99 protein-coding genes, 3 tRNA genes and 6 pseudogenes (2 of these 108 running past the window's edge) are annotated in these 115,343 nt (G+C 67.5%); 57 read left to right on the top strand and 51 right to left on the bottom strand.

The window, feature by feature from the left end:
* The 4 genes from RVF83_RS06230 to RVF83_RS06215 form a co-directional block, all read right to left on the bottom strand.
* On the bottom strand, positions 1-384 hold the 5' portion of the coding sequence (locus tag RVF83_RS06230; protein ID WP_005200455.1) for a hypothetical protein. 51 nt of this gene lie to the left of the window's left edge; only the first 384 of its 435 coding nucleotides appear in the window; the start codon lies at positions 382-384; its stop codon lies beyond the left edge, outside the window.
* Positions 381-1,562 carry an FAD-binding oxidoreductase gene (locus tag RVF83_RS06225; protein ID WP_005200453.1) on the bottom strand — a complete coding sequence of 394 codons (1,182 nt, stop codon included), beginning with the start codon at positions 1,560-1,562 and terminating at the stop codon, positions 381-383. Before RVF83_RS06225 ends, RVF83_RS06230 begins: the two co-directional genes overlap by 4 nt.
* A 74-nt stretch (positions 1,563-1,636) precedes the next feature.
* Positions 1,637-2,149, bottom strand: coding sequence for an RrF2 family transcriptional regulator (locus RVF83_RS06220; protein ID WP_005200451.1), 513 nt, complete (start codon positions 2,147-2,149; stop codon positions 1,637-1,639).
* Positions 2,150-2,207: 58 nt separating this feature from the next.
* A complete protein-coding gene (locus tag RVF83_RS06215; protein WP_005200449.1) occupies positions 2,208-2,972 on the bottom strand; it encodes a DUF72 domain-containing protein in 765 nt (254 codons plus the stop codon).
* A gap of 125 nt (positions 2,973-3,097) precedes the next feature.
* Between RVF83_RS06215 and RVF83_RS06210 the strand changes: the two genes are divergently transcribed.
* Entirely contained in the window at positions 3,098-3,697 is a 600-nt protein-coding gene (locus tag RVF83_RS06210) for a flavodoxin family protein (protein WP_005200447.1), read from the top strand.
* Positions 3,698-3,936: 239 nt separating this feature from the next.
* Entirely contained in the window at positions 3,937-4,431 is a 495-nt protein-coding gene (locus RVF83_RS06205) for an FBP domain-containing protein (protein ID WP_005200445.1), read from the top strand.
* A gap of 108 nt (positions 4,432-4,539) precedes the next feature.
* On the opposite strand, the gene RVF83_RS06200 is transcribed toward RVF83_RS06205, so the two are convergent.
* The 3 genes from RVF83_RS06200 to RVF83_RS06190 all read right to left on the bottom strand — a co-directional run bounded on the left by RVF83_RS06200 (position 4,540) and on the right by RVF83_RS06190 (position 6,920).
* Entirely contained in the window at positions 4,540-5,193 is a 654-nt protein-coding gene (locus tag RVF83_RS06200) for a hypothetical protein (RefSeq protein ID WP_005200443.1), read from the bottom strand.
* Between the two features lie 150 nt (positions 5,194-5,343).
* On the bottom strand, positions 5,344-6,609 hold the full coding sequence (locus RVF83_RS06195; RefSeq protein WP_005200441.1) for a lipase family protein: 1,266 nt from the start codon (positions 6,607-6,609) through the stop codon (positions 5,344-5,346).
* A gap of 228 nt (positions 6,610-6,837) precedes the next feature.
* Positions 6,838-6,920, bottom strand: a tRNA-Leu gene (locus RVF83_RS06190).
* Positions 6,921-7,196: 276 nt separating this feature from the next.
* Between RVF83_RS06190 and RVF83_RS06185 the strand changes: the two genes are divergently transcribed.
* The 7 genes from RVF83_RS06185 (at position 7,197) to pknB (ending at position 17,074) form a co-directional block, all read left to right on the top strand.
* Positions 7,197-8,558 carry a DUF3662 and FHA domain-containing protein gene (locus RVF83_RS06185; protein ID WP_005200438.1) on the top strand — a complete coding sequence of 454 codons (1,362 nt, stop codon included), beginning with the start codon at positions 7,197-7,199 and terminating at the stop codon, positions 8,556-8,558.
* Between the two features lie 252 nt (positions 8,559-8,810).
* Positions 8,811-9,275 carry an FHA domain-containing protein FhaB/FipA gene (locus RVF83_RS06180; RefSeq protein WP_005200436.1) on the top strand — a complete coding sequence of 155 codons (465 nt, stop codon included), beginning with the start codon at positions 8,811-8,813 and terminating at the stop codon, positions 9,273-9,275.
* Positions 9,272-10,771: a PP2C family protein-serine/threonine phosphatase gene (locus tag RVF83_RS06175; RefSeq protein ID WP_005200433.1), complete on the top strand. Its 1,500-nt coding sequence runs from the start codon at positions 9,272-9,274 to the stop codon at positions 10,769-10,771. Before RVF83_RS06180 ends, RVF83_RS06175 begins: the two co-directional genes overlap by 4 nt.
* Positions 10,768-12,201: an FtsW/RodA/SpoVE family cell cycle protein gene (locus RVF83_RS06170; protein ID WP_005200432.1), complete on the top strand. Its 1,434-nt coding sequence runs from the start codon at positions 10,768-10,770 to the stop codon at positions 12,199-12,201. The genes RVF83_RS06175 and RVF83_RS06170 overlap by 4 nt, the downstream gene beginning before the upstream one ends.
* A complete protein-coding gene (locus RVF83_RS06165) occupies positions 12,198-13,697 on the top strand; it encodes a peptidoglycan D,D-transpeptidase FtsI family protein (protein ID WP_005200430.1) in 1,500 nt (499 codons plus the stop codon). Before RVF83_RS06170 ends, RVF83_RS06165 begins: the two co-directional genes overlap by 4 nt.
* A complete protein-coding gene (locus tag RVF83_RS06160) occupies positions 13,694-15,058 on the top strand; it encodes a protein kinase domain-containing protein (protein ID WP_005200429.1) in 1,365 nt (454 codons plus the stop codon). Before RVF83_RS06165 ends, RVF83_RS06160 begins: the two co-directional genes overlap by 4 nt.
* Before the next feature lie 66 nt (positions 15,059-15,124).
* A complete protein-coding gene (gene pknB, locus RVF83_RS06155) occupies positions 15,125-17,074 on the top strand; it encodes a Stk1 family PASTA domain-containing Ser/Thr kinase (RefSeq protein WP_005200428.1) in 1,950 nt (649 codons plus the stop codon).
* Positions 17,075-17,097: 23 nt separating this feature from the next.
* Here pknB and RVF83_RS06150 read toward each other — a convergent pair whose 3' ends face one another.
* Entirely contained in the window at positions 17,098-17,757 is a 660-nt protein-coding gene (locus RVF83_RS06150; RefSeq protein ID WP_005200427.1) for an aminodeoxychorismate/anthranilate synthase component II, read from the bottom strand.
* A 162-nt stretch (positions 17,758-17,919) separates the two neighbouring features.
* On the opposite strand from RVF83_RS06150, the gene crgA reads away from it, so the two are divergent.
* Both crgA and RVF83_RS06140 read left to right on the top strand, forming a co-directional pair.
* Positions 17,920-18,210, top strand: coding sequence for a cell division protein CrgA (crgA, locus tag RVF83_RS06145; RefSeq protein WP_005200426.1), 291 nt, complete (start codon positions 17,920-17,922; stop codon positions 18,208-18,210).
* A 118-nt stretch (positions 18,211-18,328) separates the two neighbouring features.
* Positions 18,329-18,832 (top strand): PH domain-containing protein, encoded by a 504-nt coding sequence (locus RVF83_RS06140; RefSeq protein WP_005200425.1) that lies wholly within the window; start codon positions 18,329-18,331, stop codon positions 18,830-18,832.
* 27 nt (positions 18,833-18,859) lie between these two features.
* Here the strand turns inward: RVF83_RS06140 and RVF83_RS06135 are convergent, their stop codons facing one another.
* Complete coding sequence (locus tag RVF83_RS06135; protein WP_005200424.1) at positions 18,860-19,585, bottom strand: rhomboid family intramembrane serine protease; 726 nt, start codon at positions 19,583-19,585, stop codon at positions 18,860-18,862.
* Positions 19,586-19,779: 194 nt separating this feature from the next.
* A complete protein-coding gene (locus tag RVF83_RS06130) occupies positions 19,780-20,301 on the bottom strand; it encodes a peptidylprolyl isomerase (RefSeq protein ID WP_005200422.1) in 522 nt (173 codons plus the stop codon).
* A 124-nt stretch (positions 20,302-20,425) separates the two neighbouring features.
* Here RVF83_RS06130 and RVF83_RS06125 point away from each other — a divergent pair, with 124 nt between their 5' ends.
* The 3 genes and pseudogenes from RVF83_RS06125 to RVF83_RS06115 all read left to right on the top strand — a co-directional run bounded on the left by RVF83_RS06125 (position 20,426) and on the right by RVF83_RS06115 (position 27,624).
* A complete protein-coding gene (locus tag RVF83_RS06125; protein ID WP_005200421.1) occupies positions 20,426-20,605 on the top strand; it encodes a hypothetical protein in 180 nt (59 codons plus the stop codon).
* 56 nt (positions 20,606-20,661) lie between these two features.
* The gene (locus RVF83_RS06120; protein ID WP_005200419.1) at positions 20,662-21,831 is read left to right on the top strand and encodes a DUF4190 domain-containing protein; all 1,170 of its coding nucleotides are present in this window, start codon (positions 20,662-20,664) and stop codon (positions 21,829-21,831) included.
* Between the two features lie 305 nt (positions 21,832-22,136).
* Positions 22,137-27,624 (top strand): annotated as a pseudogene (locus RVF83_RS06115) (carboxyl transferase domain-containing protein).
* 91 nt (positions 27,625-27,715) lie between these two features.
* Here RVF83_RS06115 and rpsR read toward each other — a convergent pair.
* From rpsR to rpmB, 4 genes are read right to left on the bottom strand one after another with little or no spacing between them, the layout of a single operon-like run.
* A complete protein-coding gene (rpsR, locus tag RVF83_RS06110; RefSeq protein ID WP_005200417.1) occupies positions 27,716-27,970 on the bottom strand; it encodes a 30S ribosomal protein S18 in 255 nt (84 codons plus the stop codon).
* Between the two features lie 22 nt (positions 27,971-27,992).
* Entirely contained in the window at positions 27,993-28,298 is a 306-nt protein-coding gene (gene rpsN, locus RVF83_RS06105; protein WP_005200415.1) for a 30S ribosomal protein S14, read from the bottom strand.
* Positions 28,298-28,462 carry a 50S ribosomal protein L33 gene (gene rpmG / locus RVF83_RS06100; RefSeq protein ID WP_005200413.1) on the bottom strand — a complete coding sequence of 55 codons (165 nt, stop codon included), beginning with the start codon at positions 28,460-28,462 and terminating at the stop codon, positions 28,298-28,300. The genes rpsN and rpmG overlap by 1 nt, the downstream gene beginning before the upstream one ends.
* Positions 28,462-28,698, bottom strand: a complete 237-nt coding sequence (gene rpmB, locus RVF83_RS06095) for a 50S ribosomal protein L28 (protein ID WP_005200411.1) — start codon at positions 28,696-28,698, stop codon at positions 28,462-28,464. Before rpmB ends, rpmG begins: the two co-directional genes overlap by 1 nt.
* Positions 28,699-28,843: 145 nt before the next feature.
* Between rpmB and mrf the strand changes: the two are divergent.
* The 5 genes and pseudogenes from mrf (at position 28,844) to RVF83_RS06070 (ending at position 32,329) form a co-directional block, all read left to right on the top strand.
* Positions 28,844-30,176, top strand: a pseudogene (mrf, locus tag RVF83_RS06090) (ribosome hibernation factor-recruiting GTPase MRF).
* Between the two features lie 43 nt (positions 30,177-30,219).
* On the top strand, positions 30,220-30,471 hold the full coding sequence (locus tag RVF83_RS06085) for a type B 50S ribosomal protein L31 (protein WP_005200408.1): 252 nt from the start codon (positions 30,220-30,222) through the stop codon (positions 30,469-30,471).
* Positions 30,472-30,502: 31 nt separating this feature from the next.
* On the top strand, positions 30,503-30,751 hold the full coding sequence (locus RVF83_RS06080) for a hypothetical protein (RefSeq protein ID WP_005200406.1): 249 nt from the start codon (positions 30,503-30,505) through the stop codon (positions 30,749-30,751).
* Complete coding sequence (locus tag RVF83_RS06075; RefSeq protein WP_005200404.1) at positions 30,741-31,574, top strand: SDR family NAD(P)-dependent oxidoreductase; 834 nt, start codon at positions 30,741-30,743, stop codon at positions 31,572-31,574. Before RVF83_RS06080 ends, RVF83_RS06075 begins: the two co-directional genes overlap by 11 nt.
* A gap of 35 nt (positions 31,575-31,609) precedes the next feature.
* Positions 31,610-32,329, top strand: a complete 720-nt coding sequence (locus tag RVF83_RS06070) for a type 1 glutamine amidotransferase domain-containing protein (protein ID WP_005200403.1) — start codon at positions 31,610-31,612, stop codon at positions 32,327-32,329.
* A 4-nt stretch (positions 32,330-32,333) separates the two neighbouring features.
* Here RVF83_RS06070 and RVF83_RS06065 read toward each other — a convergent pair whose 3' ends face one another.
* Entirely contained in the window at positions 32,334-32,903 is a 570-nt protein-coding gene (locus RVF83_RS06065; protein WP_039881092.1) for a TetR/AcrR family transcriptional regulator, read from the bottom strand.
* Positions 32,904-32,979: 76 nt separating this feature from the next.
* Between RVF83_RS06065 and RVF83_RS06060 the strand changes: the two genes are divergently transcribed.
* On the top strand, positions 32,980-33,546 hold the full coding sequence (locus RVF83_RS06060; RefSeq protein WP_005200401.1) for a dihydrofolate reductase family protein: 567 nt from the start codon (positions 32,980-32,982) through the stop codon (positions 33,544-33,546).
* A 112-nt stretch (positions 33,547-33,658) separates the two neighbouring features.
* On the opposite strand, the gene RVF83_RS06055 is transcribed toward RVF83_RS06060, so the two are convergent.
* From RVF83_RS06055 to dnaA, 9 genes are all read right to left on the bottom strand, one after another.
* Positions 33,659-33,734 (bottom strand) — tRNA-Ala (locus RVF83_RS06055).
* 60 nt (positions 33,735-33,794) lie between these two features.
* A tRNA-Ile gene (locus RVF83_RS06050) sits at positions 33,795-33,868 on the bottom strand.
* Between the two features lie 67 nt (positions 33,869-33,935).
* On the bottom strand, positions 33,936-34,832 hold the full coding sequence (locus tag RVF83_RS06045) for a DUF3566 domain-containing protein (protein ID WP_005200400.1): 897 nt from the start codon (positions 34,830-34,832) through the stop codon (positions 33,936-33,938).
* A gap of 103 nt (positions 34,833-34,935) precedes the next feature.
* Positions 34,936-37,425 (bottom strand): DNA gyrase subunit A, encoded by a 2,490-nt coding sequence (gene gyrA / locus RVF83_RS06040; protein ID WP_005200398.1) that lies wholly within the window; start codon positions 37,423-37,425, stop codon positions 34,936-34,938.
* 44 nt (positions 37,426-37,469) lie between these two features.
* Positions 37,470-39,533, bottom strand: a complete 2,064-nt coding sequence (gyrB, locus tag RVF83_RS06035; protein WP_005200397.1) for a DNA topoisomerase (ATP-hydrolyzing) subunit B — start codon at positions 39,531-39,533, stop codon at positions 37,470-37,472.
* A 346-nt stretch (positions 39,534-39,879) separates the two neighbouring features.
* The gene (locus RVF83_RS06030; protein ID WP_005200395.1) at positions 39,880-40,467 is read right to left on the bottom strand and encodes a DUF721 family protein; all 588 of its coding nucleotides are present in this window, start codon (positions 40,465-40,467) and stop codon (positions 39,880-39,882) included.
* A complete protein-coding gene (gene recF / locus RVF83_RS06025) occupies positions 40,460-41,674 on the bottom strand; it encodes a DNA replication/repair protein RecF (protein ID WP_005200393.1) in 1,215 nt (404 codons plus the stop codon). Before recF ends, RVF83_RS06030 begins: the two co-directional genes overlap by 8 nt.
* Positions 41,675-41,711: 37 nt before the next feature.
* On the bottom strand, positions 41,712-42,881 hold the full coding sequence (gene dnaN / locus RVF83_RS06020) for a DNA polymerase III subunit beta (protein ID WP_005200390.1): 1,170 nt from the start codon (positions 42,879-42,881) through the stop codon (positions 41,712-41,714).
* A gap of 709 nt (positions 42,882-43,590) precedes the next feature.
* Positions 43,591-45,123 (bottom strand): chromosomal replication initiator protein DnaA, encoded by a 1,533-nt coding sequence (gene dnaA / locus RVF83_RS06015; protein WP_005200388.1) that lies wholly within the window; start codon positions 45,121-45,123, stop codon positions 43,591-43,593.
* A gap of 515 nt (positions 45,124-45,638) precedes the next feature.
* Between dnaA and rpmH the strand changes: the two genes are divergently transcribed.
* From rpmH to RVF83_RS05970, 9 genes are all read left to right on the top strand, one after another.
* On the top strand, positions 45,639-45,782 hold the full coding sequence (gene rpmH / locus RVF83_RS06010; protein WP_005200386.1) for a 50S ribosomal protein L34: 144 nt from the start codon (positions 45,639-45,641) through the stop codon (positions 45,780-45,782).
* A gap of 44 nt (positions 45,783-45,826) precedes the next feature.
* Positions 45,827-46,258, top strand: a complete 432-nt coding sequence (gene rnpA, locus RVF83_RS06005) for a ribonuclease P protein component (RefSeq protein WP_005200384.1) — start codon at positions 45,827-45,829, stop codon at positions 46,256-46,258.
* On the top strand, positions 46,255-46,734 hold the full coding sequence (gene yidD / locus RVF83_RS06000) for a membrane protein insertion efficiency factor YidD (protein ID WP_005200382.1): 480 nt from the start codon (positions 46,255-46,257) through the stop codon (positions 46,732-46,734). The genes rnpA and yidD overlap by 4 nt, the downstream gene beginning before the upstream one ends.
* 28 nt (positions 46,735-46,762) lie before the next feature.
* Positions 46,763-47,953: a membrane protein insertase YidC gene (gene yidC / locus RVF83_RS05995; RefSeq protein ID WP_005200368.1), complete on the top strand. Its 1,191-nt coding sequence runs from the start codon at positions 46,763-46,765 to the stop codon at positions 47,951-47,953.
* A 41-nt stretch (positions 47,954-47,994) separates the two neighbouring features.
* Positions 47,995-48,639, top strand: coding sequence for a protein jag (locus RVF83_RS05990; protein ID WP_005200366.1), 645 nt, complete (start codon positions 47,995-47,997; stop codon positions 48,637-48,639).
* A gap of 1,877 nt (positions 48,640-50,516) precedes the next feature.
* Positions 50,517-51,218, top strand: a complete 702-nt coding sequence (gene rsmG, locus RVF83_RS05985) for a 16S rRNA (guanine(527)-N(7))-methyltransferase RsmG (protein ID WP_005200364.1) — start codon at positions 50,517-50,519, stop codon at positions 51,216-51,218.
* A 225-nt stretch (positions 51,219-51,443) separates the two neighbouring features.
* Positions 51,444-52,400, top strand: a complete 957-nt coding sequence (locus tag RVF83_RS05980) for a ParA family protein (protein ID WP_005200363.1) — start codon at positions 51,444-51,446, stop codon at positions 52,398-52,400.
* A gap of 34 nt (positions 52,401-52,434) precedes the next feature.
* On the top strand, positions 52,435-53,475 hold the full coding sequence (locus RVF83_RS05975) for a ParB/RepB/Spo0J family partition protein (RefSeq protein ID WP_005200362.1): 1,041 nt from the start codon (positions 52,435-52,437) through the stop codon (positions 53,473-53,475).
* Between the two features lie 146 nt (positions 53,476-53,621).
* Positions 53,622-54,482, top strand: a complete 861-nt coding sequence (locus tag RVF83_RS05970) for a hypothetical protein (protein WP_005200686.1) — start codon at positions 53,622-53,624, stop codon at positions 54,480-54,482.
* Here the strand turns inward: RVF83_RS05970 and RVF83_RS05965 are convergent.
* From RVF83_RS05965 to RVF83_RS05925, 9 genes and pseudogenes are all read right to left on the bottom strand, one after another.
* Positions 54,427-55,561, bottom strand: a pseudogene (locus RVF83_RS05965) (N-acetylmuramoyl-L-alanine amidase). The gene RVF83_RS05970 and the pseudogene RVF83_RS05965 overlap by 56 nt on opposite strands.
* Positions 55,562-55,832: 271 nt before the next feature.
* A complete protein-coding gene (gene trxA, locus RVF83_RS05960) occupies positions 55,833-56,171 on the bottom strand; it encodes a thioredoxin (protein ID WP_005200681.1) in 339 nt (112 codons plus the stop codon).
* 55 nt (positions 56,172-56,226) lie between these two features.
* Positions 56,227-57,234 (bottom strand): thioredoxin-disulfide reductase, encoded by a 1,008-nt coding sequence (gene trxB / locus RVF83_RS05955; protein WP_005200680.1) that lies wholly within the window; start codon positions 57,232-57,234, stop codon positions 56,227-56,229.
* Positions 57,235-57,378: 144 nt separating this feature from the next.
* Complete coding sequence (locus tag RVF83_RS05950) at positions 57,379-58,176, bottom strand: hypothetical protein (protein WP_005200678.1); 798 nt, start codon at positions 58,174-58,176, stop codon at positions 57,379-57,381.
* 155 nt (positions 58,177-58,331) lie between these two features.
* Positions 58,332-58,907, bottom strand: a complete 576-nt coding sequence (gene sigM / locus RVF83_RS05945; RefSeq protein ID WP_005200675.1) for an RNA polymerase sigma factor SigM — start codon at positions 58,905-58,907, stop codon at positions 58,332-58,334.
* 97 nt (positions 58,908-59,004) lie between these two features.
* Complete coding sequence (locus RVF83_RS05940; protein ID WP_005200673.1) at positions 59,005-59,367, bottom strand: SH3-like domain-containing protein; 363 nt, start codon at positions 59,365-59,367, stop codon at positions 59,005-59,007.
* Between the two features lie 2 nt (positions 59,368-59,369).
* Positions 59,370-60,098, bottom strand: a complete 729-nt coding sequence (gene scnC, locus RVF83_RS05935) for a thiocyanate hydrolase subunit gamma (protein ID WP_005200672.1) — start codon at positions 60,096-60,098, stop codon at positions 59,370-59,372.
* Positions 60,099-60,101: 3 nt separating this feature from the next.
* The gene (locus tag RVF83_RS05930; protein WP_005200670.1) at positions 60,102-60,953 is read right to left on the bottom strand and encodes an SH3-like domain-containing protein; all 852 of its coding nucleotides are present in this window, start codon (positions 60,951-60,953) and stop codon (positions 60,102-60,104) included.
* Between the two features lie 112 nt (positions 60,954-61,065).
* Positions 61,066-61,788, bottom strand: coding sequence for a TetR/AcrR family transcriptional regulator (locus RVF83_RS05925; RefSeq protein WP_005200668.1), 723 nt, complete (start codon positions 61,786-61,788; stop codon positions 61,066-61,068).
* Between the two features lie 133 nt (positions 61,789-61,921).
* Here RVF83_RS05925 and RVF83_RS05920 point away from each other — a divergent pair, with 133 nt between their 5' ends.
* Complete coding sequence (locus tag RVF83_RS05920) at positions 61,922-62,881, top strand: sterol desaturase family protein (protein ID WP_005200667.1); 960 nt, start codon at positions 61,922-61,924, stop codon at positions 62,879-62,881.
* Here RVF83_RS05920 and RVF83_RS05915 read toward each other — a convergent pair.
* The 3 genes and pseudogenes from RVF83_RS05915 to RVF83_RS05905 form a co-directional block, all read right to left on the bottom strand.
* The gene (locus RVF83_RS05915; RefSeq protein WP_005200665.1) at positions 62,865-66,488 is read right to left on the bottom strand and encodes a murein biosynthesis integral membrane protein MurJ; all 3,624 of its coding nucleotides are present in this window, start codon (positions 66,486-66,488) and stop codon (positions 62,865-62,867) included. The genes RVF83_RS05920 and RVF83_RS05915 overlap by 17 nt on opposite strands.
* A 338-nt stretch (positions 66,489-66,826) precedes the next feature.
* A pseudogene (locus tag RVF83_RS05910) lies at positions 66,827-69,452 on the bottom strand (DUF6049 family protein).
* A gap of 103 nt (positions 69,453-69,555) precedes the next feature.
* Complete coding sequence (locus RVF83_RS05905) at positions 69,556-70,749, bottom strand: NUDIX hydrolase (RefSeq protein ID WP_005200661.1); 1,194 nt, start codon at positions 70,747-70,749, stop codon at positions 69,556-69,558.
* 228 nt (positions 70,750-70,977) lie between these two features.
* Here RVF83_RS05905 and RVF83_RS05900 point away from each other — a divergent pair, with 228 nt between their 5' ends.
* A complete protein-coding gene (locus tag RVF83_RS05900) occupies positions 70,978-72,420 on the top strand; it encodes a CCA tRNA nucleotidyltransferase (RefSeq protein ID WP_005200659.1) in 1,443 nt (480 codons plus the stop codon).
* A gap of 7 nt (positions 72,421-72,427) precedes the next feature.
* Here the strand turns inward: RVF83_RS05900 and RVF83_RS05895 are convergent, their stop codons facing one another.
* Positions 72,428-73,342 carry a diacylglycerol/lipid kinase family protein gene (locus tag RVF83_RS05895; RefSeq protein ID WP_005200657.1) on the bottom strand — a complete coding sequence of 305 codons (915 nt, stop codon included), beginning with the start codon at positions 73,340-73,342 and terminating at the stop codon, positions 72,428-72,430.
* Positions 73,343-73,390: 48 nt separating this feature from the next.
* Here RVF83_RS05895 and RVF83_RS05890 point away from each other — a divergent pair, with 48 nt between their 5' ends.
* Both RVF83_RS05890 and RVF83_RS05885 read left to right on the top strand, forming a co-directional pair.
* On the top strand, positions 73,391-73,972 hold the full coding sequence (locus tag RVF83_RS05890; RefSeq protein WP_039881145.1) for a TetR/AcrR family transcriptional regulator: 582 nt from the start codon (positions 73,391-73,393) through the stop codon (positions 73,970-73,972).
* A gap of 13 nt (positions 73,973-73,985) precedes the next feature.
* Positions 73,986-75,524, top strand: coding sequence for a glycerol-3-phosphate dehydrogenase/oxidase (locus RVF83_RS05885; RefSeq protein ID WP_005200653.1), 1,539 nt, complete (start codon positions 73,986-73,988; stop codon positions 75,522-75,524).
* Positions 75,525-75,572: 48 nt separating this feature from the next.
* On the opposite strand, the gene RVF83_RS05880 is transcribed toward RVF83_RS05885, so the two are convergent.
* Positions 75,573-76,664 (bottom strand): aminotransferase class V-fold PLP-dependent enzyme, encoded by a 1,092-nt coding sequence (locus tag RVF83_RS05880; RefSeq protein WP_005200651.1) that lies wholly within the window; start codon positions 76,662-76,664, stop codon positions 75,573-75,575.
* 104 nt (positions 76,665-76,768) lie between these two features.
* Between RVF83_RS05880 and RVF83_RS05875 the strand changes: the two genes are divergently transcribed.
* Positions 76,769-77,311, top strand: coding sequence for a hypothetical protein (locus RVF83_RS05875; protein WP_005200649.1), 543 nt, complete (start codon positions 76,769-76,771; stop codon positions 77,309-77,311).
* Here RVF83_RS05875 and RVF83_RS05870 read toward each other — a convergent pair.
* Positions 77,292-78,623 carry a hypothetical protein gene (locus tag RVF83_RS05870; protein ID WP_005200647.1) on the bottom strand — a complete coding sequence of 444 codons (1,332 nt, stop codon included), beginning with the start codon at positions 78,621-78,623 and terminating at the stop codon, positions 77,292-77,294. The two genes, RVF83_RS05875 and RVF83_RS05870, sit on opposite strands and share 20 nt — an antisense overlap.
* A 79-nt stretch (positions 78,624-78,702) precedes the next feature.
* Between RVF83_RS05870 and RVF83_RS05865 the strand changes: the two genes are divergently transcribed.
* Together RVF83_RS05865 and RVF83_RS05860 are read left to right on the top strand one after the other, a co-directional pair.
* A complete protein-coding gene (locus RVF83_RS05865; protein ID WP_005200643.1) occupies positions 78,703-79,380 on the top strand; it encodes a YqgE/AlgH family protein in 678 nt (225 codons plus the stop codon).
* A 107-nt stretch (positions 79,381-79,487) separates the two neighbouring features.
* Positions 79,488-81,533 carry a CocE/NonD family hydrolase gene (locus tag RVF83_RS05860; protein WP_005200640.1) on the top strand — a complete coding sequence of 682 codons (2,046 nt, stop codon included), beginning with the start codon at positions 79,488-79,490 and terminating at the stop codon, positions 81,531-81,533.
* A 22-nt stretch (positions 81,534-81,555) separates the two neighbouring features.
* Here RVF83_RS05860 and RVF83_RS05855 read toward each other — a convergent pair whose 3' ends face one another.
* Together RVF83_RS05855 and RVF83_RS05850 are read right to left on the bottom strand one after the other, a co-directional pair.
* Positions 81,556-82,551 (bottom strand): bile acid:sodium symporter family protein, encoded by a 996-nt coding sequence (locus tag RVF83_RS05855; protein WP_005200638.1) that lies wholly within the window; start codon positions 82,549-82,551, stop codon positions 81,556-81,558.
* A gap of 28 nt (positions 82,552-82,579) precedes the next feature.
* Positions 82,580-83,098, bottom strand: coding sequence for an SdpI family protein (locus RVF83_RS05850; protein ID WP_005200636.1), 519 nt, complete (start codon positions 83,096-83,098; stop codon positions 82,580-82,582).
* Positions 83,099-83,229: 131 nt separating this feature from the next.
* On the opposite strand from RVF83_RS05850, the gene leuS reads away from it, so the two are divergent.
* On the top strand, positions 83,230-86,115 hold the full coding sequence (gene leuS, locus RVF83_RS05845; RefSeq protein WP_005200635.1) for a leucine--tRNA ligase: 2,886 nt from the start codon (positions 83,230-83,232) through the stop codon (positions 86,113-86,115).
* Between the two features lie 75 nt (positions 86,116-86,190).
* Here the strand turns inward: leuS and RVF83_RS05840 are convergent, their stop codons facing one another.
* Positions 86,191-86,523 (bottom strand): TfoX/Sxy family protein, encoded by a 333-nt coding sequence (locus tag RVF83_RS05840; protein WP_005200634.1) that lies wholly within the window; start codon positions 86,521-86,523, stop codon positions 86,191-86,193.
* Between the two features lie 72 nt (positions 86,524-86,595).
* Between RVF83_RS05840 and RVF83_RS05835 the strand changes: the two genes are divergently transcribed.
* Both RVF83_RS05835 and RVF83_RS05830 read left to right on the top strand, forming a co-directional pair.
* A complete protein-coding gene (locus RVF83_RS05835; protein WP_005200633.1) occupies positions 86,596-87,786 on the top strand; it encodes an acyl-CoA dehydrogenase family protein in 1,191 nt (396 codons plus the stop codon).
* A gap of 111 nt (positions 87,787-87,897) precedes the next feature.
* A pseudogene (locus RVF83_RS05830) lies at positions 87,898-89,138 on the top strand (amidohydrolase).
* Positions 89,139-89,162: 24 nt separating this feature from the next.
* Here RVF83_RS05830 and RVF83_RS05825 read toward each other — a convergent pair.
* Positions 89,163-90,014, bottom strand: coding sequence for an RDD family protein (locus RVF83_RS05825; RefSeq protein ID WP_039881151.1), 852 nt, complete (start codon positions 90,012-90,014; stop codon positions 89,163-89,165).
* A gap of 145 nt (positions 90,015-90,159) precedes the next feature.
* Here RVF83_RS05825 and RVF83_RS05820 point away from each other — a divergent pair, with 145 nt between their 5' ends.
* Positions 90,160-91,152 carry a stage II sporulation protein M gene (locus RVF83_RS05820; RefSeq protein WP_005200629.1) on the top strand — a complete coding sequence of 331 codons (993 nt, stop codon included), beginning with the start codon at positions 90,160-90,162 and terminating at the stop codon, positions 91,150-91,152.
* Positions 91,153-91,190: 38 nt separating this feature from the next.
* Positions 91,191-91,466: a hypothetical protein gene (locus tag RVF83_RS05815; RefSeq protein ID WP_005200626.1), complete on the top strand. Its 276-nt coding sequence runs from the start codon at positions 91,191-91,193 to the stop codon at positions 91,464-91,466.
* Between the two features lie 4 nt (positions 91,467-91,470).
* Here RVF83_RS05815 and RVF83_RS05810 read toward each other — a convergent pair whose 3' ends face one another.
* The 4 genes from RVF83_RS05810 to RVF83_RS05795 form a co-directional block, all read right to left on the bottom strand.
* Complete coding sequence (locus RVF83_RS05810) at positions 91,471-92,763, bottom strand: DUF58 domain-containing protein (protein WP_341262006.1); 1,293 nt, start codon at positions 92,761-92,763, stop codon at positions 91,471-91,473.
* A complete protein-coding gene (locus RVF83_RS05805) occupies positions 92,763-93,803 on the bottom strand; it encodes an AAA family ATPase (RefSeq protein WP_005200621.1) in 1,041 nt (346 codons plus the stop codon). Before RVF83_RS05805 ends, RVF83_RS05810 begins: the two co-directional genes overlap by 1 nt.
* Positions 93,800-94,996 (bottom strand): DUF4350 domain-containing protein, encoded by a 1,197-nt coding sequence (locus tag RVF83_RS05800; protein WP_005200619.1) that lies wholly within the window; start codon positions 94,994-94,996, stop codon positions 93,800-93,802. The genes RVF83_RS05805 and RVF83_RS05800 overlap by 4 nt, the downstream gene beginning before the upstream one ends.
* Positions 94,997-95,065: 69 nt before the next feature.
* On the bottom strand, positions 95,066-95,743 hold the full coding sequence (locus RVF83_RS05795) for a DUF4129 domain-containing protein (RefSeq protein WP_005200613.1): 678 nt from the start codon (positions 95,741-95,743) through the stop codon (positions 95,066-95,068).
* Positions 95,744-95,919: 176 nt separating this feature from the next.
* On the opposite strand from RVF83_RS05795, the gene RVF83_RS05790 reads away from it, so the two are divergent.
* The gene (locus RVF83_RS05790) at positions 95,920-96,309 is read left to right on the top strand and encodes a nuclear transport factor 2 family protein (protein WP_005200612.1); all 390 of its coding nucleotides are present in this window, start codon (positions 95,920-95,922) and stop codon (positions 96,307-96,309) included.
* A gap of 99 nt (positions 96,310-96,408) precedes the next feature.
* Here the strand turns inward: RVF83_RS05790 and RVF83_RS05785 are convergent, their stop codons facing one another.
* Positions 96,409-97,089: an SDR family oxidoreductase gene (locus RVF83_RS05785; RefSeq protein WP_005200611.1), complete on the bottom strand. Its 681-nt coding sequence runs from the start codon at positions 97,087-97,089 to the stop codon at positions 96,409-96,411.
* 98 nt (positions 97,090-97,187) lie between these two features.
* Here RVF83_RS05785 and ggh point away from each other — a divergent pair, with 98 nt between their 5' ends.
* The 15 genes from ggh (at position 97,188) to RVF83_RS05710 (ending at position 112,853) form a co-directional block, all read left to right on the top strand.
* On the top strand, positions 97,188-98,528 hold the full coding sequence (gene ggh, locus RVF83_RS05780; RefSeq protein WP_005200610.1) for a glucosylglycerate hydrolase: 1,341 nt from the start codon (positions 97,188-97,190) through the stop codon (positions 98,526-98,528).
* Positions 98,529-98,617: 89 nt separating this feature from the next.
* The gene (locus RVF83_RS05775) at positions 98,618-98,953 is read left to right on the top strand and encodes a hypothetical protein (RefSeq protein ID WP_005200609.1); all 336 of its coding nucleotides are present in this window, start codon (positions 98,618-98,620) and stop codon (positions 98,951-98,953) included.
* Between the two features lie 271 nt (positions 98,954-99,224).
* Complete coding sequence (locus RVF83_RS05770; protein WP_005200607.1) at positions 99,225-99,608, top strand: cupin domain-containing protein; 384 nt, start codon at positions 99,225-99,227, stop codon at positions 99,606-99,608.
* A 9-nt stretch (positions 99,609-99,617) separates the two neighbouring features.
* The gene (locus tag RVF83_RS05765; RefSeq protein ID WP_005200605.1) at positions 99,618-100,175 is read left to right on the top strand and encodes a dimethylamine monooxygenase subunit DmmA family protein; all 558 of its coding nucleotides are present in this window, start codon (positions 99,618-99,620) and stop codon (positions 100,173-100,175) included.
* On the top strand, positions 100,172-101,176 hold the full coding sequence (locus RVF83_RS05760; protein ID WP_005200604.1) for a PDR/VanB family oxidoreductase: 1,005 nt from the start codon (positions 100,172-100,174) through the stop codon (positions 101,174-101,176). The genes RVF83_RS05765 and RVF83_RS05760 overlap by 4 nt, the downstream gene beginning before the upstream one ends.
* On the top strand, positions 101,173-102,723 hold the full coding sequence (locus RVF83_RS05755; protein WP_005200602.1) for a heme-dependent oxidative N-demethylase family protein: 1,551 nt from the start codon (positions 101,173-101,175) through the stop codon (positions 102,721-102,723). Before RVF83_RS05760 ends, RVF83_RS05755 begins: the two co-directional genes overlap by 4 nt.
* Positions 102,720-103,709, top strand: a complete 990-nt coding sequence (locus RVF83_RS05750; RefSeq protein WP_005200600.1) for a PDR/VanB family oxidoreductase — start codon at positions 102,720-102,722, stop codon at positions 103,707-103,709. The genes RVF83_RS05755 and RVF83_RS05750 overlap by 4 nt, the downstream gene beginning before the upstream one ends.
* Positions 103,706-104,731, top strand: coding sequence for a heme-dependent oxidative N-demethylase family protein (locus RVF83_RS05745; RefSeq protein ID WP_005200598.1), 1,026 nt, complete (start codon positions 103,706-103,708; stop codon positions 104,729-104,731). Before RVF83_RS05750 ends, RVF83_RS05745 begins: the two co-directional genes overlap by 4 nt.
* A 63-nt stretch (positions 104,732-104,794) precedes the next feature.
* A complete protein-coding gene (locus RVF83_RS05740; RefSeq protein ID WP_005200597.1) occupies positions 104,795-106,156 on the top strand; it encodes an ammonium transporter in 1,362 nt (453 codons plus the stop codon).
* Positions 106,157-106,372: 216 nt separating this feature from the next.
* Positions 106,373-107,734, top strand: coding sequence for a type III glutamate--ammonia ligase (glnT, locus tag RVF83_RS05735; protein ID WP_005200595.1), 1,362 nt, complete (start codon positions 106,373-106,375; stop codon positions 107,732-107,734).
* 68 nt (positions 107,735-107,802) lie between these two features.
* Positions 107,803-108,699, top strand: coding sequence for a glutamine amidotransferase (locus RVF83_RS05730; RefSeq protein ID WP_005200593.1), 897 nt, complete (start codon positions 107,803-107,805; stop codon positions 108,697-108,699).
* Positions 108,687-109,466, top strand: coding sequence for a protein glxC (locus tag RVF83_RS05725; RefSeq protein WP_005200591.1), 780 nt, complete (start codon positions 108,687-108,689; stop codon positions 109,464-109,466). The genes RVF83_RS05730 and RVF83_RS05725 overlap by 13 nt, the downstream gene beginning before the upstream one ends.
* A 91-nt stretch (positions 109,467-109,557) precedes the next feature.
* Positions 109,558-110,916 carry an FMN-binding glutamate synthase family protein gene (locus RVF83_RS05720; RefSeq protein WP_005200589.1) on the top strand — a complete coding sequence of 453 codons (1,359 nt, stop codon included), beginning with the start codon at positions 109,558-109,560 and terminating at the stop codon, positions 110,914-110,916.
* Positions 110,913-112,109: an NAD(P)/FAD-dependent oxidoreductase gene (locus tag RVF83_RS05715; RefSeq protein ID WP_119033505.1), complete on the top strand. Its 1,197-nt coding sequence runs from the start codon at positions 110,913-110,915 to the stop codon at positions 112,107-112,109. Before RVF83_RS05720 ends, RVF83_RS05715 begins: the two co-directional genes overlap by 4 nt.
* 51 nt (positions 112,110-112,160) lie before the next feature.
* The gene (locus RVF83_RS05710) at positions 112,161-112,853 is read left to right on the top strand and encodes a helix-turn-helix domain-containing protein (RefSeq protein WP_005197668.1); all 693 of its coding nucleotides are present in this window, start codon (positions 112,161-112,163) and stop codon (positions 112,851-112,853) included.
* 10 nt (positions 112,854-112,863) lie between these two features.
* Here RVF83_RS05710 and RVF83_RS05705 read toward each other — a convergent pair.
* From RVF83_RS05705 to RVF83_RS05695, 3 genes and pseudogenes are all read right to left on the bottom strand, one after another.
* Positions 112,864-114,146, bottom strand: a pseudogene (locus RVF83_RS05705) (MFS transporter).
* Positions 114,147-114,202: 56 nt separating this feature from the next.
* Positions 114,203-114,688 carry a MarR family winged helix-turn-helix transcriptional regulator gene (locus RVF83_RS05700; RefSeq protein WP_005197675.1) on the bottom strand — a complete coding sequence of 162 codons (486 nt, stop codon included), beginning with the start codon at positions 114,686-114,688 and terminating at the stop codon, positions 114,203-114,205.
* Between the two features lie 160 nt (positions 114,689-114,848).
* Positions 114,849-115,343, bottom strand: partial view of a PhoX family protein gene (locus tag RVF83_RS05695; protein ID WP_039880303.1) — the 3' portion only. It continues 1,584 nt past the right edge of the window; the window shows 495 of its 2,079 coding nt (coding positions 1,585-2,079); its start codon lies off the right edge, out of view; it ends in the stop codon at positions 114,849-114,851.

Below are 115,343 nucleotides of genomic sequence, written 5' to 3'. Positions count from 1 at the left end.
CTTGATCACTTCGACGGCCACGTAGACGAGATGCGCTGAGCTACGCGGACCTTCGTGTCCGGCCAGCACGGCGTCGGACCGCTTGGCGAGGGCCGGCCTTACTGCCACCAGCTGGATGACCAGGGCTGCGATCGCCACGCCCGCGGCAATCGGCGTGGCCACCCCGGGCCACGAACCGAGCACGACGGCGATCAGGATCGCGACCGCCCAGACGACCTCGGCGGCGTTCAGCGCGCGGAAGACCAGTCGCCCGATCCCCAGACCGATGGGCAGGGTCACGCCCGGCGCCCGGAACTTCAGCGGCGCCTCCAGGAACGAGATCGCGAAGACCATGCCGAGCCACACGAAGGTGAGCGCGGTGACGACCGCCGCGGAGGTACTCATCGCGCGCTCGACCGCAGCAGTTCCGGGCCGAAGGTCTCGTAGTGGATCCGGCTCTCCGCGATGTCGCGGCCGAGGAACTCCTCGCGCATCGAGGACAGGAATCCGGTGGGGCCGCAGAGCATGACGTTGGATTCGGGGTGCACCTCGACATTGTCCAACGTCATGTGGCCGACTCGGACCGAATCGGAGACGATGTGCGGCGAGGTGTTCTCGTACCACTGGATCAGTCGGCCGGTGGGCAGCGAATCCACGAGCGCGGCAAGCATTCCGCGGTGCGGCTGACGGTCGCGGGAACGGTCGGCGTGCAGGACCGTCACCGGACGGGCATCGCCCTTCTCTGCCAGCGCGGTCAGCAGGCCGATCACCGGCGTGCACCCGATGCCGGCCGAGGCGAGCAGCAGTGGGGCATCGTCGTCGGGCAGGGTGAGGTCGCCGAACGGGGTGCTGACCCTCAGGGTGTCGCCTTCGAAGACCTGCTCGTGCAGGTGTGCCGAGACCTCGCCGGCGAGCTTCACGCTGAAGCGCCACTCGGCGTCGTCGGGCGAGCCCGTCAGGCTGTACTGACGAATCTGCTGCGCGCCGTCGCTCAGGGGAACCTGGACCGAGATGTACTGTCCGGGGCGGAACTTCGGTAGTTCACCCTCAACCGCGGCCAGGGTCAGCGCAATGGTGTCGGGCGAAACCTGCACGCGGTCGCTGACCGTGACCTCCCGCCACACCTGGCCGGGCTCGACACCCGCGGCGGCGTACAGGTCGGCTTCCGAGGCGATGAGCAGATCGGCCATGTCCCAGTACAGCTGGTCCCAGGCATCGGCGACCTCCGGCGTGACGGCATCGCCGAGAACCTCGACGATCGCCGCGAACAGATGCTGGTGGACGAGCTTGTACTGATCGGCGGTGACGCCCAGCGACGCGTGCTTGTGCGCGATCCGGTCCAGGATGAACCGCTGACGCCGGACGTCGGGTTCGAACTGGAGGCGCGCGAAGGCGGCGACCGAGCCGGCGAGGGCCTGCGGTTGTTCACCGGACTTCTGGTGAGTCCGGTTGAACATGTTGTCCAGCAGCGTCGGATGCGCGTCGAAGAGCCCGCGGTAGAACCGCGGGGTGATCTCCGGGAGTGCCCCCTCGACTGCGGGCAGGGTCGCCGCGAGAGTGGCGCGTTGGGTGTCGGACAGCATGAGAACTCCTTTGTTCACTTGCTCATCGGGATAGGAGTTCCGGCGTGTGGCCGGAAGTCTTTGTGGGCGTGTGGCTATCGCTCCGCCTGGAGCGGTCCATCCACTTGCGGTGGCCGCGTCGACAGCGAGAGCAGTACCGCGGTGGTCGGCTCGGCGGCGAGGTCGGCGACGGTCTCGGAGTCGAGGCTCTCGTAGAAGGCGGCGGCCGCACGGGCGAGCGCTCCCCGCAGACGGCATCCGCGCCGGAGCGGGCACGGCTGCGGGCCTTCGCAATCGACGACCTCCCCGTCACCCTCGAGGGATCGCGCGAGCCAGCCCACGCGCGCTTCGCGGCCGAGGTCGGTGATCGTCAGACCACCGGTACGGCCGCGGCGCGCGTGGACGACGCCCATCTCCGACAGCCTGCCGACGACTTTGGCGACATGCGTGTACGGGACGGCGAGCTCTGCCGCGAGATCCTTCGTGGTGAGAGGTGTTGCAGCCCCACGCTGTTCACCGGGCGATTGTTCACCGGCCGATTGTTCACCGGCGACGGCGAGCCGCATCACGACCCGGAGGCCGATGTCGGTGAAGCGTGTCAGCTGCATGTCGCAAGTAGACCATAAATCGGCATCACGGATACCGATTAAACGGGCGTGTTCTCGCTCACTCGACGGACGCGTCGTCGATCGTCGCGACCGGCATCCCCAGGGTTCGTGCGCGGCGAATCATGTTGCGTGCGTTGTCGATCGCGGCGCACCCCGGATCGTTGTTGAAGTACACGTAGACGTCGCACCCGTCGTCGAACATGTCCCATAATCGACGCAGCCAGCTGTCGATGGCGCGGGTTCCGTAACTCATCGGCCGCTTGGCGGTGCCATCGTGCAGGCGCAGGTATCCGAAGCCGGCCGTCCGCCACAGCGGGGTGAGGGATCGACTCTTCCGGTCGGCCCAGCACAGGGCGGCGTTGTGACGTTCGAGCACGTCGCGCACCTCGTCGGTCCACCAGGATTCGTGGCGAGGCTCGACGGCGACCTGGACAGTGTCCGGGAACAGCTTCAGGGTGGCGTCCAGGGAGTCGGGTTGCGCCTGCAAGTTGGGCGGGAGTTGTAGGAGGACGGGCCCGAGCTTGGTGCCGAGGCCGGCAGCACGGTCGAGGAAACGCTCGACGGGCTCGGCCGGCTCCTTCAACCGTTTCACGTGCGTCAGGTAGCGGCTCATCTTCGTAGCCATCCGGAAGTGGGCGGGCACCGTCGCGGCCCAGTTCTCGAACACCGTCTTCTCCGGCAGGCGGTAGAAGGTGTTGTTGACCTCGGCCGTCGTGAACCGCTTCGAGTAATAGTCCAGCCACTCCCGCTGCGGGATCTTCTCCGGGTAGAACGCGCCGCGCCAGTCCTTGTATTGCCAGCCCGAGGTACCGATGTGCAGCATGCTCCACCTATCCGCCGGTCGACGGGTGACGAATCCCGTCGACGGCTTTTCGCGCGTGTGGGTGTCGCATCACCGAACACGGGTACCCGCCTACGGAAAGTCGCAACCACCGAGACAGGAGCGACATGACGAAGCTGGCGATCATCTACTACTCGGCCACCGGACACGGCACAGCCATGGCTGACCAACTGAAGACCGCTGCCGAGGCGGCCGGAGCCGAGGTGCGGGTCCGTCACATCCAGGAGACCCGCGACCCGGCGACTTTCGCGGAGAACCCTGCCTGGTCGGCGAACTACGAGGCGACCAAGGATCTGCCGAGCGCCACCGGCGACGACATCGTCTGGGCGGACGGCGTCATCTTCGGCTCCCCGACCCGATTCGGCAGTACAGCGTCGCAGTTCCAGACCTTCATCGACTCACTCGGCGGACTCTGGGCCGAGGGAAAGCTCGCCGACAAGGCCTATGCCGGTTACACCTCGAGCCAGACCGCGCACGGCGGGCAGGAGACGACACTCGTCGGGCTGTACACCTCGCTCATGCATTTCGGCGGCATTCTCGTACCGCCCGGCTACACCGACGGACTGAAGTTCGCCGACGGGAACCCGTACGGCGTCTCACATGTCACCGGCCCGGAGAACAAGAACGACCTCGACGACCCGACCAAGGCCGCCCTCGCCCACCTGGCGCAGCGAGTCGTAAAGGTCGCCGGTCTGTTGGCCGGCTGACAAGGCCGGTCCTGCCCTCCGGATCGCTCGCGTAAATGCGTTGACAGAGTGGCGCACGCGCGCGAGCATCGGGACCATGCATTCCGTGTCGTCGCCCACCGGGCGTGAGGAGGTCGTCGGCGTCCTGCACGCCGGCGCTTGAGTGACCTGCCCCGACCGGCGCGAGTACCGCATCTGCGGACCGCGCCGGTCGACGCGTGTCCTCATTCCTCCCACGACACCCGAGGTGTTTCTCACTCATGCATGCCCTGACCGAATCCGAGATCCGTGGATCCTTCGTCAACGCGACCGTCCGCGAACGCAAGTCGCTCGTCCTGCCTCCCGATTTCAAGGAAATGAACTGGGAGCGCATGGATTTCGTCGGCTGGCGGGATCCCAAGCAGCCGATGGTCGGCTACCTCGTCATCCCGACCGACGACGAGCCCGTCGGCATCATGCTCCGCCTGGGCGGACGCCAGCCGCGCAAACGACCGCTGTGTTCGTTCTGCGAGGACGTCCTGCTGCCCAACGACGTCGCCTTCTTCAGTGCCAAGCTCGCCGGCGCCGCCGGCCGGAAGGGCGACACCATCGGCACCCTGATCTGTTCGAACTTCGAATGCTCGAAGAACGTGCGGATGAAGCCCCCGCCGGTGTTCGGCGGGCATGACCCCGACGCGGTCCGGCAGCAGCGGATCCAGTCGTTGCGCACACGCCTCGACGGTTTCGCCGGACGCGTGGTCGGCACGTCGACGTAGACGACGCTCCCAGAGTCTTCACCTGACGGACCCGAATGATGCCGAGGACCCCACTCCGCGTTTGCGGGATGGGGTCCTCGGTGTGAGAGTTCGAGCAGTCTGGAGAGGTTACTTCTTCTTCGGCGGGGCGTTGAGCAGCTGGATGAAGGGTTGGGCGTTGGCGATGGCCGAGCCGAGTCCGCCGATGGCCGTTCCGCCCAGCGACGCAGCCGAACCCAGCAGGATCGCGCCACCGATGCAGCCTGCGAGGGGGCCTGCTCCGAACAGCAAGGCCACCGGGGCGGAGACCACACCCGCAGCGACGGCGCCGAGCAGACAACCACCGACCAGTCCCGTCGCCGCGCCGAGGAAGCCACCCACACTCGCGGTCAGGCCGATGTTGTCCTTCACTCCGGCGACGGCCGCCTGGAGGTCGACATTGTGACGAACCGGCTGGAACCGGGTGGCCAGTGGCGAGGTGTTCACCGTCAGCGTGGCCGACCGTCCGTGCACATCGGCATTCACCGGGTGGGTGAAGTCGTCGACGGCCAGGGTCAGCGGGATGGACTCCACATTGTGCCCGTTGCGGTCACGGAGGATGAGTTGGTCACCGGCCTTGACGAATGAACCGGTGTCGGTGGAGACGACGACGCTCGAGTCGTGCCGATCCACCTTCCACTGGGTACTGACCGGGCCTGCGGTGTCGGCATAGGCGGTGCCGGTGGCCACGCCCATGGACGCGATCACCATCGCTGCGGTGGCGAGGATCTTGTTGAACTTCATCGAGTGTGCTTTCTCTCTGTGCCCCAGCGCTTCCTGGGACCACCTTCGGACCGCACGACCGTAGGAGGCCCAGACGACCACTTCGGCGGACGGCAGCGGTCCGACAGGTGAACAGCATGAGAAATGCATTGCAGAACAAGACGAATCGCGTTATCCGGACGCCGCCGAGCCACGCAGCCGTCGCGTCAACTGTCGCAGTGCCCACGCGGGCGACGGCTGCCCGGCGAGCGTCGTCACCGTACGGTCCGCCCCCGGATGGCCGGCGAGGCGGTTGGCGAGCCAGGACACGGCCATCGGGCCCGACAGCGGCAGCAGCGAGAGGTGCTCGCTGAGCTGATCCCGGACATATGTGACAGGCACGCCCTGCTCGCGATAGCGGCCGACCAGGCGGTCGACATCGGCGACCGCGATGATCGGATCACGCACCGACTGCACGACGAGCAACGGGATTTCCGGGCGACGCATGCCAAGCTGCACGTCGGTCATCATCTCGACGATCTCGCGCTCAGCGAGGACATCGGCCAGCGGGATGTCGAGGTACCGGTCGATGTCGTGGTTACGGAACCGGCGTACCGCGTGCAGCGTCGGCATCTCGGCGATCTCGTCGAGGTGACGACGTCCGGACTCGGTGGCGTGCTGCCGGATCACCTCATCCAGCTGTGGATAAACCCGACTCAGGCCCGCTATCACCATCACCGGCAGGCCGGCGTGCAGAGTCCCGTTGAGTCTCAGGAGCGCGGAGGCCATGTCACCGACCGGCGATCCGAGGACTGCCCCGACCAGTCGCAGTTCCGGTGCGTACTCCGGCGCCATCTCCGCAGCCCACGACGTCGCCATGCCGCCACCGGAGTAACCCCACAACCCGACCGGGGTGTCGTGGGAAAGTCCGTGATCGGTGAAGGCCAGCGCCGCGCGGATGCCGTCGAGGGTGCGGTATCCAGGCTCTCGCGGAGCTCCCCAGGCGCCGAGCATGCCCTCGTGGTCGGGGATCGACACCGCCCAGCCCTTCGCGAGCGCGCGGCGAACCACGAGGAATTCGAAGGGAGCGATGGTGTGCCCGGACCGAGCGCCCTTCCGCAGCGCATACGACGGGAAGCTCTGCGAGGTGACGGCGTCGATCGCGCACTGGAACGACAGCAGCTGGAAGTGTCCGGCACCCGCTCGTCGCCGCGGCAGTACAACCGTGGTGGCAGCCACCCCTGCGACGCCACGAAGGTCCGACGACCGATACAGCAATTGCCACGCATCGGTGCGGTGCTGTGAGGCCCAGTAATCCTTGAGCTCGACCTGCCGACAGCGGATGATCTCTCCGGGAGCGAGGGCAGCCACATCGGCGGGCTCGTCGTAGAACGGATCGCGGGAAGGAAGCAGCAGGTCAACAGGCTCGTACTGCCCTCGATGAACATCGGCTGTCATCGTCAACCTCGTCTCCCGAACGCTTCCGCGTCCTGTACCGGACAGTCAACGGATTCGTCACCCACTGCATTCCGGATGACCTTCGACTTCCCTCGCGATCCCAGCAAAACCCAACACTGATCGGCAGGATCACCACCAGCGGGATGCTGGGTGTGGCGAAGATGGGTTGGCTTGCGCATACGAAAAGAGGCCGGACCGCATTTCCGCGATCCGGCCTCGTTCACCGTGTGGGCGAAGGGGGACTTGAACCCCCACGTCCCGAAGGACACTGGCACCTGAAGCCAGCGCGTCTGCCATTCCGCCACTCGCCCGTGGCCGCCGGAGTTCCGGCGGGCATGTCGTCGAACTGAGTTCGTCCGGCGACTGGACGACGATAACAGCACCGCGCCCCTACTACAAAACTCGGGTGTCCGCGGGTATTCGACGGGCTGGTGACCTGCGGCACCGGTGACTGGCCAGACCCATGAGGCAGGTGTTACACACGATGCACCAGTTGTCGCGGTGGCACAGTTGTCCGTTCTTGTCGCTATCATCAAACAAGGCCATATGCACGGCGACACGCTCGAATGCCGCGAAAGGAGGTCTCGGTGGGGATCCTGCAACGAATTGAACGCAAGCTCGAAGGCGCTGTTGACGACGGTTTTGCGCGAGTTTTCGGTGGTCAGGTGGCTCCACAGGAGATCGAGAACGGCCTTCAGCGCGAAGCCGAGGAGTCGCTGGAAGATCTCGGCGACGGTACGGTCCTTGCGGCCAACAGCTACACATTGCTGTTGAGTCCGAGCGATCACGACCACATCGCTGCGGAATACGAACTGAACCGCAAGACTTTCTCGAAGCATTTGGAACACTTCATCAACGACAACGGGTGGCAGACCTACGGCAAGGTCGTCGTAGAGTTCGAGCAATCGCCATCCCTGCACACCGGGATCTTCCGTGCGCGCGGCACGGTGAACCCTGACGTGCGGCCCCGCCCGGTGCCGTCGCGTTCGGGACGACCAGACGGCGCACCATCGAAGGCCCCCCGCCCACCGGCCGGTCTCCCGGCCCCGAATCCTCGCCCGGCCGCACAAGCTCTTCCCGCCGACGCACCCGACCAAGGAGCCCCCAAGATGACTCAGAACCCCGGATACGACCAGCGCAGGGGCGCCGATCCCGAGTACGACCAGCAGGCCTACGAGCAGCAGGGCTACGGCCAGCAGGCGTATGGACAGCAGGGTTACGACCAGTACGGCCAGCAGCCCGGCTACGAGCAGGGTTACGACCAGCAGGCCTACGGTCAGCAGCCCGCCGGCTACGAGCAGCAGGGTTACGGCCAGCAGCCGGGCTACGGACAGGGTTATGGCCAGCCCGGTTACGACCAGCAGGGCTACGGCCAACAGGGCTACGCACAGCCCGGCTACGAACAGCAGGGCTACAGCCAGCAGCCCGGCGGCTACGACCAGGGCTACGGCCAGCCCGGTTACGACCAGCAGGGCTACGGCCAACAGGGCTACGCACAGCCCGGCTACGAACAGCAGGGCTACAGCCAGCAGCCCGGCGGCTACGACCAGGGCTACGGCCAGCAGGGCTACGGCCAGCAGCCCCCGGCCGCCTACGACTACCAGGGTGGCTACGACCAGGGCCAGGCTTACGGTGCGGGACGTCCCGCCGCCGGCTACGCGCCGGCGTCGATCACCCTCCTCCTCGAGGACGGCAGCAACCGCACCTTCCAGCTACACGAGGGTTCCAACGTGATCGGCCGCGGCCAGGACGCGCAGTTCCGCCTGCCCGACACCGGTGTCTCGCGTCGCCATGTGGAGATCCGCTGGGACGGCACCACCGCGATGCTCACCGACCTCAACTCGACCAACGGCACCACCGTCAACGACCTGCAGGTCAACACCTGGGAACTGGCCGACGGCGACCGCATCCGCGTGGGACATTCCGACATCACCGTCCGGTTCCAGTAGTCCCGGAGAACGCCGTTCAGCGCCCGCCGAACACGGGCGGCGGTGGTCGCTGATCGAAGTGATCCGGGCGACTCCGCGGGGGCGGTTGATACTGAACTGTCATATGTGAATGAACGGGTTCCGCTCAACTGCCCATAAGATGCACACGGGGTCCGCCGGTTGCCATCGGCAGTCGAGATCGACACCCGCCCGGTACGGCTTACCGAGTACGACCGATCCGAGATGTGACGGCGCTGGAGGTGAACGCAAGACATGCAGGGCTTGGTGCTGCAACTGACCCGTATCGGGTTCCTGCTGTTGTTGTGGTTGTTCGTCTTTGCTGTGATCCGGACTCTTCGTGCCGACATCGCCTCGGCCGGCGGCATGCGCATCCCGCGTTACTCGGGAGGCGCGGAGAAGCGTCGACGCAGTGGCGGGGTCCGAGGCGCGGCGCGCTATCTGGTCGTCACGCACGGCGCCCTGGCCAACACCCGGATCAGCCTCGGCCAGCAGCCGGTACTGCTCGGTCGCGCCGACGACTCGACCCTGGTCCTCACCGACGACTACGCCTCGGAACGTCACGCGCGACTCTCCAGACGCGGTGACGACTGGTACGTGGAAGACCTCGGCTCCACCAACGGCACCTATCTCGACCGGTCCAAGGTGACGACCGCCGTCAAGGTCCCGCTGAACACGCCGATCCGCATCGGCAAGACCGTGATCGAGTTGCGCCCGTGACACTTGTGTTGCGCTATATCGCGCGCAGCGACCGCGGTCTCGTCCGGTCCAACAACGAGGACTCCTTCTACGCCGGCCCGCGCCTGCTCGCGCTCGCCGACGGCATGGGCGGACACGCGGCCGGTGAGGTCGCGAGTCAACTCGTCATCCGCGCCCTGTCCGAACTCGACGAGGACGAGCCCGGCGGCGACCTGCTGAGCCATCTGAGTCGTGCCACCCGCGCGGGCAACGAGGCCATCGCCGCACAGGTCCACGAGTCCCCCGAACTCGACGGCATGGGCACCACGCTCACCGCCATCCTCTTCGCGGGCAGCCGAATCGGACTGTGCCACATCGGTGATTCACGTGGCTACATGTTCCGCGACGGCGTCCTCACCCAGATCACTCGCGACGACACCTTCGTGCAGACCCTCGTCGACGAGGGCCGGATCACGGCCGAACAGGCGCACACGCATCCGCAGCGGTCGCTGATCATGCGCGCCCTGACCGGCTCGGAGGTCGAGCCGACACTGACGATGCGCGAGGCGCGTGCCGGTGACCGGTACATGCTCTGCAGCGACGGACTGTCCGACGTCGTGAGCGAGGAGACCCTCGCCGAGACCCTCGGATCCATCGCCGATCCGAAGGAGTGCGCCGACCGCCTCATCGAACTCGCACTGCGGGGCGGTGGCCCGGACAACGTGACCGTCGTCCTCGCCGACGTAGTCGACACCGAGTACGGCGACTCACGCCCGATCGTCGGCGGTGCCGCCGGGGGCAACGAGGAGTCCTACACCCCCGACCCGGCCACTGCCGCCGGACGCGCCGCTGCGCTGCGCCCGCCGCCCGCCGAGCCGCAGCGCCCGACGGTGCTGACCCAGGCGGAGGAACCGCCGAAGCACAAGAGCACGTGGCGCCGGTGGCTGGCCGTCGGTGTCGTCCTGGCCGTCGTCGCGGCGCTGGTCGCCGGATTCTTCGTGACCCGCTCGATCGTGCGGAGCAACTACTACGTGGCCGCCGACTCCGACGGCGATGTGGTGATCCACCAGGGTTCGCCGGCCGACCTCCTCTTCGTGTCGATGAGCAAGCCCGTCACGCGCGTCTGCGTCGAGGATCTCGACCAGGAGAAGCCGACCTACACCTTCATCCCGTATGACGGCACCTGCGAGATGCCGCTCAACGTCGACGATCTGGTGTCCGGGCCGGCGCAGTCGGTGAAGAACGTGATGATCCGCGATCGCAGCGCCGAGGAGATCGAAGGCGTGGTGACCAAGGAGCTCACCTTCCGTTGCGACAACGCTCCCTCGTCCACTCCCCCGCCTGCGCCGTCGTCGGCGACCCCGCCGCCACCCGCGTCGAGCTTGCCGCCCGCTCCCCGTGCCACCGCCGCGCCGTCCGGTATTCCGCAACGCGGTGCCACCGAGTCGGTGGCACCGCCCGCCCCGAGCGCCGCACCCTCCGAGAAGCCTGCACCCCCAGAGGACGCGGTCACCAGCTGCCGGCAGCAGGTGAGATGACTCAAGCCGCGCCCGCCCCGCACGCCCCGCCTCGCGAGCCAGCGACGAGCACCGGCCGGAACGCCGAGCTGCTCCTGCTGGTGTTCGCCATCGGCCTGGTGACCGTGGCCCTGCTCATCGTCCAGGCGGCCCAGGGCCAGAACCTGACGTGGGACATCTTCAAGTACGTCGCCGCGTACACGGCGCTGTTCGGGATCGCCCACCTGGTCGTACGACGCTATGCGCCGCACGCCGACCCGATCCTGCTGCCGGTCGTCGCCGTGCTCAACGGACTCGGGCTCGTGCTGATCCACCGCCTCGACCTCGGGTCGGGCAACACCGGTGAGTCGATCAACCCCACCCAGGCGACGAACAACGCCGATCAGCAGCTGCTGTGGGCCGGTCTGGGCATCATCGCGTTCTCGGCGGTGCTGATCCTCATCCGGGACCACCGGACGCTGTCGCGGTACGCCTACACGCTCGGCCTCGGCGGACTGATCTTCCTGATCATCCCGGCGATCCTGCCGAGCGCGTTCTCGGAGATCAACGGCTCCAAGAACTGGATTATCACGCCGTTCTTCTCGATCCAGCCGAGCGAGTTCTCCAAGATCCTGATCATCATCTTCGCCGCGGCGGTCCTGGTGTCGAAGCGTGATCTGTTCATCACCGCGGGCCCGCACGTCCTCGGCGTCGACCTGCCTCGCGCCCGAGACCTCGGGCCGCTGCTCGCCGCCTGGGCGATCGCGATCGCGGTGATGGTCGTGCAGAAGGACCTCGGCACGTCGCTCCTGATCTTCGCGACGATCCTGACGATGCTCTACGTCGCCACCTCGCGGGTGGAATGGCTGGTCCTCGGCATCGGCCTGTTCGCGATCGGTGCCGTGATCGCGTGGTCGATCTTCTCCCACCTGCAAACCCGCGTCTCGGTGTGGCTCAACCCCTTCGAAGACTTCGACGGTTCGGGCTACCAGATCGGTCAGAGCCTGTTCGGCCTGGCCACGGGCGGTCTGTTCGGCACCGGCCTCGGATCCGGGCGGCCCAACATCGTGCCGTTCGCCAACACCGACTTCATCATCTCGACGATCGGTGAGGAGCTGGGGCTCGCCGGCCTGGCCGCGATCCTGCTGCTCTACATGGTGTTCATCCACCGCGGCCTGCGCACCGGCATCGCCGTGCGCGACAGCTTCGGCAAGCTCCTCGCGACCGGCCTGGCGTTCACCATCGCCATGCAGATCTTCGTCGTCGTCGGCGGCGTCACCAAGCTGATCCCGCTGACCGGTCTGACGACCCCGTTCCTGTCGTACGGCGGCTCGTCACTGCTGGCCAACTACATCCTCGTCGCGCTACTGATCCGGATCTCCAACGCCGCCCGCGAACCCGATCCGGTCAAGAAGCGTCCGACGGCCAAGCCGGTCGACGCGCTGCCCACCCAGGTGGTGAAGCGCAAGTGAACAAACCGATCCGCAACGTCTCGCTCGCGGTGATCGTGATGATCGTCGCGCTGCTGGCCAACGCCACCTACGTCCAAGTGTTCAAGGCCGACGCCCTGAAGACCGACCCGCGCAACAACCGGGTCCTGCTCGACGAGTACTCGCGCCAGCGCGGCCTGATCACGACCGCCGACGGCACCGTGATCGCGCTGTCGGTGCCCATCGACAGCCGGTTGAAGTTCCTGCGTCAGTACCCGCGGGAGGGTGCCGAGGCATTCGCACCGGTCACCGGTTACTACTCGTTCCAGTACCTTGCGAGCCAAATCGAGCACTACGAGAACTCGATCCTCAACGGCTCCGACGACCGATTGTTCGGCCAGCGGTTCATGGACATGTTCTCCGGCCGCGACCCGCGGGGCGGCAACGTGGTCACCACGATCAATCCGAAGGTGCAGCAGGCCGCCTACCGCGCCATGCTCAACGGGCCGTGCGACGGACCGTGCCGCGGCGCGGTGGTGGCGCTGCAGCCCAACACCGGCAAGATCCTGGCGATGGTCTCGACCCCGAGCTACGACCCGAACAAGCTGGCCAGCCACGACCAAGAGGTCCGCGAAGGCAGCTGGGAGGCGTGGAACCGTCCCGGCGACACCGCGCAGCCGATGCTCAACCGCGCGATCAGCCAGGTGTACCCACCGGGATCCACCTTCAAGGTCGTGACCTCGGCGGCCGCCCTGCGAGACAACATCACCCCGGGCATCCGTCTCACCGCGGCGCCGAGCTTCCCGCTGCCGGGCACCAACGTGTCGCTGCCGAACTACGGCGGCGAGACCTGCCCCGGTTCGTCGGGCGGGACGGTGTCGCTGGAGACGGCGTTCAAGTACTCGTGCAACACCGCGTTCGCCGAGCTGGTGACCGAGAAGATGTCGGACGCGATCCCCAAGTTCACCGAGACCGCGAGCCTGTTCGGTCTCGATCAGCCCGGCCCGGACATCCCGATGCCGGTCGTCGACTCGACCGTGGGCCCGATCCCGTCGCTCGATGTCCTCGCACAGGCATCCATCGGACAGCGGGACGTGCGGCTGACGCCGCTGCAGAACGCCATGATCGCGGCGACCGTCGCCAACGGAGGGGTGCGAATGCAGCCGTACCTGGTCGATAAGCTTCAATCAGCTGATCTGCGCACGTTGCAGACCACACCGCCGACCACCGCCAACAAGCCCATCACGCCCGAACAGGCGGCCGAGCTGACCTCGATGATGATCGAGTCCGAGCGCTCCACCTCGGGTGCCGGCGGGCCGGTGACGATCGCGTCGAAGACCGGCACCGCCGAGAGCGGTTCCAGCACCGACACCCCGTACTCCTGGTACATCGCGTTCGGACCTTCGTCGAACGCGCAGATCGCGGTGGCCGTGGTGGTGGAGAATGGACAATTCGGTGCGGACTCGGTCGGTGGGACCGTGGCGGCGCCGATCGGACGAGAAGTGATCAATTCGCTGGTGGGAGGTGGCAGTCGATGACCCTGCAGAACGGCACCACCATCGGTGATCGTTACCGGCTCATCCGTCTGATCGCTACGGGCGGTATGGGCCAGGTGTGGGAAGCCCTCGACACGCGGCTCAACCGTCGTGTCGCGGTGAAGGTCCTCAAGGCCGAGTACACGAACGACCCGGAGTTCATCGCACGGTTCCGTGCGGAGGCCCAGACGACCGCGAAACTCAACAACCCGGGCATTGCCAACGTCTTCGACTACGGCGAGACCCCGGACTACAACGGCGGCGATCCGCTGGCCTATCTGGTGATGGAACTGGTCGACGGCGAGCCGTTGAACTCGGTGATCTCCCGGCTCGGTCGGCTGTCGCTGACCAACACGCTCGACATGCTCGAGCAGACCGGCCGGGCGTTGCAGGCCGCCCACAGCCAGGGTCTGGTGCACCGCGACGTGAAGCCGGGCAACATCCTCATCACGCCGGCCGGCCAGGTCAAGATCACCGACTTCGGCATCGCCAAGGCCGTGGACTCCGCCCCGGTCACCAAGACCGGGATGGTGATGGGCACCGCCCAGTACATCTCTCCCGAGCAGGCCACCGGTGACGAGGCGACCGCCGCGTCCGACGTGTACTCGCTCGGCGTCGTCGGCTACGAGGCCCTCACCGGCCGCCGACCGTTCCTGGGCGACGGTGCGATCACCGTCGCGATGAAGCACATCCGTGAATCGCCGCCGCCGCTGCCGCCCAACCTGCCGTCGGGTGTCCGCGAGCTCATCGAGATCACGATGGCCAAGGATCCGCGCCAACGCTATGCGAACGGCGGCGAGTTCGCCGACGCGGTGGCCGCCGTCCGGGCAGGTCGCCGACCCCCCCGTCCGGGAGCCATCGCCGGTGCCGCAGCAGGTGCTGCCGGTGCCGCGGCGCTGGGCAACACCGTCGCGACCCGCGCCACCACGGCGCCGGGTACCGCATCACGTCCCGTGACCCCGCGTCCGACGTCCCGCACCGCGGTCGCACCTCCGCCGGACAACAGTTGGACCACCGGGCAGAAGGTTCTCGCCGGTGTCGCCGCGGCCCTGCTGGTCGGTGCGATCGGCCTGATCGGCTTCTACCTGGTCAGCAGCGGTGGCAACGATGCCTCCCCGCCGGCACCGTCCTCCTCGTCGGTCGTCACCCAGACGACGACCGTGGTCCCGACCCAGGAAACCGAGGAGACCACGACCACGCGACGTCCGACCCGCACGACCACCAGCGAGGAGACGACGACCAGCGAGGAGACGACGACGGAGACCACTGCCCCCGGTCCTCCGACGACCACCGACGACACGACGGACACCGGTGCCGCCACCGGCACCCCGTGCTTCCCCGGCGTGCCGTTCCCGCTGTGTTAGCTCACCGCGCCATGCTGATACCAACCCCGACCCGATGAGCTGAGATCCCAGGTTGACCGAAGGCAGATGACGACACCACACCACCTCTCCGACCGCTACGAACTCGGCGAAACGCTGGGTTTCGGTGGCATGTCCGAGGTGCACTATGCCCGCGACCTGGTGCTGCACCGGGACGTGGCGATCAAGGTGTTACGTGCCGATCTCGCGCGCGATCCGTCGTTCTATCTGCGTTTCCGGCGTGAGGCCCAGAACGCGGCGAAGCTGAACCACCCGACGATCGTGCAGGTCTTCGACACCGGTGAGGCCGAGACCGAGGACGGCCCGCTGCCGTTCATCGTCATGGAGTACGTCGACGGCGACACCCTGCGAGACGTGTTGCGTGCCAACGGTCCGATCGCCCCGCGTCAGGCGATGACGTGGATGGCCGATGTCGCCGCCGCCATGGACTTCTCGCACCGCAACGGCATCGTGCACCGCGACATGAAGCCGGCGAACGTGATGATCGACAAGTCCGGTGCGGTGAAGGTGATGGACTTCGGCATCGCCCGCGCGATGAGCGACTCCACGTCGACCATGACGCAGACCTCCGCCGTCATGGGCACGGCCCAGTACCTGTCGCCCGAGCAGGCCCGCGGTATCAAGGTCGACCCCCGCAGCGACATCTACTCGATGGGCTGCGTGCTCTTCGAGCTGCTCACCGGGGAGCCGCCGTTCACCGGTGACTCGCCGGTCGCGGTCGCCCACCAGCACGTGCACGAGGACCCGCCGTGGCCGTCGCACGTGCGACCCGACATCCCGCGTGAGCTCGACTCGGTCGTACTCAAGGCGATGAGCAAGAACAAGGACAACCGGTACCAGTCGGCCGCCGATCTGCGCGCCGACCTGATCCGGGTGCTCGCGGGCGGCAAGCCGTCGGCGCCGATGCTGCTCACCGACGAGGAGCGCACCGAGTTCATCGACACCGGCCCCCGACGCCCGGTCCGGTCGGAGACGAGCGGACCGCGGCGCGCCGTCCCCACACGTGCCGGTGGCAGCCACCGACGAGACGCCGACTACCGGTCCGACTCCGACGACGACCCGCCGCGTCGGCGGCCCCGCTGGCTGATCGCCGGCGCGATCGCCGTGGTCGTGCTGCTCGTCGGCACGCTTTTCCTGTGGTCTCCGTGGAGTTCGGGCTCCGATCCCGACGTCTCCGTGCCCGCGGTCGCCGGACTCAGTTCCGACGACGCGCGGTCGTCCCTCGAACGAGCCGGCTTCGAGGTACGCGTTCTCGAGGAACCCAGCCTCGACGTCGGGCCCGGTTTCGCGACCCGCTCGACGCCCGGTGAGGGTGTGCTGGCGACCGAGGGATCCGAGGTCGCGCTGTACATCTCGACCGGTCCGCAACGACACCGGATACCGTCCGACCTGGCCGGCAAGACGCCTGCCGAGGCCCTCGACGCCCTGAGGGTGCTCGGGTTCACCAACGTCAAGACCGAGCGCGTCGACTCGACCGCCGACATGAAGGACAAGGTCGTGTCGACCGCGCCGAAGATCGGCACCGAGGTGCCCGTCAACGGACCGGTGGTGCTCAACGTGGGCAACGGGCCCAAGGAGATCACGGTCCGCGACGTCGTCGGCATGCCGGCGGATCGCGCGCGCGCGGTTCTCGAGGAGCTCGGCATGTCGGTCGACGAGGTCGCGGTCGACTCGGACAAGCCCGCGGGCGAGGTCATCTCCACCTCTCCCGGTCCCGGCTCGACGGCCGAGCAGGGCAGCACGGTGCAGCTGTCGGTGTCCCGGGGCAACCTGTTCACCGTCCCGAGCCTGCGCGGCAAGACACCCGCCGAAGCCCAGTCATCCCTGGAACAGGCGGGTTGGGAACGGTCGACGCTGACGCGTCAGACCCGGAACGTGCCGCTGAACAGTCCCGACAGCGGACGGGTCGTCGGACAGGAACCACCGGCGGGTTCGAAGGCGCGCAAGGCGGGCCCGATCACGATCATCGTCGGCCAGGCCAGCTTGCTGCCGAACTGATCGGCCCAGCGATCGTACGAGTGTCAGCCGATCGCGCCGGCCATCTCCGCCTCGAGCGCCGCGACGCGGGTCTCGTCGACCTCGATACCGCACGTCTTGAGCCAGTTGGCGAGCATCCGGTGCCCGCCCTGGGTCAGGACGCTCTCCGGGTGGAACTGGACGCCGTGGATCGGCAGCTCGCGGTGGGCCATCGCCATGACGATGCCCGACTCGGTGCGTCCGGTGACGACCAGTTCGTCGGGGATGGTCTCGGGTAGCACCGTCAGCGAGTGGTAGCGGGTCGCGGTGAACGGATCCGGCAGGCCGGCGAGGACGCCCTTGTCGTCGTGGAAAACCAGCGAGGTCTTGCCGTGCAGAAGTTCCGGTGCGCGGTCGACGGTTCCGCCGAACGCGGCGCCGATCGCCTGATGACCCAGGCAGACACCCAGCAGCGGGAGCTCCTCGGCGGCGGCCATCTCGACCATCGGCATCGTCGCACCGGCGCGCTGCGGGGTACCGGGTCCGGGGCTGAGCAGCACCCCGTCGAATCCCGAGACCGCCTCACGCAGATGTTCGGGGTCCCACGGGGTCAGCCGCGGGTCGTCGTTGCGCCACACGACGGCCTCGACACCGAGCTGGCCCAGGTACTGGACCAGGTTGTAGACGAAGCTGTCGTAGTTGTCGATGACCAGGATGCGACTCACGCAGAAAAGGCTACCGCCGAAAGCGGGTACCTCCGTCAGCGACCTGGTGAGATACCGTAGAAGTCGAGTGTTTCCGACCCCGGACCGATCGGTCTCCACGACGTTCGGGACTCCCGGGCACGCGTACGACCGCTGCTGCGGTACAGCACAACAGAGGATGTCATGCCGAAGTCAAAAGTCCGGAAGAAGACCGACTACACGATCAACACCGCGAGCAGGACTCCGGTCAAGGTCAAGGCCGGAGCCTCCAGCACCATCTACGTGAGCGTGATGCTCGGCCTGATGCTCCTCGGGCTCGCCTGGCTCGTGGTCTACTACCTCGCCGCCACCCCCACCGCGTACGGCGCCGAGGGTCAGGTCCTCCACTGGATGGCCGAGCTCAACTCCTGGAACTTCCTCATCGGGTTCTCCCTGATGGTGGCCGGCCTGTTGATGACCATGCGGTGGCGCTGATCCGATCCTCGATCATTCTCCGCGTGTCGGCCGCTGACCTGCCAAAACACATCAGTGTTAGTTATCCACACTGTGGAAATAACATGTGTGTAAGTAGTCCCCACTGTGAGTAACTCCTGTGGATAACTCTGCCGACTTCTCCACACACGCATGGTCGACGCCGGTCGGAGCGGGTGTCGCGGGCTGCATCGGCGGCGTGGTCCTGCTCGGCGGCGCAATCGTGGTGTCCAAGGACCCCGCCGGCTCGGTGCTGATGGGGATCGCCGGCGTGCTGCTGGTCGCGCTGGGCGTCTACACGCTTCTGGTCCGGCCGCGGCTCGAACTCTCGGCCGAGCACCCGGCGACGCTGACCGTGCGTTCTCTGACCGGGCGACGCAGCTACACACCCGACCGCGTCGAACGGATCCGGCTGCTGTCGATGCGGCGCGTCGGCCGTCGGGTGGGCCAGCTCGAGATCGACGTTCTCGACGACGACGCCGAAACCGGTCGTCCGGATGGGTCCGACGGACCGCGCGACGACACCCGGCTGCTCGTCTTCAGCCGCTGGGATCTCGGTACCGACCTGATGTCGGTGGTCGACGCACTCCGCACAGCGGGTTTCCACGTCGACGACGACCGCTGACCGGCCCGGTTCCCGACGCCCGGACCGTCAGCGGATGTACGTGAGTCCGTCGTAGACGATCCCGCCGGTGATGCCCAGGCCCAGCGCCAGGACGAACAGCGCGCCGAGCGCGATCCAGCCGACCCGGCCGGCCGCCTCCGGGGTACGACGCCCCTCCGGCAGGACCATTCCCGGGAGATAGACGATGGCGGCGGTGGCCGCGGCGCCGAAGGCAAGGCCGCCGAGATGCCCGAGGACGGAGATCCCGGGCAGCGAGAACGACAAGACCACGTTGAAGCCGATGATCAGCAACACCGGCACCGGCGACACGCGGGCCTTGAGGATGATCACCAGCATCGCGCCCATCAGGCCGTAGATGGCCCCCGAGGCGCCTGCGGTGAGGGCGCGGTCGTTCTCGAAGAGCATGACGGCGGCGCTGCCGCCCAAGAGTGCGATCAGATAGACCGCGACGTAGCGGGACATTCCCAGCGCGAGCTCCAGGTCGCGGCCCAGGATGTAGAGCGAGAGCATGTTGACGGCCACGTGCATCACGCTGAAATGCAGGAAGCCGGACGTCAGCAGGCGCCAGTACTCACCGGCGGCGACGTCACTCTTGAGGAGATCTCCGGAGCTGAAGATGGCGGCGGCCCCGGGGTCGCCGAAGCTGCCGGCCTGGACGGCACACAGCAGGAAGATCAGGATGTTGATCCCGATCAGGGTGTAGGTGACGTACGGCTTGCCCGCGGGCAGGCGGGTGGTCGCCAGCCGCCGCATTCCGCGGTCACCGAATGCCGGCGTGCGTTGGACCCCGTCGCCCCGAAGACAGTCGAGACAATGCTGGCCGACCGACGCCGGTCGAAGGCAGTCCGGACACGCCGGCCGCCCGCACCGGCTGCAGGACAGGCCGGTGGGGCGGTCGGGATGCCGGTAACACACCGCCCGCTGCGGGGCGGTGTGCTCCGGAGAAGTCAGTTGACCTCGATCTTCTCGATGACAACGGCGTCGAGCGGGCGATCCTGACGATCGGTCGACGTGGTCGCGATGGCGTCGACGACCTGCTGCGACTCGGGGTCGGTGACCTCACCGAAGATGCTGTGGCGACGGTTCAGGTGCGGGGTCGGGCCGACGGTGATGAAGAACTGCGAGCCGTTGGTGCCCGGGCCGGCATTCGCCATGGCCAGCAGGTACGGACGGTCGAACTGGAGCTCGGGGTGGAACTCGTCGCCGAACTGGTAGCCGGGGCCGCCCATGCCGGTGCCGGTGGGGTCGCCTCCCTGGATCATGAAGCCGGCGATCACACGGTGGAAGACCGAGCCGTCGTAGAACGGGCCGGAGTTGCCGCCGGATGCGTTCGGCTTGCTGTAGTCCTTGCTCCCGTCGGCCAGGCCGACGAAGTTCTCGACGGTCTTGGGCGCGTGGTTCGGGAACAGGTCGACCTTGATGGCGCCGCGGTTGGTGTGGATGACTGCGGAGGTTTTCTGAGTGGTCACCCCTCCATCCAACCACTTGTGCGGTTCTCGGTGGTCGAGACGTGGCTCTCGACCGCACCTGCGCGCGCAGGGTCACATCGCCGGAGGTGGCGTCGGCGGGGGCCGGGCTGGCACGCTGGTCGGCATGCCGAAGAACTACCTCGTCGCCGCACTGACCGTGCTCGCGGCGGTGCTCACCGCCGGTGTCGGCGTCATCATCCTGCGTCGTGCACGTCAGGATCCACCGCCGGTCTCGCCGACCGTTCCCCGCGTCGAAGAGGTCCGTGCGGCCCTCGCGGAGAGCGCGGAATCACAGGCCTCGTGACGACACCGCCGACGGTCGATCCGGGCGCCGGCGGCATCCACAGGTAATTTGAACACGTGACCTCAGACGACGAGCGCTCTCCGAACACGCCCACCTCTCCCGGTGGCGCGTCCGAGCGGGCACGCGAGCTGTGGTCGATGTCCGACGACGCGACGCCGCGCGAGACCGAATCCACCCGGACCGGCCCGACCGGCGCGGGTTCTCCGAGCCCCGGTTCCGCGGGCCCGGCTCCCACCGGCGGCTCCCACGGCACCGCACCCTGGGAGCGTGTGCCGAGCGCACCGATCAGCGCTCCCTCGCCTCCCCGCGGACGCGACCTGCCCGATTCGGGACGTCCCGGCCCTCGCGGCCCCCTGCCGCCCGCGCCAGGCGCTCCGGCAGGCCCCGGCGGCCCGGCATCGTCCCAGCGGTCCGGTCCCCCGCCCGGCGGTCCCCGTCCTCCCGGTCCGGGCGGCCCCGGTCAGCCCGGCGGTCCCCGTCCGCAACCTTCGCGCTCGAACGGTCCCGGCCCGGCCGGTGACCCGGGTGCTCCTCCGCGTCCGGCCGGCGCCTACACGACCGGCCCGCGTCCGCGACCGGTTCCCGGCACTCCGCCGGGCAACCCCGGACCGTTGACTCCCGGCGGCCGGCCCCCGGCCGGACACCGCCCACCGCCTGGCGCCAAACCTGTTTCGCCACAAGGGAATCCGCTGCAGGGCAACCCGACGCAGTGGACCGGCGCACCGCGGCCCGACACCCTCGGCGGCCGTCCGGGAACGGCACCCTCGCGGCCCGAACCTCCCCGGTCGCACCTCGATGCGCTCGAGGACGAGACCCGGCGCTCCGACGCAGCCGACGCCACCGTCTTCGTCAAGCCGTCGGCCGCCCCGGCGAAGCAGAACGACGACACGCCCGGCAACGACGACCGCACGACCTTCACACCGGTGTCCCAGGCCTACTCTGCGAACACCAACCCAGCATTCGAGGACGATCCGGAGGACAACGTGGCTCCCCAATCCGGCCCACGCCTCAATCGCTTGGCCGTGTGGGCCCTGATCCTCTCGGGGCTCGGCATCACGTTCCCGATCGGGCTCGTACTCGGATACCGCGCGCGTGCTCAGATCCGACGCACCCGTGGGCAGACCGGACTGCCCTTCGCCGACGTCGCGATCTGGCTGGGCTGGGCCTATCTCGGCGTCCTGGTGTTCGGCCTGCTGGTCTACAGCTGGATCCTTTTCGCCGCCTGACCCGTTCCGAGTGGCGTCGACGTCTCCTGTGACACCGGTCGCAGCCGTTGCGGCACGAATTCACCCTCCGGAGATCGCCGACCGGTACCGAATCGCGATTTGTTTCGGTAGGAAGATCTGGTGGCTGAAAAGGGTCTCCACCCAGCGCGTTCCCGGTCCAGGTGAACCGCCGGGTCACGACGATCCGATGCCGACGCGCGTGAACGTACTCGCGCGTAATGGCTTCGGTCCGCAACTATCGATCTGTTGAACCACCTCGCGTGTGCCGAAGACACCCTCGGCACGACGAACCGAAGGAGTCGGTGATGTTCTCCCGAATCGCCATCGTCAACCGTGGCGAGGCCGCAATGCGCCTCATCCATGCCGTCCGTGGCCTGTCCGCCGAAACGGGGCAGGCGATCGAGGTCATCGCCCTGCACACCGACGTCGACGCCGCCGCCACGTTCGTGCGTGAGGCCGACATCGCCTACGACCTCGGTCCCGCGGCGTCGCGCCCGTACCTGAACATGAAGGTGCTCGAGCGCGCCCTCCTCGAGACCGGCGCCGACGCGGCGTGGGTCGGCTGGGGCTTCGTCGCCGAGGACCCGGTCTTCGCGGAACTCTGTGAGCGGATCGGCGTCACCTTCGTCGGCCCGTCGCCGGATGCGATGCGCAAGCTCGGCGACAAGATCGGCGCCAAGCTGATCGCCGAGGAGGTCGGCGTGCCGGTCGCGCCGTGGAGCCGCGGCGCCGTCGACACCATCGATGACGCGCTCACCGCAGCCGCCGACATCAGCTACCCGCTGATGCTGAAGGCCACCGCCGGCGGTGGCGGACGCGGTATCCGCGTGGTCAACAACGACGAGGAACTGCGCGAGGCCTATGAGCGCACCCGCGACGAGGCGGCCCGCGCCTTCGGCAGCGGCGTCGTCTTCCTGGAGCGCCTGGTCACCGGAGCGCGCCACGTCGAGGTGCAGGTCATCGCCGACGGTCAGGGCACCGCATGGGCGCTCGGCGTCCGCGACTGCTCCGTGCAGCGTCGTAACCAGAAGGTCGTCGAGGAGTCGGCGTCGCCGGTCCTCGGTGAAGAACAGGTCGCCGAGCTGAAGGCCTCCGCCGAGCGCCTCGCCGTCGCCGTCGGCTACCGCGGTGCCGCCACGGTCGAGTTCCTGTACCACCCGGGCGAGAAGCTGTTCGCGTTCCTCGAGGTCAACACCCGCCTCCAGGTCGAGCATCCGATCACCGAGATCACCAACGGCTTCGACCTCGTCCGCGCCCAGCTGCACGTCGCCTCCGGCGGCAAGCTCGAGGGTGAGCCGCCGACCGAGCGCGGCCACGCCATCGAGGCCCGCCTGAACGCGGAGGATCCCGACCGCGACTTCGCTCCGGCGCCGGGACGCATCAACCTCCTCGAACTGCCGGCCGGCCCGGGTATCCGCGTCGACACCGGCGTCAGCGAGGGCGACACCATCCCCGCCGACTTCGACTCGATGATCGCCAAGATCATCGCCTACGGCCGCGATCGCGACGAGGCACTCGGGCGACTGCGCCGCGCGGTACGCGAGACGCGCGTGATCATCGCCGGCGGCTCGACCAACAAGTCCTTCGTGCTGGAGTTGCTCGACCAGCCCGAGGTCATCGACGGCAGCGCCGACACCGGCTGGATCGACCGGGTCCGCGCCGAGGGCGGCTTGGTCGCCAACCAGCATTCGGCGATCGCGCTCACCGCCGCGGCGATCGACGCCTACGAGGAAGAGGAGAAGGTCGAACAGCAGCGCCTGATGTCGACCGCCTCGGGCGGCCGTCCGCAGGTTCAGCACGAGAGCGGCCGTCCCCTCGATCTCAAGCTGCGCGGCGCCAATTACCGCGTCCGTGTGGCCCGCATCGGCGCACACCGTTTCCGCGTGAGCATCGAGGCCGGTGCCGAGACCCACACCGCCGACGTCGAGCTCGAGCGCTTCGACGACCACGCCGCCCAGCTCGTGGTCAACCGTGAGCGGTTCCGCCTCGTCACCGACACCCATGGACCCGTCCACCTCGTCGACGTCGACGGCATCACCCATCGCGTCAGCCGCGACGAGGGCGGCGTCGTCCGCTCGCCGGCACCCGCACTCGTCGTCGCCACCCCGCTGCAGGTCGGCGACGAGGTCGAGGCGGGCGCACCCGTGCTGGTCCTCGAGTCGATGAAGATGGAGACCGTGCTGCGCGCACCGGTCCGCTCGCGGCTGAAGGAGAGCCTGGTGTCGGTCGGCACCCAGGTCGAGACCGGTGCGACCCTGCTGCGTCTCGAGCCGCTGGCCGACGACGACGGTGACGAGGCCCCGACGGAGGTCGCGGGCGTCGATGTCGACCTGCCCGCCGAACCCGAGGTCGAGGCGCACGAGCGCACCACCCGCACGCAGGAGGACCTGCGCGCGCAGCTCCTCGGCTTCGACGTCGACGCCAACGAGGCCACCCGTCTGCTCGACGACTACCTCGCCGTGCGCCGCGCGGTGATGGCCAGCGGTCGCCGGCCCCTCGCCGACGAGCTCGAACTGATCACCGTGTTCGCCGACCTCGCCGAGCTGAGCCAGAACCGCCCGTCGAGCGACGAGGTCGGCGTCGAGCACGTGCACAGTGCCCGCGAGAACTTCCACACCTACCTGCAGAGCCTCGACGTGGAGCGCGACGGTCTGCCCGCCGCCTTCCACGACCAGCTCAGCCGGGCGCTGCGACACTACGGCGTCACCGAACTCGACCGGACGCCGGAACTCGAGGCCGCGGTCTTCCGCATCTTCCTGGCCCTGCAGAACCCGGCCGGTTCGGTCACCGTGATCACCACCCTGCTGCGTGAATGGCTGCAGGAGCCGACGCCCCGGGACGAGCTGCGCGACGACGTGGGCCCCGCCCTCGATCGCCTGATCGCCGCCACCCCAGATGCGCTACCCGGCCATCGCCGACCTCGCCCGCGGCGTCGTCTACGCCTGGTACGGCCAGCCGCTGCTGCTCCGCGATCGCGCCCGCGTCTACAGCAACGTGCGCAAGCAGCTGCGGTACCTCGACGAGAATCCGAACGCCGCGGACCGCGACGAGCGCGTCGACAACATGGTGCGCAGCACCGAGCCGCTCGTCCGTCTCCTCGGCCAGCGCATCGAGCGCGGCACCACCGACAACCAGGTGATGCTCGAGGTCCTGACCCGCCGCTACTACGGCAACAAGGGTCTGTCGGACATCCGCAACCACGAGGCCGGCGGCACCACGTTCGTCGTCGCCGACCGTGACAGCGGCAGCCTGATGTCCGCGGCCGTCGGTTTCGCGGGCCTGCCGGCGGCGCTCAACGGTCTCGGCGAACTCGCCCGCGGTGCCGCCGCGGTCGACGCCGACATCTACCTCAGCTGGGAGCAGCAGCCGAGCGGCTTCGACGCCCTCGCCGAGACCCTGCACGAGACCATCTCGAACGCCGCACTCCCACCGCAGGTCCACCGGGTCACCATCACGGTGGCCGGCCGCGGCGACGCGCGAATGCATCATCACGTCACCTTCCGTCAGTCCGCGACCGGCATGGCGGAGGAACGCCTCATCCGCGGTCTGCACCCGCACATCGCGCAGCGGATGCGGATGGAGCGGCTGCGGAAGTTCGACCTCACCCGGCTCCCGTCGGCCGACGACGAAGAGGTGTACCTCTTCCGTTGTGTCGCCAGGGAAAACCCGTCCGACGAGCGACTCATCGCCTTCGCCCAGGTCCGCGATCTCACCGCGGTCCGAGAGCCCGGCGGACGTCTGCTGACGCTTCCCACCGCCGAGGCGACACTCGCCTCGTGTGCCGACTCGATCCGCCGCGCCCAGCGCGGGGCGGCCCGGCCGTCGAGCACCAACCGGATCGTCCTCTACGTCTGGCCGCCGATCGACGACGACGCGTCCATCCTCGACGCGATCGCCGATCACATCAGCGGAGTCACACGCGGAATCGGCCTGGAAGAGGTCCAGGTGATCGCCCGTCGCCGCAACCGCGACTCCGGCGAGCTGACCAAGGTCTCGGTGCACTTCTCGCTCACCGCGACCGGCGAGTTCGAGGTGAAGGTCACCGCACCGACCGACGCGCCCATCGAGCCCGTCGACGAGTACCGCCAGAAGGTCAAGCGCGCCGCGGCACGCAACACCGTCTACCCGTACGAGCTGGCCGAGATCCTCGGTGATTTCACCGAATACGACCTCGACGCCGAGCATCGCCTGGTTCCGGTCGACCGGCCCAAGGGTCGCAACACCGCGGCGATGGTCGCCGGTGTCGTGACCACCCCGACCGAGAAGTTCCCCGAGGGCGTCACCCGCGTGGTCCTACTCGGCGACCCGACCAAATCGCTTGGCGCACTGTCGGAACCGGAGTGCAGCCGCGTCATCGCCGCGCTCGATCTCGCCGAGCAGATGCAGGTGCCGCTCGAGTGGTACGCACTGTCCTCGGGTGCCCGGATCTCGATGGACTCCGGTACCGAGAACATGGACTGGGTCGCGCGTGCACTGAAGCGCGTCGTCGAGTACACCCAGGACGGCGGCGAGATCAACATCGTCGTGGCGGGTATCAACGTCGGTGCGCAACCGTACTGGAACGCCGAGGCGACGATGCTCATGCACACCAAGGGCATCCTGGTCATGACCCCGGATTCGGCGATGGTCCTCACCGGCAAGCAGTCGCTGGACTTCTCCGGCGGCGTCTCGGCCGAGGACAACTTCGGCATCGGCGGCTTCGACCGCGTGATGGGCCCGAACGGCCAGGCACAGTACTGGGCACCGAATCTCGGTGCGGCCCGCGATGTTTTGATGTCCCACTACGAGCACACCTATGTGCTTCCGGGCGAGGGCACCCCGCGCCGGGCGGACACGGCCGATCCGTCGGACCGCGACGTCTCGGACTACCCGCACGTCCTCGCGGGCAGCGACTTCACCACGGTGGGTCAGATCTTCTCGCGCGAGCACAACCCGGATCGCAAGAAGCCCTTCGACATCCGTACCGTCATGCGTGCCGTCGCCGACCAGGACCACGTCGTCCTGGAGCGCTGGGCGGGCATGGCCGACGCCGAGACGGCCGTCGTGTGCGACGTCCATCTGGGCGGAATCCCGGTGTGCATGCTGGGCATCGAGTCGCGTGAGGTCGCGCGTCGTGGCTACAAGCCGACCGACGGTCCGGACACCTACACCGCGGGCACCCTGTTCCCGCAGTCGTCGAAGAAGGCCGCCCGGGCGATCAACGTGGCCAGCGGCAACCGTCCGCTCGTCGTGCTCGCGAACCTGTCGGGCTTCGACGGTTCGCCGGAGTCGATGCGCAAGCTGCAGCTCGAGTACGGCGCCGAGATCGGTCGCGCGATCGTCAACTTCCGTGGTCCGATCGTGTTCTGCGTGATCTCGCGCTACCACGGCGGTGCGTTCGTGGTGTTCTCGAAGGCGTTGAACCCGAACATGACCGTGTTGGCCATCGACGGATCGTTCGCCTCTGTGCTCGGTGGCGCGCCGGCCGCCGCGGTGGTGTTCGCCGGTGAGGTCGCGAAGCGTGTCGCCGCCGATCCGCGCGTCCGCGAGCTGGAGACGAGCGTCGCCGAGGCCTCCGGTACCGATCGCTCGAGCCTGAACGCCGAGCTCGCCGACATCCGCCAGTCCGTCCGCGCGGAGAAGATCAGCGAGATCGCCGCCGAGTTCGACAAGGTGCACAGCATCCAGCGCGCCGTCGAGGTCGGTTCGGTCGACGCGGTCATCCGCGCCGAGGAGCTGCGCCCGCGGATCATCGGTGCGATCGAGAACTCCCCGGCCTGGGGTAAGAAGGACTCACATGCCGTGAGTTCCTAAGTCTCACAAGCACAATCGCCACCTCCGGTCGGTTTCGCCATCTGCGGATGGCGCTCCTGATCAGAGGTGGCGATTGTGCTCTCTGCGGGACTCAGCGAGAGTTGTAGGGCAGTAACGCCATCTCCCGGGCGTTGCGGATCGCGGTGGCGACCTGGCGCTGTTGCTGCGGTGTCAGGCCGGTGAGCCGTCGACTCCGGATCCGTCCCTTGTCACTGAGGAACTGGCGGAGAAGTTGAACGTCTTTGTAGTCCACCGGGTTCCGGCCGTCGGCCCGGACGCCGAGCGCGGACAGCTGATTCTTTTTGCGGACCGGACGTTCGTCGTCGCGGCGTGGTCTGCGTTTCATGAACGCCTCCTGTTCGGGTGGTTCACCAGCTGGACTTGTGGATGCCGGGCAGCTCACCGCGATGCGCGAGTTCGCGGAACCGCACCCGCGACAACCCGGCCTTGCCGATGTAGCCGCGGGGCCGGCCGTCGATGGCGTCCCGGTTGCGCAGGCGCGTCGGGCTCGCATCGCGTGGCAGGGCGTGCAGGCGACGCTGGGCCTCCGCCCGTTCGGCGCCGGTGGAGTCGGGTGCGACGATGGTCCGCTTGAGTTCGGCGCGGAGGTCGGCGTATCTGGCCACCACCTCGCGACGCTGTTCGTTGCGGACGATCTTGGATTTCTTCGCCATCAGCGGTCCTCCTTGAAGTCGACGTGGGCACGGATGACCGGGTCGTACTTGCGGAGCACCATCCGGTCCGGGTCATTGCGACGGTTCTTGCGGGTGACGTAGGTGTATCCGGTGCCGGCCGTCGACCGGAGCTTGACGATGGGCCGGATCTCGTTGCGCGCCATCAGATCTTCTCCCCGCGTGCACGCATGGTGCGCAGCACGGATTCGATCCCGTGACGGTCGATGGTCGAGATCCCCTTCGCACTGACCCGAAGGGTGATGTACCGCCCCTCGCTGGGCACGAAGTACCGCTTGCGCTGGATGTTCGGGTCCCAGCGACGAGATGTGCGCCGATGGGAATGCGAGACCTGCTTGCCGAAGCCCGGTTCGCGCCCGGTGACTTGGCATCGACGAGACATGGCGTCCTCCTTATTGACAATGATTGGCATTAGCGTCGCCGACACGTTACCGTCGACCGGACGCAAATGGAAATGATTCTCAATAGTCTGGAGCGTGGACGTGCACGACCTGAACCCCGGTGACCAGAACCCCGCCGACGGGCAGATGCGATTCCTCCCTGCGGACAACCGAACGCCCGTCATCCTGGTGACCGGCCTGGACCGACCCACGTCTCGCCGGGTCGGAGACGCGTTGACGTCCGATCCCGGAACGCTGCAGGTCCACCACGATCTGAGCGGGGTGGGCGACGGGCGCGTGGTGCGAACCCTGACCTGGCGGGAGTCCGATGGCCGGCGCCGCGAAGGGGTGACGGTGATCGAACTCGCCCACGGTTGTGTGTCGTGCACGCTGCGCGAGGACCTGCTGCCCTTGCTCCGACGCCTTCACCGGCGGCGGTCGGTTCGACGCATCGTCCTCACCCTGGACCCGATCCTGGAACCCGAACGGATCGCGTGGTCGATCGAGCACGTCGTCGTCGACGACCAGCCCGGCATCCCCGGGGCACCTGCCGGTCTCGACGTCCGGGTGGAATCGACGATCGCTGCTGTCGCAGAGGATGTCTGGCTGCACCACGCGACAGGGGATCTCGGACTGTGCGAGGTTCTGCCCGTTCCGCCCGACGACGAGCGCACCCTCGCCCAGGTCGCCGTCGGGCAAGTGGGGATCGCCGACGCCCTCATCGTCGTCGGCTGCGATCCCGCCGTCCGGGACGCCTGGGAGTCAGCTCGCCTCATGGCCGTCCTCAAGCGACTGGCACCCCAAGGCTCCGATGATGTTCGAGTTGCCGGAGCGGCCGCTCACTCCCCTGCTCGTCCAGCAGCTGGTCGCCGCGATCCCGCCTTCATCGCGGAGGGGGCGCATCGACGGGCCGCACGACCCGCTCCTGGTCGACCAGCCTTCCCTCGACCCCGACTGCGGTGTCACCTGGATGGAGTTCCACACCGACCGGCCCCTGCACCCGGGCCGCCTGCACGATGCGATCGACTCACTGTTGGACGGAGTGGTCTGCGCACGAGGACGCCTGTGGGTCGCGACCCAGCCGGACGAGGCGCTGTGGCTGGAGTCGGCCGGCGGCGGGCTACGCGTCGCGCCGGGTGGTCGGTGGCTGGCCGCGATGGACGACGACGAACTGGCGCTGGTCGGGCCCGAACGGCGGGCGCTCGGTGCACTGCGTTGGGACGACACCTTCGGGGATCGCCATTCCTCGCTGGTCGTGCTCGTGCACCGCGGTGATCCGGACGACATCGACGCGGCGCTGCGTCACGCCTGTGTCAACGATGTGGAATTCGCTGCTGGACAACAGTTCTGGAACACGTTTGACGACCCGTTCGGCCGGTTCCACGCGGACCCGTGCGAGGACGTCGACGACATCGAGGTCCCGATGGCCGGCAGTCCCGCGACCGGCGACTCGTCCGACCACCGACTCGACGACCACTGACACCGACACCGACACCGACACCGACACCGACAAGGAGATCACCATGAAGAAGAACATCCACCCCGACTACCACCCGGTCATCATCCGGGATGCATCCACCGGAACCGAGTTCCTCACCAGATCCACCGCGACCTCGTCGGCGACGAGCGTGTGGTCGGACGGAAACACCTACCCGCTCATCGTCGTCGACGTCACCAGTGCCTCACACCCGTTCTACACCGGAGTGGCGACGATCCCGGATGTCGCGGGACGCGTCGAGAAGTTCCATCGACGCTATCCGCACCTGAATCAGTGACACACGTCCGATCCTCGGGCAGGGTGGAGGGATGTCGGACAACGAACAGCAGCACTGGACGACCACCGAGGACGAACTGACGACCGACCCCGACATGCCCGAGCAGCCGGACGAGCCGGACGGTCCGCATTCGGTGTTCCCCGGCGCGGACGACTCCCCGATCGGCGAGACCAAGCGCATCGAGGAGGAGAAGGCCGCCTACAACGCGTCGCCGGCCGATACGGATGCACCGAAGGATCACGCAGTCGGTGGATCGGAGGGCACCGCAGATGGCCAGTGAGAAGCGGACCATCGTCCTCACCGGCGCCAGCGACGGCATCGGTGCCATCGCGGCCCGCGCGCTCGCCGGGCCGTCGACGAACCTGATCCTCGTCGGCCGAAACCCGAGGAAACTCGCGCCCATCGCGGCCGAGACCGGCGCGACGTCGTTCACCGCCGACTTCGCCGACCTCGCCCAGGTGCGTGATCTCGCCGCGCAGATCTCCGGCAGCGTCGAGTCCATCGACGTCCTGATGAACAACGCCGGCGGCACCTTCGATCACAAGGACCGCACGGCGGACGGCCACGAGCCTAACTTCCAGATCAATCACCTCGCCCCGTTCCTGCTGACCCACCTGCTGCGCGACCGGTTGGCCGCGGCCGGTTCGTCGCTGGTCCTGAACACGGCGAGCGTCGGCAATCTGGCCGGCAGCGTCGATCTCGACGACCTCGACTTCGAGAACCGGCGAGCACTGGCCCTCCGTCCCTACGGCACGGCGAAGCTGATGAACATCCTGTTCACCCGCGGCATCTCGCAGCGCTGGACCGACGACAAGATCTTTTCGGCCGCAGTACATCCGGGTCCGGCTGCGACGAGCTTCGGACGGGACTCGCGCTTCGTCGGACTCGCCTATCGCTCCCCGATCACCCGCCTGGTGACCATCACCCCCGAGCAGGGCGCCGCACCGCTGATCGCCCTCGCCGAACGCGGGGCGGATCCCTCGATCAACGGCGTGTACTTCAGCCGCCACAAGCCGAACGGGCTCGAGAACCGGCAAGCCCACGACCAGAAGCTCATCGACGGTCTGTGGACGAAGTCGGCGGAACTCACAGGGCTCACCTGACCCGACCGGGGTCATCCCAACCCAAGGAGAGCACGATGACACAGAACATTCTCTTCGTCATGACCGGCGCCGACGCATGGACGCTGAACGACGGATCGAGTCACAAGACCGGCTTCTGGGCCGAGGAGGCGGTGGCGCCACTCGAAGTGTTCCGGGAGGCCGGATTCGCGGTGACCGTCGCGACGCCGGGCGGCGTGCGTCCCCCGGTCGACGAGGGCAGCCTCAGCCCCGACGCCGCCGGATCCGTCGAGCGCGCCGACGAACTCCGCAAGGTGATCGACACCGCCCCCGAAATCCAGAATCCGATCTCCCTATCCGATGTGAACGTCGCCGACTACGACGCGGTGTTCGTACCCGGCGGCCACGGGCCGATGGAGGATCTCGCGGTGGACGCCGACGCCGGCGCACTCCTCATCGCTGCCGACCGGGCCAAGAAGACCATCGGCATCGTCTGTCACGGACCCGCGATCCTGTTGGCTGCCAAGGGCGAGGACGGCGTCAACGTCTTCTCCGGCCGTACGGTGACCTGCTTCGGCAACGCCGAGGAACAGCAGGCCGGACTCGCCGACAAGGCGCCCTGGCTCCTCGAGAACCGGCTCACACAAGAGGGTTTCAAGGTCACGCTCGGACTGCCGTGGACGGTGCACACCCAGGCCGACGGCAACCTGCTCACCGGACAGAACCCCGCGTCATCGGAGAAGCTGGCACGCGAGGTCCTGCACCGCGTGAAGAAGGTCGCAGAGGAATCCGCGTAGCGGCCTAAGCCGGTAGCAATCCGTCGACCAGCGCGTCGACGATGTCGTCGAGCGATTCATCGGGCATCAACGGCCCGGTGAGCCGGTCGAGGACCAGACCGTCGACCGCGTAGTGGAAGAGTGCGATCTCGCGCGCGGACCCTGGCAGACCCGCCTGTTCGTTGAACGCCACGTCGCCGGCGAACCCCGAGCGTCGCCACTCGCCGATGATCTCGGCCACCTCGGGTCGGCGGATGCCCTCGAGCCGTAATTCGATCAGGGCGATCGTCACCTCTCGGTTTGCGAGGAGACGTTCGACGATGTTGCGCAGATACTCGGCAAACAGCTTCTGACTGGGCGACTGGCCTGCCCGTGCGGCGATGAACTCGTCGCTGGGCGCCAGTCGCTCACCGATGCGCTCCACGAGCCCCTGGAGCAACGCTGCGCGGTTTCGGAAGTAGTTCGTCGTCGTGCCCTGCGGAACGCCCGCCTCCCGGTCCACGGCGCGATGGGTGAGTCCGCGTGCGCCCGCTGTCGCGAGCACCGTCAGTCCTGCGTCGGCGAGGGCGCGGCGTCGTTCGTCGTTTCGGGCCATAGCGAAAACGATAGCGCCGACCACTACAGCTGCTGTACATTCCTAACCACTACATCTGAAGTGATTGGAGTGCGCATTGCGAGAACTCGTGTACTACGTGGCGGTGAGCCTCGACGGGTACATCGCAGGGCCGAACGGCGAGTTCGACGCCTTTCTCGTCGAGGGCGACCACATGGTCGGCATCAACGAGCGCTTCGCCGACACGATCCCGACCGACTACGCGGCGGCCCTCGGGATCGACCAGAGCGGCGGCGGCTTCGACACCGTCCTCATGGGCGCCGACACCTACGCGGTCGGCCTGCCGGAGGCGCCGAGTCCCTACCGGCATCTCGACCAGTACGTGTTCACCCACCGAAAGCCGGAACCGGTCGACGGCGTGACGTTCACCGACCGCGATCCCGTGGAACTCGTGCGAGAGCTGAAGTCCCGGAGCGGCAAGGACATCTGGCTCTGCGGGGGCGGGTCGCTGGCGACGCAGTTGATCGGCGAGATCGATCGTCTGGTGCTCAAGAGGCAGCCGCTGCTCTTCGGCGACGGGATCCCACTGTTCGCATCCGGGGCGTACAAACCAGAACGGTTCGAACTCGTCAGCAGCCGGGACTTCGAGACCGGGGTGTCGTTCACCGAATATGTCCGCGCCTGAGCGATCACCTTGTCCGTTCGCGATCACCCGATTCGGGTGATCGCGAACGGAAAGTGTGCGCGGAAAGCAAAACGCACCACCGGGGTCCGGTGGTGCGTTGCGGTTCGTGCAGTGGTGGAGCCTAGGAGATTCGAACTCCTGACATCTGCCTTGCAAAGGCAGCGCTCTACCAACTGAGCTAAGGCCCCGTGCCGACCGGAATCGGTCGACGGGATGCGATACCGGGAGTCCGAAAACTTCCGTCGCAGTGGGCCTAGGAGGACTTGAACCTCCGACCTCTTCGTTATCAGCGAAGCGCTCTAACCGCCTGAGCTATAGGCCCTTGAACCGAGAAGTGAGGTTACCCGACGGATCCCCTACCGACCAAAACGGCTGGTCAGCGGCTCGATTCAGTCGAGGTCCGCGAGTGTCACCTCGGCACCGCCGACGAGGTCGGCACAGATGTTGTAGATGTAGCTGCCGACCGTCGCGAGCGCCGTCAGCAGGATGGCGTTGACGGCCCCCAGAAGCGCTGCCACGCCGAAAACGGTGCCCGCCCCGATGACATCCCCCGCGGTGCTCGATTCGTCCGCCACGAGCGTTCCGAAGCTGTTGTTCACCTGATCCCAGATGCCCATGCCGTCGAAGATCAGGTACAGCACGGCGACCGCGATCATCCAGATGAAGAACCCGACGAACGACAGCACCGCGGCGATCTTGAACGTCGCCCACGGATCGATCCGACGCAGCTGCACCGCGGCCCGCAACGCCGAACCCGACCCGACCTGACGCGGTGCCGACCGCGGCGGGACCCGCGACGGTGCCCCGGCAGCCGGAGCCTCCGAAGGACGCTTCGTCAGATCGGCCGTGTGGTGGATCCGATCCAGATCGGGCAGATCCTGGCCGGGCAGGTTGTCGCGGTCGATGGTGCTCGTCGGCGACTCGACGAAGCCGGGCTCCTCGGTCGCGACGGACGAACCCGGCCGACGCGGACTGTCGAGCTTGGTGACGGGCGCCTGCTGGCCGCTCATGCTGGCGGCAGCAGTGCCGCTGTTGGTCACGACGCCCCGCGGCGGCGGGCCGCCCCTGGACTCAGGCGGCGGACCGCCGGGATTGCCCTGCGCGTTCGAGCGCGAGTCGTCCTCACGCCCGAACGCCTCGGTCGGTGCGGAACCGGGGGAATCCTCACCCGGTCCGCGCTGCCACGGCGGCACCAGCCCACCGGTCGGTGTCCCCGTACCGGGACCGGACGGGTTCCCGGACGGGCGCCCGTTCTGCTCCTGGTTCGGCTCGTTCGGTGTGCTCACAGGCAATCCCTCACTCTGGCGTCACTGCCGACGGACATCGACGCGTCGGGTCACTTTCTACCGCCACCGACTCCTCGGCTGCACGTGTTCTCAACCCTAACGCCTACTCCGAGGCGTCCGTCTCCTCCGGCTCGTCGGCGTTGCGGGCGATCGCGATGACGGTGGTCCCCTCGTCGAGGTTCATCAGACGCACACCCTTGGTCTGACGCCCTGCCTTGCGGACCTGCTTGGCCGCGGTACGGATGACACCGCCGCCCGAGGTGATCGCGTACAGCTCCGAGTCGTCGTCGACGATGAGCGCGCCGATGAGTTCACCGCGCCGGCGATCGTGGGCGATGGTGAGCACGCCCTTGCCGCCGCGACCCTGGACCGGGTAGTCGTCCATGCCGGTGCGCTTGGCGTAGCCACCCGACGTCGCGACGAGCAGGTAGGTGTCATCACGAACCACGTTGAGCGACAACAGGGTGTCGTCGGCGTTGAACCGCATGCCCTGGACACCCGAGGTCTGCCGGCCCATCGGGCGGAGGGTCTCGTCGTCGGCGTGGAACCGGATCGACTGGCCCTTCTGCGAGACGAGCAGCAGATCGTCGTCGGAGGAGCACAGCTGCGCACCGACCAGTTCGTCCTCGCCGCGCAGGTTGATCGCGGCGATACCGCCGGAGCGGTTGGAGTCGAAGTCGACGAGCTTGGACTTCTTCACCAGGCCGTTCCGGGTGGCGAGCACCAGGTACGGCGCGTCCTCGTAGGTTTTGAGCTGGATGACCTGCGCGATGCGCTCCTCCGGCTGGAAGGCCAGGAGGTTGGCGACGTGCTGGCCACGCGCGGTGCGGTTGGCCTCGGGCAGTTCATAGGCCTTCGCCCGGTACACCCGACCCTTGGTGGTGAAGAACAGGATCCAGTCGTGGGTCGAGCAGACGAAGAAGTGCTTGACGATGTCGTCCTGCTTGAGACCTGCACCCTGAACGCCCTTGCCGCCGCGACGCTGGCTGCGGTAGAGGTCGGTCTTGGTGCGCTTGGCGTAGCCGGTCTCGGTGATCGTGACGACGACGTCCTCGCGGGCGATCAGGTCCTCGTCGCTGACGTCGCCGTCGGCCGCGATGATCTTGGTACGACGCTCGTCGCCGTACTTCTCCACGACCTCCTTGAGCTCGTCCCGCACGATGGCGCGCTGGCGCTCCGGCTTGTCGAGGATGTCCTTGTAATCGGCGATCTCGAGCTCGATCTCGGCGAGTTCGTCGACGATCTTCTGACGTTCCAATGCCGACAGGCGACGCAGCTGCATCGCCAGGATGGCGTCGGCCTGGATCTCGTCGATGTCGAGCAGCTCGATGAGGCCCGTGCGCGCGGTGTCGGTGTTGGCCGACCGGCGGATCAAGGCGATCACTTCGTCAAGTGCGTCAAGGGCTTTCACCAGACCGCGCAGGATATGAGCGCGTTCCTCGGCCTTGCGCAACCGGTACCGGGTGCGACGCACGATCACGTCGATCTGATGCGCCACGTAGTAGCGGATCATCTGGTCGAGACGCAGGGTGCGGGGCACGCCGTCGACGATGGACAGCATGTTGGCACCGAAGCTGGTCTGCAGCTGGCTGTGCTTGTACAGGTTGTTCAGCACGACCTTGGCCACCGCGTCACGACGCAGCGTGACGACGATGCGCATACCGACGCGGTCCGAGGACTGGTCCTCGATCCGGCTGATGCCCTTGAGCTTTCCTTCGTTGACCTGCTCGGCGATCGACTGGATCAGGTTGTCCGGGTTGACCTGGTAGGGCAACTCGGTGACCACCAGTGTGGTGGTCCCCTTGTTCTCCTCGATGTCGACGACGCTGCGCATGCGGATGCTGCCGCGGCCGGTGGTGTAGGCGTCCCTGATCCCCTGGCTGCCGACGATCAGTCCGGCCGTGGGGAAGTCGGGTCCCTTGATGCACTCCATGCAGGCCGCGAGAGTGGTCTCGTCGTCGGCGTCGTGGTGCTCGAGCGCCCAGAACACCGCGTCGGCAACCTCGTTGAGGTTGTGCGGCGGCATGTTGGTGGCCATACCGACGGCGATACCGCCGGATCCGTTGATCAGGAGGTTCGGGATCCGCGCGGGCAGAACCGTCGGCTCCTGGGTCTTGCCGTCGTAGTTCGGCGTGAAATCGACTGTCTCCTCGCCGATGTCGCGCAGCATCTCCATCGCGAGCGGCGTCAGGCGCGCCTCGGTGTAACGCATGGCGGCCGCGCCGTCGTTACCGCGGGAGCCGAAGTTGCCCTGGCCGTCGATGAGGGGGTACCGCATCGACCACGGCTGCGCGAGACGCACCAGGGCGTCGTAGATCGCGGTGTCGCCGTGCGGATGGTAGTTACCCATCGTCTCCGCAACGGGTTTCGCCGACTTGACGTAGCTGCGGTCGGGGCGGAAACCGGCGTCGAAGGATGCGTACAGGAGCCGTCGGTGCACCGGCTTCAGGCCGTCGCGCACCTCGGGGAGCGCACGGCCCACGATCACGCTCATCGCGTAATCGATGTAGCTCTTCTGCATCTCCTGGCCGAGATCGACAGGTTCGATGCGGTCGCCTTCACCGCCGGCGGGCGGCAGGGTGGTGTCAGTCATTGTGGATTCTTTCTCCGATCACTGCGAATTCCGTCGACCCGTGATCAGACATCAAGGAAGCGAACGTCTTTCGCGTTACGGGCGATGAAGCTTCGACGTGCGGCGACGTCCTCACCCATGAGGATGGAGAACAGTTCGTCGGCCGCCGCGGCGTCGTCGAGCGTCACCTGGCGCAGGACACGCACCGCCGGATCCATGGTGGTCTCCCACAGTTCCTTGGCGTTCATCTCACCGAGACCCTTGTAGCGCTGGATGCCGTCGTCGGTGTTGATCTTCTTGCCGGCCGCGCGACCCGCCTCGAGCAGTCCGTCGCGCTCGCGGTCGGAGTAGGCGAACTCCGGAGCGGACTTCTGCCACTTGAGCTTGTACAGCGGTGGCTGCGCGAGGAACACGTGACCGTGCTCGATGAGCGGGCGCATGAAGCGGAACAACAGCGTCAGCAGCAGCGTCGAGATGTGCTGGCCGTCCACGTCGGCGTCGGCCATCAGCACGATCTTGTGATAGCGCAGCTTGGCGATGTCGAATTCGTCGTGGATACCGGTGCCGAAGGCGGTGATGATCGACTGGACCTCGGCGTTCTTGAGGACGCGGTCGATGCGGGCCTTCTCGACGTTGATGATCTTGCCGCGCAACGGGAGGATCGCCTGGTACATCGAGTCGCGACCGGACTTGGCGCTGCCACCGGCCGAGTCGCCCTCCACGATGTAGACCTCACACTTGGTGGGGTCGTTGCTGCGGCAGTCGGCGAGCTTGCCGGGGAGACCACCGATGTCGGTTGCGGTCTTGCGGCGCACCATCTCTCGCGCACGACGCGCGGCCATGCGGGCCTGGGCGGAGTCGGCGGCCTTCTTGACGATGATCTTGGCCTCGGCGGGATTCGCCTCGAACCAGTGACCGAGGTGCTCGTTGCAGGTGCGCTGGACGAAGCCCTTGATCTCGGTGTTGCCGAGCTTGGTCTTCGTCTGGCCCTCGAACTGTGGGTCGGAGACCTTGGCCGAGATCACCGCGGCGAGACCCTCGCGGATGTCGTCGCCGGTGAGCTTGCCGTCCTTCTCCTTGATGAGCTTCTTCTCGAGGGCGTACTTGTTGACCGTGCTGGTCAGCGCCGCGCGGAAACCCTCTTCGTGTGTTCCGCCCTCGTGGGTGTTGATCGTGTTGGCGAAGGTGTGCACCGACTCCGAGTAGCCCGCGTTCCACTGCATCGCGATCTCGACCTCGTGGCCCTCGCCCTTGGCGCTGAACCCGATGACGGTGTTGTGGATCGACTGCTTGGTGCGGTTGAGGTGCTTGATGTAGTCGACGAGCCCGTCCGGGTAGTGGTACGTCCGGGTTTTCGGCTTCGTCGCGGCCGCGGCCTTCTCGGTCTCCGTCTGCACGGCCTCGGCGACATCGGTCGCGGGTGCGTCCTCGTCGCCGTTGGCGTCGCCCGGCGGCTCGACGGCCTGGGGCCGCTGATCGGTCAGCGTGATGGTCAGGCCCTTGTTGAGGAAGGCCATCTCCTGCAGACGACGAGCCACGGTCTCGGCGTTGAACCGGGTGGTCTCGGTGAAGATGTCCGGGTCCGGCCAGAACCGCACCGTCGTACCGGTCTTACGCGTGGCGTCGCCCTTCTCCAGGGGACCGGGCTTGGCGTAGGAGTAGGTCTGCTCCCAGTGGAAGCCGTCGTTCTCGATCTCGAGCTCGACCTTGGTCGACAGCGCGTTGACGACCGAGATGCCGACGCCGTGCAGACCGCCCGACACCGCGTAGGCATCGGAATCGAACTTGCCGCCGGCGTGTAGCTGGGTCATGACGACCTCGACGGTGGGGACGCCGGTCCGGTGCATGCCGGTCGGGATGCCACGACCGTCGTCGACGACCTGGACGCCGCCGTCCTCGAGGAGGGTCACGTCGACGCGGCTCGCGAAGCCGGCCATCGCCTCGTCGACCGAGTTGTCGACGACCTCCCAGATGAGGTGATGCAGGCCGCGTTCACCGGTGGAGCCGATGTACATGCCGGGCCGTTTGCGGACAGCTTCCAGACCTTCGAGGATGTTGATCGAGTCGGCGCCGTACTCCGACGGCTTCTTCTTGCTCTTCTTGGGTCCGGTGTCGTTGGTGTCGGCCACGAGGTGCGTCCGCTCCTGTTCTGCTCATCGGCGAATCCCAGGGACCCGGGATCCCGCCGTCGATCTACTCGACCAGGGGGCGGGCAGGTCGATGCGCACACAGGTATGCCCGGGACTTCCCGGGTTGCCTGAAGGCGGCGGTCGTTCTGCCGTTCGGTGGTCCCCTGTCGGGACAACACCTCACAGTGTACTGCCTGACTCGCCCAGGAACGTGCATCCGGGGCCGCTAACAGGCCCTCAGATCGATTTTTTTGGGACTAGCCCGGTTCGATCGTGGCTTGGGGAGGAAAATCGGCTCACGGGGCGCATTGACTAGTAATGTGCGGACGAGTCTGCTAGGCCCGGCCTAACCGTACGTATCCCGTGGGCCCCTCCCCCGCACATGACGCTCGCCCTTACGCCACGACGGACCCTTGGGTCCGCTGATGCGCAGGGACTTCACCACGCCGTCGCCGACGGCCGCGGCGATCTTCGCCAGGATCTGCGACTGCACGTACCGCAGCTGCGTCGCCCACGCTGTGGACTCGGCCTGGACGTGAAGTACGTTGTCCCGCAACTCGATCGGCTTCGCATGCGCGGCGATGTCGGCGCCGACGATGTTGTCCCACATCCCGAACAGGGTGCCCTCGCCGATCTTCTCCTGCCAGCCGCGGTCCTTCGCCAGACCGCCGACGAGGCGCCCGAAGGGTTGCGGATCCCGCGCATCCGGACCCGATCCCGACCATCTCTTCCGGGTCTGCGCGCCCCGCGGCGTGCGACGCACGGGTGACGCGCGACCGCGTCCCACCGACTTCCCGGCCGCCCGCGCCGCGGCGCGCGCCTCCTCCAAAGCCTTGCGGGCGCGTTCATATCCGCCGAGTTCACCCGGTTCGATCGGTCGGTTCGACGGTTCCCCGGCCGCGCCGGGCCGCGACGAGTGTGCTTCGTCACTCATCGGAGACCCCGATCACCGGTTCCTCGACCTGTCCGGGCGCCGCATCCGACTCGTCTCCGATGACCGTGGACCGACGACCGTCCGCGTCCTCGACGACGTCGACGAAGATCCGCCGGCCGCCGATCTCGCCCGGGATGTCGTCGGCGACGGCCGCGGTGATCAGCAACTGCTCGGCCCCGGCGGTGAACTCCACCAGTTTCTCCCGACGCTTGGCGTCGAGTTCGGCGAAGACGTCGTCGAGCATGATGACCGGTTCGACGCCCTCGGCACGCGTCAACTCGACGGATCCGAGCCGCAACGCCAGTGCCAACGACCACGATTCACCGTGCGACGCAAAGCCTTTCGCGACGTCGGTACCGAGTACGATGTCGATGTCGTCGCGGTGCGGACCGACCAGGCACATGCCGCGATCGATCTCCTTGTCGCGCAATTCGCTCAGGCGAGCCGCCAGGATCTCGCTGATCGAGTCGGCCGTCGTCGTCTCGAACTCGACGCCGCCGGCGGGACGGTATCTCAGGGTCGCGGGGCGGGAGTGCGGCGCGATCGACGCATACGACCGGGTGAAATGTGGTTCCAGCTCGGCGAGAACCTGCAGCCGTGCCGCGGTGACCTGCCCGCCCAGATCGGCAAGCTGACCGTCCCACACATCAAGCGTGCTGATGACCGACTCGGCCTGGTCACCGCCACGCCGCAACGCGGCGGCCGCGGTCTTGAGCAGCGCCGACCGCTGTCGCAGCACCCGGTCGTAGTCGGCCCGGGCCGCCACCCATCGGGGACCGCGCTGGGCGACGAGTTCGTCGATGAACCGTCGCCGATCGCTGGGATCCCCGCGGACGAGCGAGAGGTCCTCGGGAGCGAACAGCACTGTCCGCAGGATCCCGAGCAGATCACGGGATCGCCGGGCGGGACTGCGGTTGATCGACGCCTTGTTGGCACCTTCGGCGTTGATCCGCAGTTCCGCGGTCAGCTCCCGTCCCTCGTTCTCGACGGTGGCGGTGACCAGCGCCGACGGGGATCCGGAATGCACCAGCGGCGCATCGGAACTCACCCGGTGCGACCGCAGGGTCGCCAGGTAGAACAGCGCCTCGAGCAGGTTGGTCTTGCCGAAGCCGTTCCGGCCGGTGAAGACCGTCGGGCCGGGCCGCAGATCGAGGTCGACGGCCTGCCACGAACGGAAATCCCTCAGGTGCAGCTCACGAACGAACACGGTCGGTTGCGGTGATCGGCTGGGTTCGCGGCGCTTGTCAGCCCGGCAGGCGGACCGGCATCAGCAGGTAGCTGAACGCACTCTCGGGGGCGACGAAGGCGCCGGACTCGTCGGCAACCGGATCCTCACCGCTGGCCGGGCGCAGGACCGCCGGGCGGCTCGGGGTGGTGAAACCGAAGTCGACGCTGTCGGCGTTGATCGCCGAGAGGCCGTCCTGCAGGTAACCCGGGTTGAACGCGATGGTCAGCGGCTCGCCGTGGAACGACACGGGCAGCTCTTCCTCGGCCTTGCCCGCCTCGTCGCCACCGGCGGTGAGGAGCACGGATCCCTCGGTGAACTCCATCCGGACCTGCGCACCGCGCTCGGCGACCAGCGCGACACGACGGATCGCCTCGATCAGCGGGGCGCTGTCGATGGTGGCGACCGCGGTGTGGCTGGCCGGCAACAACTGGCGGAACTTCGGGAACTCCGCGTCGAGCAGTCGGGTGGTGGTCTTCTTGGTCTCGCCGAGGATGCCCAGGATGCCGTCGGATCCGATGGCCGCGCCGCTGCCGAAGGCCAGTGAGACGACCCCGGTGCCCTCCGAGCCGGCGGTCTTGGCGCTCTCCGAGAGCGTCTTGGCCGGGACCAGGACTGCGCCTTTGGTGTCGGGGTCCGAAGGCTCCCACTGCAATTCGCGCACAGCGAGGCGGAAACGGTCGGTGGCCGCGAGGACCACGGAGTTGCCCTCGATCTCCACGCGCACACCGGTCAGCATCGGCAGGGTGTCGTCCTTGCCGGCCGCGACGGCGACCTGGGAGATCGCCTCGGCGAACAGCTGCGACGGGATCGTGCCGGTGATGGCCGGGACGTCGGGCAGCTGCGGGTAGTCCTCGACCGGCATCGTCGGCAGGGAGAATTTGGCGCTACCGCAGGTGATGGCGACACGGGCGCCGTCGAGGGTCACATCGACGGGCTTGTTGGGCAGGGCCTTGGTGATGTCTGCGAGGAGTCGACCCGAGACGAGCACCTGGCCGGGCTCGGCGACCTCGGCACCCAGGTTCTCCTGGGCCGAGACCTCGTAGTCGAATCCGGAAACGGTCAGACCGGTCTCGCCGACGTTGAGCACCACACAACCCAGAACCGGTACCGGCGGACGAGAGGGCAGGCTTCGAGCGACCCAGGCGACGGAATCAGCGAACTCGTCACGTGCGACACGGAACTTCATGCTGGGAGGTTGCCCTTCTCTCTCGTGCGGATCGTCGGCATGCCGGAGCCGAAACGACGGCATGGTCGATCACGTCCCACATCCGGGAATCCCACTGTAGAACGCCACCGCCGATGCCGGGATGGTTGGGGCCAAGTCAGTCCATCCGGGAGGCCGGGCCCGCCGGGCCCGCGGATGGAGGTTTGTGCACAGTCCTTCTTACAAAAGATTTCTCTTTAGAGAGGGATCCATCTCAGTAATAGGAACTGTGGAATCTGTGGACAACCCCCACATCGGGCCAGTCGGACGGGGTGCGCGGGTGTGCATGACCGGTGGAGCATCGTTGAGCCGAATGCCAAGAGTTTGTGGACAAAACTTGTTGTTCGCGCGGCGTCCACCGTCGGTGCACAGGTCTTGCCCTGTTATCCCACGCCGATCCACAGCCTCCGGAGACGAAGATTGTCATTCGACATGGCCGATCCGAGTGTGCGAGAACACACAAGACCGACGCGTCAGTCTCGACCCGGGGAGCAGAGTTGTGGTTCTGGCGGGGAGGATCCGAGTCGATACGACCGTCACGATCCGCTCTCCGGTTCGGGCGACGAGACGCCGGCGTCGCCGCTTTCACTGCGTGATCCCGTCAGAAACCGCGGAGATCGCCCGTGACATACGAAACGCGCCTCCCGTGCGAGGGCACGAGAGGCGCGTGGAGAACAGAGGAGAAGGACGGTCAGCCCACCGCACGCTGCTTGATGCGGGCGGTCAGCTCCTGGACGTGGTCGTACACCTTGCGGCGCTCGGCCATCTCCTTGCGGATCTTGCGTTCGGCGTACATGACCGTGGTGTGGTCGCGGTCGAACGTCTCACCGATCTTCGGCAGCGACAGGTCGGTCAGCTCGCGGCACAGGTACATCGAGATCTGGCGTGCCTGGGCGATGGACCGGGTCTTGCCGGGGCCGCGCAGTTCCTCGAGCGAGACGTCGAAGTACTCCGCGGTGATCGCCAGGATGCTGGCGGCGCTGACCTCGAGGGTGCCCGAGTTGGGCAGCAAAGCCTGCAGCACGACGTCGGCGAGCGACTTGTCGAGCGCTGCGTCGTTGAGTGAGGCGAACGCCGTCACCCGGATGAGCGCACCCTCGAGCTCGCGGATGTTGCGTTCGATCTTCGACGCGATCAGCTCGAGGACGTCGTCGGGTACCGCGATGTTGTCCATCTGTGCCTTCTTGCGCAGGATGGCGATGCGGGTTTCCAGATCGGGCGGCTGGACGTCGGTGATCAGACCCCACTCGAATCGCGTGCGGAGCCGGTCTTCAAGTGTTGCAAGCTGTTTCGGTGGACGATCGGACGAGATGACGATCTGCTTGCTGGCGTTGTGCAGCGTGTTGAAGGTGTGGAAGAACTCTTCCTGGATACCTTCTTTACCCACCAGGAACTGGATGTCGTCGACCAGCAGCACGTCGACGTCGCGGTAGCGGCGCTTGAACGCCACCCGCCGGTCGTCACGCAGCGAGTTGATGAAGTCGTTGGTGAATTCCTCGGTCGAGACGTACTTGACGCGCATACCGGGGAACAGGCGCTGGGCGTAGTGCCCGGCCGCGTGGAGCAGGTGGGTCTTGCCCAGTCCCGACTCTCCCCAGATGAACAGCGGGTTGTACGCGCGTGCCGGAGCCTCGGACACCGCGACCGCCGACGCATGTGCGAAGCGGTTGGACGCACCGATGACGAAGGTGTCGAAGGTGTACTTGGGGTTGAGGTTTGCCCCCGACGGCGACGGCGTGGTCGTCGGCCGCTCGGCGAAATACGAGGCCCAGTCGCCCGACGGTCGGCCGGTGTCGCCACCCGGTACGGCTCCGGCACCCGGGGTCGCCGGGAATCCGGCACCGATCGCCGCACCCGGGACCGCGGAGTAATCGACCGGTGCCGCGCCGTTGACCAGGCGTGATTCGGACGCGGCCGGTTCGGGTACGGGCTCGTCGTTGCGGGGCGTCTGGATACGAACACCGAGATCCACCGGCTCATTGAGATGGCGGCTCAGGACCGAACGGATCGTCTCGCGCAGGTTGCGCTCGATCTGTTCCTGGACCAGAGCGGTCGGCACGGTGAGAAGGGCGAATCCCTCGGTGAGGGTGAGGGGTCGAACCAGTGACAGCCACGCCTTCTGCTGGCGAGTCAGTGGTTCGTGGTCACGTGCGGCTTCGTCGTCGTTGAGTTCGGCGACGACCTGTTGCCACACCTCACCGAATGTGTCGCGGTCTGAAGTCACGGGGCTGGCCTCCTGACCCGGAAAACTACCAGCGTTGACGCGGGCCGGGGCACCCCACGTCATCGACCGCATCTCTCCACAGAGTTATCCACACCTGTGTACAACGGTGATGACGAACTTGGGACTTTGGTCGGTAACCTCGGATCCCGGCGACACTTCGTTGGTGTCCGGCAGGTGTCCGTGGCCGACGCTCTGACAGAACCTAACAGAGGTGTCGGCGGCCGACAAAGCGATCGGGACAATTGACTCGTTCGGACTGATTGTCGTCATCCGCGTGCTCCAGAACACACCTGGTGAGAGACTGTTCTGCTGTCCCGACGACCGCGTTTGATTTGAGCGCGCGCTGTCAGTAGTCTCGACTGGTCATCCAGGTTGCGGATTTGCGCGGCGTTTTGTCATGTTCGCCGAGTTCATCACCGACAAGAGTTCGGCACCGTCCTGGATCAACGACCAACGACAACATGTGGGTCACGTGCGGGTAACCGGCGTGCTCACAGGGAGCACAAGGAGTCACCGTGGCCAAGGGCAAGCGTACTTTCCAGCCGAACAACCGTCGTCGTTCGCGCGTGCACGGCTTCCGTCTGCGTATGCGGACCCGCGCCGGCCGTGCGATCGTCAGCAGCCGTCGTAACAAGGGCCGCGCGAAGCTCACCGCCTGATCGTCGGCTACCCACCGGATCCTCCGGGTCCGGTCAGCTGATCGATGACTGCGTCTTCTCATCGGATCTCTCGTGGATCCGACTTCTCACGCACCCTGAAGTCCGGTGCGCGGGTGAATGCTCGTGACTTCGTCGTACACCTGGCACCGGTCGGCACACAGTGGCCGGACCCGGCCGGGTTGCGGCGCGACGTCGCCATGACAGGTGGACCCTGGCTCGGCCTCGTCGTGAGCAAGTCGGTGGGCAACGCCGTGGTCCGCCATGCCGTCGCACGACGGCTGCGGGCCGCGTTCGCTGCGACCAGGCATCTCTGTCCGGCCGTCGAGACATACGTGGTGATCCGCGCTCGGCGCGGCGCCGCGGACAGGACCAGTGAAGAACTGGCGGATCAACTGCGGTCGGCCTTCACCAGCCGGCGGATCGTCGAGATGGCGCCCACCGCAGGCACACCGACCGGGGCGGGTGTCGGACGATGATCGACGCCGAGCTGGATGACCGTGGATCGGCCCCCTCCCCCACCCCGTCATCGTCGACTCCGAACACCCGGACCGACTCGCCCGCGGACGCGGACGATCAGCTCACCGTCATCGCCCGGATGCGCCGCGGAGCCCACCTGCTGCCGCGCCGCACGGTCATCTTTCTCATCGAGCTCTACCGGACCTGGGTATCGCCGCTACGGCTGCCCACGTGCCGGTTCGAACCGACCTGCTCGGGTTATGCAGTGGAAGCCCTCGAACGTCATGGTTTCCTCTACGGCTCTTTGCTGGCGACGGTCCGGCTCCTCAAGTGCGGTCCGTGGCACAAGCCCGGGTACGACCCGGTTCCCGACAAAGGTCCCCGCGAACTGTGGAGCGATCTGTGCGGCCGGATCCGTGAACTCTCCGGCGGGCCGCAGTCGGCCCACGATGGCCGGAACCATCAGCCACCGTCCCGGCGGAACGATTCCACCTAGAGAACAACAAGTAAGGGGTACCTGACCCGTGCTCGACTTCATCTACTACCCGGTGTCCGGGATCATGTGGGTGTGGCATTGGCTCTTCAGCTACGTCACGCCCGACAGTCCCGGGGGCGACGGCATCGCCTGGGCACTGTCCGTGGTGTTCCTCGTCTTCACCCTGCGAGCGATTCTCTACAAGCCCTTCGTGAAGCAGATCCGCACCACGAAGAAGATGCAGGAGATCAACCCGCAGCTTCAGGCGATCCGGAAGAAGTATGCCAAGGACCGGGTCAAGATGACCGAGGAGATGCAGAAGCTGCAGAAGGAGCACGGGTTCAACCCGCTGCTCGGCTGCCTGCCGATGTTGCTCCAGATCCCGGTGTTCATCGGTCTGTTCCACGTGTTGCGTTCGTTCAACCGCATGGGTACCGGCATGGGACAGCTCGGCATGAGCGCCGCCGAGACCCGGGCGCAGGGCAACTACGTGTTCAGTGCCGAGCAGGTGCAGAACTTCCTCGACGCCCGTCTGTTCGGTGTGCCCTTGTCGTCCTACCTCGTCGAGCCGGTCACCGAGTTCCAGGCCTTCGTCGAGCCCGGCGCTCCGATCGACTTCACCCGTGTCCAGATCGGCTATGTCATCGTCCCGATGATGATCATCGCGTCGATCGCCACGCACATGAACTCGCGGGCGTCGGTTGCGCGCCAGCCCGAAGCTGCACTCGAGAACCCGCAGACGCGGATGATGAACAACCTCGCGCTGTACATCTTCCCCATCGGCATCCTCATCACCGGTCCGTTCTTCCCCGTCGCGATCCTCCTGTACTGGATGAGCAACAACATCTGGACGTACGGCCAGCAGCACCTGGTGTTCGGAAAGATCGAGAAAGAAGAGGAAGAGGCCAAGCGCCTCAAGCAGGAGAAGCTGAAGGCGAACGCTCCGAAGCCGGGCGCGCGTCCGGACCGCCAGAAGAAGCGCAACACGTCTGCTGATGCCTCAGGAGACTCGGAGACCACGGCTGTGTCGATGACCAAGGCGGGTACGACCGGCGACGCGGATACGACGTCCGAGTCCTCCCCCAGCGAGACCGGCGACTCCGCGCCGAGTACGAAGCCGAAGCCTGGACAGAAGCCGACCCGCTCAGGCGCCGGCGCCGGCCCGGGTTCCAAGAAGCAACCCCCCAACCGGGGCGGGAAGTCCACCGCCAAGAGCGGTAAGAAGCGCGGCAAGCGATGACCGCCCAAGACTTGTTCGAAGCACACAGTTAGGTGAACGAGATGACAGCAGAGACTGCAACTCAAACCGGAACCGAGACCGAGGCGCAAGACGACGCCAAGGCCACGACCGAAACCCAGACCGAACCCGCCGGGTCCACCGGTGCGGACACCGCTGCCGACACCGACGCCACCGACGAGTCCGCCGAGGACTTCGACGATGATCAGGACGATGACGAGGACGACGAGGATCGCCTCGTCGAAGAGGGCGAGATCGCAGGCGACTACCTCGAGCAGCTGCTCGACGTTCTCGACTTCGACGGCGACATCGATCTCGATGTCGACGGTGACCGTGCCGTCGTCAGCATCGATGGTGGCGACGACCTGACCAAGCTCGTCGGCCGCAAGGGTGAGGTTCTCGACGCCCTGCAGGAGCTGACCCGCCTCGCGGTCCAGCAGGCGACCGGCGAGCGCAGCCGACTGATGCTCGACATCGCGCGGTGGCGCGCCGACCGTCGTGACCGCCTGGCCCGTCTCGGCCGAGAGGTCGCCGAGCGTGTACTCAAGTCGGGCGAGCGTGAAGCGCTGGATCCGATGACCCCGTTCGAGCGCAAGATCGTTCACGACGCGGTGGCCGCCGTCGACGGCGTCATCAGCGAGAGTGAGGGCGCCGAGCCCAAGCGTCGCGTGGTGGTCCTCCCCGAGTAGGACTCACCCGAACTACAGAGTTCCACTCAGGCCCCGACCTTAGGTCGGGGCCTGAGTCGTTTTCCGGGCCCCCTCCCCCTCTGCGGTCACCGCGTCGCGCGCTCCCGCGTGAGAATCACAATGGTGTTGTTTCACGTGAAACGTCGGTATCGGATCGTGGTGCGCCCGCTCGGAAGGCCTACCGCGTGCCGGACCAATTGGTCGCCGAATGGGGCGGTTTTGGCGAACGGGTGCGTCAGATGCGCGGTGGTAATGCGTCGAAGAGGCCGTCTCTGGTCATCAATCCCCGCGACGTTCCAGGACCACGGGCATCGGTGGTGAATCGTCACGTGTCGATTCATCTCCGCGGGGTTCCCGATTGTGGAGACGGTACCGACCACGGCCCGGGGTCCGCGTGCGTCGGGTCCTGCTCGGACAGGTGCGCCGAAGTGCGACTTTCCTAACGCCACCCCCCGCCCAGGCCCGCACGGATCTCGACCGCCGGCGGCATTGGCGGCGGACACCGAACCCATCCCCTATTCGGTGCAAGCGCGGCAGGCGCCCTGTTCGCGCGTGAGGGTGCGGACGATCGGCCCGGCGCGCTCTGCCCGGCGAGCGGTCTTCCGCAGGAGCCCGCGCGGTGCTTCTGATCGGGATGCCCGACGGCGTTCACGGACTAGAACCAGGATCTTCGGATCGGGTTCTAGGCGGTATCGGCGGTGGTGTGTCAAGTCTTGTGATCGCCGCACCCGCATCGATGTCGGCGGTGCGGCGGTAGGAAGATGTCGCGATTCGTGGCGGTTTGCCGACACGGTGCGCCATCCGCATTCGCAACCGCTTTGCACGTGAGACCGGTCGGTGCTGAGGTCTATCGATTACGCAGCGGTGTTCCGGGTCGGGTCACGCTCGAACTCGGGAGATCCTCCCCGACCGAGAAGTGGCGGCACAGAGGTATTCCGCCTGGCGTGCTGGGACTCGACTGGTCGCCTCCGCTAACCCGACGGGCATCGGTCGATGGAAGGTTCCGTGCGTCCGCGCGAGCGCTTGGACCGTGACTGGCCTTGTGATCGAGACTGAGCGTGGTTTCGTTTCCCGCGGATACAGGGCTCGGTTGACGTGGATAGGGGTCTCTGACCGTGTCGCCGGCCGCCCGCAGCCCTTGCTGAGGATGGGTGTCAGCGGCCCGTCCGGGAATGACATGAGTGTCGTTTCACGTGAAACATTCGCCTTGCGGCGCCCGCAGGTCTTGCCCTGTTTCACGTGGAACCCTGCGCACGACAACTGCGCTGAATCCGCGGATCCGGTCTGCGTTTGCTACGAAGAACCGAAGGCTGGCGACTCCAGGTTCGAGTAGTACGACCGTCGCGTACGACAACCCCCAATGGGCCCGGTATGCCCGGGTGTCCGGAGGTCTATGCGAAGGCCGCCGGAAGGTGCTCATGCGACAGCCTTGGTAGTAGAGCGCGGCGCTGATGCCTGACCGTCGTCGCGGCGGTAGTGGATGTGCTGGCATCTGGCGCTTCTCGACTATGCGTCCGAGTGCGCGTGGCGCTTCGGGTCGCCGACAGCTCTCCTCCCCAGTTGGGATATGCGGCTGGGGGTAGGCATGGGTGAAAACCGACCACACATGCGTTGCCGCCGGACGGAACTACTGGCGCGGGTTGTCCGCACTAGAGTGAGCCGGCATCTCGTTGGCGTGATCCGTTTGTATGGTCGGGCTGGCCTGCCCGGCCTGGTGCGGACTCAACTCAATGGGGCGATATATGACGTACTGAACCAGAATGACAAGGATGTGGTTTCACGTGAAACATGAGCGCTGGGATGATGTGCACCGACCGTCGGTCGCGCCAGGTTCCACGTGAAACACTGTCATAGGACCAACTAGAAACGGAGGCCAAGTGTCGTCAGACGCTCAACCCGATGACCACCCCGACCTTGATGCGTTGCAGACCCCGCCGGCTTCCGCCGACGCGGTGTTCGGCGAACGCAGGGAATTGGCGGACGGTTACTGGCGAATACTGGCCACCGATGGCATCGACCACGGTCTGATGGGACCCCGAGAGGTTCCTCGGTTGTGGGATCGGCACATCCTGAACTGTGCGGTGATCGGGGAACTGATCGAGAAGGACGAGACGGTGTTCGACGTCGGGAGCGGTGCGGGTCTCCCCGGCCTGCCGCTCGCGATCGCTCGCCCGGATGTGTCGATCACCCTGATCGAACCGCTGCTCCGTCGCAGCACCTTCCTCGAACAGGCAGTGAAGACCCTCGGTCTCGAGAACGTGCGAGTTGTTCGCGGCCGCGCGGAGGAGAAGGTAGTCCGCACCGATGTCGGTCTCGCGGACGTGGTCACCTCCCGGGCCGTTGCACCGCTCGAGCGGCTTTCGAAGTGGTCCGCTCCCCTGGTTCGCGGGGGTGGGCGGATGATCGCGATCAAGGGTTCCTCGGCGGCCGAAGAGATCGAGCGGGATCGCGCGGTGGTCGGTCGGACCGGTATCAGTGATCTCCGCGTCGTCACGTGTGGGGCGGTGCTCGAGACACCGACGACCGTCGTCGTAGGCACGAAGGCGGAGCGGGCAACCAAGAAGCAGCGACGGCGATGAGTACCGACGCGATCATTCGGGCCAACGCGGCGGATTGTGCCGACGGTGTCACACAGAGGGAGTTCTGAATTGGTATGGAGTCCGCGTAAGGCGCAGAATAGAAAGCGTTCTGGCAGCGCGTCTCAACGGGCTGCCGTTGACGATTCTGCATCTGTTGGAGCCGGGGCGACGTCCGCCGGACCCGACAACTCGAACGCCTACCAGGTAGGTCAAAGGAGTGCCCGCGTGGTCGATCAGGACCCGAACGTTTCACGTGAAACGCCATCCGCTGGAGCCCCGCCCGTCGCGGGCGAGCCCTTCGCCGACACCCCGATCGCCATGGCTGCGGAGCGCGCCAGTCAGGTCCTGACTCCTGGTGGTGCCGGTCAACTCCCCCGCCCTCAGCGCACGCGGATCATGACCGTCGCGAACCAGAAGGGCGGCGTCGGTAAGACCACCACCGCGGTGAACCTCGCGGCCGGTCTCGCTGTACGTGGACTGCGCGTGCTTGTTGTGGATCTCGACCCCCAGGGCAACGCGAGCACTGCATTGGGTATCGATCATCGCGCGGAGGACATCGCCTCCGTTTACGAGCTGCTCCTCGGCGAGGTGACTCTCAAGGAGGCCATCCAGGAGTCGCCGAGCCAGAAGGGCCTCTTTTGTGTCCCGGCAACACTTGATCTGGCCGGTGCCGAGATCGAACTCGTGTCCTTGGTGGCGCGCGAGAACCGACTCCGGAACGCACTCTCCGACGAAGTTCTGGCCGAGTATCAGATCGACTATGTCTTCATCGACTGTCCGCCGTCGCTCGGTCTCCTGACCGTCAATGCGATGGTCGCCGCGCGTGAGGTACTCATCCCGATCCAGTGCGAGTACTACGCCCTCGAGGGCGTCGGACAGCTCCTCCGGAACATCGAGCTCGTCCAAGCGCACCTCAATCGTGGGCTGCACGTGTCGACGATCGTCCTCACGATGTACGACGGTCGAACCAAGCTTGCCGACCAGGTGGCCGAGGAAGTCCGTCGCCACTTCGGCGACAAGGTGCTCGGCACGATCATCCCCCGCAGCGTGAAGGTCTCCGAGGCACCCGGATATGGGATGACGATCATCGAATACGATCCCGGTTCACGTGGCGCGATGAGCTACCTCGACGCGGCGCGCGAACTGGCTCTCCGCGGTGCAACGGAAAGCGCCCAGGCATGACGACACAGATCCGATTCCTAGTGGAGGTAAAGGCATGAGTCAACGGGACACCGCGCAGCGTCGTGGCGGACTGGGTCGTGGACTGGCGGCACTCATCCCGACCGGCCCCACCGAGGACCAGTCGACCGCTCCGCGGCTGGGCAACGCCGCCGCCGACGTCGTCATCGGCAAGGGACCGTCGCCCGTGGTCGACGGCCAGCCCTCCTCCCCCGTCGACGCCTCGGCGGTCGACGTACTGAGCCGCGAAGAGGCCGGCGCCGTCTACCGGGAGATCCCGCCCAAGCAGATCCAGCCGAACCCGAACCAGCCCCGAACGGTCTTCGACGACGAGCAGATGTCCGAACTCGTCCACTCGATCCGCGAGTTCGGTTTGATGCAACCGATCGTCGTGCGGCGCCTCAAGGAGCCCACGGCTGACGGTGTCGCCTACCAGATCGTCATGGGTGAGCGTCGGTGGCGGGCGAGCCAGGAGGTCGGCCTCGAGGCGATTCCGGCCATCGTCCGTGAGACCGCCGATGGCGACATGCTGCGCGACGCACTGCTCGAGAACATCCACCGCGCACAGCTGAATCCGTTGGAAGAGGCGGCTGCCTACCAACAGCTTCTCGAAGAGTTCGGCGTCACCCACGAGCAGTTGGCTGCCAAGCTCGGCCGTTCACGTCCACTCATCAGCAACATGATCCGTTTGCTCAAGCTGCCGATCCCGGTGCAGCGTCGTGTGGCGGCGGGTGTCCTGTCCGCCGGTCATGCCCGCGCCCTCCTCTCCCTCGAGACGGGCAGCGATGCACAGGAGGCTCTCGCCGCGCGAATCGTCGCCGAGGGGCTGTCAGTCCGTGCGACCGAAGAAGCTGTCACTCTCGCCAACCGCGGTGACGGACCGGAGGCGAAGCCGGCCGCCCCGAAGCGCAAGCCGATGCAGATGCCTGGGCTCCAAGACCTCGCCGAGAGACTGTCCGACAGCCTGGACACCAGGGTTACAGTCAGTCTAGGGAAGCGGAAAGGGAAGATCGTCGTGGAATTCGGATCGGTCGACGACCTGGAACGCATCGTTCAGTTCATCGACCCGAACAAGTGAACTCCACCGCGGATTTCTCTGTACCAGCGGATGCGGAAGTAACGTCACAGTGACGATTGACGGATCAGGGACCGACCTGAATTTCGAGATGGGCTGTAGCCCAATACTTTTCGTCGATTCACGTCTCCGGCTCGGAGTTCGATGACATGAGCGTGTCGATCGTGCGGCTGGAACTCGGATCTTTCGAGTCCCTCCCCCACCACACCCGCCGATGTGTCTTCTGGGAAGTCGAACCGACCGCCAACGGTCAGGCCTACGAGAGCGAGTTCGACAAGGAGGCCTGGATCTCCGGTCTGCTGCTCGAGTGGGGAGCGTGTGGACAGGTCGCCATCGACTCGACGACCAACTCCGTCATCGGTACGGCGTTCTACGCACCGCCGAACCGGGTGCCCCGTTCGCAGCACTTCCCCACTTCCCCGGTCAGTCACGACGCCGTCCTTCTCACCAGCATTCGCACGGAGCCGGGACACGAGGAAGTCGCGACGATACTGCTCGATGCCGTCCTCGGTGATCTGATCCGACGCGGTGTCCGCGCAGTCGAGTCCTTCGGTCTCGTCCGCAATGGTGCCGGCGGGGCCGAGTTCGGTTCGTCGATCGGAGCCAGTCCGTCCGGCTCTGCGGAGTCGGGTGAGGCCGTCACGGGTGGAGGTCTCCCCGACCTCGACTTCTGGACGGATGAGGCGATCATCGAAGTCGCACGAGAGATCCTCGAGGACTCACAGGCTGATCTGTGCACCACGTGCATGATCGACGCGTCGTTCCTCAAGAACTCGGGATTCGACGTCGTCTCATCGCATCAGCGCTTCCCGCGGTTCCGTCTGGAGCTCGACGAAGGACTCGGCTGGAAGTTTGAGGTCGAGAGCGCGCTGGAGAAGCTGGTGGTGATGGCCGAGATCGATCTCACCGGACGGCAGCGAACAGCTGTGCCGGTGGGATCGGGTGCGGGCCGTGTCAGCGCGAAGCGTTCTCCGCGGCCAGAAGGTCCGCGAAAGTGTAAGTGCCAGTAGGGCGATCGTCCTGGTCGAGCAGGTACAACCGCTTCACCGCGACCAGGATGGCGTCCGCGATGACATTGCGCCAATCCGAACTACCCAGCACCGCAGCATCATCCGGGTTGGTGATGTAGCCGACGTCGATGAGGGCAACCGGCATCCTGGTCAGTCGCAGGACATCCCAGGTGCGCTCATGTGTCCGACAATCGGCAAGCGGTGTGCGAGCGGCGATCTCGCGCTGGATGAACCCGGCCAGATTACGGCCGATTGTCGAGAAGGAGTTCTGGTTGTTGCCGAAATAGAACGAGGCGACGCCGTTGGCCTGCGCGTTGCGGTAATGACCGCATCGCAGCGAGATCATCATGTCGGCATCCATGAGGTTCGCGACCCGGGCGCGTTCGTTGTCCCCCGGTCGGCCGCGGCCGTCGTGGGACAGGAAGGTCTGCATGCCGGCGGCCGCCATGCGGCCCTCCAGCCGTGCACCCCAGATCCCAGAGGAGATCGGATTCGCGTTCGGCGAGTTCGCCGGTCGACAGCGGGTGCAGCCCACCGGAACCGGGATCGATGAGGATCCGCTTGCCCGACAGCTGCGGACCGGAGCGTCGAACCTGCTCCTCCTGGCGGATCGCATACGGCGAACCACCAGTGACACGCGTGCCGAGGCGTTCGAGTGAGCGAAGAGTCGCCGGACCACAGATCCCGTCAGACGCCAGACCGTATTCACTCTGGTACAGACAGACCGCATTGTGGGTGTTCAGCCCGAAGATGCCGTCGACGAGCGAGGTGTAGTAACCGAGGTTCTGGAGGCGGTGCTGCAGAGTCGCCACGTCGTCGCCGACCATGGGCGCCGACAGCTGGTACGACAGCACACGGGCGCCGAGGCGGTACGAGGCCTCCCGGAGAACCCGGTAGGTTGCGGGGCCGACGATGCCGTCGACGATCAGACCGCGCTGCTGCTGGAATGCCCGAATTGCCCGGTCACAGGCTTCGTCGAAAACGGGATCCCCACCGTCGGGCAACAGACCGAGCCCGACCAGGATGGCGCGGATCTCGGCCACCGCCGAGCCGTGATCCCCAAGTCGGAACAATGGCATGTCGTCACCCCTCGTACGCATCGCGGCAGGGTGACGCCCTGCCGGCGATATCTGGCGGACCGCGTGACTGCGGTACCGGTCAGCATCAGCCTGCATTCTCTCAGCTGAAGTTCACTACACCAAACTGGAACAGCTCCAGTGGCGTCGTCGTCGGCTCGTGTCCCTCGTGGCCGGGGACCCGGGCCGAGACTACCAACGACGAGAGCCCGCGGGCCGACGACAACGTCGTTCACCCGTCGGACTCTCGCCGCGGATCAGAAGAAAATGCAGGTCAGGCTGACTGGCCGATCACCGAATCGAGTTCGCGTAGCAGTGCGGCCTTGCCCTTGGCGCCGACGATGGTCTTCACCGGCTGACCCTTGTCGAACAGGATCATGGTCGGGATCGACATGATCTGGAAGTCACGCGCGGTGGCCGGGCTCTCATCGACGTCGAGCTTGGCGATGGTGAGCTTGTCGCCGTTGTCGCGGGCGATCTCCTCAAGAACCGGGGCGACCATGCGGCACGGGCCGCACCAGGTTGCCCAGAAATCGACCAGGACCGGCTTGTCGGCACCGAGAACGGTGTCCTTGAAGGTGGTGTCGTTCACGACGACCGTGTTTGCACCCATGGTGATGTCCTCCTCAGATGGACTCGAAGAACGAGATTGGAATGGAACGCTCAGGTCAGGCGGGTGCCTGAACAGCTTCGACGTCGGCGACGGACTCGGCGTCGACGGTGTGTGCGGGCGCCTCACCCTGCTCGGCGAGCCAGCGCTCCGCGTCGATGGCCGCCGAGCAACCGCTCCCGGCTGCGGTGATGGCCTGGCGATAGGTGTGGTCGACCAGATCGCCACAGGCGAAGACGCCGGGCAGGGAGGTGTAGGTGGTGCGGCCCTGCACGAGGACGTAGCCCTCGTCGTCGAGGTCGACCTGTCCGCGGACCAGTTCGCTGCGCGGGTCGTGACCGATCGCGACGAACATGCCGGTCACGTCGAGGGTGCTGAGCTCACCGTTGCGGGTGTCCTCGATCTCCAGGCCGCTCACCGACCCGTCGCCGATGACCGATCGAACGGCGGCATTGGTGACGAAGCGGATCTTGTCGTTGGCGCGAGCGCGCTCGAGCATGATCTTCGAGGCGCGGAATTCGTCCCGACGATGAACCAGTGTGACAGTTCGGGCGAACTTCGTGAGGAAGGTCGCTTCCTCCATCGCCGAGTCGCCGCCGCCGATGACGGCGATGTCCTGGTCCTTGAAGAAGAAGCCGTCGCAGGTCGCGCATGCGGATACGCCGCGACCGAGGAGTTCCTGTTCTCCTTCGACTCCGAGGTACCGTGCTGCCGCGCCCATCGCGAGGATGACAGCGCGCGCGCGGAACACCTCACCGCCGACCTGGACCTCCTTGATGTCGCCCTCGAGGCGGACCGTGTCGACGTCCTCCATGCGCAGGTCGGCGCCGAATCGGATCGCCTGCTCGCGCATTTCGTCCATCAGGGCCGGGCCCTGGATGCCGGTCTGGAAGCCGGGGAAGTTCTCGACCTCGGTGGTCGTCATCAGCGCGCCACCGAACTGGGTGCCCTCGAAGACAATCGGCGCTAGCTCGGCGCGCGCGGCGTAGATCGCCGCGGTGTACCCGGCAGGACCAGATCCGATGATGATCACGTCGTGGATCTGCTGGGTCTCTGGCTGGCTCATCCGTCCTCCGTGCTGTGGGGTATGCGAGATCCCGGAGTTCTGGTCGGGATCACGGCTGCTTCAACACAAGGGTAAGCGCAGATGTTCCCGGTCAAGTCCATGCGTCCGGCGTGGTGACGCAGGTCTCGGCCCTGGTAGAGGGGATCAGGCGCCGATCGTCCCCCTCGCCAGGAACGCGGGATTGTCGGTGTCGCACTCGAGACCGACGATCAGGGCGTCGAACCGGCCTGGGACACCGGTCGACAGCAGGATGGCGGCAGCGGGGCCACCGTGGAAGATGATCCGCCCGGAGCCGACGATGACGACCGTCGCGGGGACGAGATGAGCCGCGGTGCAGCGTCGGAGCGCGGCGACCGAGCCGAACGGTGCCCCGTCTGTACGACCGAGGACCGAGATGGCCGACGCGGAGCCCGCCGGGTCCAGGATCTGGGTCGATCCGGGCTGGGCCTGTATCGGCGATGGGGTGTCGTCCGGTGACGAGGACATCAGTCGAAGCACACCGATCGAGCCGAGGGCGACCACCGCGATCGCCGCCGCGGCCAGTACCACCGAGAGAACCCTCGACGACCGACCGGATCGTTCGCGCCGTGCGGGGAGATCCACCGGTGCGTCCTGGGCGGGACCCGGTCGTGCAGGGCCGGGAGGCGCCGCCGCGTCGGTCGCGGGCGCTCCGGCCAGTGCGGCCAGCGTGGCCTGGACGTCGGCGCGAACATGATCCGGAACCGTATGCGCGGCGGGGGTCGACGTGCGAAGCTGACTCGTCGTCCGATCCAGAGCCGCCAGGATCTCCTGCGCGGCAGCGTCATCGGTGATCTGCGCACGGATGTGTGTGGCAGCGCGCTCGGACAGCACTCCGGCGTGGAGATCGGCCAGCGTCTCCGCCGAATACGGCGGATCGGGCAGATCGCCGGACTCGGTGTCGTCAGGTCCCCGCGGGGTCATGGTGTCAGTCTTCCATTCCGAAGGTCAGGCGTCGGTGTCTCAGGGTGGCATCTCGCCGGTCGTTGTCCGGTGGTCGTCGGATACTTGGACGCACGACGCGCGGTTCCGGTTCCACTCCGGTGTGATTCGGCGGAAAGACGTTGGCAGGCATCGGCTTACGCGTCATCGGCAGTCCGGAGATGACCCAGGACCTGGGCGAGTTTGAGTCGTCCGCGTGCGCATCGACTCTTGATGGTCCCCTCGGCGACGCCGAGGAGTGAGGCGGCCTCGGCGACCGAGTAACCCTCGAGATCGACGGCGACGATGGCCTGCCGCTGGCCTTCGGGAAGCGCGTGCAGAGCCCGGCCGATGGAGACGGACAGATCCACCGCGGCGATGTCATCGGCGGTGTCGGCGATCGACAGCACATCCCACTCGGGCAGCGGAACGGTCCGGCGGGCGTTGTTGCGTCGGATCCGGTCGAGGCAGGCGTTGACGACGATCCGATGCAGCCAACTGGTCACCTTCGCGTCGGAGCGGAAATCCCCGGCGGTCCGGTGGGCGGCGAGTAGTGCGTCCTGCAACCCGTCGGCGGCATCCTCGGGGTTCTGGCTGGTCCGAATGGCGACCGACCACAGATAGTCGAGGTGACGGTTGATCAGATCGGTGAACGCGCCCGGGTCGCCGGCGGCGTGAGCGCGTAACAACTGCTCATCGGTGTGCAGGTCAACTGCGTCGTTCCCCCCGGCCATGCGCTGAGAGTAATGGAGAAGCCGCCGCCCGACCCGGTGGCGACGCAGTTGTCTACAGGACCGATCTCAGTGTGGACAGCCGGTTTGGCCGGCCTGCTCACGCCTCCAGACGGGCTCGGACCGCGGCCATCCGCTCCGCGAGTTCGCGCTGGTCGATCACCCCGCGATCGAGCAGGGTGTGCGCGAGGGCGACAAGCTGGTTCTCCGGGTAGGGAAGGTCGGCGTAGGTGGTCGCCGCCAACCTGTCCTCCTCGTCGCGGCGCTCCACGACCCCGGGTGCCGCGCATCCGCTGTCGGCGGCCCGGTCGAGCGCGTCGCAGAGACCGTCGAGGCTGGTCTTCCATGGTGGGACGAGGTTGGCGACCCCGTACTTGGCGGCCATTCGCGGCCATACCTGGTCACGTTGGACGACCTCGGCGAGCGGCGGGTAGGCGTCTCCGGTCTCGGACTGCGTCGACATCGTCACTCTCCCGCCGGGTGGATGGCCGGCCGGACGGTGGTGACCGCGTTGGTGGTCACCCCCGGCTTCGGAAGGGCCACCCCGATCAGACAATCGCGGGTGAGGATCTCGGCCAGCTGCTCCTGGGTCCAGTCCTCCGTCCCCGCCGGGCGTTGCGGCATCACCATGAACCGATGCTTCTGATTGGAGTCCTGGACGCGGACCGATACACCGTCGGGCAGTTGGAGCCCGAACTCCGACAACACCTGTCGCGGCCATCGCACCATGCGACGCCGGTAGTTCGGCGTGCGATACCACTCGGGCGAATTGCCGAGGATCGGCCGCGGATAACACGAACACAGCGCGCACACGATCACGTGATGGACCGACGGGGTGTCTTCGAGTATCGAGAACGCGGTGAAGTCACTGGGTGTGCCGAAACCGGTGGGCTCGAGCCAATCGACCCCGACCTCCTTGCTCGCGGTCATGGGTTCGGCGAGCGCGAACTCTTTGAAGTCCGGTTCCAGCCAGGCGCGCGCAACCAGGGTCGCTGCCGGTGTCGGCCCGATCTGCTCGGCGAACTCGGTGAATCGCCGATGTTCCTCGGCGGTGAAAAGTCCCTTCTCGATACACAATTCACGTAGCGCGATCTCGAGCACCTCGAAGTCGGTGACCTCCTCGACCATCGGCGCGACCGTCCGCGCGTGGTCGTGATCGTGATCGTGATCGTGCGCACCGGTGGCGTCGCTCATGGTCTAGCTCTCCTCTCGACCGGCCGGTGCCAGCCACCTCTCCGGGATCTCGGTTCGCAGGGTGTCGTCGGCGGTGCCGGTGTACCCGTGCCACAGGTCGCTCATCTGGAACTCGACGACGTAGAACCACTCCGGTTGGGCATCGGACAGACCCCACGTCTCGTCTTCGGGCGCTGGACTCTCGTAAGCGACGGCGGAGATCTGACCGGTTGCACCGCGCACGTATTCCGGTGTGCGCGTGTAGAAGACGACGGGAAGCTCGCGCACGACGACGGGATCGCCGACGGCGAACCGGGCCTCACCGGCCCTCCCCGCGTAGATCTGGGGATCCCCGACCCCGACGGCGTGCCGGTGATGGGTGTTGCGGGGAACGTCGGATCCGTCACCGACACTGCGTGGTCGCGCTTCGAGCTTCTTGCCCGCCAGTCCGCCGGCGTATCGATCCTGCACCTCGAGCATGCGCTCGGAGAGCTCGCCGAGCGCGATGTGGTGTTTCTCGACCAGAACTCTCGCAACCGCGAGCAACCATCGGCCGTAGTACGGCAGTCCGAGGTACTCCGCGCGGCCGACGTCGACGTTGCCGATCCGCCGACGTTCCTCGGAGAGCCAGATCCCGCGCCAGGCCAGCACTTCACACATGACGTACGTCATGTGTTCCCACAGCTCGTAGGCCTTTCCCTCGTAGAAGATCGGCGCGTCGGGTTCACCGCCGACGTCATGCACCGGTTTGAGGTAGGCGGTGATACGCGCGTGATCGAGGAGATCGGGAGTGGGCGCGTCCGGAAGTTCCGGATACGAAGATTTCAGGCGCGCAACAAGATCGAGCTGTCTGGCGCGTTCTTCTGCTGTGCTCATCTGTCGCCTCCCGGGAGTAGCGGCCCCGCGGCTTGAAGCAGAATGGTCCGAAATCTACTCGCGTAGCAAGACTTATGGCGGTGTTTTGGCGTAGTCCGACGGATGCGAGGAGTCAGTTCAACAGTCGACCGTGCGCGGCGACCAACAGTTCCACGCAGACGTCGAGGACGTCTTCGAGAGGTTCGCGTTGAATGCCGGAGTCCGCTTCGCCGGCCACATACCAATCGACCATCAACTGGGTGACGGCTCCGACGAGTCCGACAGAGGCGAGCCGCTGACGGGTCGTCGGTGGACGACTTCCCCGTGCCAGCACCAGGATCAGGTCGGCCCACCCGTGTATCGCGCGCATCCGTACGCGTTCGATCTCGGGTGAGACGCCGACGACCTCGACAAGCATGACCCGCGCTCGACGTGCGTCGTCGGCCAGCGCCGACATGAAGGCCTGCAGGATTGCGCGCGCCGCATCCGAGATCGACTCTGCGGGAATGCCTTCCGACTCGGCACCGATATCGGTTCCGCCGGCCCCCGTGTGGATGAAGCGGCTCGCAGCGGCGATCGTCGAGGTGCGGGCGAAGTCCACGCAGTCGTCGTATACCGCGACGAGCAGGTCGGCGCGGTCGCTGAAGGATTCATAGAAGTAGCGCTGGGTGAGCCCGGCCTGGTCGCAGACGCTCTTGACCGAGGCCTTCGCGTAACCGTCGGTGCCGAAGACGTCGAGTCCGGCGCTGATCAGGGCGCTGCGGCGGCGAGCCTGGCGTTCGGTCGGGTCCGCTCCCGCATAGCGCCGGCCTCCGGCGCGGGCGGCGGGGGTTCCCGCGGTGGCGGACGTGGGCACGAACCTCTGCTCCTCTGGTCACGACCCGGATTTCGACCGATCCGGATCTTTACAGCACTACTTCTGACACGATACATTGTCAGAATCAAACTGACATGCTGACGTGTCAGATGGTGGTCCAGAGGAGTACACGGTGTTGGAGTTCTTGCCGGAACCGATGCGCGAGCCGACGGTGATCGCGATCCCGTTCTTCCTCGCGATGCTGGCCATCGAGTGGTTCGCTGCGGCCAAGCTCGAGCACGATCACGACGACGAGGGTGCTCCGGCCCCCGGCGCCTACGAGACCCGGGATGCGCGCGCGAGCGTGATGATGGGCGTCGTCTCGATCGGGACCAGCGCCTTCTGGAAACTTCTCGGGCTGCTCGCCTACACCGCCCTGTTCACGTATGTCGCGCCGTGGCACCTGCCGATGAACCAGTGGTATTCGTGGGTCATCGCGTTCGTGGCGGTGGACTTCATCTACTACTGGGTGCACCGGGTGTCGCACCGCGTGCGCATCGTGTGGGCGACCCATCAGGCACATCACTCCAGCGAGTACTTCAACTTTGCCACCGCGCTGCGCCAGAAGTGGAACATCAGCGCGGCGATCGTGATGTGGCTGCCGCTCCCCTTGCTCGGGGTCCCGCCGGCCCTCGTGTTCTTCGCGTACTCGTTGAACCTCATCTACCAGTTCTGGATTCACACCGAACACATCAACAAGATGTGGGCGCCGTTCGAGTACGTGTTCAACACCCCGTCGCATCACCGTGTACATCACGGACGCGATCCCGAGTACCTCGACCGCAACTACGGCGGCGTCTTCATCATCTGGGACCGGATGTTCGGATCCTTCACCCCGGAGGGTCGCCGCCCGCGCTACGGACTGACCAAACCGGTGGACACTTACAACATCTGGCGACTCGAGACGCACGAGTACGTGGCGATCGCCCGCGACGTGAAGTCGACGTCGAGCTGGCGAGCACGCCTCGGTTACATCTTCGGCCCGCCCGGGTGGACGCCGAAGACGGGCGCGTCGACCACCGAACCGATGGCATCGGGCACCGATGACGAGTCGGTCAGCCCGGAGAACGAGCCGGTCAGCCCGCCATCGTGACGCGGCCGACCTCGGCCTGATAGCCACCCGCAGCGGGCGGCAGCGTCGTGATCCACACCATCACGTAGCGGCTGGCCTGCGGAGACGCGATCTGGATGGTCGTGGTGTTCTGGCCGACACGACCCGCGGCCACGGGGGTGGTCCCGGCGAAAGCGGGCCTCGCGTTCGGCGAGGTGCGGATCTCCACGTCGAAACCGGGGGTCGGGGTCTCGATGGTCACCGACTTCACGGCGCGCTCGTCACCGAGGTCGAACATCAGGCCCAGGCCCTGCTTCAGACCGCCGAAGTCGGGGCGGCCCCGGTAGTTGTCGGTCTGCCACGGTGGCGCCGCACCGGTGATCACGTTCCCGACGTTGGCCGAGTTGTCCGGCGGCTGCGACGAGAAGTCGGCCACGGTCACCCCCCGGAGCGCGATGTCCTGGGCCTGCGGCGCTTCGGCGGGTGCCTTGGCCTCGGGTGTCGGTTCGCCCGGCGGGGCCGGCTCGGTGGTGGTCAGGATCGAGTCGATGTCACTCGAGCCGTCACCGCTGCCGAAGACGTTGGTGGCTCCGACGATCAGCGCGATGACCACGAAGAGCGCGAGCAGACCCGCGCCGATCAGCAGTGCGAGGTTCTTGCGGCCCGCCTTGTGCTCGGCGCTGCCGACCCGCGGTGCCACCGTGACCGGCGGCGGCGCGTCGGCATCGGTGATGGCGGGGAGCATGTCGGTGTTGAGGTCGACCACTGTCGCCTGGTCGAGGACGTGCTGGACCGTCGCCGCGGTCCGGATGCCCCGGGTTCCGTCGAGCGCACGCGCCGCGACGGCCGAGATCTCGAACGGGATGTCGGGCTTCGCTGCCCGCGGCTCCAGGGGTTGACCGTTCTCCCCCGGCGCCGCCACCGGGATACCGCCGATCGGTTCGGTGACGTCGTCGGTGGTGACGAGCCGCGACCCGTTTTCGGGATCGAGGGTCCACCGGTTCAGCAGCAGCGCGTAGAGCACCGCGCCGAGTCCGCGCACGTCGGAGGCCTTGTCGTCCCCGGCGAGGGTGCCCGGGAAGGCGAGAACCGCGTTGCCGTCGTGGCTGATTCGGATGCGATCGGGATGGTCGATCGACAGTGCGCCACCGGAGCGGTGGGCGATCTCCGCGGCCGCGGCCAGCGAGCGCACGGCTCGGGCGGCACCGATCGGGGACGGCTCGGACCGGGCGACGTCGGCGAGCGATGAGCCGGGCACCCACTCGGCGACGACGATGCCGCCGGAGGAACCGCGGACGACGTCGAGCACCCGTGCCACGCCGTCGGAGGTGATCTGGCCGAGGCGCAGGGTCCGCGAGAGGACCGCCTGGGGCCCCTGATCGGTCGCCTTGATGGCCTGTCCGCGCTCGAGCGGCGGCGCGAGCTGGTCTGCGTCGACGAAGGTCAGTGCGACCTCACGGTCGAGGTTGATGTCCTGGGCGCGCCAGAACTGCAGGCCGCGGGTGCCGCCGTGCTGCTCGAGGAGCCGGTATCGGCCACCGGCGACCGCGGCGCCGGGAATCAGTCGCGGTCCGCGTCGACGAGCAGCCTCCGGTGTGGGGGCAGCGGCCGGCGCGGCGGGAGTCTGTCCGTGAGTGGGTGCGGAGGGAGTCTGGGGTCCGGCGGAATGGGAATCGCCGGGGCCGGATTCGACGGGCGACCCGGTGGGTGCACTCGTGTCGATCTCGCTGTCACTCACGCGACGGACTCCTTTCCTCCGGTATCTGATGTCGCGCGGAACCGGTGCGCGCTCTGGGATGGGACGTGCACCCCGGCCGGCGCCGATCGCGCCCCCGGTGTGCACGGAGTAGGACTGCCACGTCGCGGTGCCCCTGTCGAAGCGGCGCAGCACTTGTACCTGACCAGAGTACGGGAGCGATTCGTCCGCAGAGACGCGCGGAAACTGAACTGTGATCGCCGGGGACTGTTCGCGTTCGGGCTCCGCGGGCGGCGCGAGAGCCGGGATGAACCGGCCGAGGAGGCGACGCACCGAGTTGCCGATCGCGACCACGTCCGGCACCCGGGCGGCGGCCAGACCCGCATAGGTCACCGCCAGCACGACGACCGCCGTCAGGATCAGGTACAGCAGCGACCCGACCTTGCCGAGCCAGCCGATCATGTGGTCGAGGCCGGTCATCTTCGCGACGGCCCAGACGACCGCCGACACGCTCAGGGAGACCGCGAACGTGACCAGCGTGGTGCGGGCCACGTTCGTCAGTCGTGCGCCGCGCAGGCGGCTGCGGAGCAAGTAGTGGCCGACGATGGCGCCGACCAGATAGCCGAGTCCGTTGGACAGGGCGAGCCACCGCACGACGTTCGACGGGTCGTCGAACAGGACGGGACCCATGTACGACGACGTCACCTTGACCACGGTGATGCCGAGCGCGATGAAGGTCGGGGTCCAGGCGTCCTCACGGGCGTAGAAGACGCGCAGCTGGACCAGCGTCATCGAGTACGGGATCAGCGTGAACGCACCCCAGGCGAGCACCGAGCCCAGCTGGGCGGCGTCGGCGGCGTCGAACCGGCCGAAGTTGAACACCGCGATCGCGATGGCCGGCCCGAAGAAGGTCATGAACGACACGACCGGGACCAGCGCGACCATCGTCAGACGCGTGGCCAGCGACAGGTCGTCGACCACGGCCTTCGTGTCGTCGGCGGCCGCGTTGCGCGACAGTCGCGGCATGATCGCGGTCAGGATGGTCACGCCGAGTACGCCATAGGGCAGCTGCAGCAACTGCCAGTGGGTGAAGTAGATACTGACGCCGGACTCCTGGGCGGAGGCGGCGATCCGGTACGTCGCGATGAGACCGACCTGCAGCAGGGCGACGTAGGCGACGATCGCGAGCGCCATGTTGCCGAACTGGCGCAGCCGGGCGTCGATGCCCCATTCCAGCTTCAGATGCACGCCGGCCTTGCGCAGGAACGGCACCAGGACCATGGCCTGCAGCACCACGCCGAGGGTGCAGCCGATACCCAGGACGAGCAGCTTCGGATCGCTCATCCGGACCGGGTTGAGAGTGATCTCGCCGGGCACCAGGGCGTACAGCACGAGGGTCGTGATCTGGACGACGTTGTTCAGGACCGGTGCCCAGGCGCCCGGTTTGAACAGGCCGCGCAGGTTGAGCACGGCGATGAACAGTGCGGAGAGCCCGTAGAACAGGATCTCGGGCAGCAACAGGTAGGCGAGGTGCGTGGACAGGTCCCGGTTGACCTGCCCGTCACCGAGATTCAGGTAGGTCAGGAGTGGCGCGGCGATGACGGCCAGGACCGTCGCCGAGCCGAGCACCACCACGGTGATCGTGAAGATGCGGTTGAGGAAGCCCTGACCGCCGTCTTCGTCCTCGGCCTCGGCCCGCGCGAGCAACGGGATGACGATGGCCGTCAGCACCGCGCCCAGGACGACCTCGGCGATCATGTTCGGCAGCACGTCGGCGGCCTGGAACGCCGAGGCGATGCCCGAACCGAGCATCGCCAGGATCAGAACGGTGCGCAGGAAGCCGGTGATGCGACTGAAGAGAGTCGCGATGGCGATCGAGCCACTGGTCCGCAGGATGCTCGAGTCCGAGTCGCGTGCCAGCCCGGTCGACGACGAGTCGTCGCCGGCTGTCACCTTCTTCGACGAGCCGGTGGCGACGGCGTCCGTCTCGCCGCTGTGCCGTTCCTGATACCCGGCCGCGTCGAGACGACCGGGCCGGACCGGTGGGGCCTCGACGCGGACACCACCGGGTACGGGCCCCTGGGCATGCCGGGCGCCGTGAGCGGGGGGTGACGGGACCGGTCGGCCGGGCCGGGGTGGCGGCGGCACGGGGCCGGATCCAGGAGGGATCCGGCGCGGTGCAGCGCGATCCGGACGCTGGGGAGGCACCGCACCGGGTGTCCCCGGCCGCGGTTCGCGCGGCACATCGTTCCAGTTCACGTGGTGTTTCGCCGTCCTCGTTCAGTGCTCGATCAGGGGTCGTGCGGGTGGTCGCCCGGCTCCTCGCCGGATGGCCGACCCTCGCCTTGCAGGGTACGGCGTCGCTCCTGATACCCGCTTCCCGCCAGCATCCGCTCGAGTTCGTCGGGCTCGGGACGGTCGGCGTCGGCGGGGTCGGGTTGACCGCGGAACCGGTGCCACAGCCTGCGAGCGGTCAGCAGCACGAGCGCCACGCCGGCGACGATGGTGATGTAGAACAGCGGCTTGCCGTAGGCGTTGGTGTGAACCTGCAGGGTGATCGGCTGGCCAAGAGGCACACCGGTGACCGTGGCCAGCCGGATGTCGATGGTGATGGCCTCGGAGGTCTCACCGCGTGTGGGGAGCTGGATCTGCCGGGTTCCGCGGGCGGGGATCTCGATCACACCCCAGATCGCCGATCTCGAGGCCCTCGGGCGCGGATGTGGTCAGGCGGGCCCGGACCGGTAGGGCGAGGTCGTTGCGGACCGCGAGCAGGACCGGGCTGCGTTCGGAGGCCAGGGTGTACCGGCCGCCGGGGTCGAGGATCGTCACGGATTGACCGAGGCGGTGCAGGGTCGATGCCACGGCGTCGATGCGCTCCTCCTGCAGCCGTCGCAGATGCGTGTAGACCGCGGATCCCGCGACGTCGGTGGACCTGATGGCGCGTAGCTGGTCCTCGCGCAGCGGAGACATGTACCGCTCGGGGGTGGCCGCGACATCGGCAGACCGCACCAGCGCGCCCTCGAACTGCCAGCTGTCCTCGACGTTGCGCCGGATGGCCGCCGTCGCCTGCGACGTGAGGACCGATCCGATCCGTCCGACGGGTCCCACGCCCGGCGGGTTGGTCAGGCGGCCGGTGGCGCCTGTGGTGTTCAGTTCCTGCACCAGGGACGGGAGGGGGGTCGGGGTCGCGGCGCCCGACTCGAGCAGCAGGCGCGCGGTCGCGAAGAGCGCGTCGGAATCCGCGACCGTCGGGGACCAGTAGGTCGGCGGCACGAGGAACGCCGACCGGCCCACCACCGGGTTCGGGGTGTTCGAGCCGTCGGCCGAGTCCGGTTGCGGTGCGGCGATCGCCGGGTAGGCCAGCGCGGCGATCGCACTCTGCCGACGGCTGCCGGCCGATTCGTCGGTGAGGTCGACCTGCTGCGATTCCGGGGTGAGGGCCGGGGTGCTCGGTGCGGTGCCGATCGCGGCGAGTGACGCGGTGATGGGGGCGTCGAAGGTCTGGGCGGTGAGGCGTCCGACGCGGTAGCGCCCGGTGTCGTCGCGGCGGCCGGTGGGGACGACCGAGTTCGACGCGAGCGCGGTCGACGTGACGGCGGCTTCGGCCAGGGCGTCGGCACCGGCGTCGTCGATGGCGCCGAGCGCGGGCACCGACAATCCGCGCACGCTGCGCACGCCCAGGATCGCGTCGATGATGTCGGCGGGCTTGCGGAGGGCCGCCTCGGTGAGACCGGTGTTGCCGATCCGGGCGAGCGACGTCAGGTCCGCCTGCGCGAACGGCAACGCCACCACGCACATCCGGCTCGCGGTCCAGCGCAGGTCGTCGAGCCAGCGTCCGGCGATCTCGGATCCGTTGCCGGGTCGAGCGGCCGAGGTCGGGTCGGCGGGGTTCGTCGACACCTCGTAACCGAGGGACATCGCGCGCACGGTCACGACGAGGTCGGGGTCGATGGCCAGGCACATGCTTTCGGCGAGCTTCTCCGAGCCGGGCATCGCGACCGGCGCGGGTTCGGCGGGACTCTCCGCCGTGGGTTCGGAGGACGGCGGTCCGGACTCCTCGCGCGGTGGTGCCCCGACCACCTTCTGCAACGACTTGAGTAGCTCGTTGAGCCGGCCTCCGGTGTCGAGCGACCGTGCCATGTCCTCGTTGATGAGCCGGACGGGTTCGGTGTTGCCGCCGAGGACGCCCGGTGCGAGCTGCGGCGGCGCGGCCATCGGCCACAGCATCGTCATCCGGGCGGGGCTGGCCAGATCCGCCGAGACCGAACCGTCGGGACCGAGCCCGGGTACCGCCGGCGAACCCGTCTCGTCGGTCGGATCGACGTAGTTGCGGGCGCGGTTCTCGTCGGGCGGCAAAGACAGCACCGGAAGGAGCGTGCGCGAGCCGGCGACCTGGGCCGGGTTGCCGTAGTCGGGGGTGCCGTTGACGTTGACCTGCATCGGATAGACGCCGGTCTCGGAGATCGCGAGGCCCTGGCCGTCGGGTCCGGAACCGGCGGACAGTGCCATCGACATCCGGAAGCCGACGCTCTCCCCCGGCGCGATGGACTCGCTGAGCGTCTCGAACGGACCGGCGACGGCGACCGCGGGGTCGTCGTCGGCGAGCTGGGTGCGCAACCCTGACGCAGACGAGACGGGATCACCGCGCTCGAGGCGGATGGAGAGGTTGCTGATCGAGCGATCGCCGACGTTGTCGACGCGACCGCTCACCGTCACCAGCGGCCGGCTGGTGGTGGTGACGATCGACGGGGTCATCGAGTCGATGACGATGCGTGCGAACCGCGGCGACGACTGCTGGGCGGGGGTTGCCCCGGTGGCACTCGTCTCGGGCACGGCGGAGGCCGGCGCGGCGACACCCGGCAACAACAGCAGTGCGACGAACCCCAGCACCGCCGCCAACGCGGTCACGACCTGCACCCGCCGCGGATCGATGATCCTGTCGCGACGATCGTGGCGTCGCTCGGATCGACGGAGAGAAGGACGAGGGGACGGACCGGACCGGTCAGGCAACAGGCGCGCCTCAGCCATCGCCGGCCGCGGGCCGTCGGGGACGGCGTCGTCGCCGGCGCGGACGAGCCGGGGGCGGGGGCTCGTTGCGGCGCTGATTGCGCGCTGCGGCGGCTTTCTCATAGGCGTTGGGTTCGGTGCGAATGCTGTCGGCCTCGGACTGGGCGAGTCGGGTCGGGTCGGCCGCGAGATCGGCGATCACGCCACGGGCCATCCGGGCGAGTCGTCGCTCGTCAGAGTACGTGAGGCGACGCGGCAACTCGTGCAACGGCACCCAGGCCACCTCGCTGACTTCGTAGTCGGCGTCAGACAATTCGCCACCCACGCACCGCAGGAGGTAGTGGTGCACGGTTTTGTGGATACGACGACCCTCGCTGACGAACCAGTAGTCGATCTTGCCCAGCGGTGCGACGACCGTGCCCAGGATCCCGGTCTCCTCCTCGACCTCGCGGATCGCGGTCTGCTCGGCGGTCTCGCCGGTCTCGATGTGACCCTTCGGCAGCGACCACATCATCCGGCCACGACGATCCACCCGGCCGATGAGTGCGGCGGACAGCTCGTCGATGGGCAGTCCGAGGTCGGAGACGACGAGCCCACCGGCCGACGTCTCGCGCACGGTCCGGAGCTTGTCGGTGCTGGTGCGGTCGCCGGACCGGTCGGCGGTGCGTTCTCCCCGTGCGGAGCGGCGTCGACCCTTACCCGCCTTGCCCGTCGCCTGGGTGAGGCCCTTGGTGGTGATGGTCGCCGTGACGGTGGCCATGTCGGAGGGCTTCGGCGGCGTGACCTTCGGGCGGGCGCGGTCGGGGTCGACGGGGAGCTTCTCCACCGATTCGGCCTCGACGGGGTCGGGGCAGGCGGGATCGGTCGTGCGTGCGCGGACGAGATCGTTCGGCGTGGGCCGACCGGTCGACGGCGCCGGTGACGTGGCCGGGTTGTGCTGCTTGTGGGTGCCCGCGTTGTGGCTGTTCGGTTTCGGCCCGTTCTGCTTGGAACCGGCCTGCTTGTGCCCGGCGGCCGCGTGACCGCCGCTGGTGTGCGTCGCGGTTCCGCGACCGTCGCCCTTGCGACGACCTCGACGCCGGCGACCGCGTCGGGTCCGACGTCCCTGGCCGGCGGGGTTCTGACCTGCTTGTCCGCCACCGTTGCCATGCGAACCCGACGAGACGTCGCTGACGTCTGAAGGGTTGGTCGAGGAATCGGTGGACACTCCACGATGCTAGCGGCTGGTCACCTGCAGTTTGCCCGGACGCCTCGTAGTGCGCGGAGGATGTGGACACCGGCAACGCCGACGCGCGGACACGGTGTACGACCGATATCGACAGGTGGCCACGACTCGGCCCGTGGTCCGGGCTCCTCCACGGCGTCGAAGCCGCGGGCGACGACGGTAGGGTGGCAAGCCGTGAATGACTCTTCTCCGTCGGATGTACGGCCGACGGTGTCGGATCCGGACCGCAGGACGCGGCTGCTCGCGGCAGCGGCGATAGCGCTCCGGGAGCTCGACGACGTCCTGGCTCCCCTCGGGGAGCTGTTCGCGTCGGCTGGTCATGAGTTGTACCTGGTCGGCGGGTCGGTGCGGGATGCCGTGCTGGGCCGGCTGGGAAACGACCTGGACTTCACCACCGATGCTCGTCCCGAACAGGTGTCCCGCCTGCTCAAGGGTTGGGCCGACGCCTTCTGGGATGTCGGCATCGAGTTCGGCACGGTGGGCATCCGCAAGGGTGAGCACCAGATCGAGATCACCACCTTCCGTGCCGACAGCTACGACCAGGTCAGCCGGAATCCCGAGGTCACCTTCGGCGAGACCCTCGACGACGACCTGATCCGCCGCGACTTCACCGTCAACGCGATGGCCGTGCGTATCGGTGCGAAGGGCGCCGAGGACTTCTGCGATCCGCTCGACGGAATGTCCGCGTTGCTGGCCGGGGTCGTCGACACCCCGGCGACACCGGAACAGTCCTTCGGCGACGACCCGCTGCGGATGCTGCGCGCCGTCCGCTTCATCTCCCAGCTCGGATTCCGGCTCGCGCCGCGCGTGTGGCAGGCGATCACCGAGATGAACGGCGAGATCGACCGCATCACCGCCGAACGCATCCGCGCCGAACTGGACAAGCTCATCTGCGGGGAGTTCCCCCTGGAGGCGATCGACGCGATGGTCGAGACGGGCCTCGCCGACCGGGTGATGCCCGAGATCCCCGGGATGAAGCTCACCATCGACGAGCACCACCAGCACAAGGACGTCTACCAGCACTCGCTGACCGTGCTGAAGCAGGCGATCGACCTCGAGGAGGGCGATCCCGACCTCGTCCTGCGCTGGGCGGCACTGCTGCACGACATCGGCAAGCCCGCGACCCGCCGCCACGAACCCGGCGGCGGGGTCAGTTTCCACCACCACGAGGTGGTCGGCGCCAAGATGGTGCGCAAGCGGATGCGGGCCCTCAAGTACCCGAAGGCCGTCGTCTCCGACGTCGCGGACCTGGTGTTCCTGCATCTGCGTTTCCACGGGTACGGCGACGGTGCCTGGACTGATTCGGCCGTGCGGCGCTACGTCAACGACGCCGGTCCCCTGCTCGACCGGCTCAACAAGCTGGTGCGGGCCGACTGTACGACCCGCAACAAGCGACGCGCCCGCCGGCTGCAGCAGAACTACGACAACCTCGAGCAGCGGATCGCGGCGCTCAAGGAAGCCGAGGATCTGGAGAAGGTCCGACCCGACCTCGACGGCAACGCGATCATGGAGATGCTCGGGGTGCCGCCCGGTCCGATCGTCGGCCAGGCCTGGCGGTACCTGAAGGAACTGCGGCTGGACCGCGGACCGCTCAGCCACGAGGAGGCCGAACAGGCGCTCCGGGAGTGGTGGGAGTCGCGCGGGGAGAAATAGGTACCCGTCAGCTCTGCGTCGGCGGTGCGAAGACCTCGATCGCGTGCGGGACCGCCTCGAACACCGCGGGCAGTTCACCGACGAGATCACCGTCGACGGACACCAGCGCGGGCGGATCGCAATAGAGCTCGACCTCGGCGCCGCGCAACGTCTGCACCAGCGGATGGTCGACGTGCGAGCCGGTGAACACCTTCGGGAACACGCGGGCGAGCGTCGGCCGGGCGAACCGCGGTGGATTCTTCGCAAGGGTGACGTCGAGTAACCCGTCGGACACCGATGCCTTCGGGGTGATCTTCATGCCGCCGCCGTAGGACGTCGTGTTCCCGATCGCGGCGAAGACGAGGTCGGCCTCTACGGTCTCGTCGTCGACGCGCACCTGGTAGTGCCGCGACCGCAAGGCGATGAGCTCGAACAATGCGGCGATCGTGTAGCGCGACTGTCCCCGGGGCCAGCGCATGTCGATGGCGCGCGCAGTCACCGCGGCGTCGAAGCCCGTGGCGGCGACCGTGCCGAACAGGGCGGTCCGGCCGTCGGGGAAGCTGACGCGGCCCAGGTCGACGGGTCGTCGGTGGCCGTCGAGGATCACCTGGACGGCGTCGGGGGTCTCGAGCGGGATGTGCAGGTTGCGGGCGAAGTCGTTCCCGCTACCGGCGGGGATGACGGCGAGCGGCTTGCCCGAACCGATGCTGGCCTCGACCGCGAGCCGGATGGTGCCGTCGCCGCCGGCGATGGCCAGCACGTCGGTGTCGCCGCGGGCGGCCTTCCCGGCGAGGTCGGCGGCATCGGCCATGTCCTCGCCGACGATGATCTCGACCTCGACGTTCTGTGCGTCCAGGAGGTCGGCGGCGTCCTGTGCGACGCGCAGTCCGGCTCCGTGCCGTGCGTACGGACTGGCCACGATGGTGACGTGTCGGATGGTCATCTGGTCGGCCCCCCGCCGATTGAGTGATCCGTTACAGTGTTACACATCATGTCAATCCGTAACGAGGAGATCGGGGATCTCGTTCTGGACGCGGCCAGGGTCTGCCTGCTGCGTGGCGGCGGCCGCAAGGTGACCGTGTCCGAGGTCGCCCGCCAGGCCGGGGTGAGTCGTCCCACCGTCTATCGGCGCTGGCCCGACATCGCCGAGATCATCCGCGACCTGCTCACCCGTGAGGTGCTCACCATCGTCGAGCACGTGCTCGGTGAGCGCGGCGAGCCGCAGGACCTCGACGCACTGGCCGATCGGGTGGTGACGGTGGTCGGGGCGCTGCGCGACAGCGACCTCATCTCTCTGCTGTGGCGCGAACAGCGGGACTTCATGGCGCCCTATGTCTTCGAACGCCTCGGCACCAGTCAGCAGGGTGTGCTCGCGCTGCTGGCGGACATGCTGGCGCAGGGACAGGTGCGCAAGCAGGTGCGCGTCGGTGACGCCAAGCGGATGGCGTCGATGGTGCTTTTGATCGCGCAGAGCTTCCTGCAGTCCGGGGCGCTGGTGTCGGACATCCTCGCCGAGGGTTGGAGTACCGAACTCCACGACGTCATCGTCGGCTACCTGCGGCCGATGCCATGAGGGAGTCCATCTGATGGCCACATTGTCCGTTCGGACACGCAGTCGCGCTCTCGCGTCGATGGCCTCGAGTACCGATCCCCTCGATCTGCTGGTCGTCGGCGGTGGGATCACCGGTGTGGGAGTCGCTCTCGACGCCGCCACCCGTGGCCTGCGCGTCGCTCTCGTGGAACAGAACGATCTCGCCACCGGCACCTCCCGGTGGAGCAGCAAGCTCGTCCACGGCGGCCTCCGGTACCTGGCCAAGGGTGACCTCCGGATCGCCCGGGCAAGCGCCGTCGAGCGCCACCATCTGATGACATCCATTGCACCGCATCTGATCTCACCGCTCCGGCAGATCCTCCCCGACCGCGGCGAGCGGCAGAGCGCGGTGCTGCGCGTCGGGATGCGTGCGGCGGATCTGTTGCGCCGCAACGCCGGGACCCCGAGTTCGTTGTTGCCTCCGCCGTCGCGGCTGTCGGTGATGGAGACCCTCGGCCGCTGCCCGACGCTGTCGCCGGCCGGACTCCGCGGAGGTATCTCGACCACCGACGGGCAGCTGATCGACGACGCGCGGCTCGTCGTCGCCGTGGCGCGCACCGCGGCCGCCTACGGCGCGTTGATCTGCACGTACACCCGCGCCGACCGGGTCGACGGTCGTGGTGCCACGCTCACCGATGTGTTCACGGGCGAGAGCTTCGACGTCGGCGCGCGGATGGTCGTGAACGCCACCGGTGTCTGGTCCGGCTCGGTCGACGACTCGATCGCCGTCCAGCCCAGCCGCGGAACACACCTCGTCGTCGATGCGGCGACCCTGGGCAACCCGACCGCCGCGTTGACCGTTCCGGTCGGAAAGTCGTTGTCCCGGTACGTCTTCGCGTTGCCCGCCCAGCTGGGCCGGGTCTACATCGGGCTCACCGACGTTGCGGCGCCCGGGGCGATCCCCGACGTCCCGACGCCCGACGACTCCGAGATCGAGTTCCTGCTCGACGCGATCAACCCCGCGCTGACCCGACCCCTCGACCGCTCCGACATCATCGGTGTCTACGCCGGTCTGCGGCCGCTCGTCGACGAGCGCGGGACCGCCGGTGCCGAGTCGGACGGCCTCGCCGATGTCTCGCGCCGCCACCACATCCGGGTCCGCGGGGACGGACTGGTAACGGTGCTCGGCGGCAAGCTCACGACCTATCGGCGGATGGCCGAGGACTCGGTCGACGCCGCGCTGGCCACCACCGATCTGACCGCGGGAGAGTGTGTCACCACCACCACGACGCTGGTCGGAGCCCTGCGCGACCCGCGCGAGCAGGGACTTCCGACGTCACTGGTGGCCCGCTTCGGCGGGGAGGCCCCGACGGTCGTCGAGACGGCCACGGTGGACCGGCCGCTGGATCCGATCGCGCCCGGCATCGACGTGACCCGCGCCGAGATTGAGTTCGCGATCACCCACGAAGGCGCGGTCGGCGTCGACGACGTCCTGCACCGGCGGACACGTATCGGCCTGGTCCAGCGTGACAGCGACCTGGCCCGACCGGAGATCGAGAAGGTCGTCGCGCAGGTACTGCCGACCGCCGGTTGAGTACCTGGGCGTCGCGCCGGCGGGTCCCGCCACTGCCGTATCGAAACCCTAATACCCCATGGTGCGCAACGCATCTGCGAGACGGTCGAGGTCTTCGCGCTGCACGTCGAGATGAGGGCTGAGGCGTAGGACCGGGGTCTCGGTGGCAAGGGGTGCGCGCCAGGTTCCGGCTGCGGTCACCAGTAGGCCGAGGGAGAGCAACTTCTCCCGGGCAGCGGCGACGTCCTCGAACTGCCACCCGGGCGGCGGCGCGAGGGTGACGATCGCCGACGGCTCGTCGAGCGGTTCGACGACCTCCCAGCTCGCGATGCCGTGCAATCGCTCGCGGGTGACCCTGCCGATTGTCGCCAGCTCACGGAAGACCCGCTGTTGTCCGATGTCGAGCAGCTCGCGAACCGCGATGCCGAGGCCGAGGCGGCCGGCGATGAACGCGTCGGAACCGTCGATCTCGACCGGTCGTAGGGAGTCCCGGCGCACCGCGACGAATCCCACTCCGCGCGGGCCGGTCAGCCATTTGCGGCTGGTGCCGTAGACGACGTCGGCTCCGGTGACGGTGGGTACGTGTCCTACGGACTGGGCCATGTCGACGACCACCGGCACGCCGACGCGGTGGGCGAGCTCGACGATCCGCGTGACCGGCTGCACCGCGCCCGACATCGACCCGATGTGGCAGATGTGGATGAAGTCGGGCTGCTCGAACTGCAGCATGTTCTCGAGGGCATCGGTGTCGACGTGGCCGTAGACGTCGCTGTCGGGCATCGTGCGGACGGCGTAGCCGCGACGTTCGAACTCTTCGAGGTTGGGGCCGAACTCGTTCTTTGCCACCCACACCGTCGAGGTGACGGGCAGACTCCAGTTGGTGAGCAGTGCGCGCAGGGCCGCACGGGCGCTCTCGCGGAAGATGATCTCGTCCGGGGTGTGCCCGATGAGGGCGGCCAGATTGCGTGTGTCGCGGGCGATTTCCTCAGCACGGTCATCGGCGGCGACGTAGGAGCCGCGTTCGGTCTCACGCCACAGATGAGCGGTCATCGCACCGATCACGCCATACGACGATCGCCCGGCGGACGCGGAGTCGAGATGCGCGAGGGCGGGTTTCAGCCGCGCTGCATGCCATTGCTCGCCGAGGTCACTGACGTACATAGGGCCTCAACCTACCGGGTACGGACGGGCCCGGTGACACGCCGGGGGTGATGTGGCATCGGATCGATGGAACCACCCGGGGTGGTGCATACGTCCAAGAACGCATGGACCCGGTGATCGAGTATTTCTTCGGGCCCGGCGACGGTTCGACGACCCGCTGGTCCTCCCCTGCCGACGCCGTTCTCGGCGATTCCGGCCCAGACGCGGTCCGCCTCGACTTCGACGGCGACGGCCGTCGGGACGACGCGATGTGGGACACCGACGCCGACGGCATCGCCGACGTGGCGGCGCTCGACACCGACGACGACGGCGAGCCGGATGCCTTCTACCGCGATTCTGGTGCCGGGTTGTGGGACCGGGCCGTCGACCACGCCGCCGGGGACGAACCCGGCTCGCCCGAGGCCCGCTCCCCCGCGGCCGGCGACGGGTCGGGTGAGAGAGTCCTACGCCTCGACCTCGATGCGGACGGAGCCCCCGACATCGAACTGGTGGGCGCGGAGAAGGGAGGTCGGCTTGCCGAGCGTCTGTATGTCGACGCCGACGCCGACGGAACGACGGACACGGTGCTCGTGGATCTGAACGGGGACGGGGTGGCCGACGCGGCCTACGAGAAGCGCGATCCGCGGTTCACGCGGCGGGGTCGGTGACCGCCTGTTGTCCGGCGGCGGGTTCGCCGGCCACGTCCGCACGGACGTACAGGGCGCGCACCGCCACCATGCCGAGCAGGTATATGACGACACCCAGGACAACGAGCACGGTGGCGTGACCGTCGACGGGGATCGCCAGCGCCGCCACGGTGACCGCGCCGACGTAGGCGATGTTGAACACCGCGTCCTGCACGGAGAAGACCTGACCGCGTACCGCGTCGCCGACGTCGACCTGCATCGCGACGTCGCCGCACAGTTTGGCGACCTGACCGATCAGGCCCAGCACGAAGGCCGACCCGCAGATCACCGCGAAGTGGAACCCCAGGACGGTCACCTCGGCGACGGCTCCGATGCCCAGAGCGCACATCAGGGTGACGTACCGCCCGACGCGTGCCACTGCGATCGGGGTGAGCACCGCGGCGAGGAGAGCGCCGGCTCCGGTGAAGCCGATGACGAGGCTGACGCGATCGAGCCCGTCGCCCGGTCCCATCTGCCGGGTCAACACGAGGATCATGAGTGTGTTCATGCCGAACACCAGGCGGTGGGCGCCGATGGCCGACAGTGCGGCCGCCACCGTCTTGTGGGTCGCGACCGCACGGGCGCCGTGCCACAGGCCGACCGAGACCGCGTGGAACGCCGACCTGCCCGGATCGTCGGGTTCGTCGGGACCCAGTTGCAGCGGCCGGAATCCGTGTGCGAGGCCGCCGGATACGACGGCGAGCACGATACCGGCCAGCATGGTGAGCGCACTGCCCGAGTTGTCGTCGCCGAAGATCGCGCGCAGACCCAGCGTGATCCCGAGTCCCACGCTGAGCATCGCGCCGCCGAGCGTCGTGAACAACGCGTTGGTCGCCACGATCACCTCGCGTCTGGCCACGTGCGGGAGTCCGGCGGACAGACCGGCGGCCACGAACCGACTCGCACCTGTTGCGGCCAGCGCCGAGATCAGCACCACCAGGTCCGGTGCGCCGGATGCGACCGCGATCGCGACGAGCCCGATGATGGCGCCGCGCAACAGGTTCGCGTACAACAGCACGTTGCGCCGATCCCAGTGATCGAGCAATGCTCCGGCGAACGGACCGATGAGCGAATAGGGCAACAACAGCACCGCGAGACCGCCCGCGACGGCGAGCGGATCCGCGTGGCGTTCGGGGTTGAACAGGATGCTCCCGACGAGCGCCGCCTGGAAGATGCCGTCCGTGACCTGACTCGAGAGACGGACGAACAGCAGCCGTCCCAGACCCGGTGAGTGACGGAGCGAATCGAGGAACACCGACCACCCGCGGCGGTGGCTCACCTCGGTGCTGTTCACCCGTTCAAGCGTACTCACCGACGCGGTGAGGACCTCGGCCGCCGACCCCGGGACTCGACGGACGTGCGATGATGGCTGAGTGGCCGGCGGTGACGACGCAGACGATCCCACACCGGAATTCCGCCCCGGGGATCCCTCGGCGGGCAGCGGTGACAGTGGCCGCATGCCGGGTGTCCCGTGGGACGCCGATCCCACCCATCGCGTCCGTCCCGGCACCGCGCTGATCGCGTCGACCGATCTCATCGAACCGACTTTCGCGCGCACGGTCATCTACGTCATCGAGCACAACGAGGCCGGCAGTCTCGGCGTCATCCTCAATCGCATGAGCCAGACCGCGGTGCACAACCTGCTGCCGCAGTGGACCGACATCGCCGCCTCACCCCGAGCGCTCTACGTCGGCGGCCCGGTCAAGCAGGACGCCGCCCTGTGTCTCGGCGTGATGAAGCACGGCTTCGACGTCGACGACCATCCCGCCCTCCGCCCCGTCGACGGTCGGGTCGTCCTCGTCGACCTCGACGCCGACCCCGAACCGCTGTCCGAGGTGCTCGAGGGTGTGCGCATCTTCGCCGGTTACAGCGGATGGGGAATCGGTCAGCTCGACGATGAGCTCGATCAGTTCAGCTGGATGCTCGCCTCGGCACTTCCCCGTGACCTGCTCGCCCCGCCCGGCGTCGACGTCTGGTTCGACATCCTCCGCCGGCAGCCGTGGCCGATGCCGCTCCTCGCGACGCACCCGATCGATCTCAGCCTCAACTGACCACCGGTGACCCGCATCACTCTTGATGCTAAGTTGTGATCGCTTGATCAGGTATCGCCGCGACGACGCACGACCGTCGGCGCGGCGAATCACACGCGGGGGTGTGTATGGGCGGGTCGTCGAAGAGTGTTCGTCTGCTGGCGGGGGTGATCGCACTCGTCGCGGTGCTGGTCGCGCCGACCGTTGTCGCCGGCGCCGCGCCGAGCGGTCCGACGGGAGGGTCGGCGGCAGCGCGTTGGGCCGCGAGCCACGACGGCCCGCAACCCTACGCCGGCGTGAACGTCAGCTGGGACGTGCCGATCCGGATGAGCGACGGCACCGTCCTGCGGGCGAACGTCTACCGGCCCGCCGACGCCCGCGAACGGCCGACGTCGACGAAGACCCCCGTCATCGTCAACATGACCCCGTACACCAAGCTGATCAGCTCGATAGGTTCCGCGGTCACCCAGCATCCGGTGCTCGAACCGTTCCTGCTGCAGCTCGCCCGGTCGATCAATCTGTCGGGCACCCCGATCGACGGCATCAACGACATCGCACACACCATCCGTGACGGCGGCGCCAAGACCTTCCTCGTCGACTTCGACCTCGTCCGCAGCGGCTACACACAGGTCGTCGTCGACGTACGCGGAACCGGCTTCTCCCAGGGCAAGTGGGATGTCTTCCAGGACCGCGAGCAGCGGGACACCGTCGAGGTGATCGACTGGGCGTCGAAGCAGCGATGGTCCAACGGCAAGGTCGGCATGTCGGGTGTCTCCTACTCGGCGATCAACCAGATCCAGGCCGCCAACAAGAACCCGAAGGCGCTCAAGGCGATCTTCCCGGTCGAACCGGGCGGCGATCTCATCCGCGACATCGTGGCGCCCGGCGGCGCACTCGGCGTCGGCTTCCTCCCCCTCTGGCTGACGCTGGTCAACACCACCAAGATGGTTCCGAACGTGGCGTCGATGCTGAACGGCACCTTCGACTGGAAGTGGCTGGCCGACCGGATCGCCGATCCGCTCACCTTCTATCCCCAACTCCTCGCCGGCCTCTTCACCCCCGACATCGCGTCGGTGCCGCCGGAGCTGAAGGAGTTGCTGGAGACCGACTCCGAGCCGCGCACGGCCTGGCTCGACCGCGCCGAGAACATCACCACGCCGACGTTCATCTACGGCGGTTGGTTCGACCTGTTCACCAACTCCGAAGTCCGCATGTACAACAAGATCCCGCTGCCCCCCGGCAAGAAGCAGCTGATCATGGGCGACGGTTATCACCTCACCATCGGTGGCGGCCAGCAGGGCCGTGCCGGCACGCCGCCGCGGCTCGACGTGCTGCAGAAGGCGTGGTTCGACAAGTGGCTCAAGGGAATCGACAACGGCATCGACTCCTACGGTCCGGTGAACCTCAAGCAGGTCGGTGACTCCTGGGTCACCGCGCAGCAATTCCCGCGCGCCGGGATGAAGCGCCAGCGCCTCTACCTGAGCGACCGTCGTAGCGGTACCGCCCCGTACGCGGTCCGCGACGGCAGCCTGACCCCGACGGCGCCGCAGTCGCAGGCGCGCATGACCATCGCCCCCGGTCTCGCACCCGTGTGTTCCCGCGACGCCGCGCAGCAGATGGCCGGCGCGCTGGCGATCTTCCCGGGCTGCTCCGACGACGCCCGGATCTCCGAGCGCGCCGCGCTGACGTTCACCACTCCCCCGATGACGACGACCCGCAGCGTGTCGGGTTACTCCAATGTCCGGCTGAACACCGTGCTCGACGCCACCGACGGCTACTGGACGGCCACCCTGAACGACGTCGCCCCCGACGGCACGTCGAAGGTCATCAGCTCCGGTCAGGTGGTCGCGTCGCTACGCGGATATGACCGTGCGGCATCACAATTCGCTCCGAACGGCGATGTGATCGACCCGTTCTACAACCTCACGCTGTCCACCCGGCAGCGGGTGGCGCCGGGCCGGCCGGTCAGCATCGACATCGGGTTGCTGCCCACCGAGGCGATCGTGAAGCCGGGTCACCGCCTGCGGGTCGACGTCTTCGCGATGAACTTCCCGCGCGGTCTGCCGCTGCGGCCGCTGCTCAACGAGTCCGGACTGAAGCCGCAGCACATCCAGCTCGACCCGAACCGGCCGAGCTTCGTGAACCTGCCGCTGTCGACGCCGATCGGTGGCTGAGGATCACAGCCCGTCGATCGAGCTAGCCGGCCGCGACTTTCTCCGCCTCACGCCCGTACCGCGTCGCCAGCCACGAGCAGATGATCAGCTGGATCTGATGGAAGATCATCAGCGGTAGGACGATGAGGCCGACGGTTGAGCTGGCGAAGAGGACGGTGGCCATCGGGAGTCCGGTGGCGAGACTCTTCTTGGTGCCGCAGAACTGGATGGCGATGGTGTCGGCGCGGTCGAAGCCGAGCTTCTTCGGCACCCAGCCGGTGACGACGAGCATGACCAGCACAAGTAGCAGCGAGATCACCGCGACAGCGATCACCTGTGTGGCGTCGACCGACGACCAGATGCCGTTCACGACGCCCTCGCTGAAGGCGACGTAGACCACGAGGACGATGGTGCTGCGGTCGGCGAGTTTGGTGATTTTGGCGTGCCGGGCGAAGAACGGCCCGACCCACGGCCGCGCCAGCTGGCCGAGCACGAACGGCACCAGGATCTGCGCCACGATCTTCAGGATCGACGTCGCGTCGATGCTGGCGTCGCCGGTGTTGTGCATCAGCGCGACCACGAGCAGCGGGGTGAGGAACACGCCGAGGATGTTCGACGCCGAGGCGCTGACGATCGCGCCGGCGATGTTGCCCTTCGCGATGGACGTGAACGCGATCGACGACTGCACCGTCGACGGCACGAGGCACAGGAAGAGCAGCCCGGCGTAGAGGTCGGAACCGATCATCGGCTCGACGACCGGCTTCAGGGCCAGACCGATGATCGGGAACGCCACGAACGTGAACGCCAGGATCGTCACGTGGAGGCGCCAGTGCTTCAGGCCTTCGAGCGCTTCACGTGGGTGGAGCCGCGTCCCGTAGAGGAAGAACAGGGCGCCGATCGCGATGATGACGACCCACTCGAACACGTCCCCGGCGGCACCGCGGACGGGGAGGAAGGCCGCGACGACGACGGCGGCGACGATCGCGAGGATGAATCCGTCGATCGGTGAGCGGTCGAGAAGGTTCTTGAGCGTGCGCATACGTCAGAGCTGCCGGCCGCAGGCCAGGTCAGGCCTGGGCGTCGCTCGAGCAGACGCCGCGGAGCGAGCACGCACCGCAGCTGCTGGTACCGCAGTCGGCGGCGGGCTCGGAGGCGCCCTGCTCACCGGCGGGATCGGCGTGGCTGTGCCCCTCGTCGTGGCCCGAGCAGCAGGAGCAACCCGCGTCCTCGGCCGGCACGGTGGCGGCGGCGCGGACGCCGATGGCGCTGACCAGGCCGATGATGACCAGTGCGGCCACCAGGGCGATGACGCCGAAGAGGATGGACCAGCCGCCGTCGACGGCGAGGGTGGCGACGGCACCGAGGACGAGGATCACGCTCGCCCCGATCGTGCCCGGTGCGGCGACGCGGTTGGCGACGCGGAAGGCCTCGTCGGAGCGCATGGTGTCGTCGGTACGAACACCGAACCGGCGATTGCGAGGGAGTGAGCCGCGGAGCCCGCGGGCCCCGACCGTGGCCCAGAGCCCGGCCAGCGCGAAGAGCAGCACGGCAACGGCGACGGACAGGGCGTTCACGACCCACAGCATACGACCGCGTCCACCGTGCAACCGAATCGAGCGTCGTCGGTGAGCTGCACCTCATAGATGTGTCCGCCCGGTCGCGGGTGGCGGGCTGACCGGATTTCAGGCTGGTCGGGCCCAGGATTTACCCTGGTCGGGTGACTTCAGTCGACACCACCAGCACCAACGGCTCCGCCGGCGCCACCGCTCATCGCTACACCGCAGAGGTCGCGGGCGAGCTCGAGCAGCGCTGGCAGCAGACCTGGTCCGACGAGCGTGCCTACGAGGCACCCAACCCCGTCGGACCGCTGGCCGGTGACCTGAGCGCGTTCGGCGGCGGCAGCGCCGATGCCCCCGACAAGCTGTTCGTCCAGGACATGTTCCCCTACCCCTCCGGCGCGGGTCTGCACGTCGGGCACCCGCTGGGCTTCATCGCCAGCGACGTCTTCGCGCGCTACCAGCGGATGACGGGCAAGAACGTCCTGCACACGATGGGCTTCGACTCCTTCGGGCTGCCGGCCGAGCAGTACGCGGTCCAGACCGGCACCCACCCGCGGACCACGACCGAGCAGAACATCGAGCGCTACCTGGGTCAGATCCGACGCCTCGGACTCGGCCACGACGAGCGTCGTCGTGTCGCGACCACCGACGTCGACTTCTACCGCTGGACACAGTGGATCTTCCTGCAGATCTACAACGCCTGGTTCGACGCGGACCAGGGCAAGGCCCGACGCATCGCCGAGCTGGTCGACGAGTTCGTCTCCGGCACCCGCGAACTCACCGGAGAGCACGCCGGGAAGTCCTGGGCGGACCTCTCCCCGGCCGAGCGCACCGCGGTGATCGACGACCACCGCCTCGTGTACCTGAGTGATTCGCTGGTCAACTGGTGCCCGGGTCTGGGCACCGTGCTGGCCAACGAGGAGGTCACCGCCGACGGCCGCAGCGACCGCGGCAACTTCCCGGTCTTCCGGAAGCACCTGCGGCAGTGGATGATGCGGATCACCGCGTACTCCGACCGCCTGCTCGACGACCTGGAGCTGCTGGACTGGCCGGAGAAGGTCAAGACCATGCAGCGCAACTGGGTCGGCCGCTCGCGTGGTGCGCAGGTCCGGTTCGGTGCGCCCGGTGTCGGCGACATCGAGGTCTTCACCACCCGTCCCGACACCCTCTTCGGCGCCACCTACATGGTCCTGGCGCCCGAGCATCCGCTCGTCGACTCGCTGATCGCCGACGCCTGGCCGGAGGGCACCGATGCCCGGTGGACAGGTGGCGCCGGCGATCCCGCAGGTGCCATCGCCGGGTACCGCGCTTCGATTGCAGCGAAGTCCGACCTCGAACGTCAGGAGAACAAGGAGAAGACGGGCGTCTTCACCGGCTCCTTCGCGGTCAATCCGGTGAACGGACACCAGGTTCCGGTGTTCATCGCCGACTACGTCCTGATGGGCTACGGCACCGGCGCCATCATGGCGGTTCCGGCACACGACGCCCGCGACCACGAGTTCGCGACCGTCTTCGGCCTGCCGATCGTCGAGGTCATCGGCTCCGACACCGACGTTCAGGCCGAGGCCTACGTCGGCGACGGCCCGCTGGTCAACTCCGACTTCCTGAACGGCAAGAACGTCGAAGACGCCAAGGCCGCCATCGTCGAACGCCTCGAGGCCGACGGCGTCGGCACCGGCAAGATCCAGTACAAGCTGCGCGACTGGCTGTTCGCCCGTCAGCGGTACTGGGGTGAGCCGTTCCCCGTCGTCTACGACGCCGACGGTCAGCCGCACGCGCTGCCGGAATCGATGCTGCCGGTGGAACTCCCGGAGGTCGAGGACTACGCGCCGGTCTCCTTCGACCCCGACGACGCCGACAGCGAACCGTCCCCGCCGCTCGCCAAGGCCTCCGACTGGATGACGGTCGAACTCGATCTCGGTGACGGTCCGAAGACCTACACCCGCGACGCCAACGTCATGCCGCAGTGGGCGGGCAGCTCGTGGTACCAACTGCGCTACATCGACCCCACCAATCAGGACACACTGTGCGACAAGGACAACGAGGCCTACTGGATGGGTCCGCGTCCGGAGTTGCACGGTCGGAACGACCCGGGTGGCCTCGACCTGTACATCGGTGGCGTCGAGCACGCGGTGCTGCACCTGCTGTACTCGCGGTTCTGGCACAAGGTGCTGTTCGATCTCGGTTACGTCACCAGCCGCGAGCCGTACCGAAAGCTGTTCAACCAGGGCATGATCCAGGCCTACGCCTACACCGACTCGCGCGGCATCTACGTACCTGCCGAGGAGGTCACCGAGGAGAACGGCACGTTCTTCTACAACGGTGAAGAGGTCACCCAGGAGTACGGCAAGATGGGCAAGTCGCTGAAGAACTCGGTGACCCCCGACGACATCTGCCGTGACTACGGTGCCGACACCCTGCGCGTCTACGAGATGTTCATGGGGCCGCTCGACCAGTCCCGCCCCTGGGCGACCAAGGACGTCGTCGGCTCGCAGCGCTTCCTGCAGCGCATCTGGCGTCTCGTCGTCGACGAGGAGTCGGGCACCTCACGTGTCGCCGACACCGAGTCGGACGACGACACGAAGCGCTTGCTGCACAAGACGATCGCCGGGGTCCGCGAGGATTATGAGGCCCTGCGCAACAACACCGCCGTCGCCAAGCTGACCGTGCTGACCAACCACCTCACCAAGAACTTCGAGAAGACCGGCGTCCCACGCGATGCCGTCGAAGCCCTGGTGATCATGCTCGCGCCGCTGGCCCCGCACATCGCCGAGGAACTGTGGCACCGCCTGGGCCACGGCACCCTCGTCGTCCGCGCGCCGTTCCCGGTGGCCGACGAGGCCTGGCTGGTCGAGGACACCATCGAGATCCCGGTTCAGGTGAAGGGCAAGGTTCGCAGCCGCATCACCGTCGCCGCCGACGCCGATGAGGACACCCTGCGAACCACCGCCCTCGCCGACGAGAAGATCGCCGCTCTCCTCGACGGTGCCGAGCCGCGCAAGGTGATCGTGGTGCCCGGCCGGATGGTCAACGTCGTCCCCTGACGCGGGTTCGATCACGGCGTGACGATCGGGAACCCCGGGTCGGGGTTGTCGATCAGTTCGATGACGGTGCCGGTTCTACTTCGGTGGGAGTCTCCGGGCGTAGTCGGCGCCGATGGTGACCCAGCGGGTCAATTGCCGATCCGACGCGATCCCCTCTTCGAAGACGCGCAGCCAGCCGAGCGTCTCGCGCGCCGACATGTGCATGGGGGCGGTGTGCGGGTACTCGAGCAGGGTGTGGGTCTCCTCGGGCGGCACGCGCACCATGATCCCGCCCTTGCCGCTGACGGTCACGGCCATGTTGCCGTTGATCAGGAAGGCCAGGCCGCCGAACATGGGCACCTCGTCCACGCCCACTTCCGTCGCGAGAAGCGCGCGGATGCGGAAGGCGAGTTCCTCGTCGTAGGCCACGGTTCCAGGCTATTCGGCGGGTGTGACGGGGAAAGACTTGGCAGCTAACTTACCGAGCAGTAAGGTCATGCCATGGCGATCAACCTGGAGCTCCCGAAGAAGTTCGATTCGACGGTCGAGCGCACCCACCTGGCTGCCGAGCACATCTTCCGGCCCATCTCGCGCAAGTACGACAAGGCCGAGCACGAATACCCGGTCGAACTCGATGACCTGGCGAAGCTCGCCAAGCAGGGACGCGGGTCGGAGAAGGCAGCCGACTCGTCGAGCAGCGACGACGCGCCGTCGGTCAACGGCGCCAACATGCGCGGCCTGATCTCCGCTCTCGAGATGAGCTGGGGCGATGTGGGCCTGCTGCTCTCCATCCCCGGTCAGGGACTCGGCAATGCCGCCATCGCGGCCGTCGCCAACCCCGAACAGCTCGAGAAGTTCTCCGACGTCTGGGCGGCGATGGCCATCACCGAGCCCAGCTTCGGTTCGGACTCCGCGGCCGTCTCGACGACGGCCACCCGCGACGGCGACGACTACGTCATCAACGGCGAGAAGATCTTCGTCACCGCCGGTTCGCGGGCTGATCACGTGGTCGTGTGGGCGACCATCGACAAAAGTGTCGGCCGTGCTGCCATCAAGAGTTTCGTCGTCCCGATGACGACCGAGGGTGTGACGGTCGCACGCCTGGAGCACAAGCTCGGCATCAAGGCCTCCGACACCGCGGTGATCCGGTTCGAGAACGCCCGGGTCCCCGCCGAGAACCTGCTCGGTTCGCCGGAGATCGACACCAAGAAGGCCTTCGGCGGGGTCATGCAGACCTTCGACAACACGCGCCCGGTCGTCGCCGCCATGGCGATCGGCCTCGGTCGCGCGGCACTCGAGGAGCTCCGCCGGATGCTCGAAGAGGCCGGCCACGAGATCGACTACGACCGCTCGGCCGCCGCCCAGCATGCGACCGTCGCCGAGTTCATCCGCCTTGAATCGGAGTGGGAGGCCTCGTGGTTGCACACCCTGCGGGCCGCCTGGATGGCCGACAACTCCCAGCCGAACTCCACCGAGGCCTCGATGTCGAAGGCGAAGGCGGGTCGTACGGTCACCGAGATCACCAACAAGGCCGTGGAAATCGGTGCGACCGCAGGTTTCTCGGAGACCTCGCTCCTCGAGAAGTGGGCTCGGGACTCCAAGATCCTCGACATCTTCGAGGGAACTCAGCAGATTCAGCAGCTGATCGTCGCCCGCCGCGTTCTCGGAAAGTCCAGCGCGGACCTGAAGTGAGGCGCGGGTTGTCCGTGCGGGAAGACTGATTCGCACACATGCGGACCCTCCCGCGTGTGACGACGGGGTCGGGCCGGAGCATCGGTCCGACCCCATCTTGGAGGTAGTGGCATGACCACTCCGGTAGACATCCCGATCGACCCGTCGCTCGTCGACCTCTACAAGGACCTCCACAAACACCCGGAACTCGGCTTCGGAGAACATCGGACCGTCGGCCTGGTTGTCGAGAGGCTCGAGTCGGCGGGCTTCGACGTGACGACCGGCGTCGGCAGGACCGGAGTGGTCGGGATCCTGCGGAACGGGGATGGTCCGACGATCGCGCTGCGCGCGGACATGGATGCCCTGCCCCGTTCGCGAGGACACCGGGCTCGACTACGCGAGCACCGTCACCGCCACCGACGACACGGGTAAGGACGGTCCCCGTCGCACACGCGTGCGGCCACGATCTGCACACCACATGTCTTCTGGGAGCGGCGGCAATCCTCGCCTCTGATACATCGGGATGGTCGGGTACTGTCGTAGTCATCTTCCAACCCGCCGAAGAACTCGGTGCCGGCGCGCAGGCGATGGTCGACGACGGCCTGTGGGACCGTTTTCCCAAGCCCGACGTCGTACTCGGTCAGCACGTCTCGCCCCTGCCGGCCGGCAAGATCGCCGGACACCCGGGAGCGTCGTACGCCGGATCGGATTCACTGCGGGTGAAGCTGGTGGGCCGCGGCGCACACGGTTCGATGCCGGAGGCCTCGGTGGATCCCATCGTGCTGGCGGCAGCGACGGTGATGCGGCTGCAGACCGTCATCTCGCGGGAGATCCCGAGTACCGCAACGGCCGTGCTCACCGTGGGGTCGATCCACGCCGGCGACGCCGCGAATGTGATTCCGGGAGAAGCCGAGATCCAGCTGAACATCCGGAGCTACAACGAGACCGTTCGTGGCAAGATCCTCGACAGCGTCGGGCGAATCGTGCGCGGTGAGGCGGCAGCCGCGGGAGCGCCGGAGGATCCGACGATCACCGAGATCGAACGGTTCCCGGTGGTCACCAATGATCCGGACGCACTGGGCAAGACGCTGAGCGCTTTCGCGGACTGGTTGGGCGCGACCAACATTCTCGATCCGGGAGCCGGCGCGGGCAGCGAGGATGTCGGCATCCTGGCCACCAGTTGTGGTGCACCATTGTCGTACTGGTTGCTCGGCGGAGCGGATCCGTCGCTGTTCACCACCGGCGACATGACGGACCCGGCGTTGCTGAAGGTGCCGTCGAACCACTCTCCGCACTACGCGCCGGTGATCGATCCGACGCTGGACATCGGTGTGCGGGCCCTGGTCCTCGCTGCCCGCACCTGGTTGGGGTAGCCCGATCCAGTAGGCCGGCCGGTCTCACCGCAACAATCTCTCCCGCAGGCGTGCTTCGCGCTCGAGTCGTTCGGTGTCGCGGCGCCGGCGTTCGGCCATGATCGCCGACAGCACGTCTTCGAATGACGCACCCTGAGGCGGTGCGGGTGCCACGAACGGCGCTGCGGCGAAGACGAGCCGGTGTGCGGCGGCAGCTCGCGGTGCGGGCTTCATGGCGTGCCGTCCGTTGAGGAACTGGCGGATGACCACGGCGAGGCCGTCGGGTAGGGCCGCCATGTCGGCCGACACCGCCCACGACGCAAGACCCGCGGGCATCTCGATGGGATGCTGCTCCTCGATGCTATGCCGGTCGCGGATCACGTACGTGCCGGCGAGGAGATCACCGAGACGCTTGTTCTTCCGCGAGATCGCCGCGCAGATCAGCGCGGGCAGGCCCAGGCAGGCGTACATCTCGATGAACCCGACGAGCGCACGGGTCAGCGACTGCCGAAAACCGGTGGGCCCGGCATCGTCTCGCAGGGTGCGCAGTCCGACTATCAGATGGCCGGCGGTCTTGCCGCCGGTGAGTGTCTCCGTGACGGTCGGTAGGGCGACGACGCTGATGATGGGCAGCAACGTGTTGACGGTGCCCCGCCACGCGTCGTTCAGGTCGCCGGTCACCTTGTACGACAGCCACCAGAGGAACAACCACAGGGTGATCCCCAGCGCGACGTCGATCATCCCCGAGAGAATCCGATAGCCGAGACCGCCCGGCGGCAGGGCGAGCGCGACCGCCTCACCGGAGACGAGGTCGTCGCGGCCCACGCCGACGGTGGCCGGCGCACCGGCACCCCGCACGGTCGGCGGCGGCCCGACCGGTACCGACGCACCCGCCAGCACCGGAGGTCGGGGTGGCAACGATCCGGGCGGCACCGCCTCACCATACGACGCCGAACGGGGTCCGCACGGCGCGCGCACACAGCAACGACGCCCGTCGAATGACACGCCGCGCACCTTCTCGGATGCCGGTTACGCTGGCCGCGTGGATCTCGACGCCTATGTATCCGCGCACCGCGCGACGTGGGAACGGCTCGACACGCTGTCGCGCCGGCGCCGGCTGACCGGAGCCGAGGCCGACGAGATCATCGACACCTATCAGCGCGTGGCCACACATCTCTCGGTGATCCGGTCCTCGGCCCCCGACGCCTCGCTCGTCGCGTACCTGTCGGCATTGCTGGCGCGGGCCCGGGGGCGGGCGTCGGGCACGCGGGTGAGTACCTGGTCGACGTTCGTCGACTTCTTTGCCGTCACGTTCCCCGCCGCGTTGTACCGCATTCGGTGGTGGTGGCTGACCGTGATGGGTGTCTGCCTGCTCGCGGCGGCCGTCATGACCTGGTGGGTTCTGGAGCACCCCCGCATCGAGAGTTCCTTCGCCTCGCCGCAGGAGATCGAGCGTCTCGTCACCAACGACTTCGAGAACTACTACAGCGAATACGAGGCGACCTCGTTCGCGGCGCGGGTGTGGACCAACAACTTCTGGCTCGCCGCGATGTGCATCGTCGTCGGCATCTTCGGCCTGCCGGTGATCTGGATGCTCTACACCAACATCCTGAACCTGGTGGTCATCGCCTCGATCATGATCCGGCACGGCCGCGGCGACCTGTTCTTCGGGCTACTCCTCCCACACGGCATGCTCGAGCTCACCTGCCTGTTCGTCGCCGCGGGGGTCGGCCTGCGGATCTTCTGGTCGTGGGTGTCACCCGGGAACCGAACGCGCGCAGCCGCTCTCGGTGAGGAAGGACGTGCCGCGACCGGTGTGGCGCTGGGCCTCGTCGTCGTGCTGCTGCTGTGCGGGGTCATCGAGGCCTTCGTGACACCCTCACCGCTGCCGACCTGGGCGCGCATCGGGATCGGCGTGACCGCCTGGCTGCTGTTCATGGCCTATGTCTTCGTCGCCGGACGCCGCGCGCACGAGTCCGGTGAAACCGGCGATCTCGCCGAACTCGATCGCGGACTCACCGCACCCACCGTGTAGGAATGGACGGAGTGCATCCACCCGAGAGGAACACCCGAATGGCCAAGAACGACAAGTCCCTAGACGCGGTCTCGCTGATCGGCGGAGGTCTCGCCGCGGTCGGTCTGACGCACTTCGTCAAGCCGGAGCTGTTCGCCCCGATCACCGCGCCGGTGTTCCCCGAGGACACCACCACCTGGACCTACCGGAACGGGGCGTGCGAGACCGCGATCGGCGTCGCGCTGGTGTCTCCCCGTACCCGCCGGCTCGGCCTGGCCGGACTCGCCGGTTACCTGGGTTTCCTCGGCTACCGCGCGGCGAAGGCCAAGAGCTAGTCGGCTACAGCAACCCGCGTGACTTCAGCAGCAGATAGTGATCGGCGAGCCGCGCGGGGAGCTTCTCCGGCGGAGCGTCCACCACCTCGACGCCGAGCCGGCCGACGGCAGTGGCCGTTCGGTTCCGCAGGGTGACGGTCCGGGCCGCGGCCGCCGCGTCGTAGACCGCGTCCGGACTCTCCCTGGCCGCGATCATCTCCTCCAGCGCCGGGTCGGCGACGGATCCGATGACGACCTTGTAGCGCTGCGCGAGAACCGACAGCGGCGCCAGGAGTGACTCCTCGACGGCCGCCGGCTCCAGCGGGGTCAGCAACACGAGCAGAGCGCGCTGGCGGCTGATCTTCGCGACCTCCGCCCCGAGCATCGGCCAATCCGCCTCCAGCAGAGCCGGTTCGAGGTTGGCCATCGCGGTGACCAGGGTGTTGAGCAGCGTCGTGCGGCCCACCCCGACCACTCGCCGGTGGACCCGTCGATCACCGGCGATGAGGTCGACGCGGTCGCCCGCATGCGAAGCCAACGCGGCGAGAAGCAGGGCGGCGTCCATCGCGGCGTCCAGCCGGGGGACGTCGCCGACGCGGCCGGCGGATGTGCGTGACGTGTCGAGCACGATGACGATGTGACGATCCTTCTCCGGCTGCCAGGTGCGCACAACGGTCGACCGGCGTCGTGCGGTCGCTCGCCAGTCGATACTGCGGACGTCGTCGCCCTCGACGAAGTCGCGCAGCGAGTCGAATTCGGTTCCCTGCCCGCGTATCCGGACGGCGGAACGGCCGTCGAGCTGACGCAGGTGGGCGAGCCGGGAAGGCAGCAGGCGCCGTGATCCGAACGGCGGGAGCGCGCGGACCCGGCCCGGTAGCGGCACGCTGCGCTGCCGGCCGGCGAGTCCGAGAGGGCCGAGGCGACGGACCGTCACCCGCACCGCGAGCCGGTCGCCACGGCGCGTCGGGGTGAGAGTGGTGGTCACCGTGCGGGTTTCACCCTGCGGCACGGTGAGGCGATGGACCGCGTCGGCGGCACCGGCCGACGGTTGCCAGCTGTCGCGCAGGACGCCGCGGAAGGTGCCGGTTCCGGTGTTGGTCACCATGATCGAACACGAGGTGGTCTCCCCGAGCCGCACCGGCCCGGGCACCGACCGTGCCAGGGCAACGGTCTTCGTCGACCCGGCGAGCGCGAGATCGAGGCACATCAGCAACACGCAGCACACCACCCAGAACACCGGGACTGCATAGTTCGGCCACACCAGGATCGGCACCGCGCCGAGCAGCACCAGGATCAGGAACCGGCCGGTGAGGAACATCAGCGCGGGACGGGAACCGAGTTCACGGCGGCGTCGAGGACCGAACCCACCGACACCCCTTCGAGTTCGGCCTCGGGACGCAGCGACAGCCGGTGCGCGAGCGTCGACTGTGCCAGCGCCTGAACGTCATCCGGGGTCACGAAGTCGCGACCGTTCAGCCAAGCCCAGGCTCGGCTCGTCGCGAGCAGGGCGGTCGCGCCTCGCGGACTGACGCCGAGCGCGAGGGACGGGGAGAACCTTGTCGCACGGGCGATGTCGACGATGTAGGCGGCAACCTGCGGTGCGACGCCGACGCGGCGGACCTGTTCGATCCCGGCCTCGACGTCGGCGGCCGAGGCGACCGGCCGGAGTCCGGCCGCGGCGAGATCGCGCGGATCGAATCCGGCCGCATGCCGGGTGAGGACCGTGATCTCGTCCTCGCGGGCCGGCAGGGGCAGCGTCACCTTGAGCAGGAAGCGGTCGAGCTGTGCCTCCGGCAGCGGGTAGGTGCCCTCGTACTCGACGGGGTTCTGCGTCGCCGCTACCAGGAACGGGCTGGGCAGCGGACGGCCGACGCCGTCGACGGTCACCTGCCGTTCCTCCATCGCCTCCAGCAGCGACGCCTGCGTCTTCGGCGGGGTGCGATTGATCTCGTCGGCCAGCAGCAGGTTGGTGAACACCGGACCCTCGCGGAACGTGAACTCAGAACTGGAGGCGTCGAATACGAGCGACCCCGTCACATCACCGGGCATGAGGTCCGGGGTGAACTGCACGCGTTTGGTCTCCACGTCGAGCGCGGCCGCGACCGACCTGACGAGGAGCGTCTTCGCGACACCGGGTACGCCTTCGAGCAGGATGTGCCCGCGACACAGCAGTGCGATGAGGATGCCGGCGACCGCCGGGTCTTGTCCGACAACCGCTTTGGCGACCTCGGCACGTACCGCGCCGAGTGCGTCGCGCGTGGCGGTGTTCGACGACGGGGCGGGGCCGCCGTGGGGACTGTGCGGTGCCGTCTTCTCGAACGGGCCGGGGCCGAAGGTGCGGGATGGATCGACGGTCATGGCGTGTGTCGGACTTCCTTCTCGAGGGCGGTCAGTTCGCTGCTGAACAGGACGAGGCCGGTGTCGGTGGTGGGGAGCGGTCCGGCGAGCAGGGCGCGCACCCGGGCGAGGTCCCTCCCGGTGGCGGACACGACGGCGGTGATGATGGCGTGGACTGCCGGGTCGGCGGTTTCGCCGCGCGCCACAGTCGCCTCCCATCCGGGTATGGCCAGTTCGTCGGTGGCCCTCCCACCGTCGTAAGGCAGGCCGAGGTACGAGGCGAGCGAGGTCAGCGTGTGGATCCTCAGTGCGGCGGCGGACCGGGCGTCGGCGCGGGCCTTGTGGTACATCCGTCCCCGCGCCTGGGTGGTCTCGATCGCCTTCACGACCGCCGGCAGCGGCTCGGTGACCAGCGCGCCGAACCGCCGACCCCGCCAGAGCATGAGCGTCAGGACCGCGAACGCGGCGAGCACGATCAGCGGGCCGATCGCCGCCGGGATGTCGGTGTCCTCGTCCCCGGTCGGCACCTCGTCGGTGAAGAACGGTATGTACCAGAGGACGTCGTCCGCGTCGGCGAAGAGCCGGGTGGCCACCCCGGCGTTGTCCCGGAGCGCGAGGTTGTCGTTGATCAGCATGTCACCGCTCACGACCACGATCTCCGGACGGCCGGCGGCGGCCGGCAAGTACAGCACATTCGACGCGGCGCCGGTGGTGAAGCACGACGTCACCCCGGGTGCGGAGCTGCTGTAACCGAGTGTGCCCCCGGTGATGGTGTCGTCGGCGGCGATCTCGGCGGTCGCGCAGCGTGCGGGTACGGCGGTCGGGGCACCGCCGAACTCCAACCGGACGGGTAGTTCGAGGAGCGACAGGGCGTTGTCCTGCGGCGCGATGAGGATCACCCGGTGCGCCTCGGACACCCGGTCGAGGAACTGTTGCGCGGTACCGGGATTCAACGCACCCACCGATGACACGACGACCGTCGTACTGCCGCTGGGGCGTGGAGCGTCGGCGAACTCGTCCAGCCCGCGTGCCTGACGGACGTCGCCGTCGTGCTCGTCGATGATCCGGGCCAGGGCGCGGGCGCCCTGGGGCCTGGGGTTGTCGGGGTCGTAACTCACCCCGGGCCCGGGTTCCGCTCCGAACACGGTCAGAGCGGACACTCCGAGCAGGCCGATCGCGCCGACCACCACGACGACGAGAACCACCACGAGCACCCCAGATCCATCGCGGCGTACCGCGCTTCGGCGGGGCGGGTGCGATCGACGGAGCACGGGTCGTCGAGGTCACCGGGGAACCGCCAGTCGACGAGGACCCGAGGTGTCCACCGCGTCGGGTTGGGCGGCAGACACCGCACGCTCGAGATCGAGCACCGCACGCGCCGACCCGGCGGCCGCATGTCGGTCGCCATAGGCGATCGCGTCGAACAGATCAGCGGCGCTGCGGAGTTCGACACCGTGAGCGGTGAACCGCGAGGCGAGTTCGACGGCCACCTCGTGTGCGGTGAGGGACGGTTCGTCGGCGAGCAGATCGCGTTCGATGGCGCGTCGGGCGAGCGCACGCACCGCGGCGATGACACTGGCGTCGTGATCGCCCGCAGCGTAAAGGGTCTCGGCCTCGGCACGGAGTTCCTTCGCCGAACGCGCCCCGGACAGCACCACCTTGGTCGCGGTCGTGTCGGCGGTCTTCGGTGCCCGCGGGATGCGTCGAACTCGACGGATTACCAGCACGGCGAGCCCGGCGACCAGGAGGATCACGAGCACGATGACGATCGCCCGGATCGTGTCCGAGCCACCGAACAGGTCGAGGATGTTGTCGGCGATCCACTCCCACACACGGTCGCTGAACTCGTCCCACCACGACGGTTCCGGCGGCTGGTAGATGTTCTTGGAGAGCTCGTCCTCGGCCCAGCGTCGGGCCTCCTCGTTGCCAGGGTCCAGAGGAGCAGCCAGGATCGGGGTCACGGATACCGGCCTTTCCGCGCTGCTGGACCTCGTTGGTTCACGGACTCGAGCCCCGCGGGAGCTCTTGCGGCGAACGTATCAAAGAACCCCGCGCAAGCACCGGAAACATCCACCGGTCGACGGACGCGCGTGCTACGGTGCGGAACTAGAACACGTTCTAATTTCTTGGAGGATTCATGACCGTCGAGCAAGCCGACCTCGCCGACAAGATCGACGCGGCGGTCGACGCCTACGTCGAGCTGCTGAACAACGGCACCGCCGAACAGATCGCCGACCTCTACGCGCCCGACGCGACGGTCGAGGACCCGATCGGCGCCGACATCCGCAACACCCGCGAACAGCTCGTCGAGTTCTACTCGGTGATCACCGGCATGGACGAGCGCACCGCGACCCTCAAGTGGAAGAAGGTCGCCGGCGACACCGCGGTCTTCGAGTTCACCCTCGTCACCAAGACCTCGGGTCTCGCCTTCGAGATCACCCCGGTCGACATCATGGTCTTCAACGCCGACGGCAAGGTCTCGTCCATGCGCGCCGTCTGGCGTCCGGAGGACCTGACGCAGCTCTAGTTCTGATCCCTGCGGTGCGAGGGTCGCCCCTCGCTCCCTGAGGTGCGAGCGTCGGCCCCCCTCGCTCCCTGAGGTGCGAGCGGAGCGAGCCTCGAAGGGTCAGCCCCGGCCCGTCGGCCGCAGCACGATGTCCTGCGGATGGGCGTCGGCCGGGGTCTGAATGGCGTGCACGACCGCGGCGGCGACCGACTCCGGGCGCAGGAACTGCGAGGCGTCGTAGTCCCGGCCTTCGATAGCGACCAGTTCGCGCTGCATGTCGGTGTCGATGCGTCCGGGATAGACCGAGGTGACCCGCAGCGTCGGCTCCTCGGCGCGGAGAGAGTCGGCGAGTGCACGCAGGCCGAACTTGCTCGCGGCGTACGGAGCCCACCGGGGTTTGGCGTTCCGGCCTGCCCCGGAGTTCACGAAGACGACGTGGCCTTCCGCCTGCCGGAGGGCAGGCAGGAGGAGCCGCGTCAGTTCGGCGACCGCCACGAGGTTCACCTCGAGGACGTGATGCCATTCCTCGACCGGAGTGTCCGAGACGTGCTCGAGACTGCTGCCGACGCCGGCGTTGTGGACCAGGACGTCGAGTTCGCTGATGGTCTCCACCGCGGCGGCGACCTCGTCGTAGTCGGTCAGTTCGACGGCGAAGGTGCTCGCGCCGTCGAGCTCCGTGGCGAGGTGGTCGAGTTCGGGTGAGGGGCGGCCGCCCAGCAACAGGTCATGCGTGGGGGCGAGCTGTCGGGCGATCTGGGCGCCGAGGCCACGACTGGCCCCGGTGATCAACGCGGTGGGCACTCTGCCCACCCTACTGCTCCGAGACGGGCCGGCCGAGCGCCTGCGGCTCGCGTCACCTTGGTGAGCATGTGAGGGCGCCGCGGGGCACAATCGTCGGCGTGGCCAGGTACGGATTCACCCCAACGCAGCTGTCGGCACGTGCCGCTTATCTGCTGCGCGGCAACGACCTGGGCACCATGACCAGTGCGGCGCCCAAGCTGTACCCGCACATGTGGAGCTGGGACGCCGCGTTCGTGACCGTCGGCCTCGCACCGCTGTCCGTCGAGCGTGCGGTGATCGAGATGGACACCCTGCTGTCGGCGCAGTGGCGCAACGGCATGATCCCGCACATCGTGTTCGCCAACGGCCGTGACGGATACTTCCCCGGTCCGTCCCGGTGGGAGTGCGCACGACTCGCCGAATGCGCCCCCGACTTCCCGGACACCTCGGGCATCACGCAGCCGCCGGTCCACGCGATCGCGGTGCAGCGCATCCTCGACCACTCCCGCCGCCACGGTCGGACGACGCGGGCGGTGGCGAACGAGTTCATCGACCGCAGGTGGAGTTCGCTCGTGCGCTGGCATCGCTGGCTGGCTCATGCCCGGGATCCCATGGGGCGCGGCCGGATCACGATCTTCCACGGCTGGGAATCCGGTATGGACAACTCGCCGCGTTGGGACTCGGCGTATGCGAATGTCGTTCCCGGACTGGACCTTCCGCCGTACGCACGCGCCGACCTCGACCACGTGTCTGACTTGTCGATGCGGCCCACCGACCTCGAGTACGACCGGTATATCTGGCTCGTAGAGCAGATGAAGCGGGCGCATTACGACGACGACGTGTTGCCGAAGGTCATGAGTTTCGCCGTCGAGGATGTGTTCGTCAGCGCGATCTTCGCGGTGGCCTGCGATGTCCTCGCGACGATCGGCGAGGACTACTCCAAGCCGCTCGCCGACGTTCGCGATCTGCGCGCCTGGGCCGATCGGTTCCGCGCCGGCGTCGTTGCCGCCGCCAACGACCGCAACGGTGCCGCACGGGATTTCGACCTGCGTGCCACCTCCTGGATCACCACCGAGACCATCGCCGCGTTCGCGCCGCTCATCTGTGGCGGTCTCCCCCGCGAGCGGGAACGCGCTCTTCTGCGGCTGTTCGACGGCCCGCGTTTCTGCGGTCACCCCGACCTCCGGTACGCCGTCCCGCCGTCGACGTCGCCGATCTCCGCGGACTTCCGTCCGCGCGAATACTGGCGCGGTCCGGTGTGGCCGGTCATGACCTGGTTGTTCAGCTGGGCGTTCGCACGTCGTGGCTGGACCGAGCGGTCGGCTCGCCTCCGCGAGGAGGGTCTGCGTCAGGCCACCGACGGCTCCTTCGCCGAGTACTACGAGCCTTTCACCGGCGAACCCCTCGGCAGCATGCAGCAGAGCTGGACCGCGGCGTCGGTGCTGGACTGGCTCGACTGAGAGGCGATTCGACTACCCGGGAGGTAGTGGCTTCCGCACGTTCCTGGGCGGAGTCTGGAGTCACAGCAATCCGTCTCAGGAGGTGTCCGATGACCGCGGCCTCGACCACTCACCGGAACCGAAGACCCCCTCTGGGCGCGACACCCACGGCCTCGACGCCGCGCTGGCTGGTGGCGGTGGCGCGATGCGACCGCGCGCTCTCGTCGTGGTTCATCGGGGCCGGCTTCTTCTTCGCCCCGCTCCTGATCATCCTCGACCCCTGGCCGTTCGCCGTGGCCGTCGCGTGGGTCGCGATCTCACTGTCCGGGTTGTGGCTCGGATTGCTCGGGGCGTTCATGGCGGCGGGGCTCGCTCGCGTACTGCGTGCCGGTGACGTGATCCCCGACGAGTTCTGGTCCGGGTTGCTCGACTATCGCCGGCCGTAGGCGCGCGGAGCGCTCACAAGATCCGTTCGCGATCACCCGATTCGCGTGAGCGCGAACGGATCATGTGATCGAGACCGCGACTGGCTGCGGCACCGCATCCACTCGGCCCTCGACTCATTACAAAGCCGTCACACTGCTGAAACACGCCACTTGTTTCATGACAGGGGTCAGCGTCTACTCCGATGAGTCACCACGAACCCCGGTGGCTCCAGGACGCCGAACACGTACCCCGACGAGCGCGTAGCGCACAAGTGAGACATGGAGGAGCATTGTGACGATCGAGAGTGCCAAGGCGTTGGAGTTCCGGGTGACCAGCGACGCCTGGAAGAACCTGCCGAAGATGCCGGAGACGGAGTACCCGGGCACCGAGGGTTTCATCGGTGACGTCTACGAGAACCCGGACGGCAGCCCGATGTGCAGCGGCTACTTCGAACTCCGTCACACCGACGAGCCGCTCTACTACGAATACGAATACGACGAGATGAAGGTCGTGCTCGAGGGCGAGTTCCTGCTGGAGAACAAGGAGACCGGGCAGAAGATCGTAGCAAAGGCGAAGGACGCCATCTTCTTCCCCAAGGGTTCGAAGATCTACTTCAGCACCCCCGACTACGCACTCGCCTTCTACACCGGCCAGCGCGACGCCACCCTTCTCTGAACGACCGCCATGTCGCAGATCGCGTACTCCAGCGTGCCCGCGTGGGCGCGACCTGGTGACCTGGTCGAGACGACAGACCCCACACCGACCGGCAGTTCCTACCTGCTGGTCGGTGTCGGGGACGTCGCCGACACACTGGGTCGCTGGGAGGCCCAGTGCCCGCCGCTGGTCACCACTCGAATCCACGGCGATGCCGACACCGCCGACGACCTGCTCGCCGGGGCGCTCGCCGAGGCCACCGTCGGTGTCCGGGTGTGGATCGTCGCCGACACCGGTTCGGCACTGAGGCTGCGCGCCGTTGCCGTCAACGCCGGCCTCGAGGACGACGAGATCGAGGTCGTGACAACCGATTCCGATGATCGAACCGAAGCCGACGTCTTCTGTTCGCACTGTCGGTCGGTGACCCGCGTCCGAGCGGCGATCGATGACGTCATCCCCTGTGCCGGGTGTCGTCGCGACCTGCTCGTCTACCACCACGTGTCCCGTCGAACGGGGCAATACCTGGGCTTCATGGTCGCCGCCGAGACCGCCCAGCCCCTGTCCCCCGGTGAGGAGGTCGAACAGTGAGCATCACCGTCGCAGAAACAGATCCGGCCGGTACCGCAGCGGGGACACGCGTCGACCGGCTGCCCACGATGCGACTCGTCGTGGCCGCGATCGACGCCACCGTCACCGGCATACGCAGCATCACGCTCGTCGACCCGGACGGCCGCGCCCTCCCCGGGTTCGTACCGGGCAGTCACCTGGTGGTGCGCGCGGGTGAACACTCCAACGCCTACAGCCTGACCGGCGACGGCACCCATCCCACGCAGTACTCGATCTCGGTCCTCGAGGTCGACGGCGGCAACGGCGGATCCCGCTGGCTGCACCACGAACTCGCCGTCGGGGACCTGCTGACCGTCGGGCTTCCCCGTAGCGCCTTCGCGCCGATCGCCCGCGCCCGCAAGCATCTGCTGGTCGCCGGCGGGATCGGCATCACCCCCATGGTGTCCCACCTGCGAGCCGCCGTGCGTTGGGGACGTGACGTGCAGTTGCTCTACGTCTTCCGCGAGGAGGCCGCCGCCCACCTGGACGACGTCACGGCGCTCGCCCGGGCCCGCGCCGAACTGTTCACCGACCGTCTCTCGTTCACCGAGCGCCTCGACGACGCACTTCGCGTCCAGCCGGTTGGCACCCACCTGTATGTCTGCGGGCCGTCGGCGATGATCGACGCCGTCGTCGACGCAGCGGTCACGGCCGGCTGGCCCGATTCCCGGATCCATTTCGAACGTTTCGGCATCGATGCACTCGACGCCGGTGACCCGTTCCGTGTCGACCTCACCGAATCCGGCCGCAGCATCGACGTCCCGCCGGGGAAGAGCATGCTCGAAGCCCTGGAGGAGGTGGGCGTCGAGGTCCCGAATCTGTGCCGACAGGGCGTGTGCGGCGAATGCCGCGTCCCCCTGTCCGGCGGATCACCCATCCACCGCGACCTCTACCTCAGCGCCGAGGAGAAGTCCGCCGGTGATGCCATCATGCCGTGCGTCTCGCGCGCCGCGGACGGCGGCACCCTGGAGGTTCCCCTGTGACAAGCACTCTCGACAACACGGACGCGAAGACCTCGGCCGAGACCGACCTGATCGCCGGCTTCCCGTTCCCGTTCCTCGAGGACCGGTACCGCTACAGCACCAACGTCGAACCGGCCGAGCAACCGGTCACGACACCGGCCGGCCGGTGGGGCACCGCCGTGGTCGACATCGACTCCGAGTACCGGGCCGAGCTCGCCCAACGAGCGGTGATCCTCGCCGCCGACCCGACCCGCCACGCGGTACTCCCCCATATGGTCCCCGCGGCGTGGGATGCGATGTTCACCCTCATGCGTGAGCTCGACGCCGCGTATCCGGAGCAGATGCAGCTGCGCTCGACGGGACCAGATGAATGGGTGTGGCGCAACGGAATCCTCGGCATCGAGCAGCACTTCCGCTACGGTGACGCCGCCACTCTGCCCGACGAACCGTTGCGCTACATCACCTCTCAGGTCCAGGAGGACATCGCCCTCCTCGACCACCGCAACGACCAACTCTTCGTCGACGCCGGTGTGGTGACCTTCGCCGCCGACTGGAGCTTCGGCTTCGACGTCGGCATGAGCTTCCTCGAGATCCACGGGCCCGTCCCGCGGGTGCGCAAGGAAGGCGTCATCACCCGGGCCCACGAGTTCCTCAAGCGTCTCCAACCGCACCAGCCGTACCGGCGGACCAACTGGACACTCACCATCGATCGCCGCCTCGACGTCTCGACCGAGATCTACCCCGAGTGGGGCCCCGACCGGGAGAGCATCCAGCTCGTCGACGACGCCGAGTTCGGTCGTCGCGTCCATCTCCGTGTCGAGGTGCAACACCTGATCCGACTACCGGACTCGGGTGCGGTCATGTTCCTGATCCGCACCTACATGCTCCCCCTGGAGCAGGTGGCCACCGTCGATCCGTGGCGGCGTCGTGCCGCCGAGGTCCTGGCCGAATTGCCCGCGGACATGGCCGATTACAAAGGCATCATCAAGTACCGGGATCGCGCGGCCCAGTGGTTGCGCGACGCCGCACCGACCCCGCCGGCCCCGACTACACCGGCACCGACCGGACCGGGCATGCCGGTGTGGCCGACCACTCCCCCGGCGGTCGACACCACCGGAGCAGCCTTCCTGGTGGTCGCGATCGGCGACGACGCCGAGACCGCGCACGTGTCACGCAACTGGGTCGCGGCGGCCGAGGCCGTCGGAGCCACCCGGCTGCTCGTGCTCGACACCCTCACCGACGAGCATGATCGGGCGGCCCTCCACGACGCCCTCGGCGAAGCGCTCACCGGCACCCGCATCCTCGTCACCGGTGGCCAGTACGACGTGATGACCGCGCTGGCGGTCGCGCGCGAGGCCGGAGCCGTCCCCGGCGAACTGTCCTCCTTCGTCGTCCACACCCGAGATCTGCCGCTCTACTGTGCGCACTGCCGCAACACCTTCCGCGTCGAGGGCCGTGCCGGCGGGATCGTCACCTGCCCCGGTTGCGCCCGGGATCTGGAGATCCACGAACACCATTCGCCGATGATGGGCAGCTTTCTGGCGTCGGCCGCGGGAGGCGAAGCATGACGGCAGCAGCCATCTCCACACATCTGCACCCGGGTTACACGACGTCGACGAGGCCGATGCGGGTCGTCACCGTCCGGCAGTTGACCGAGGACATCACCCACTTCCGGTTCGCACCGCTCGACGATGCCCCGCAGGTCCTCACGCCGTATCAGCCGGGTAGCCATCTCATCGTCACCGCCGGCGAGCACCGCAACGCCTACTCGCTCGTCGACGACGGCATGTACCCCAACACCTACGGCATCTCGGTTCTCCGACGCGGCGCCGGCGGCGGTTCGGACTGGTTGCACGACAACCTCTCCGAGGATGCGATCGTCGAGGTGGAGGGACCCCGGTCGATGTTCGCACCGGTACTCGACCAGCGGGGAGCGCTGCTGGTGGCCGGCGGTATCGGCGTCACACCGGTCCTGTCGCACGCACGGGCGCTGGCCCGGGAGGGGCGTCGGGCCGACATCGTCTACTCCTACCGGCCCGGCAGCGGAGCCCACCTCGACGATCTCCGCGCGCTCGCCCAGCAGCCCGACATCACCCTGCACGAAGTGTCGGGGGTCGACGCCACGACGGAACTCCTCGCCGAGAGATTCCGGGCGCAACCGCTCGGGACCCACGCCTACGCGTGCGGGCCAGCAGCTCTGCTCGACACTTACACCGAGCTCGCGGCCCAGGCCGGATGGCCCACGGCGCGAGTCCATCTCGAACGATTCGCCGCACCCGAACAGGAGCCCGGCGACCCGTTCACCGTGACGCTGTCCTCGACCGGCGACCGGATCGACGTCCCGGCTGGGGTGTCACTGCTCCAACGTCTCCTCGACAGTGGTGTCGAGGTGCCGAACCTGTGCCGCCAGGGGGTCTGCGGCGAATGTCGAATCCCCGTGCGCGGAGGCACTATCGAACATCGCGACCTCGTCCTGTCCGACGAGGAGAAGGCGCTTGGTGACGCGATGCTGTGCTGTGTTTCCCGGGGCCAGAACATCGAGGTGGAGCTGTGACCACAGAAGCAATCCCGCCCGCATCCACCCGCGACTACTTGTCCGGCCCGGTGGACCATCTGTCCAACCTGCCGTGGCCGTTCCCCGACGACCTCGAGGAGTTCTCCTACAGCGTCAACGTCGAACCCGCCCGCATCCCCCGGCGAACCCGCGGTGGCGAATGGGGCAGGCATCTGGTGGATCTCGGCGGTGCGGAGTACCCGGAGATGATGGCCGAACGCCGGCGGATCCTCGACAACGACCCGTCACGGGCGCGGGTCGGTGCCGGTATGGAGGTCGCCTGCTGGGACCTGCTGCTCTACTACCTGCGCGACCTCAGCATCTCGTATCCCGACCTGATGCACCTCGACGAGTACGGTGACGGCCGGTTCCACTGGCGCAACGAGATCCTCGGCACCGACCAGGAATTCGTGCTCGGGGCCCCCGACTCCCTGCCCTACGGGCCGATGGAGTTCCTGGCGCGCGAAGTGCCCGACGACCTCTTGCTCGTGACCGAACGCGACGGGCACCTGTACTTCGACGCCGGTGTGGTGACCTTCGCCGCGGCGTGGTCGGTCTCCTTCGATGTCGGTATGGACATGTACGACATCCACGCCCCGGTCCCGCGCATGCTTCGCGAGGGCATCGTCGCCCGCGCCGAACAGTTCTTGCGCAGGCTACCCGCGGATCAGGTGTACCGCAGGGTGAACTGGACTCTCTCGGCTTCGGATTCGCACAAGCTCGACGTCAGTCTCGAGGAGCTGCCGGCCTGGGCAGGTGACGTCCCGGGCATGGTCGCCGACGGCGATTTCGCCAGGGCGCGCCTGCGAATCGAATTGGAACACTTCGTCCGGTTGCCGATGTCGGGCGCGGTGACGTTCAATATCCGGACATTCATGGCCTCGCTGGAGGACGTGAAGCGAATACCCGAGTGGGCCGATCAGTTGGCGACCGTCATCGAGACACTCGGTGAGGACATCGCCGCCTACAAGGGATTCCTCGACTATCGCGACAGTGTCGTCGCTTATCTACGCGGTCAATGACGCCCGTGAGCTGCTGGTGCAACAACCACCGACTTCTCAAGTCTCCGAACCGAAAGATCGCCCATGGAACCGATTCTCGCGGCTAACGCCGACCTGGCCTGGATGCTGGCAGCCTTCGTCTTCGTCCTGCTCATGTTCCCCGGCCTCGCCTTCTTCTACGGCGGCATGGTCGGCTCGAAGAACGTGCTGAACATCATGTCGATGGTCATCTCGACCCTCGGCATCACCGCCGTGCTCTATGTCGTCATCGGCTACGGACTCGTGTCCGGGCCGTCGGTGGGCGGGTGGGGCCTCATCGGCAACCCGACCGACTTCATCGGCCTGACCAACTGGCTGACCGACGACGCCTCCGGGGCTACCCAGACGCTGTACTTCGCGGCCTGGTTCATCCTGTTCGCGGCCATCACCATCGCCATCGTGGCCAGTGGTGCCGCCGGCCGCATGAAGTTCTCCGCATGGCTCGTCTTCGCACCGATCTGGCTCCTGGTGGTCTACTTCCCCGTGGCCCACTGGGTGTTCTCCGCCGATGTCGACGACAACTACAAGGGCGGCTTCCTGCTCAACAAGGTCGAGATCGTCGACTACGCAGGCGGAACCGCGGTCCACATGAACTCGGGTGTCGCAGCGCTCGCGCTGGCCGTTGTGCTGGGTGCCCGGAAGCGCCGCATGGAGCGTCCGCACAACGTGCCGATGACCATGCTCGGTGGCGGCATCCTGTTCTTCGGCTGGTTCGGCTTCAACGGCAGCTGTGCCCTCGGCGCCAACTTCCTCGCCCAGTCGGTCATCCTGAACACGCTGCTCGCCGGTTCCGCCGGCATGATCGGCTTCGCGATCATCGAGAAGTGGCGTGAAGGTCATGTCACCTCGCTGGGCATCATCACCGGCGTCGTCGCGGGTCTGGTCGGCATCACCCCGGCAGCCAGCAGCATGGCCCCGCTCGGTGCCCTCCTCGTCGGCATCTTCGCCGCCGCGGTCGTCGCCTTCCTGCTGAGCTTCAAGTCGAAGCTGAAGGTCGACGAGACGCTCGACGCCTTCGCCGTGCACGGCATCGGCGGCATCGTGGGTACCTTCTGCATCATCCTGTTCGCCACCGATGTCGCCCCGGCCGGCGTCCAGGGTGTCCTCTTCGGCGGCGATCCCGACATCATCTGGCGTGAGCTCGCCGGTATCGCGATCACCTGCACCTACTCGTTCGTGATGACCTGGCTCATCGCGAAGGGTCTCGACAAGGTCATGGGCATCCGCGTCGACGAGGAGACCGAGATGGTCGGTCTCGACACCGTCCTGCACGCCGAGACCGCCTATGAGATCCCCAGTGCTAGCGTCGGCCACCCGGGCGGCGGCCTGGGCGCCCTGTCTCCGGCGGCAGCTGCCGAGTCGGTGGAGAAGTCGATGCCTTCCTCGACTCCACCCGCACAGGTCTGATCGCGCGGAGGAAGTGAACAACGGCCCGGGGCCCACCGTGAGAACGGTGGGTCCCGGGTCTTCTTCGTCCCGTCACACGAGGTGCTGAAACGACACCGTCCGCTCACCGGGCGGAAACAGCGGCGAAACAAAGGACCGGTCTACTAACGGTAGACACTGGTTCACGCGAGTGGACATTCCGACAGGCAATACCTACAGTCGACCCCGGAGCGCATTATGACCACCACCAACGCAGCCCCTGACACCAGCACCCTCGCCGAGCTGTGTGCGGCGAACGACACCAAGTTCATCCTCGCCATGTTCGTCGACCTCCGCGGCAAGCCGTGCGCCAAGCTGGTGCCGGTCGAGGCGGTCGACGAACTCGCCACGGAGGGAGTGGGTTTCGCCGGTTACGCGGTCGGTGCGATCGGCCAGGAGCCCAAGGATCCCGACCTCATCGCGATCCCCGACGTGAGTTCCTTTCTTCCGATCCCGTTCATCAAGGAAGGCCTCGCCGTCGTCCAGTGCGATCCGCACGTCGAGGGCAAGCCGTGGCCGTTCGCCCCGCGCAACATCCTCAAGACCCTCATCGCGCAGACCGCCGACGCCGGCTTCGAGCCGTGGGTGGGTGCCGAGGTCGAATACTTCCTTCTCAAGCGTGCCGGCGACGGATCGCTCGTCACCGCCGACGACGCGGACGACTCCGACCAGCCCTGCTACGACGTCCGCGGACTCACTCGGATGTACGAGCACCTCACGTCGGTGTCCACTGCCATGAACCAGCTGGGCTGGAGCAACTACGCCAACGACCACGAGGACGGCAACGGACAGTTCGAGCAGAACTTCAAGTACGCCGACGCGCTCACCACCGCCGACCGGGTCGTCACTCTCCGCTACCTCCTCTCGGCGATGGCCGCGGAGAAGGGCTTTATCGCCACCTTCATGCCGAAGCCGTTCGCCGACCGCACCGGCTCGGGACTCCACTTCCACCTATCCCTCACCAAGGGCGGTGAGCCGGTGTTCCCGCAGGTCAGCGAAGACGCCCGCGGACTCGGCCTGTCCGACACCGCCTACGGGTTCATCGGCGGCATCCTCGAGCACGCCCCGGCGCTGCAGGCCGTGATCGCACCGACCGTCAACTCCTACAAGCGAACCGGCGCCACCGCCACCCGCTCGGGCGCGTCCTGGGCGCCGCGCAAGGCCACCTACGGCGGCAACGACCGGACCCACTACATCCGCGTCCCCGACGACCAGCGCGTGGAACTCCGCGGCGGCGACGGATCAGCCAACCCGTACCTGGCCGCGGCCGCGCTGCTCGGTGCCGGCCTCGACGGCATCAAGCGCAGCCTCGACCCCGGCGCCGTCGGCGGAGCGCCCAGCCACATCGCCGAACTGCCCCTCACCCTGCTGCACGCGGTCGAGGCCTTCGAGGCCGACGCCGTCGTCGCGGGCGCGCTCGACGCCGCACTCCCCCAGGACTGGCCCGAAGACCAGGGCAAGGTGTCGACCTACTTCTCCAGCCTCAAGCGCGAGGAGTTCTTCAACTGGCATGCCGCGGTCTCCCCGTGGGAAGTGGACCAGTACCTCACCGCCTTCTGACGTGGCCGCACCCGGCCGCGCGAACCGAAGCACATCCCAACTCTCCCTTCGACGTAAAGGATTCGACAATGTGCGGAATCGTCGGATTGCATCTGCGTAATCCCGATCTTCATCCCCGGCTCGGCGCCATGCTCGCCGAGATGCTCGGCGAGATGCAGGATCGCGGCGCGGACTCAGCCGGTATCGCGGTCTACGGCAACCCCGAGTGGGCGCCGCCCGGCCACGGCTGCGTCTCGCTGCTCGAACTCGACGTCCTGCCCGACGAGGTCTCGTCGACCCTCGGCGCGGCGCTCGGTGTGCCCGTCGCCGCGCAGCTCGTCGACGCCACGCTGGTCGCGTCGGCCCCAGTCGGTGCCGAGGAACTTCTCGGCGCGGCCCGTGCCGCCTACCCGGACGCGCTGGTCGCCGGCTTCGGCTCGGACCTCACCGTCCTCAAGGGTGTCGGCGCACCTCGCGACCTCACCGAATCCTGGGGCCTGGCAACTGCTTCCGGTTGGCAGGGCGTCGGCCACACCCGGATGGCCACCGAGTCGGCGGTGACCCCGTCCGGTGCTCACCCCTACGCCGTGGGTCCGGAGCAGTGCCTGGTGCACAACGGCTCGTTCGCCAACCACGCCACCATCCGACGCGAGTTGCGTGCCCAGGGTGTCGAATTCGACAGCGAGAACGACACCGAGGTCGGCGCCCGCTTCGTCGCGCACCAGCTCGCCGCCGGCAAGGACGTCGAGACCGCCCTCAAGGAGGTGTGCGCCAACTTCGACGGCTTCTACACCCTCGTGGTCTCCAACCGCGACTCCTTCGCCGTCGTCCGCGACGCCATCGCCTGCAAGCCCGCGGTGATCGCCGAGACCGACGACTGGGTCGCGATCGCCAGCGAGTACCGCGCCCTCGCCAAGCTGCCCGGCGTCGAGAACGCTCGCATCTGGGAGCCCGAGCCCGAGGTGGTCTACGCATGGACACGGTGACACTCCCACAACCAGGGATCCTCGAACAACCCGGGACGCTCGATCCCACCACCTCCCCCACCGACACGGCGAAAGCTGAGACGATGAGCCCCAACCACCACTTCGATCTCGCGAACACCCCACTGCGAGAGATCAACTCGGCGCTCCACGATGACATCTCCGGTGAGATCGTCATCGACAACCCCGCCGGCGCCCACAGCGTCGCGGCCGGCGTCAACGCCCCGGTCAAGATCACCGTCGACGGACACGTCGGCTACTACGCCGCCGGGATGAACCAGCAGGCCGAGGTCACCATCAACGGCAACGCCGGCACCGGAGTCGCCGAGAACATGATGAGCGGCAGCGTGATCGTCAAGGGCAACGCCTCGCAGTCGGCGGGTGCCACCGCGCATGGCGGACTCCTCGTCGTCGAGGGCGACGCGGCCGCGCGCTGCGGGATCTCGATGAAGGGCGTCGACATCGTGATCGGCGGCAACGTCGGACACAACAGTGCGTTCATGGCCCAGGCCGGCCGCCTGGTCATCCGCGGCAACGCCGGCGACGGACTCGGCGACTCCATCTACGAGACCCGCATCTACGTCCGCGGCGAGGTCGCCTCCCTCGGTGCCGACTGCATCGCCAAGCCGATGCGCGAGGAGCACCTCGAGGAACTCGCCGGACTGCTGAAGGCTGCCGGTTACGGCGACGACGACCTGACCGCCTACACCCGTTACGGGTCGGCCCGCGAGCTCTACCACTTCAAGGTGGACAACGCTTCCGCCTACTGAGCCACCCCTCGCTCCCTGAGGTGCGAGGAGCGCTAGCGACGAGCCACGAAGGGCCGCAACTCACGCGCCCCACATCGAAAGAGACATCACCATGACCGAGAACCTCAGCGTCGAGCAGCGCGGACTCCGTGAATCCGCCACCTACGACCGCACCACCATCGCCGCCATCCAGCGGGCCGCCGAGACCGGCATCTACGACATCCGCGGCTGGGGCGCCAAACGCAAGCTCCCCCACTTCGACGACCTGCTCTTCCTCGGTGCCTCGATGTCGCGCTACCCGCTCGAGGGTTACCGCGAACGCTGCGACACCGACGTCGTCCTGGGTGGTCGCAACGCGAAGTACCCGCTGCACCTGTCGACCCCGGTCACGATCGCCGGTATGAGCTTCGGTGCGCTGTCGGCCGGTGCGAAGGAGGCCCTGGGCCGAGGGGCGTCGGAGGTCGGCACGTCGACCACCACCGGTGACGGCGGTATGACCCCCGAGGAACGTGGTCAGTCCAAGCACCTCGTCTACCAGTACCTGCCCTCGCGTTACGGCATGAACCCCGACGACCTGCGCAAGGCCGACGCGATCGAGGTCGTCCTCGGTCAGGGCGCCAAGCCGGGCGGTGGCGGAATGCTCTTGGGACAGAAGATCTCCGAGCGTGTCGCGGGCATGCGCACCCTCCCCCAGGGCATCGACCAGCGCAGCGCCTGCCGGCACCCGGACTGGACCGGTCCCGACGACCTCGCCATCAAGATCAACGAGCTGCGCGAGATCACCGACTGGGAGAAGCCGATCTACGTGAAGGTCGGCGCCAGCCGCACCTACTACGACGTGAAGCTGGCCGTGCACTCCGGCGCGGACGTGGTCGTGGTCGACGGCATGCAGGGCGGTACCGCCGCGACCCAGGAAGTGTTCATCGAGCACGTCGGCATCCCGACGCTGGCCGCCATCCCGCAGGCCGTGCAGGCGCTGCAGGAACTCGGAGTTCACCGACGGGCGGGAGTCGGGGCGGGCCGTGACGCAGTCCAGCTGATCGTCTCCGGCGGTATCCGAAACGGTGCCGACGTCGCCAAGGCGATGGCTCTCGGCGCCGACGCGGTGGCCATCGGTACTGCCGCCCTGATCGCGTTGGGCGACAACGATCCTCGCTACGCCGAGGAGTACGAGGCACTCGGTTCGGCCGCCGGTTACTACGACGACTTCCAGGACGGTCGTGACCCGGCCGGCATCAGCACCCAGGACCCAGAACTGTCGGCCCGCTTCGACCCGGTCCTCGGCGGAAAGCGCCTCGCCAACTTCCTGCGGGTCATGACGATGGAGGCCCAGACCATCGCCCGTGCGTGCGGCAAAGCACACCTGCAGCACCTCGAACCCGAAGACCTCGTCGCCATCACGATCGAGGCCGCCGCCATGGCACGGGTCCCGATGGCCGGCACCAACTGGATTCCGGGGAGTGGACTGTGACTCAACAAGATTCGACCGCATCGGTCGTCATCGTCGGCGGCGGCCTCGAGGGTGCGGCCACCGCATGGGCCCTCGGTCAGCGCGGCATCACCGATGTGGTGGTGTGCGAACGCGACACCGTCGGCGGCGGGATGACCGGCAAGTCGTCGGGCATCGTCCGATGCCACTACGGCGTTAGTTCGCTCGCCGCGATGGCCGCCGTGGGCCTCGAGGTCTTCGAGAAGGCCGAGGAGATCTTCGGCACCGACATCGGTTTCCGACAGACCGGTTATGTCGTCGGCGTCGGTGAGCCGAATGTCGAGAGTCTGCGCAAAAGCCTTGCAGCACAGCGTGAGGTCGGCGTCCAGACCGAGGAGATCGACGTCGCCGAGGTCGCGAAGATGTGGCCGGCAGCCGATCTCGAGCCGTTCGCGGCCTTCGGTTGGGAGGAGCGCGGCGGTTACGGCGACGCCTACCAGACCGCTCAGGCCTTCGCCGCCGCCGCACGGGCCACCGGTATCAAGATCCGGCAGGGCACGACGGTCACCGAGCTGGTCGTGGACGGGGACCGGGTCACCGGCGTCCGCCTGACCGACGGCTCGACGATCTCCGCCGACACCGTCGTCGTGGCGACCGGGGTGTGGTCCAAGCCCTTCCTCGCGCCGCACGGCATCGACGTCCCGATCTCGGTGCATCGCGAGCAGATCGTGATGATCCATCCGGGTGAGGATCTCGGCGAGGTGCCGGTGTTCTCCGACCTCGTCTCCCTGCAGTACGTCCGGCCGGATGTCCGCGGCGAGATCCTCTTCGGCAACAGCGATCTCAAGGAGCTGCAGATCGCCGATCCGGACAATTACAGCAATCGGGTCGACAGCGATTTCGTCGACCTGACCGTCGACAAAGTGGGCACCCGCTTCCCCGGGTTCACCGAACCTGCGATCACCAGCAGCTACGCCGGGTGTTACGACGTGACGCCGGACTGGAACCCGATCATCTCGCGTGGGCCGCTCGACGGCCTGGTGCTCGCCGTCGGTTTCAGCGGTCACGGATTCAAGATCTCGCCGGCGGTGGGGCGGCTCGTCGCCGATCTCGTCGTCGACGGCCGCAGTTCGGATCCCCGGATCCCGGAGTCCGACTTCCGCTTCACCCGGTTCGCCGAAGGCGATCCGCTGACGACGAGGTTCCCCTACGTGGGAGCAGGGGAGATGCGCTGAGCGTTCCCGGGCGGTGTACGCGGGGGGTGAACCGACGAGAGGACGCGCGACATGTGTCAACTGACAGTGGACGACCTCGCTCACTATGCTGGCGAGGTGACCGACGACCCTTTGATCCGCAACCAATCTGGCATCGCACGGGAACGCCCCGTCGACCAGTCGGTCGAGGAACTCGAACTCGAGACCGCGATCGCGCACAACGTGCGCCGGTTGCGTCGTCAACAGGGACTGTCGGTGGGCGACATGGCGACCCGCGTCGGGATCTCCAAGGCGATGCTGTCGAAGATCGAGAACGCGCAGACCTCGTGCAGTCTCAGCACCCTCGCCCGACTGGCCAACGGCTTCGACGTCTCGGTCACGTCGTTGTTCCGCGGCGCGGAGATGGAGCGGTCGGCCGTCTTCGTGAAGGCGGGCGAGGGCAACGAGATCGTCCGTGAGGGCTCCCGGGAGGGACACGAGTACGAGTTGCTCGGGTCGCTGCGCGGGGAACACAAGCGCCTGGAATGTCTCCTCGTGACGCTGACCGAGAAATCGGTGACCCAGCCGCTGTTCCAGCACGCCGGTACCGAATTCCTGTACGTGCTCGAAGGCGTGATGGACTACGCGCACAGCCGCTCGGTGTACCGGATGCACCCCGGCGATGCGCTCCAGCTCGACGGCGAAGGAGCGCACGGGCCGGTCGAACTCGTCGAACTGCCCGTGCGCTTCCTGTCGGTCATCGCGTTCCCCGACTCCGCGGTCTGAGGTTCGTGCCTCAGAACTCCTCGGCGCCGATGAGGGCGGCGTCGGGAGCGACCTCGTGTCTGGTGGTCTTGACCAGCGCCACCGCGCCGAGTGCGACCACGCAGTAGCCGACGGCGAACCACCACGGGGCGACGTCGCCGAACCACTCGGCGAGGTAGGAGACGAGGACCGCGGCGACCGCCGCACCCCCCAGCGCAGGAAGCTGAAGCCGGCGCTGGACACCGAGCGCGGGGTGTCGTCGCCGCCCGAGGCCATGGCGAGGTCGGTGAACAGGGTATTGAGGATGCCCGACGGCAGACCGGACAGGACGACCGCGAGACCGATGAGCCAGATCTGGTCGGAAAGCGTTCCGACGGCAGCGAGCGCCATGACGATGCCGTAACCGGTGATCGCGACGAGCACACCACCCTTCGCGCCGACGACGCGGGCGAGCGGCGTCGCGATGAACACGCCGGCGATGGCGGTCAGCAGACCCCAGCCGAAGAAGACCAGGCCGGCGTGAATGGGCCGGAGTCCCATGGCGATCGGAGCCCACGCGATGACGGTGAACAGTGCGCCGGTGTAGAAGGCCGAACCGATGCCGGCGATGGTGAGCGTGCGGTTGCGGAGGGCCTTGAGCGGGTCGGTGATGCTCACCCGGGCACGCGTCGACCTCGGGCCGTCGGCGGGCAGCATGATGGCGCACAGCACGGCACCGATGAGCATGAGCAGCGCGGTGCCGCCGAACGGGGCTCGCCAGGTCCATTCGCCGAGCGTCGCACCGAGCAGCGGACCGACGGCGAGGCCGATGCCCAGGGCCGCCTCGTACATCATGATCGCGCCCTGGCGGCTGCCCTTGGCCGAGGAGACGATGAAGGCGAGCGCGGTCGCCAAGAAGAAGGCGTTACCCAGGCCCCAGAGCACGCGGAAGGCGATCAGCTGGTCGATGTTGCTGGCGAACGCCGAGATCCCGGCGGCCACGACGATCATCACGAGGCCGACGGTGAGGGTCCGCTTGGGGCCGAAACGGTATGCGGCCCAACCGGTCAGGAGCATGGCCACACACTGCACACCGACGTACACACCGAACAGCAGGGTGAGCTTGTTCGCGGGAGCGTTGAGCGCCTGGGCGATGCTGTGGAGGATCGGGTCGACGAGACCGATGCCCATGAAGGCGATGGTGGCCGCGAACGCGGTGATCCACACGGCGCGGGGCTGCATGCGGAACATGGCGAGGAGTGAGTTGTTCTCCGCGTCGTCGGGGTGTGCCGGGGCCGACGAGTTTGTCGCGGCCTTGTCTTCGGTGACGGTCATGTGGGTCCTCTGAACGGGGCTGGTCGACGGAGTGGGGAGGTGGATCGGGTGGGAGGTCAGTTCCCGGCCGTGTTGGCATCCACCGCCGCGGAGGTCTGTGCGGGGTGATGGTCGAGTTCGTCGCGGAGCGCTTGTAGGGCCGGGGCGGCCGCGGCGAGTGCTTCGAGATGTTCGGGGCTCAGGTTGGCCAGGGCGTCAGTGAGCGCGACGTCGCGGCCGAGGCGGATCCGGTCGACCAGTTCGCGTCCATGGGCGGTGAGGTCGACGAGCACGGCACGACGATCAACCGGGTCGGGCCGGCGTTCCACGAGTTCGTGTTTGGTCAGTCCGTCGATCACGGACGTCGCGGTGGGCATCCGGATCGATTCGCGTTCCGCGAGCTCACCCATGCGCATCCACCCGTGATCGGCGAGGACGTTCAGTGCCGAGGTCTGGGCGGCGGTCAGCTGGACCAGCGGCGCTCGGCGTCGAAGAGCCAGGTAGAGCCGCGTGATGGTCGGCCGGAGGGCCGTCGCGAGCTGAGCGGGTTCTGGTGTCGACACGTTTAGACACCCTAATACTTAGAACTTCGAAACAATACCTGGGCAGGTGTGAGATCGACGACACACGGCTTCCCGACCCCGTTCGGAATCGCCACTTCCCGACACGGCCGCTAGCGGTGACCAGGGCCTATGTCGGGAAGCGGCGACTCTGCAGGTGTCCTCAGACGCCGATCGGGGTCCCGCCGTCGCGCCAGACCGCGACCACCGCGGGCCGGGGCTGGGAGTTGCCGCCGTCGGGCCAGTGCGACGCCGGGTTGTCGGCCGAGTGGTCGTCGAGCTCACCGGGGTGTTGCACGGCGACGAGGATGCGGTCGCTGTCGACTACCGGCCCGCAGGTCTCGGCGCCGATCGGGACGGTGAGGAACTGTTTGGTCTCGCCACGGCGGTCGCCGTCGAGGGCGACGGCGAACAGTCCGTCGTTGGATCCGAGGGCATTGCCGTCGGTGGAGATCCACAGGTTGCCGTGCGGGTCGAAGGCCAGGTTGTCCGGGCAGGAGATGGGGCTGACCTTCGTCTTGTCGAAACCGCCGTAGTAGGTGTCGGCGGTGGTCGGGTCACCGCAGACCAGCAGCAACTCCCAGGTGAACTCGGTGCCGGCGTGATCGTCGGCGATCTCGAGGACCTGCCCGTTCTTGTTCTCGTTGCGCGGATTGGC

The sequence above is a fragment of the Gordonia rubripertincta genome (genome assembly GCF_038024875.1).
Classification (GTDB): Bacteria; Actinomycetota; Actinomycetes; order Mycobacteriales; family Mycobacteriaceae; genus Gordonia; species Gordonia rubripertincta.
The sequence above is the reverse complement of the archived record's forward strand: the minus strand, read 5'-3'. Positions and strand labels throughout refer to the sequence as shown.

What these genes read in the sequence shown, in the direction of transcription:
- RVF83_RS05725 (WP_005200591.1), top strand. Translation starts at nt 108,687, where the DNA reads ATGGACACGGTGACACTCCCACAACCAGGGATCCTCGAACAACCCGGG.
- trxB (WP_005200680.1), bottom strand. Translation starts at nt 57,234, where the DNA reads ATGAGCCAGCCAGAGACCCAGCAGATCCACGACGTGATCATCATCGGA.
- RVF83_RS06070 (WP_005200403.1), top strand. Translation starts at nt 31,610, where the DNA reads ATGACACAGAACATTCTCTTCGTCATGACCGGCGCCGACGCATGGACG.
- RVF83_RS06075 (WP_005200404.1), top strand. Translation starts at nt 30,741, where the DNA reads ATGGCCAGTGAGAAGCGGACCATCGTCCTCACCGGCGCCAGCGACGGC.
- crgA (WP_005200426.1), top strand. Translation starts at nt 17,920, where the DNA reads ATGCCGAAGTCAAAAGTCCGGAAGAAGACCGACTACACGATCAACACC.
- RVF83_RS05895 (WP_005200657.1), bottom strand. Translation starts at nt 73,342, where the DNA reads ATGACCATCCGACACGTCACCATCGTGGCCAGTCCGTACGCACGGCAC.
- rpsR (WP_005200417.1), bottom strand. Translation starts at nt 27,970, where the DNA reads ATGAAACGCAGACCACGCCGCGACGACGAACGTCCGGTCCGCAAAAAG.
- RVF83_RS05720 (WP_005200589.1), top strand. Translation starts at nt 109,558, where the DNA reads ATGACCGAGAACCTCAGCGTCGAGCAGCGCGGACTCCGTGAATCCGCC.
- glnT (WP_005200595.1), top strand. Translation starts at nt 106,373, where the DNA reads ATGACCACCACCAACGCAGCCCCTGACACCAGCACCCTCGCCGAGCTG.
- gyrA (WP_005200398.1), bottom strand. Translation starts at nt 37,425, where the DNA reads ATGACTGACACCACCCTGCCGCCCGCCGGCGGTGAAGGCGACCGCATC.
- RVF83_RS06080 (WP_005200406.1), top strand. Translation starts at nt 30,503, where the DNA reads ATGTCGGACAACGAACAGCAGCACTGGACGACCACCGAGGACGAACTG.
- rpsN (WP_005200415.1), bottom strand. Translation starts at nt 28,298, where the DNA reads ATGGCGAAGAAATCCAAGATCGTCCGCAACGAACAGCGTCGCGAGGTG.
- RVF83_RS06085 (WP_005200408.1), top strand. Translation starts at nt 30,220, where the DNA reads ATGAAGAAGAACATCCACCCCGACTACCACCCGGTCATCATCCGGGAT.
- RVF83_RS05880 (WP_005200651.1), bottom strand. Translation starts at nt 76,664, where the DNA reads ATGTACGTCAGTGACCTCGGCGAGCAATGGCATGCAGCGCGGCTGAAA.
- RVF83_RS06210 (WP_005200447.1), top strand. Translation starts at nt 3,098, where the DNA reads ATGACGAAGCTGGCGATCATCTACTACTCGGCCACCGGACACGGCACA.
- RVF83_RS06160 (WP_005200429.1), top strand. Translation starts at nt 13,694, where the DNA reads ATGACCCTGCAGAACGGCACCACCATCGGTGATCGTTACCGGCTCATC.
- RVF83_RS06170 (WP_005200432.1), top strand. Translation starts at nt 10,768, where the DNA reads ATGACTCAAGCCGCGCCCGCCCCGCACGCCCCGCCTCGCGAGCCAGCG.
- RVF83_RS06065 (WP_039881092.1), bottom strand. Translation starts at nt 32,903, where the DNA reads ATGGCCCGAAACGACGAACGACGCCGCGCCCTCGCCGACGCAGGACTG.
- RVF83_RS06220 (WP_005200451.1), bottom strand. Translation starts at nt 2,149, where the DNA reads ATGCAGCTGACACGCTTCACCGACATCGGCCTCCGGGTCGTGATGCGG.
- RVF83_RS06205 (WP_005200445.1), top strand. Translation starts at nt 3,937, where the DNA reads ATGCATGCCCTGACCGAATCCGAGATCCGTGGATCCTTCGTCAACGCG.
- RVF83_RS06225 (WP_005200453.1), bottom strand. Translation starts at nt 1,562, where the DNA reads ATGCTGTCCGACACCCAACGCGCCACTCTCGCGGCGACCCTGCCCGCA.
- scnC (WP_005200672.1), bottom strand. Translation starts at nt 60,098, where the DNA reads ATGAGCGACGCCACCGGTGCGCACGATCACGATCACGATCACGACCAC.
- RVF83_RS05750 (WP_005200600.1), top strand. Translation starts at nt 102,720, where the DNA reads ATGACGGCAGCAGCCATCTCCACACATCTGCACCCGGGTTACACGACG.
- RVF83_RS06180 (WP_005200436.1), top strand. Translation starts at nt 8,811, where the DNA reads ATGCAGGGCTTGGTGCTGCAACTGACCCGTATCGGGTTCCTGCTGTTG.
- dnaN (WP_005200390.1), bottom strand. Translation starts at nt 42,881, where the DNA reads ATGAAGTTCCGTGTCGCACGTGACGAGTTCGCTGATTCCGTCGCCTGG.
- RVF83_RS05815 (WP_005200626.1), top strand. Translation starts at nt 91,191, where the DNA reads ATGGCCAAGAACGACAAGTCCCTAGACGCGGTCTCGCTGATCGGCGGA.
- RVF83_RS06030 (WP_005200395.1), bottom strand. Translation starts at nt 40,467, where the DNA reads ATGAGTGACGAAGCACACTCGTCGCGGCCCGGCGCGGCCGGGGAACCG.
- RVF83_RS06195 (WP_005200441.1), bottom strand. Translation starts at nt 6,609, where the DNA reads ATGACAGCCGATGTTCATCGAGGGCAGTACGAGCCTGTTGACCTGCTG.
- yidD (WP_005200382.1), top strand. Translation starts at nt 46,255, where the DNA reads ATGATCGACGCCGAGCTGGATGACCGTGGATCGGCCCCCTCCCCCACC.
- rpmG (WP_005200413.1), bottom strand. Translation starts at nt 28,462, where the DNA reads ATGGCGCGCAACGAGATCCGGCCCATCGTCAAGCTCCGGTCGACGGCC.
- RVF83_RS05810 (WP_341262006.1), bottom strand. Translation starts at nt 92,763, where the DNA reads ATGTTCCTCACCGGCCGGTTCCTGATCCTGGTGCTGCTCGGCGCGGTG.
- RVF83_RS05940 (WP_005200673.1), bottom strand. Translation starts at nt 59,367, where the DNA reads ATGTCGACGCAGTCCGAGACCGGAGACGCCTACCCGCCGCTCGCCGAG.
- RVF83_RS05835 (WP_005200633.1), top strand. Translation starts at nt 86,596, where the DNA reads ATGGCGATCAACCTGGAGCTCCCGAAGAAGTTCGATTCGACGGTCGAG.
- RVF83_RS05850 (WP_005200636.1), bottom strand. Translation starts at nt 83,098, where the DNA reads ATGCTGTGGGTCGTGAACGCCCTGTCCGTCGCCGTTGCCGTGCTGCTC.
- RVF83_RS06135 (WP_005200424.1), bottom strand. Translation starts at nt 19,585, where the DNA reads ATGCGGCGGCTGGCGACCACCCGCCTGCCCGCGGGCAAGCCGTACGTC.
- RVF83_RS06125 (WP_005200421.1), top strand. Translation starts at nt 20,426, where the DNA reads ATGCCGAAGAACTACCTCGTCGCCGCACTGACCGTGCTCGCGGCGGTG.
- RVF83_RS05950 (WP_005200678.1), bottom strand. Translation starts at nt 58,176, where the DNA reads ATGACCCCGCGGGGACCTGACGACACCGAGTCCGGCGATCTGCCCGAT.
- RVF83_RS05765 (WP_005200605.1), top strand. Translation starts at nt 99,618, where the DNA reads ATGTCGCAGATCGCGTACTCCAGCGTGCCCGCGTGGGCGCGACCTGGT.
- RVF83_RS05805 (WP_005200621.1), bottom strand. Translation starts at nt 93,803, where the DNA reads ATGACCGTCGATCCATCCCGCACCTTCGGCCCCGGCCCGTTCGAGAAG.
- RVF83_RS05885 (WP_005200653.1), top strand. Translation starts at nt 73,986, where the DNA reads ATGGCCACATTGTCCGTTCGGACACGCAGTCGCGCTCTCGCGTCGATG.
- trxA (WP_005200681.1), bottom strand. Translation starts at nt 56,171, where the DNA reads ATGGGTGCAAACACGGTCGTCGTGAACGACACCACCTTCAAGGACACC.
- RVF83_RS05740 (WP_005200597.1), top strand. Translation starts at nt 104,795, where the DNA reads ATGGAACCGATTCTCGCGGCTAACGCCGACCTGGCCTGGATGCTGGCA.
- RVF83_RS05975 (WP_005200362.1), top strand. Translation starts at nt 52,435, where the DNA reads ATGAGTCAACGGGACACCGCGCAGCGTCGTGGCGGACTGGGTCGTGGA.
- RVF83_RS05970 (WP_005200686.1), top strand. Translation starts at nt 53,622, where the DNA reads ATGAGCGTGTCGATCGTGCGGCTGGAACTCGGATCTTTCGAGTCCCTC.
- pknB (WP_005200428.1), top strand. Translation starts at nt 15,125, where the DNA reads ATGACGACACCACACCACCTCTCCGACCGCTACGAACTCGGCGAAACG.
- RVF83_RS05875 (WP_005200649.1), top strand. Translation starts at nt 76,769, where the DNA reads ATGGACCCGGTGATCGAGTATTTCTTCGGGCCCGGCGACGGTTCGACG.
- sigM (WP_005200675.1), bottom strand. Translation starts at nt 58,907, where the DNA reads ATGGCCGGGGGGAACGACGCAGTTGACCTGCACACCGATGAGCAGTTG.
- RVF83_RS06215 (WP_005200449.1), bottom strand. Translation starts at nt 2,972, where the DNA reads ATGCTGCACATCGGTACCTCGGGCTGGCAATACAAGGACTGGCGCGGC.
- rpmB (WP_005200411.1), bottom strand. Translation starts at nt 28,698, where the DNA reads ATGTCTCGTCGATGCCAAGTCACCGGGCGCGAACCGGGCTTCGGCAAG.
- RVF83_RS05790 (WP_005200612.1), top strand. Translation starts at nt 95,920, where the DNA reads ATGACCGTCGAGCAAGCCGACCTCGCCGACAAGATCGACGCGGCGGTC.
- RVF83_RS06200 (WP_005200443.1), bottom strand. Translation starts at nt 5,193, where the DNA reads ATGAAGTTCAACAAGATCCTCGCCACCGCAGCGATGGTGATCGCGTCC.
- RVF83_RS05990 (WP_005200366.1), top strand. Translation starts at nt 47,995, where the DNA reads ATGACAGCAGAGACTGCAACTCAAACCGGAACCGAGACCGAGGCGCAA.
- RVF83_RS05730 (WP_005200593.1), top strand. Translation starts at nt 107,803, where the DNA reads ATGTGCGGAATCGTCGGATTGCATCTGCGTAATCCCGATCTTCATCCC.
- RVF83_RS05710 (WP_005197668.1), top strand. Translation starts at nt 112,161, where the DNA reads ATGTGTCAACTGACAGTGGACGACCTCGCTCACTATGCTGGCGAGGTG.
- rnpA (WP_005200384.1), top strand. Translation starts at nt 45,827, where the DNA reads ATGACTGCGTCTTCTCATCGGATCTCTCGTGGATCCGACTTCTCACGC.
- RVF83_RS05775 (WP_005200609.1), top strand. Translation starts at nt 98,618, where the DNA reads ATGACCGCGGCCTCGACCACTCACCGGAACCGAAGACCCCCTCTGGGC.
- RVF83_RS05890 (WP_039881145.1), top strand. Translation starts at nt 73,391, where the DNA reads ATGTCAATCCGTAACGAGGAGATCGGGGATCTCGTTCTGGACGCGGCC.
- RVF83_RS05855 (WP_005200638.1), bottom strand. Translation starts at nt 82,551, where the DNA reads ATGCGCACGCTCAAGAACCTTCTCGACCGCTCACCGATCGACGGATTC.
- RVF83_RS05860 (WP_005200640.1), top strand. Translation starts at nt 79,488, where the DNA reads ATGGGCGGGTCGTCGAAGAGTGTTCGTCTGCTGGCGGGGGTGATCGCA.
- RVF83_RS05930 (WP_005200670.1), bottom strand. Translation starts at nt 60,953, where the DNA reads ATGAGCACAGCAGAAGAACGCGCCAGACAGCTCGATCTTGTTGCGCGC.